Source organism: Agrobacterium sp. SORGH_AS_0440 (assembly GCF_031453135.1).
GTDB lineage: Bacteria > Pseudomonadota > Alphaproteobacteria > Rhizobiales > Rhizobiaceae > Agrobacterium > Agrobacterium pusense.
This window is the reverse complement of record NZ_JAVIYR010000001.1, coordinates 1,412,672-1,528,014: the sequence shown is the minus strand read 5'-3', so window position 1 is coordinate 1,528,014 and position 115,343 is coordinate 1,412,672. Positions and strand designations below refer to the sequence as shown.

Sequence of the window (115,343 nt, the reverse complement as noted above, 5' to 3'; positions counted from 1 at the left end):
GTCAGGCGGGCATTCAGGCCAAAGGGTATCGCCGTCCCGATCGCGAAGGTCGGATCCTTGCCGACATAATAATAGGAGCAGGTATGGCACATTTCCACAGTGCCTGACGATACGGCATCGGCCGCCTGCAAGCCGGGAACGATTTCCCCGGCGGCAAAGGGCTGGATGGTAAAATTGCCGTCGGTGGCGGCAGCGACGTGCTTCGCAATATCCTCGGCACCGCCATAGATCGTATCAAGCGATTTCGGAAATGACGACGTCAGGCGCCAGTTGATCTTGGTATTCTGCTGCGCAATGGCGGGCGCGGCAAGGGCTGCAGTGGCAGCTCCCGCGAGCGCACCTTTTTTCATGAAGGAACGGCGATCCATCTATATCCTCCCAGATATGAACGCTGCCTGCAGCTTTGAATTCCCCTCGTTGCTGTTCAGGCATTGTAGCGAAGTAAGCACGGTTATCGCCCGACTGACAAGCACCCGCACCAAGAATTAATCGCGGAAAAACGCCGTGTTTCCGGGAATTTTCTTCGCATTTTATATTCAACTGAAATATCTCGGCATCGCCTTATACTTTAGGCGCATGCCGGATCAGCGGGAGGCAAAGGCATGCTTGACTTGGTTCGCCGGCGGTCGCACATATTTCGAAGATTCGTTCCGGAGCCGCCATGCCAAAACCCATCATCGCCGTCCCCGCCGACATAAGGCATTTTACCGGAGCCGACTGGCACGCCGCGCAGAACCAGTATGTTTCCGCCGCCCTGAAAGTGGCTGGTGTCATGTCCTTCATCGTGCCGGCCTTTGAGGACGGAAACGACGTGGACGCCATTCTCGACCGGGTGGATGGCCTGCTCGTCTCCGGCTCCGCCACCAATGTGCACCCTTCCCTCTACGGAAAGGAGGCGAAGGAGAGCGACGGCCCGTTCGACCAGGCCCGCGATGCCACCAGCCTGCCGCTCATCCGCCGTGCGATCGAGCGCGGCATTCCGATGCTGGCCATCTGCCGAGGAATACAGGAACTGAATGTGGCGCTGGGCGGAACGCTGGCGTCCGAAATTCAGGAGCAGCCGGGCATATGGGACCACCGCAAGCCGGAACATGACGACCGCGACGTCGCCTTTGCCATCCGCCAGCCTGTGCATGTGCGCGAAGGCTCCTGCATTGCACAGCATCTCGGCATGTCGGGCGAAATCCAGATCAACTCGCTGCACAGGCAGGCCATTGCCGAAACCGCGCCGCGCCTGCAGGTGGAGGCGACGGCCGCCGATGGCACAATAGAGGCGGTGTCTGTCATTGACGCAAAAGGATTTGCTGTCGGGGTGCAATGGCATCCGGAATACTGGGCCGAGACGGACGCGCCCTCCCGCGCCCTGTTCGAGGCCTTCGGCAAAGCCGTCCACGACTATCGAAACAGCAAAGCATGAGCCGCTGCTGATCCCCTCGCCGCATGAGGACACAAAAAAGGGGCAAGCCTGAAGGCCTGCCCCAAGGTCTGGGAGGAGGATTTAACGCTTGGCGCGTTTCTTCTGCCGGTAGACGTCGGCGACGACGGCCGCCACGATGATGAGACCTTTGACGATCTCCTGATAGTAGGCGTCCACTCGGAGGAAGGTGAAGCCCGATGTCATGACGCCGAGAATGATCGTACCGATTACCGTTCCGGTGATGCGGCCGGCGCCGCCGGATAGCGAGGTGCCGCCGATGACGGCCGCGGCGATGGCGTCAAGCTCATACATCACGCCCATGCCGGCCTGCGCGGTCTGAGCGCGGGCAGCGGTGACAACACCGGCAAGACCGGCGAGCATTCCGGCAATGGCATAGACCTTGATCAGATGTGCCTCGATATTGATACCGGATACACGTGCAGCCTGCTCATTGGCACCGATTGCATATGTGAACTTGCCATAGCGGGTGTAACGCAGCGCCACGTGGAAAATGATTGCCACGAGCAGGAACACCACGACTGGCCAGATGCCTGTGCCAATGAAATTGAAACCGTCGGTCAGGCCGGAGATCGGCTGACCCTTCGTATACCACTTGGAAATGCCGCGCGCGGTCACCATCATGCCGAGAGTGGCAATGAAGGGCGGGATTTTCGTCCGGGCGATGAGCTGCCCATTGATGAAACCGGCCAACATGCCGGCGAGAATGCCGACAGCAAGCGGGATGATGAACGGCAGGTCGGTGAGCCCGGGATAAAGTGCCCGCGGCCAGGTTGAGGACTGGGCCATGCTGGCGGACAACATCGCCGTGAGGCCGACGACCGACCCGGAGGACAGATCGATGCCGCCGGTAATGATGACCTGCGTAACACCTACGGCTATGATGCCGATCACGGAGACCTGCAGGATCATGATGGTCAGTCGCTGCTGGTTCATCAGGAAGCTCTGGCCGATGAATATCCAGCCGAGAATCTCGTAAATCAGCGCTATGCCGATCAGAATGAAGAAAATATTGGCTTCCGGCGGTATGCGCCGGTGCGGTTTGCGTCCGGATTTGGCATCCAGCTCCGGAGTAGCGGCGGCGTTGCTATTCATATCTGTTCCTCCTCGAGAAATCCCGGCGCGCCTCACCGCGATGCGAGATCCATCACCTTAACCTGCGTGGCTTCACTTCTATCAAGGAAGCCGGTCACCCGACCTTCATGCATGACCATGATGCGGTCGCTCATTCCCAGAACCTCCGGCATTTCGGAGGAAATCATGATGACGGCGACGCCCTGGCGCGCCATCTCACAAACGAGCTTGTGAATTTCCGCCTTGGCGCCCACATCGATGCCGCGCGTCGGCTCATCGAGGATCAGAATGCGCGGCTTGGTCAGCATCCAGCGACCGATCAACACTTTCTGCTGGTTGCCGCCCGAAAGATTTTCGATGCGCTCGTAAAGATGCGGAGTTTTCACCCTCAGCTTGCGGCACATTTCCTCGCAGGCGTCCGACAACGCGTTTTCCTGCACGAAACCATTGGCGACATATTTGTCCTGCAGAACGGCGATCTGCATATTTTCCAGAATATTCAGGATCAGCAGACATCCCGTGTCCTTGCGATCCTCGGTCAGAAACGCCATGCGATGACGAATGGCTTCCGTTGGGCTGGTGACTGAAACGGGTTTGCCATCGATGCTGATCGTCCCTGAAGACGCGGGCGTCACGCCGAAGACTGTCTCTGCAACATTGGAACGACCGGAACCGACCAGGCCCGCGACGCCGAGAATTTCACCGGCGCGAACGTCGAAGGAAATATCGTGGAACACGCCATCAAGCGTCAGGTTTTTGACCGACAGCACAACGTCGCCGATAGGAACCTCTTCCTTCGGGAACATCTGCGTGATCTCGCGGCCCACCATCATGCGGATGATGTCGTCGCGCGTTACATCGGTAGAGGCATGCGTGCCGATATATTTCCCGTCCCGGAAAACAGAGAACTCGTCGGCGATTTCGAACAGCTCGTTCATCTTGTGGGTGATGTAGACGATGCCGATACCGCGTTCCCTAAGATCGCGAATGATGCGGAAGAGATGCTCCACCTCGCGCTCCGTCAGCGCGGATGTCGGCTCATCCATAATGAGAACGTCGGAATCGTAGGAAACCGCCTTGGCGATCTCGACCATCTGACGGCTGGCGACGGAAAGCTCACCGACCCGCGTTTCCGGATCGAGATCGATACCGAGGCGATCCAGCAGGGCTTCGGTACGGCGGTACATCTCGCCATGGTCGATAAGGCCCAGCCGGTTCTTGGGTTCCCGTCTGATCCAGATATTTTCCGCGACCGTCATGTAAGCCATCAGGTTCAATTCCTGATGGATCATGGCAATGCCGTTTTCCAACGCATCAAGCGGGGAATCGAGACGAATGTCGGCGCCTTTCAGGCGGATTTCGCCGCTGTCTGGCTGGTAGATGCCAGCCAGAATCTTCATCAGCGTCGATTTTCCAGCGCCGTTCTCGCCCATCAGCGCGTGCACGGTGCCGCGCTTTAGCTTGAACTGCACATCATCGAGCGCCACCACGCCGGGAAACTCCTTGCGTATGCCTTCGACGGCGAGAAGGTATTCCGCATTCGGAACGGCGCCGCTGGCGCGCACGGCGGCCATTGTCGATGGACTGACGACCATCTCATCCTCCACAATAGACAAAATTGACCGGAAACAGGCTTCGCCCAATGGCGCACCTTGCCTCCGGGGAGGCTTACAGCGCCATGTCGACCACAACATGCAGGGCGCTGCAACACTTTGAATTCACTGGAATTCAATCACGATCCCCTCATGCGCCGAAGCTTGTTCGGCGCCGTCGGGAACCGGCATCTGCCTCCAATATCAATCTGAACGGCGCAGATGCCGGAAGGCGGCCACTAGTTCTTGGCCACGTAGTCCTTGACGTTTTCAGGCGTGACGAGCTGGAAGGGGATGTAAACCTTCTTCTCGACCTTCTCGCCCTTGACGAGCTTCAGCGCGGCATCAAGTGCGCCCTTGCCCTGGCCTGCCGCATCCTGGAAGACCGTGGCGTCGAGATCGCCCGCCTGCATGGCGGCGAGAGCATCCTGCGTGGCGTCCACACCGGCGACGACATAATCCTTCATGTCCTTGCCAGCAGCCTTCAGAGACTGAATGGCGCCGATCGCCATTTCGTCGTTATTGGCGATGACGGCGTTGAACTCGATGCCGCTCGACAGCCAGTTGGTCACGAGGTCGGAACCCTGCGTGCGCTGCCAGTTGGCGGTCTGCTCTTCAACCACGGAAATGCCTTTGCATTCGTCGGTTTTCAAGACATCCTTCGCAGACTGCGTGCGCATGCGCGCCGCCTGGTTCGAGAGCTCGCCCATCATGATGACGGCATTGCCCTTGCCACCGAGGAGGCGGCAAACCTCTTTCGCCTCAAGCGTACCAGCCACCGTTTCGTCGGAGGCGACAAACGCCTGTCCGTCCGGCAGGCTGTCGACGTTCACCGGCTGGCGGTTGACGTAAACGAGCGGAATCTTGGCGTCGGCTGCGAGCTTGGACATGGCCGCTGTCGCATCCGTGTCCACAGGGTTGACGATGATTGCGTCGACCTTGGAAGCGATGAAGTTCTGGATCTGGCTCTGCTGCTTGGCGACGTCGTTCTGCGCATCCTCGACCTGCAGGGTGACGCCCTTCAGCTCCTTGGAATAATCCTGCATGCCATTGCGCAGCACGGTCAGGAAGTTGTCGTCAAACAGCGCCATCGAGACACCTACGGTCTCCGCATGGGCCGCCGTGCCGAGAAGCACAGACATAGCTGCGCCGATGATAAATTTCTTCATTGTTTTTCTCCTCCGTGGCGTCCGGCGCCGCCTCTCCCAGCCGGAGGCGAACCCGAAAGCCCGCCGCAACCTCCTCACATCAGAAAACGGAATAATGAAACCGATTTTCTGCCTGTTCGATATATTTATTCCATTTTTGGTTCGAACGTCAATGTTTTCTTCGCAGCCCCGCAGCGGAGTGGTGCACAAGGCTGTGATGATGGGAAATTGCGGTGAAAGCGCCTTCCGGATCGCATAGCCGTGGAAGATGCAGAGGCTCGCTCGGCCTCGTTCCCAACCGGGAGGCCGGGTCCATAAGCCGTTGAAATTATGGTTTACAGCTCGAAATCGGGAGAACTCGGCCGGGATGGAAGATTTATTCCAAACCGTCATCCACCGGCTCTCCTTGAAGAAGGCCGGCCGCGCATCAGCTTTTTTTCCGCTCGAAACAGTCAGGGGATCTTCCGTGCCGCCTGTGGAAATATGGCGGCACGGGGACGGCGGCAAAAGGAGGTGCGTAGCGCCTTACCGGTGGGAACCCGGCATGACATCGGCGGGGATCGGGCAGACATATTTGCTGCCCTCCGTCTTTTCCTGCCATTCCTTCTTGGCGCTGGCGAGCAGTTCCGGCGATGTCATCAGTGAAAGACCTGTCGCTGCAAGCGTTTTGGCGGCATGCACCATGGCCTTGTGGGCGGCAGGAGTTTTGCCTTGTGCCACCACCTGCCAGGTATGCGGATTGGTCCCGATCGCCCAGGCGGGTGTCCAGCATTGTGCCGTCGGTGTCACCCAGCTGACGTCACCGACATCGGTGGAGCCGGCCCGAAAATGCGAATGCCCCTCGAAATCCCGCAGGCCGAGATGCAGGGGCATCGAGCCGTCGATCTTATGGTTGGAAAAGACATCACCCTTTATCTGGTAGAGCCGGATGCTGCTTTTGATCGCCTCGTCAGTAAAAGTATCCTGGATGCGTTTGGCAAAAGCGATATCCGCTTCATCGAAAGCGACAGGGCCAAGCGCCACCATGTTTTCATGCATCGCTGTTTCCAGCGCGATGTTGGGCAGGAGATTGGTGGAGGCGGTATCAAAGACGATCTCCACCTCGGTCTCGGTCATCAGTGCCGCACCGCGCGCCACCTTGTCCACCCGCGCGGCGAGATCAAGCGCCTGACGCATTTCGGGGGCGCGGATCAGATAAAGGACTTCCGCCTTGGCCTGCACCACATTGGCCGCCTTGCCGCCAGTGTCAGTGATTGCATAATGTACCCGGCAATCCTGCGGCATGTGTTCGCGCAGGAAATTGACGCCGACATTCATGAGTTCGACGGCATCGAGCGCCGAGCGGCCGAGATGGGCTGCATTGGAAGCGTGGGCCGCAACACCCTTGAAACGGTAAAAATATTCCAGCACGGCCAGATTATTGGTCGAGCGTACCCCGTTGAACGGTGCCGGGTGCCAGGTCAGCGCAGCATCGACATCGTCAAACAGGCCGGCACGCACCATGAAGGTCTTACCGGAACCGCCCTCCTCGCCGGGGCAGCCGTAATAACGGACGGTGCCGGGCATATTATTGGCCTTCAGATGCCGGGCGAGCGCAATAGCGGCCATCAATGAGCCGACGCCGAGCAGATTATGGCCACAGCCATGGCCGGTGGCGCCCTCCTCTCGCGGCTGCACCTTCGCCACATCGGCCACCTGGCTCATGCCGGCCAGCGCATCGAATTCACCGAGGAAGGCGATAACGGGCTTGCCCCTGCCAAATTCGCCGATGAAGGCGGTTTCCATGCCCGCCACACCGCGCCGAACCGCAAAGCCATTTTCCTCAAGCGCGGCGGCCAGAACGCCGGCAGATTGCCGTTCTTCAAATTTGAGTTCGGCAAAATCCCAGATGCTGTCGCTCAAAGTGGTGAAATCAGGCTTCATCGCCTCGATTTCGGCGGCAATCGACATCACGGCATCACGGTTCATGGCTTTTCCTCGCATTTCCGCCCTTTTTGGGCACGCGCAGGCGCTTCGGCAGAGGCACCGCCAAATTACCGCGCTTAATAATGGAAAGCCCGCGCCGGGGTCAGCCGCCGGCGCGGGCAAGGGTGGGTCAGTTGTCGACCGAGACCTCCCAGAGGCGAGCGTTCGACTGCCAGACAGGCTGGCCCTTCAGCTTCTTCGTCGCGCCCCAGACATCGACCATGTCATAGAGGAAGATACCCGGCATTTCCTTCAGCATCAGCTCATGGAACTCATCGAAAATTTTCTGGCGTTTCGTCTGGTCGGCCTCAACATAGGCGGCCTTCATCAGCTCGATCGCCTTCGGATCATCCCACATCAGGGAAGCGTTCTTGTCCTTGTTGCCGACATAAAAGGCATACATCAGCGCCGGGTCGAGGCGCGGAGCGACCGACTGCGAGATCACCTGATAATTGCCGGAGCGGCGGCGATCCACCTGGGTGGCATAGTCCAGCACCTCGATCTGCACGTTGAGGCCCGCCTGCTGCATCATCGCCTGCGCCATGACTGCTGCCGGGAAGCTCGGCACGTTGCCACGCTTGTTGGCGATGATCGAGATTGGTTCGCCCTTGTAACCGGCCGCCTCAAGCTCCTTCTTGGCGGCCTCGATGTCATAGGCCGGACGCTTCTTCTGGGTCTCACCATAATAGACAGAATCCTGCGAAACCATCGAACCGTTGGCCTCGCCCGTGCCGTTGGATGCGGCGGCAACCAGTTCATCAAGATCGAGTGCCATCGCCATGGCGCGACGCACGCCGGGATTGCTCAGCACCTTGTCACGGGTCTGGATGTAGAACAGGTTCTTGCCGTTGTTGCGGGAAACGATGAGCTGCATCTTTTCGTTGGTCTTGAATTCCGGAATGAGATCGGGGGAAATCTCGGCCGTATCGAGCACGCCGGATTCAAGACCCGCCTTCACGGTCGAGGCATCGGGGATGACCATGAACTTGACGCCATCGGCCAGCGGCCGCTTGGAGCCGACCATGCCGTCAGGCTTGCCGTCATTTGCTGGCGAAACGTAGTCGGCAAACTTGGCGAGGCGGATATACTCGCCCTTCTTCCACTCGTCCCACTGAAAGGGCCCCGTGCCGATCGGCTTGACGAAACTGCCATCGGAAGCAACCGATTCCGGTGAGATCATGCCCGTATAACCGCATTCCGGCCGTGACATGAGGCCCAGGAAAACGCCGGATGGTTTTTCCAGGGTGATCTCGACAGTGGAAGCGTCCGTGGCCTTGACGCCAGTGACGTGTGCTGCGCCGCCCTCGACAAAATCGTTGAGGCAGGCCCATTTGGTTTCCGGCTTCAGGTAACGCGTCCAGTTCCAGACGACATCCTCTGCGGTGAGCGGCTTGCCGTTGTGGAATTTCACGTCCTTGCGCAGCTTGAACGTATAGGTCAGGCCATCAGGGGCAACCTCGACGCTTTCTGCGAGAAGCGGCTTCACCTCACCGGCGTTGTTATAGCCGACGAGACCCTCGACGATATGCAGGATGACCCCATCCGTATTGCCATCGCGGTTCACCCCCGGGTTGTTGCTGCGCAGATCCGAGCTCTGCGCAATGGTGATGTCGCGAGCTGCGGTCATGTTGGCCGTTACGAGCAGGGCAACGCCTGCGAGAAGAAGTTTTTTCACTGTTCTACCCTCTTTGTTGTCGTTGATTGTTCTTGATGAAAGCCATCCCAGCACGCCTGCGCCAGCCGGCCGATCGTTTCGAGCGCGATGGTGTATCCCGGCGTGCCGTCAGGCATGGTTTGCGGCACCTCATCGGTATAGGCGGTGATGATGAAGGACGGCGCGCCGTTTCTGTAGACGATGCCCGCATCCATGCGACCACGTTTGCCGCGACCGCTCTTGCTCGCCACCACGGCCTCGAACGGCAGGCGGGAGCGAATTCCATAACGCAAAATCTGGTTCTTCAGCGTCTGCATCGCCCATTCGCACAACTGCGGACTGCATCCGAGCTTCGCCTGCGCTTGCCGCGAGGACTGGGCATCGAGAATGGTCTGCAACAGCAACACCTGGTCCGCCGCCGACGTTGTGGTGACGGTTTTAAGCGGATGGTCCGCCGCCAGTGCCAATGGCGGAATGAGAAAACGATGATGGGTGTTGGACATGCCGAGCGATTTGCAATAGCCGTCCACCTCTTCCAGCGTCAGCCTCTCCAGCACCATCTTGGTGCAGACATTATCGCTCAGCACCATCATGCCGGCGACGGCATCGCGTAGCGAAATCACGATGCCCGGGGTCATGTAGCGGAACATGCCGCTCGCCACCTCTTCCGCCAGCCGCTTTTCGTAGATGACGGGCTGGTCGAGATCGATCCGCCCTTCGCTGGCGGCCTTGAGCACTGCCATCATGATCGACGTCTTGCGGGTGCTGCCCGATGGCGTCTCCTCGTTTTCTCCCCGGCCGATCTCTTCACCGGTCAGGAGATTGCGCACCATGAAGCGCGTCACGAAAGACTGTGCATCACAGATCGCATTTAATTGGGCAGCCACTGTCATTGTCATCTTCCTGTTAAACTTCATCTTCCAGACGCCATTTCAGTGTCACGCCGCCCTTTTCATTCTGGTCGAGGGCGGGAATGGCCGAGAGCAGCCGGCGCGTATAGGCTTCCATCGGACTGTCGAAAATCGTGTCGCGGTCACCCTCTTCGATGATGCGCCCGTCCTGCATGACGACGACACGGTCCGCCACCTGCTCCACCACACCGAGATCGTGGCTGATGAACAGGCAGGAAAAGCCGTAACGTTTCTGCAGATCGGAAAAGAGATCGAGCACCTGCGCCCGCACCGTCACGTCGAGTGCCGAGACCGGTTCGTCGGCGATCAGGAACCGCGGACGGCGGGCAACGGCGCGGGCAATCGCCACGCGCTGGCGCTGGCCGCCGGAAAGCTCGTGCGGATAACGGGCGGCGTAGTCAGCGCCGAGCCCCACTTCCTCCAGTGTTTCCAGCGCCCGCTTGCGCTTGGCGGCCTGATCGAGGTCAGGCACGAGGCGCAATGCCTCCTCCACCAGCGCCTGAATGGTCATGCGCGGATCAAGCGAGGAATAGGGATCCTGAAACACCATCTGGCAATTCAGGCGATAATCCTTCCAGTCCTCGTTGCGCTCGCGGCCCTGAAAGCGGATATGCCCTTCGCTTTCCTTGACGAGACCGGCGATGGTGCGGCCGAGCGTCGTCTTGCCGGAACCGGAGCCGCCAACCAGCGCCACGACCTCTCCCTCATGAATATCGATGCTGACGCCATGCAGCGCGCGCTTTGGCTTGGCTTTCTTCAGCAGGGATTTGCGGCCGGCATAATCGACAACGATATCGCGGGCCGAAACCATCGGCGCTTTGGAGGTGTCGATACGGCGCGGCTCGCCACGGAACGGCAGGGAGGAAAGCAGCTTCTTGGTATATGGGTGCTGCGGCGCGTCCAGCAGGTCCTCGGTACGGCCCTGCTCGACAATCGCGCCTTTTTCCATGACCACGATGCGTCTGGTATAACGCGCCACCATCGGCAGATCATGGCTGATGAGCAAAACGGCGGTGCCTTCCGCACGTGTCAGCTCCACCATCAGTTCCATGACATCGCGCTGGATGACAGCGTCAAGTGCCGTCGTCGGCTCGTCGGCAATCAGCAAAGCGGGTTTCAACAGCATGACCGAGGCCAGCATGATGCGCTGGCGCATACCGCCGGAAAACTCATGCGGATAGGCCGTCAACGCGCCTTCGGGATCGCGGATGCCGACCCGGCTCAGCATGTCGAGAATTCTCGCGCGGCGCTCTTCTCCCGACTGTTTCGTGTGAAGGATCAGCCCCTCTTCCAGCTGCCGGCCTATCGTCATTGATGGATTGAGGGAGGTCATCGGCTCCTGAAACACCACACCGATCTCTGCGCCGCGCAGACTTCGAAGCGCCTTCACCGGCAGGGACCTCACATCCTGCCCCTTGTAGACGATCGATCCGCCGGTAACAGCGATGGCCGGTGGCAGAAGCGAGATGAGCGCGCGGGTGGCGAGCGTCTTACCCGAACCGCTTTCACCGACGATGCCGAAGATTTCGCCCGCGGCTATATCGAAGGAAACATCCTTGACCACCCGATGGCCGGTTCTGGCGACTTCGAGCGAAAGGCCCCGGACGGTGAGAAGTGTATTATCAGTCATTTGAGACCTCTCATGCGCGGGTCAAGCCTGTCGCGGAGGGCATCGCCCAAAAGATTGATGCCGAGCAGCGTCAGCGCGATGCAGAGACCGGGGAAAAGACCCAGCCACACGGCCTGCTGGATGAAGGGTCGGCCGGCGGCCAGCATGTTGCCCCAGGTGGGGGCCGGCGGCGGCACACCAAGGCCAAGGAAGGAGAGCGCGCTTTCCGACAGAATGGCCCAGCCAAACATGGAAGTGGCAAGAACCGTGATCGGCGCGATGCAATTGGGCAGGATGTGGCGGAACATGGTGTAGATTTCACCATTGCCCATCACCAGCGACGCCTCGATGAATTCACGCTCACGCAGAGAAAGCACGGCACCGCGCACCACGCGGGCCATGGATGGCGTATAAGCGATACCTAGAGCGAAGATGATGCCATACTGGTTTGCGCCGAACACCGCGAGCAGGCCCAGCGCCAGCAGAATGCCGGGAAAGGCGAGAAGCGCATTGTTGATGGCCATGATGACGCCATCCACCCAGCCCCGCGCATAACCGCTGACAAGGCCGATCAGCGTGCCGCAGATCGTCGCGAAGCTGACCGTCAGGAAGCCGATCCAGACGCTGGCACGTGCGCCGACCATCAGGCGGCTCAAAACATCACGCCCGAATTCGTCGGTGCCGAGAAGATGGCTGGCGCTTGGACTGGCCAAACGCGAGGCGAAACCGAGCTTCATTGGATCATAAGGTGTCCAGAACAGGCCGGTTGCGGCGGTAATGAGCAGGAGGGCGATGAGAAAGCCGCCGATAAGCCCGTTGAGTGTGAACTTTTTCATTCGGCAACCACGCGCGGATCGAAGAGGGGATAGAGAAGGTCGACGAACAGGTTGACCAGAACATAGGAGAGCGAGACGAACAGCAGACAGCCCTGTATGACCGGATAGTCGCGGGCAAAAATACTGTCGACCATCAACCGTCCGAGGCCCGGAATGGTGAACACCGTTTCGATAACGGCGATGCCGCCGAGAAGATTGCCAAGGATGAGGCCGATCATTGTCCAGGTCGGACCGAAGGCATTCTTGAAGGCGTGCCGCCAGAGAACGGCGCTTTCCGAAAGGCCCTTGGCGCGGGCGTGGGTGATGTAATCCAGCCGCAGAACCTCCAGCGTCGAGGCGCGCGCCATGCGGATCAGAACACCCATTTCGTGGATTACCAGCGTCATGACGGGCAGGACGAGATAAAGCATGCCGCCGACGAGATTGTCGCTGATCGACACATATCCGAGCACCGGCAGCCAGCCGAGTTTCAGGCCGAAAAACAGAAGAAGCAGAAGGCCAAGCCAGAACGTGGGAATGGACAGAAGCAGCGTCGCCGTTCCGACCAGCGCGAGATCAGTAAGGCTGTTCTGTTTCCAGGCGGCGATCACGCCTGCCGGAACCGCAATCAGGCTGGCGAGAAGCACCGCGACCACGACGATCTCGGCGCTGACGAGAAAGCGCGAGACGACCAACGGCAGCACCGGCTCGTCATTGACGATGGAGCGACCGAAATCGCCCTGCACCACATTGCCGGCCCAGATGACGAACTGTTGCGGCATAGACTTGTCGAGGCCGAGCTCGGTCCTCATGGCTTCGATCTGTTCCGGTTGCGCCATGTCGCCCAGCATCAGGGCGGCCGGATCGCCGGGAATGAAGCGGATGAGCGCAAACACCGTGATCGACACGAATGCGATCGTCGGCAGCGCCATCAAAAGACGGCTCAGTATAAATCTTATCATCGGTTCCCCACGATTGATGGCAGGTAATGACAGCCCGCCTCTATCGGTTTCATTGCTGGCGACTATGACGGATTGAGAAATATCACGCAATATTATGCATAAACGTCATACCTCTATGCAGAATGACGGCGCGGTCATCCTGATGAGGACAAGGACATCTTCCGCCCAAAATCCCGCTTCAGACGATCTTTTGCGAGAGCTGAATTTCCCGCTTCAAGGCATCGCTCAGCGCCTGCGCAGCGATGGAGAGCGGCGCTCCGGAGGCGCGGGCAAGACCGAACTCCTGCGTCGCCTGCGGGACGAACGGCCGCGCGACAACGGGCAGGTGCCGATAGAGGTTGGCATAAAAACTGCTGATGATCGTTACCCCCAACCCGTGCGCCACATAGGCGCAGGCGGAACTGTTGGTGTGAGTCTCGATCTTCACCATCGGTTTGACGCCAGCCTTTTTGAACACCTGATCGAGCGCCATGCGATTTGGCCGCTGGCGGCCGATCAGGATGAGCGGAATGTTGCGCAGGTCCTTCACGGTAATTTCGTCAAGCGCTGCCAGCGGATGATCCTCCCGGACCACGCACACACTCTTGCCGGTCGCGACACGCTCGACGTCGATGCCCGGCCCGATCTCACCTTCCATCCGCAGGAAACCGAGATCAATCACCCGCTCGCCGACAAGCTTGTTGATGGCGGTCGTCGTCTCGAAAAAAGTCTCGATGCGAACGCCGGGAAAATCCCGGACGTAGTCGATCAGCATGGCGGGCGCGAAATTTTCCCACATACTGCTCGGCAGCCCGATGCGCACGATTTCCGGACCAGCCGCACCATTCCGCAAATCTTCCGCATGACCGGACATGCGGTCGACCGCAAGCAGCACGTTTTCCGCATCCCGCGCAAGCAGCACCGCCTCCGGTGTCGGAATGAGCCGCCCTTTGTCGCGGGCAAACAGCGTCAGAGACAGGTCGGCCTCAAGCTGCGCCAGAAGCCGGCTGATGCCGGATTGGCTAAGCCCCATTGCCTTGGCCGTGGCGATGGTCGAGCCGGTGGAAAGAAGCGTGCGAAGAACTTCGAGCTGCTTGATGTTCATGAGGCCATCACCATGGATGAAGAGACAAGCCGGTTTCGGTTCTGAGGTTTTGCCGCCGATAACGCTTCATGTCACCGGTTTTTTTATCTCGCACGCGGCAACTGCCTACAGTTCCACCGAATACACGGTGTCATGGGTGGCCACGCAAGCATCACCCGTGGAGGTAACCCAACCGCGGAACATGCCGGGGGTATTGTAGGGCGCTGCAATCCCGCCTTCGGCATCGATAGCCACAAGACCCGCGCCAATATCGTAGGGCGCCAGATCCTTATGGACGAGATTGCCAGCAGCCGTCTCCAGATCCTGCCCGAGATAGGCGACGCGGGATGCGACCTCGTGACCGACGACGTAGCGGATGAAAAATTCGCCCTTGCCGGTGCCGGAAACCGCGCAGGCCCCATCCCGTGCATAGGTGCCTGCCCCGATCACTGGGCTGTCACCCACCCGGCCATCGGGCTTGTTGGTGTAGCCACCTGTCGAGGTGGCCGCGGCAAGATGGCCCGCCCCATCGAGCGCCACCGCACCCACGGTTCCGTGTTTCTCGTTTTCCGTCGCTTCCGTGCCAGCGGCGGCATGGCGCTTCATCGCCGCCAGTGCTTCACGGCGCTTTTGAGTCGTGAAATAGGATTGCGGCTCGGTCGCGAGCCCCTTTTCCTCCGCAAAGCGGTCGGCCGCCTCCCCCGTCAGATAGACGGCACGATCATCCGCCATCAGTGCGCGGGCGGCTTTCACCGGATTGCGAATGGCGCGGGACGCGCTGATCGCGCCCGCTGCCAATGTGGCACCATCCATGATCGAGGCATCGAGTTCGTGGATGCCGTTCTCGTTCAGTGCGGCACCATGCCCTGCGTTAAAATGCGGGCTGTCCTCCATGACAACGACCGCCGCCTCGACCGCCTCAAGCGCGGTTCCGCCAGCCTTCAATACGCCATAACCGGCACGCAGCGCCGCTGCCAGATCATCGCGCGCAGCGGTCCACTCCTCTGAAGTCATGCTGTCTTCCGGCATAACGCCGCAACCACCGTGAATGGCCAGTGCGATCTTCGTCATGTTCTCTCCCCTCGTCGCCCCGCCAACCGCAGGGCCTCTTACCATCAATGAAAGGCGATATCGCCGATGACCCGCACGCGAACCCGCCGCGCGCCGCCAGGCAGATAGGCAATCGGGATATCTTCCACCTCAAGCGTCTTCAGGCTCGCTCGTTCCGCTCCAGAGGCAATCGCCGCGTTCTGCGCCTCGGTCTCTGCTTTCGCAAGGGCCTCCTCGCGGCTCAGGCCGGAAAAGACCTGGTCGACCTCGCCGGAAACCTGCGCCATCGCCGCGCCCAGCGCATTGGCAACGCCGGCATTTTCCACACGCAGCACTTCCGACGCACCCGGAACCGTCTCGGGAATCAAAAACGCCCCGCCGCCGACGGCAACGAGCGGCACATCTTCCGCCGAGGTCTTCATCTGGTCGAAACTGTCGGCCACCATGTCACGGATGCGTTGGAGTGTGGCCTGCACGAAAGCCGGATCGAGGCCTTTGACACGGTCGCGGTCACCCATCTCGATCAGCCCCGCGGCAACGGCAATATCCGAGGTCGTGAGCGTATCGCCGCCGAAAACACGGGCCTGCGTCAGGATGCGATAACCGACCGAGCGTGGACCGATCTTGCCCGTCTCAGGATCAACGATCGTGCCGCCGCCGAGCGCAATCGGCAGAAGATCGGGCATGCGGAAGAGCGTGCGCACCCCGCCAATATGGACGATATTGTTCGCTTCCCGCGGAAAACCGCCGACAAGGCAGCCAATATCGGAAGTCGTGCCGCCGACATCCACCACCATGGCATCGGTTAGCCCGGTGAGGAAGGCAGCACCCCGCATTGAGTTCGTCGGGCCGGAAGCGAAGCTGTGCACCGGGTTGGCAGCGGCGACATCCGCGAGCGCCACCGTGCCGTCATTCTGGGTCAGATAGAATGGCGCCTTCACACCTGCTTCGCGCAACGCATCCGAAAATGCCTGAACGGTTGTCCTGCCAAGGGTTTGCAGTGCCGCGTTCAGCAGGGCGACGTTTTCCCGCTCCAGAAGCCCGATGCGGCCAAGCGTATGGGAAAGCGTGATGCGTGCATCGGGAATGACCGAACGGACGATTTCCGCCGCCCGTACTTCGCATTCCGTTGTCAGCGGCGAGAAGGTTGCCGAAATGGCGATGGAAGTGATGCCCGCATCGCGGATTTTCATCGCAGCCTCCCGAATTTCATCGGGAATCATCGGCACCAGCGGGCTGCCGTCATATTCATGGCCACCATGGACCATGAAAATCAACGGATCGACAGCATCGTACAAATCTTTTGGCCAGTCGCACATGGGCGGCAGCGAAGAACCGGTCGGCAGAGCGATGCGGATGGCTGCAACCCGTTCCAGCCGGGCGCGCTCCACCACCGCATTGGTGAAATGGGTGGTGCCGATCATCACCGCGTCGATCGGTCGATCCGTCGCGCCGACATGGCCGGACACATGGGCGAGCGCTGCTTTTACGCCCGACAGGACATCCTGCGTGGTCGGAACCTTGATGGAGGCGACAATGGTGTCTCCATCGATCAAAACGGCATCCGTATTGGTGCCGCCAACGTCAATACCGATGCGTTTCATGGGAATACCGATCTGAAGTCAATGTCATAACCGAAGGCGCGCGGGCCGACGGCGGCGATGCCCGCAGGCGTCGTCAAAAGCTCGGGTGCCGGCAGGGCGACAACCGTCACGCGCTGGCCGTAACGCACCGATTCCGTACCGATGGCGCCGCCGGAAACCGTATCGAGAAGGCAAAGCAGGTCCGGCGTCATGGCGACTGGCTGGCCATCGCGGAAGGCAACGGCCCACTCATTCTGAAATGCGAGCTCCATGCGCGAGCCACGGTCGGCATCGATGCCTTCAATGGTGGTGCTGCCGCGCAGGAAACCACCCGTGGTCTCGCGGGCCACATCCACCACCTTGCCGCGGAACAGCTGCTTGCCGCCTTCGTGGTCGAGAACCGCCTGAACGGGATCGTTATGGCGCGCACGCGCCTCCATCACCGCGCGCCCGAGTTCGGTCGCCTTGGTGACGGTGTAATGAATGCCCCACTCCTTCACTTCCTTGCCGGTGCGCGGCGCCTTGCAGGTGGCGGCGGTGGAGCCCACTTCGGTGCAGACCTTACGCGAGATACGCTCCATCCATTTCCATGAGGCAGCCCGCGTTACGATCACCTCATTGTCGCGCACATCGACCAGCGACAGCGGAAACATCGGCAGGTTGCCGATGGCGAAAGATGTCATCTGTGCTTCGGGATAGGCTCGTCCCATGGCGTCCGCATTCACGACCGGCCGGTCGAGAACGGCGGCGGCGAGGAAGGAAGAAAGCGCATTCGAGCCGCCGATTTCAACGCTCATGATCGCCCGGAACGGCTTGCCGAGATAATCCTCCATCACCTCGACGGCACGGGCGAGATGCACGGGATCACCCAGTCGTTCCTGACCGACAAGCGGCGCACCCATCTTGGAGACGACGGCAACCATGTCGTCATCGGCAAGTGCCATGGGGTCCATGACCTTCACCCGCCGTCCCTCGGCATAGAGGCGCCGCAGATTGAGCGTCGAGATATAGGGGTTGCCGCCGCCACCCGTTCCCAGAATCCAGGCACCGGTGGCCAGAGGTTCGATATCGTCTTCGGAAAATTCCTGGATCATGCGTCATCCTCGGGCATGCCGCAGCCTTTCCGGCCGCAGGCGATGCTCCTTCCCTTTGAAGTTCCAAGTCTGGCAGGCCCCGCCTTTGTGGCGGGGCCGGTTTTCATGAAGTGAAGATCACTCCGCTTTGCAGTCCCAATGGAAGTTTGAAAAGTTCAGATCCCAGCTCTGCATGGGAATGAACTCGTAACCCTGAAGGCACTTGTTCGCCGCATAACGGCGGTTCGGCGCAACCGCCCAGACGTCAGGCTGAAGATCAACGATCTTCGTCTGCAGCTCCTTGTAGGTAGCGTTCTGCTCGTTCACATCAGTGGTGGCGCGAACCTTGTCGATCAGCCCGTCGATTTCCGCGTTCTGCAGCCATTCCATCGACATCCAGGTACCGGACGCCTTGGAATGATACTGGTTGTAGAACATCGAATCCGGCGACGGGTAGGTTGGCGAGATGTTCACCTGCGTCGATGCCGGCGTTGTTTCGGGTTTGGAAGAAAGCTCGACGATGCGATTCCACGGCTCGGGCTTGATATCGAGCGTGATGCCGATCTGCTCGAGGCTGGACTGCAACAGCAGCGCCACTTCCGCCTCGAAGGCGAGCGACGCGACATAGCTGTTGACGAGCGTGATCTTCTGGCCGGCATATTTCGACTTCGCCAGCTCTTCCTTGGCTTTTTCCAGATCGTAGACGCCCGGCTGGATATCGCCATTATGGGCGTCCTTGAACGCGTCAGAGAGCGGCCCCTTCATATCGAAGCCCGGATAGATCACTTCCTGGATCGTCTTGTAGTCGGTCGCATAAGCGATGGCGCGGCGGACGTGGACGTCGTCGGTCGGATAGACCTTGGTGTTGAGCTTGATGACGAAACCGCCGGCGGTGCGGGTCTGGATCAGCTTGTAACCCTTCATCCGGCCGATGGATTCATAGGTGTCGTTGCCGAGCCCGTGCGAGGAAAGGCCGAGCTCGCCCTTTTCCGCCAACGCCTTGACGGTGGCGTCGTCGCTGGTCTGCACGAAGCGCACTTCATCGATCGGCTTGCCCTTGGTCCAGCCGAGGAAATAATCGGCATTGCGGGCGATGACCATGTCGGCCGAGCGGTTGTAGCTGATCAACTTGTAGGGGCCGGAACCGGCGGAATGTTCGCCGACATAAGCCTCGCCCCATTTGTCTTCGGGCTTGGCATTGGCTTCGATCAGCGTCTTGTTCATTGCCATCATCAGCGGCGTTGCCGCCATGAAGGGCGAGAACTGGCGGTCGATCTTCATGACCAGGGTTGCATCGTCAGGTGCGGTCACGTTTTCAGGCTTCAGCACGCCGACGATGAGGTTCGACGGGCCCTTGTTGATACCGAGCAGGCGCTGGATCGACCAGGCAAGATCGGCCGCCTTCACTGCCGTACCGTCCTGGAATTTCGCATCGTCGCGCAGGTGGAAGGTGTAGGTCAGGCCGTCCTCGGAAATCTCCCAGGATTTCGCCAGATGCGGCACGATTTCGCCCTTGGCGTTTACCGTGGTCAGACCGTCATACATGTTCACGATGGCCATGTAGCCGGTGTAGTCAGTCACTTTCGCCGGGTCGAGCGAGCTGAATATCTGCATGGTGTTGACCGCGACCGACACCTTGTCTTCCGCAAGAGCTGCGGAAGAGATAAGCGGCAACGCGAGCGCCGTGCCAAGCGCCAGCGCAGCGAGACGGGAAGAAACTACAGGCATTTTCATTTTTTGTTCTCCTCTTTATTGCGGGTCATCGGGCCCGCTTATGGTTAGGCAGCCTTGCTGACCGGAACGGGCAGCGGTGAGAAAGGAATGTCCGGGTAACCGAAGGCCGCCGGCCCGACGACCTCAAGCGCGCGGGCGCTGCGCAGCAGGTCGTGGCAGGGGATGGCGATGACGGCCACGCGCTGGCCGTAGCGCAGCACTTCGGTGGTGATCGGATAACCGGTGTCGACATCGAGCAGGACGATCAGATCGGGAACCGTCACTTCCACCTTGCCGTCACGGGAAAACAGCAGGAATTCGTTCTGGATGGCGACGCCTGCCGTCTGGCCGGCGCAATCATCAAAGCCGGAAAGCGTGAGATCGCCGACGGCGAAACCGCCGCGAAGATGGCGCTTCAGATCGGTGATCTTGCCGTTGAAGATGCGCCGCCCGCCTTCGAGCGCGCAGACTGCGGCAATAGGGTCTTCCTGCTGCTTGCGGGCACGGATCACCGCCTCACCGATGGCAATGGCCTTGGTGTATGTTTTCGGAATGCCATACTGGTGCACGTAATGTGCCTGCATCGGCGCGGTCGCCAGCATCGCGCCACCGCCCTGCGAGACGACGCAAGCGCGTGCCATACGCTCGTGCCAGACCTCGGAAACGGCATGGCTGAAGATGACGGCATTACCGTGCAGATCGCACATCACCGAGGGCGTGGAACTATGGCCATAGATGGAGAAGGTGGTCATCTGCATTTCCGGGAAAGCCCGGCCCATGCCATCGCAATCGAGGATCGGCAGGCCGCCCAGCGCCGCCGTCACCAGTGGGTTCATGGAATTGGAACCGCCGATTTCCTCGCAGACGATGGCGTCAACTGGCGTGCGGATCAGCTCTTCCATCGCCCGCAGGCAACGCAGGCCTTCACGGCCTTCGCGAATGCGCTCGACGCCGACGACAGGCGCGCCGATACCGCCGATGGACATGCAGAGCGCGTCCGGCTCGATGGCGTCGGTTGCGAGAATCTTCATCTCGTAGCCGGCCTTCATGGCCTCCAGCGCCAGAAGCTTGCCGAGATAGGGATTGCCGCCGCCGCCCGTGCCGAGAATGCCGGCGCCGATTTCCAATGCGTCCAGGTCCTCACGGGTCAGCGTCCGCAATGCCGCCTCGTCATATTTCAGCTTGCGTGTCTCAGCCATGATTGGCTCCCATTTCTCCAACAACTTTCACATGAATGCGGGTGGCGTTGCCGGGCAGGTAAGCCAGCGGCATATCCTCGCGCTCGATCACTTCGAGCGTCGCGGCAATCGCGCCGGCGGCAACCGCCTTTTCGCGGGCCTCCGCTTCTGCCTCCGCCAGTGCGCTCTCGCGCGTGCGTCCATCGACGAGTGAGAAGACCCGGTCGGTCTCACCGCTGATCTGCGCAATGGCCGCGCCAACGGCATTGGCCACCGCGAAATTCGCAGGCCGGATAACCTCAAGATCACCGATGCGATCCGGCATCAGGATGGAACCGCCGCCAACGGCGATAACCGGCACCGGTGACGATGAGATGCGGCTGCGCTCCACGCAGGCTTCAAGCATGTCGTTGATCTTGTTGACGGCCGCATCCACGAGCTTTTTGTCGAGGCTGGAAACCAGCTTTTTCTCGCCAACATCCGCCTTGCCGGAGGCAACCGCGATATCCGTCGCCGTCAGGGTCGAGCCACCGAAGCAGAGCGCCTCGCGGCGGACGCGGTAACCAACGGATTTCGGCCCGACAGTCAGGCCATGGTCGCCATTGACCACGAGGGAACCGCCGCCGAGACCGATGGAGAAAACGTCAGGCATGCGGAAATTGGTGCGCACGCCGCCAATATCCACCGTGGTCGAGGCCTGACGCGGGAAGCCGTGTGAAAGCGAGCCGACGTCCGACGTGGTGCCGCCGACATCCACGACCACGGCATCCTTGAGGCCGGTGAGGAAGGCAGCACCACGCATGGAGTTCGTCGGACCGGAGGCAAAGGTGAGCACGGGGAAACCGCGCACCACATCAGCCGCCATCAGCGTACCGTCGTTCTGAGTAATATAGAAAGGGCAGGTGATGCCCGCAGCCTTCAGCGCTTCGCCGAAAGCCGCAACCGTGCGGTCGGCAAGCGACAGCAGGCTGGCATTCATGATTGCCGCACTTTCGCGTGCAAGCAGGCCATGGCGGCCGATATCCTTGGACATCACCACCGGCAGACCGGGGCAGCGTTCCTGCAGGATTTCTTTCGCCCGAAGTTCCATAGCATCATTGATGCCGCTGAAAACGCAGGTGACGGCAGCGGCCTTCAGGCCCTTGGCGCGAATATCGGCGGCGATGCGGACGATTTCGTCCTCATCGAGCGGTGAAATTTCGCGGCCGTCGAATTCATAACCGCCGCGCACCTGATAACCGTGGTTGCCGACGATTTCTTTGAGATCATCCGGCCAGTCGACCATGGGCGGCAGGCCGGCACCGGACGGCAGGCCGAGCCGGATGGCTGCAACCTCGTCCATATGCCGGCGCTCGATCACCGCATTGGTGAAATGCGTGGTGCCGATCATCACGGCACCGATGCGCGCCCTGTCTATGCCCGATGCCTCGATGACCTTTTCCAGGGCTTCGATGACGCCTGACGTCACATCCTCTGTCGTGGAGGCCTTCACCCCCGCCAGAACGGTCTTATCCTGCAACACAACGGCATCGGTATTCGTGCCGCCGACGTCAATTCCAACGCGATACACGTCAGGCTCCTCTTTCATCAATCGGTCGATTTAACGAGGAAGCGCATGCGCTCCTCCTCAGTCACCGTGGGTTTGAGACGTTCTTCCTCGTCGGTGACGACGGGGATGGCCGCGATCAGGGCGCGGGTATAGGGATGGGCCGGTTCGGCAAAGACCGCCGACGTCACGCCCTCTTCGACAATCTCGCCCCGCAGCATGATGGCGATGCGCGAACAGAAATTGCGCATCAGCGACAGGTCGTGCGAGATCATCAGATAGGTCAGGCCAAGCTCCTCACGCAGCTGCAGCAGAAGGTCGATAACCGTCTTCTGCACGGAGACATCGAGTGCGGCCGTTGGCTCATCGAGGATGAGAATTTTCGGCTCGGCCGCCAGCGCCCGGGCAATCGCCACACGCTGCTTCTGGCCGCCGGACAGCTCATGAGGATATTTGCCGAGATAGGATTGCGGCAGCCGCACCAGCCCCATCAGTTCCTGCATGCGGTTTTCCCGCGCCTGCCTATCCATGCCGATGGATTTCAGCGGCAGGGCAAGCGTCTGTTTCACCGTGCGCTTCGGATTAAGCGAGGTGCCCGGGTTTTGATAGACGATCTGCGTCAATCGCTTGCCGCGCGCAGGCGCGGGAGCGTCAATGACAAGATTGCCGGAGGTCGGGCGCGAAAGGCCCATGATCATACGGGCGACGGAAGTTTTGCCGGAGCCGGATTCACCGGCCAGGCCGAATACCTCGCCTTCCTTCAGCGTCAGATTCACATCCCGCACGGCGTGATAACCGTTGCGCCGACCATAAATCTTGTTCAGCCCTTCGATGGTGACGATGGGCGAACGCGTGCTCTGCGCCAGATCGGTGACGCGCGGGCCATAAAGCGGAGGCACCGCATCCAGAAGCGAGCGCGTATAATCCTTGGCGGGGCTATGGAGGATTTGCGTGCAGGGTCCGGTCTCGACGATATCGCCGTGATGCATGACCACGACCCGATCCGCCACCTTGCGCACGACGCCGAGATTGTGGGTGATCATCAAGAGCGCCATGTTTTCTTCGGCGACCAGCTGGTTGATGAGATTGAGGATTTCATCCTGCGTCGTCACATCAAGTGCCGTGCCCGGCTCGTCCGCGATCAGGAGCTTCGGCTGATGCAGCAGGGCAAGCCCGATCAACACGCGCTGGCGCATGCCGCCCGAAAGTTCGGACGGATAGGCGTTCATCACCCGCTCGGTGTCGGCAAGCTGCACCCGGCGCAGAACGGCAGCAATGCGGTTGCGACGCCCGGCCTTGGACGAGTTGATTCCATCGCGCTTGTCGGCGAAGCGCATGACATCATCGAGATGTGTGCCGATCTTGAAGACCGGATTGAAGGAGGAGAGTGGGTCCTGCATGATCAGCGAAAACGCGGTCCCCTTCAGGGCCTCACGCTCCCTGCGTGGCATGGACAGCACATCCCGGCCATCGATGAAGATGGCACCTGATGTGATCGCGGCGTTTTTTGGCAAAGTGCCGATGATAGCCTTGGCCGTGACGGATTTGCCCGACCCGGTTTCGCCGATCAACGCCACGCGTTCGCCGGCGGCAACCGTGAAGGCGACATCGCGCAGCACCTGCCGGCTGCGGCCGTAATTGGTGAAGGTGACGTTGAGGTTTTCGACCTTGAGAAGCGGTTCAGTCATGGTTTTAGCTTTCCACGTCGAACATGTCGCGCAGGCCGTCGCCCAGCAGATTGAAGCCCAGCGTCACGTAAAGCACGGCCGCGCCGGGGCAGAGCACTTCCCACCAGAAATCCGGCATGAACTGGCGCCCGTCGGCGACCATCGATCCAAGGTCAGGCGTCGGCGGCTTGACACCGAAACCAAGGAAGCTCAGCGTCGCGCCAAACAGGATGACGAAGGCGGCATCGAGCGTCGTCTTGACCGATATGACCGAAACGCAGTTGGGCAGTATTTCGCGGAAGAGGATGTGTAACGGGCCTGCACCGGCAAGACGTGCCGCCTCGATGTAATCTTCCGAAGCGATGGACTTCGATACCGAATAGATCAGCCGCGCATGCCAGGTCCACCATAGCAGCGTGATCGCGATCATGGCGTTCATCAGTGTCGGTTCCAGCAGGTTGGAGACCGCGAGCGCCATGACGAGTGGCGGCATGGCCAGCATCACATTCGTCAGGCCGCTGATGAGTTTTTCGGTCCAGCCGCCGAAATAACCGGCGATCAGGCCGAGCACAGTTCCGACCGGAACCGAAATACCGAGCACGCCGATGACGAGAAGCAGCGAGACACGCAGCCCGAAGATGGTGCGGGAAAAGATATCGCGCCCGGCCTTGTCGGTGCCGAACCAGTGTTCCAGATCCGGCGGCATATGGCGGGCGCGGAAATCGACAACCGCGCCGATATGTTTCGGATAGGGCGTTAGCCATGGTGCGAAGACCGCGAGTATAAGCACCGACAGAAGGATCAGCGAGCCGATTACCGCCGCCGGATTGCGGCTGAAGCGATACCACATCATGTAACCGGCGCTTAAGCCCCGATCAGTGGGTTCGAGCATTTTCATACCGGCCATCAGCGAGCCTCCTTGCGGCGCAGGCGCGGGTCGATGATCGAGATCAGGACATCCACGATCAGGTTCGCAACGATGAAGAACAGGCCGGCCACCAGCACCACGGCGGTCACGGCGTTGAGGTCTTTCTGCAGGATGGCGTTGAGCCCGTAGGAAGCAAAACCACCCCAGGCGAAGACCATCTCGATCACGAAGGCATTGCCGATCAGCGACGCGAATTCGAGACCCATGATCGTCAGCGGCGCGATGGAAGAGAGCTTCAGCAGGTAACGGAAGATGATGACCCGCTCCGGCACGCCGAAGCTTTGCAGGGTCAGCACATGGTCCTTGCGCTGGTTCTCGATCATAGAGGAGCGCGTGATGCGGGTGATCTGGCCGATGCCGGCCATGGAAAGCGCAAAAGCCGGAAGCGCGAGATGCTTCAACGCATCGAGCACGACGTCGAAACGTCCGGCCAGCACGCCGTCGACAAGGATGAAACCGGTGGGGCCGCCCTGCCAGCCAAGCGAATGATCTAGCCTGCCGATGATCGGCCAGCCGGAGAGAAAGCGCGCTGCCAGCAATTGCAGCGTGATGGCGAAGAGAAAGCTTGGGATCGTGACCCCGGTAAGCGACAGGATGCGACCGATATGGTCCAGCGGCCGGTTGCGATAATGCGCCGTGATGACGCCGAGCGGGATGGCGACGAGGAACATGAAGATGACCGAGACCAGCACCAACTCGACGGTCGCAGGAACAGTCTGCGCCAGATCGGTTGTAACGGGGCGCTGCGAAACCAGCGAGAAGCCCAGATCACCATGCAATGCATTGCCGATATAATCGAGATATTGAACGGCGAGCGGCTTGTCGAGGCCCATCTGCCCGCGCAACGCATCCACCTGCTCCTGCGTTGCCGCCGGCCCCAGCGCCATGCGGGCGGGATCTCCCGGCACCACGCGGGCCAGCACGAAAATCATGATGGACAGGGCGATCATGACCAGCACGAAGGTGCCGAGCCTGTTCAAAATCGCGACCAGCGGATGTTGCTGCATCGGTGGAACGTTCCTTGTGCATCGGTTGCCTGAGCACAAGTTTTCACCACATGGCCATTCGAACAATCGCTGAAAGGTATAGTTTTTTAAAGAATGAGTATAGGTTTTTTGAAACTGATATCCTATCCCTTTCCCATGATGCTTCTGCCCCGGACCCACCTCTGCAATCGCATTGCCAGCGAAACCGCGGGCGTGGTGTTTCTGCGCGCACCGGCGGGTGCGGGAAAAAGCGTATTGCTGGAGACGCTGGCAAAGGAACTCGGAGCCCAGATATGCCGCACGCACCAGCCGCAAAGCGATGACGCGGTCAATGGCAACCTGCTGTGGGACATTCCAGTTTTTGCAAGGGCGGTACGCATGCCAGCCCCCATTCTGGAGTCGGTGCGTTTCGTCGTCATCGCCTGCCGGCCGGACCAGAGGATCAGCGGCATGGCGCGTCACATCCTGCATCACGGCTCGCTCACCATAGGACCGGAAGAACTCACCTTTCGGCCAGATGAGGCAGACGACCTTCCGCCCGGGCAACGACGGCTGGCACTCGAGGATTACGCGGGATGGCCGGCCTTTCTTTCGCTGGCGCGCCTGCCGGATGACACGTTATGCGCCGACTATCTGCGCGAAAACTATCTGCCCCATCTCACGCCCGCCCAGACCGTCGAACTTTCCTTCTGGCTCGAAAACCCTTCCGCCGCCCCAGATGCTGACTGGGCCATGCTTCTGCCGCCCTTTTTGACGGGAAAACCCGACAATCACCACACACTGATACGGCTCCTAACGGCCGCGGCAAGAGAACGCCTCGCCACCTTGCAGGCCGGCAGCGCCGTGGTGGAGGTCGCCTCGGCCTTCGAAAAGGCAGGGCATTCGCTCGCAGCCATGGCGATGCTGCTCGATCGCGGTTACGAGACCCATGCCGCGCAAATCCTCGAACGCGCCCATGGGCGGGAACTCATCTACCGAAGCAGCGTCGACAGGTTTCGCGAGATCATCATGCGATTTTCGCAGGATATGATCACCTCCAATGAAACCGTCCTTTTCGCGGTTACCCGCGCCTTGCTGAAACAGGGCGAATTGCAGCGCGTGCGCCATCTGCTCGGAAAAAGCCTCGGCTCGGATTACCTTGACCCGCTGAAGGTGCTAGCCCGCGGCTCGCGGTTTTCCTTCGCCGCCCGCACCTTCCGGCTGAACCTGATGATCGCCGAGGACCTGACGCCCAATGACGCGGTGATAACGCGGCTTGGCGAGTTCATGGCGGATTACCCCATGGACGATCACGGGAAATGGGCGGCCTATTACAATGCGCTGCTTGAGTTCGAAATCCGCCGTCGCAATTTCCGCGAGGCAGAGGCGGCCGCCGCCCGCGCGCTTATCTATCTGCGCAAGATGGGCGGACAGCCTCTGCTCGAATTCTTCATCCATCTGCACCAGATCGTGCTGCGGCTGATGAGCGGCGATGTGCTTCTGGCGCGCCGGGCGGCGCGGGAAGCGCGCGCACGGCTGGAACAGGTGCCGCATGATGCCATGCAGGAGTTCCGGATGCTGCGACTGGCGGAAGCCTGCCTTGCCTATGAGGCCGGAAAACCGCGCGACCTGCTGCATTTCGTCGAACATGATTTTGATCATTTCGCCGCCGCCGAAATCTGGCCGAGTCTGATGCAGTTTGCACTGCATTACGCCTCGCAGGTGCTGATCGACCATTTTCCGATGACCGTTCGTCCGGGTTTTCTGGACGGACTCTGGATTCATCTGTCGGAGGGGTTGCAGTTTCATGCGATGATGGAGATCAGAACGGCCATCGCCTATCAGAACGCCAACCGTTGGGCAGATGCCGCAGCGACGCTTTCAGCAGTTCGCATGCCCATGGGCCGTAACTGGGTGGAGAGCGCCCACGAAGACCTCTCTCGCCTGACACGTCGTGATGAAATCGCCTATGTCATGGCCTGGCTGCGCGACGCGGTGCATCTGTTCACACCCCGCGCCTATCTCTCCCGGCAGATCGATGCGATGATCGCCAATCCAAAGGTCACCAATCGCGAGAAGGTCGCATTGAGAATCTGGCAGAGCTATGCCGCGCACCAGCGCCGTGACAACGCCGCCGCCCGCGCGCATATACTCACCGCGCTTGAATCGGCGACCCGCCTTGGCTGCAACGGTGTGCTGTCGGAAGAGCGCGTCTTCCTTTCGCCGCTTCTCAACAATCGCCGCATCCGCAGTTTCATCGAAACCTCATCCGATGTCCGCACCGCGCTGTCTATTTTCGCCGCCTCGGTGAACTCACCGCAGGCCCGGGCGCTGCATGGCGGCCTTTCTCAACGGGAAGCACAGATGCTGCAACTATTGGCCAGCGGCATGTCGAACAAGAAGATTGCTAAGACGCTCAACATCTCGGAAGTGACGGTGAAGTTTCACCTTGGCAACCTGTTCCGCAAGCTGGATTGCAAACGCCGCGCGGAGGCGATCCGCGCGGCGAAAGCACTGGGCTGGTTATGAGGCTCAGCGGTTATTCTTCTTGCGCCATTCGGCAAAGGCCGTCTGGTGCTCTTCCTTGGTGCAGGGGTAAAGGCCGATGATCGTCTGGCCGGCCTTGACCTGCTCTACCACGAAATCCTCATAGGCTGTCATTTCAACCGCTTCCGTCGCCACTTCATCGGCAATGCCGGCGGGGATGACGATGACGCAATCGGCATCGCCCACGATGATGTCGCCGGGAAAGACCGGTGCATCGCCGCAGCCGATGGGGCCGTTGATCTCGATAGCCTCGTGTTTGGTCAGATTGGTGGGGCTCGAAGGGCGGGTGTGGTAGGCCGGAATGTCCAGTTCGGCAATGGTGGCCGCATCCCGGAAACCGCCATCGGAAACGATGCCCGCACCACCGCGAACCATCAGACGCGTCACCAGAATATCGCCGGCCGAGGCGGCAGAGGCGTCCTTGCGGCTGTCCATGACAAGCACGTGGCCCGGCGGGCAGGTTTCGATGGCAACACGCTGCGGATGGGCGGGATTGCGGAATTCTACGAGCTGGTTGCGATCCTCGCGGGCCGGCATGTAGCGCAGGGTAAAGGCCGGGCCCACCATGTTCTTGCCCTTGTAGCCCAGCGGGCGAACGCCCTGAATGACCTGGTTTCGCAAGCCGCGCTTGTAAAGCGCTGTCGCTAGCGTGGCGACGGAAATCGTCATCAGTTTTTCGCGCGTTTCATTATTCATATCATTCTCCTCGCAATGGCCGGATGGATGTGTTTCAAGTCCTGTGAATAGGCTCATCGATAAAAATGCCGCCCTGATATTTTGCGATCGCTGCCTCGGGGCCGGGGCGCGGGACATCGCGCTCGATTTCCGCCCGGTAACGCGCGGCATTGTCGCGCCGCTGCCAGCCGAGAAACTCGACATGGGAATTATCCCACCAGCTGTCGTCATTGGCTGAAACGCCCCAGATGACCGGGCAGCCGAGTTTCGGCACGCGGAAGGTGGCCTCGATCAGAGACACGAAGTCACCGTAGCTGAGCCAGGTCGACAACATGCGCCAGTTCGTGGGTTTCTCGTCACAGGAGCCGATACGCACGATAGCCGTCTCCTGTCCGAATTTGCAATGGTAGAGGCTTGCCATGGCCTCGCCGAAAATCTTCGAAACCCCATAGAGGCCATCAGGCAGAAAAGGCGTCTCAGGGCTAAGTTGCTGCCCCTGCGGGTAATAACCGATCGTGTGGTTGCTGGACGCGAACAGGATGCGAGGTTTGCCGTGTGCTCTGGCCGCCTCGTAGAGATTGTAGACACCACGCAGATTGGCAGCCTCGATGGGATCAAACGCCCTTTCTACGGAAACTCCGCCGAGATGGACGATACCGTCGCAATCCTTGACCAGATCGTAAACCGCCTGCTCGTCCTCCAGCGCGCAGTGGACGAACTCTTCATGAGGCGCTGGCGAACCGAGATCAACCACATCAGAAAGACGGATGGTTTCGGCAACATGGCCAAGCCGCCCGCGCAACATGCTGCCCAGCTTGCCGCCGGCACCGGTGATGAGCAATCGCTTCAACATGATGGGGCCTCTTAGAAAATATCGGGCTCGCCGGCGGAACGGCCGAAATCTGTCTGCAGGAAGTCGAAGTCGCAACCCTGGTCGGCCTGCGTCACGTGCTTGGAAAAGAGATAGCCGTACCCACGTTCATAACGCGGCGCAGGCGCTTGCCATGCCGCCCGGCGCTGAGCGATTTCCTCTTCGCTGACCAGCATGTCGAGACGACGCTGCGGCAGGTCGAGGCGGACGATATCGCCCGTTTTCAGGAGCGCCAAGGGACCGCCAACGAAGCTTTCCGGTGCGACATGCAGTACGCAGGCACCGTAGGACGTGCCGGACATGCGGGCGTCTGAGATGCGCAGCATATCGCGGTGCCCTTTTTTGATCAGCGCCTTTGGAATGGGCAGCATGCCCCATTCCGGGAAGCCGGGGCCGCCGAGCGGACCGGCATTGCGCAGCACCAGCACATGGTCGGGGGTCACATCGAGATTTTCATCGTCGATGGCGGCTTTCATTTCAGGGTAGCTGTCAAACACCAGCGCCGGACCCTGATGTATATGGAGTTTGGGGTCGCAGGCGGCGGGCTTTATGACGGCACCGTCAGGGCAGAGATTGCCGCGCAGCACGGCAAGAGAGCCTTCCGCATAGACGGGATTGTCCAGCGAGCGGATCACGTCATCATTATAGACTTTTGCACCCTCAAGGTTTTCGCCCATGCTGCGGCCAGTCACGGTCAGCACGGAACAGTCGAGACGACTTTCCAGCTGCTTCATCAGCGCCCTCAGGCCACCGGCGTAAAAGAAGTCCTGCATCAGATAGTTCTTGCCGGAGGGGCGGACATTGGCGATGAGCGGTGTAACGCGGCCAAGTTCGTCCAGCTCATCCAGCGTCATCGGCACGCCGGCGCGGCGCGCCATGGCGATGAGGTGGACGACAGCATTGGTGGAACAACCTGTCGCCATGGCGACGATGGCGGCGTTGCGGAAAGCTGCCGCCGTAAGGATGCGGTTCGGTGTCAGGTCTTCCGAAACCATCTCGACAATGCGGCGGCCACAGGCCGCGGACATGCGCTGATGTTCGGAATCGACTGCCGGAATGGAGGAGGCACCCGGCAGGGTGATGCCGAGCGCGTCGGCAATGGCCGTCATGGTCGAGGCCGTGCCCATCGTCATGCACACACCGGCAGAACGGGCAATGCCGCCCTGCACGCCACGCCATTCCTCGTCCGTAACATTGCCTGCGCGGCGCTCATCCCAATATTTCCAGGCGTCCGAACCCGAGCCCAGCACCTTGCCGGCATAATTTCCGCTCAGCATCGGGCCGGCGGGCAGATAGATCATCGGCACACCGGCCGAGATCGCACCCATGACGAGGCCCGGCGTCGTCTTGTCGCAACCGCCCATCAGCACCACACCATCCAGCGGATGCGAGCGAATCATTTCTTCCGTCTCCATCGCCAGCATGTTGCGGTAAAGCATCGATGTCGGCTTGGTGAAGCTCTCATCCACGGAAAGCGACGGCATTTCGACGGGGAAGCCGCCAGCCTGCAACACGCCGCGTTTCACATCCTGCACGCGCTCTGGAAAGTGCGAATGACAGGTGTTGAGCTCCGACCAGGTGTTGAGGATGCCGATGACGGGTTTGCCGATAAAATCCTCCTCCGCATAGCCCAGCTGCATCATGCGCGAGCGGTGGCCGAAGCTGCGCAGGTCGTCGGGAGCGAACCAGCGGTCGGAGCGGAGTTTTTTATCGGTCATGTCATTGGTCCTACGTTGCGGGTGGTGCCTAAGGCTGTCAGTCCTGCCGGAGCGTCAGCCCGCTCGTCGTGTCGAAAAGGTGGACGTGTTGAAGTGGCGCCGACAGGCGGATGACTTCGCCCGCCGATGTCGAGGTCTGGCCGGAAAGATGCAGCGTTACAGAAGTGCCGTCACCGAGATTGCCGTATAGATAGGACTCGCCGCCCAGCTGTTCCGCCGTGCGCACCGACATGGTCAACGCGCCGCCCTCGCCCGGCTCCACATGGTTCGGGCGGATGCCGAGCGTCACCTTCTGGCCGGGCTTATAGGCAAAGCCGGTCTGTGGCAGTGGGATCAACTCGCCCGTCGCGATCTTGAGCGCGGGCGTTGCGTCCGAGGTCACTTCGCCTGCGAAAAAGTTCATTTTCGGCGAGCCGATAAAGCCTGCCACGAAGAGATTGGCCGGGCGGTTGTAGAGGTCGAGCGGCACGCCAAATTGTTCGAGTTTACCAGCCCGCAAAACGGCGATCTTGTCGGCCATGGTCATCGCTTCCACCTGATCATGCGTGACGTAGATCATGGTGTTGCCGAGACGCCGGTGCAGACTGGAAATTTCGCCGCGCATATCGACGCGCAGTTCCGCATCGAGGTTGGAAAGCGGTTCGTCGAAGAGGAACACGCGAGGTTCCCGCACCACGGCGCGGCCGATGGCGACGCGCTGGCGCTGCCCACCCGACAAATCCTTGGGACGACGCTCGAGAAGCTGATCGATCTGCAGCATCTTGGCGACCTGCGCGATCTTCTCGGCGATCTCCTTCTTCGGCGTGCCGATGTTCTCAAGACCGAAAGAGAGGTTTTCGCGGACCGTCATATGCGGGTAGAGGGCGTAGGACTGGAACACCATTGCAAGGCCGCGATCCGCAGCCGGCACCGTATTGACCACATCGCCGCCGATGACGATATCGCCGCCGCTCAACTCTTCTAGGCCGGAGATCATGCGCAGCAGGGTGGACTTGCCACAGCCGGAAGGGCCGACGAATACGCAGAATTCGCCGTGCTTGATATCGAGATCAACGCCTTTGATCACATCGAGGGCGCCATATGTTTTTTTGACCTGACGAAGCTCTATACTTGCCATTGTCGTATTTCCTCCCTGAGGATTATTTGCCGCCCGTGGACGCAATGCCGGTGGCGATATATTTTTGCAGGAACATGAAGACCAGTGCGATCGGGGCGAGTGTCAGCACCGTCATGGCCAGAAGATTGCTCCATTCCGTCGTCATCTCGCCCTGGAAGGAGTTAAGTGCCAGCTGCAGGGTGAAGTTGTCGTTGCGGGTCAGCACGATCAGCGGCCAGAGGAAGTCGTTCCAGCGCCACATGATCGCAAGGATCGCTAGAACCGCGAGCGCGGGTGCCGAGAGCGGCAGGATGATGCGCCAGTAGATTTTCCACTCGCTGGCCTTGTCCATGCGCGCCGCATCGAGGATTTCATCGGGTATCGTCAGCATGTATTGCCGCAGCAGGAAGACGCCTGTCGGTGTTGCCGCACCGGGAATGATGACGCCCCACAGACTGTTGATCAAACCGAGCTGGCTGGTGATGAGGAACAACGGCACAAGCACAACTGTCTGCGGGATCATAAGCGTACCGACCACCAGCGCCAGCACGGCGCCCCTGCCCTTGAACTGATATTTCGAGAGCGCGAAGGCCGCCATGGAATTGACGATCAGCATGATGATGGTCGAGGTGACCGTGATGAAGGTCGAGTTCCAGAAATAGAGCGGGAAATTGAAGCGCTGGAAAAGCTCGGTGTAGTTTTCCGTCGCGAGCGCCACCTTTTCAGCCGGCTTCAGCTCGTTGAACTGCATCTTCAGCACTTCCGCCGGCTTGGCGGGATCAACCACCTGCGCCACGAGGCCGATACGCCTGATCATGCCGAGCTTGCGGCCATCCTTGTCGACATAGGCCGGCAGCGGATTTGGCTGCCCGTCCACCACCATGGTTTCCTGGCTATAGGGCAGCAGCCGTGGCGGAAAGCGCTGGAGATCGGCTTCCGTCTTGAACGACGAGAGCACTAGCCAAACGACAGGACCGAACATCATCAGCACGGCCACGCCGAGATAGGCGTAGGACAGCCAATCGGTCCAATGCAGTTTGCCGTTACGGCCGCGGGTACGGGTCAGAAATGCGCCAATCCTAGCCATCGACCTTGCTCCTGTTTGCCCGGAATTGCAGGGCGGTCAGCACCACGAGCACCACGGCGAGCAGCAGCGAAGCGGCAGCCGCAAGTCCGAAATTCCGGGGCGTCCCGGCAAAGCCGGTCTGATAGATGAATTGAATGATGAAGGTCGTCGCCGAACCCGGGCCACCGCCGGTAAAGGCAAAGACTTCATCGAAAGTCTGCACGCCCTTGATGACCGACAGGACGAGAACGACGAGCATGGTGGGCGCAAGCAGCGGAAGGGTGATGCGCCGGAAGATGCGCCATGGGCTTGCCTTGTCCAGCTGCGCCGCCTCGTAGACATCGCGCGGGATCGCCTGAAGGCCGGCGAGGAGAATGAGCGTGTAAAAACCCATATGCGCCCAGACCGACAGGAAGACCGACCAGCCGAAGGCAAGATTGGCTTCGAGCAACCAGTCCACCGAACCGAGGCCTAAGCCTTCCATCGCCGCATTGAGAACGCCGAAACGCTGGAGTATCCACTTCCAGATCAAGGCCACGACGACAGGCGACAGCAAAACAGGGAAGAAGAACACCGCACGGAAAAAGCCGCGCGCCCGGATATCGCGGTTGAGCACGATGGCCGTGATCAGCGAAAAGCCGACCATGAAACCCACCTGCAGCACGACGAAGAACAGCGTGTTCCAGACGGAGCGCCAGAACAGGTCGCGCGCACAGGAATTGGGATCAAGGTAGTTCTGACAGGAAAGAAGGACCGAAAAGTTTTCGCCGCCCACCGAAGGGCGCTCGGAAAGCAATATGTGTTCGCTGCCGGTCACGGAGTAGGCCATGTTCAGCAGGATCGGCAGGAAGGCGAAGACCGCAAACAGGATCAGGTTGGGTGTCAGAAACACCCACGCAATCCGCCTGTGGCCAAGAACCTTCTGCAGGAAGGAAAAGGGCAGTTCGACAATGCCCATGACGGGCGCAAGAAATTTATACATGAGGGTCCTCCTTCGATCCGGCGCGGCGCGGCATGCGCCGCGCCGGAAGGCGATGGATCACTTCGCCTGTTTCAACGCTTCCTCAAGGTCCGTCTTCGCACGGGCCATGGCCTCATCAACGGTGCTTTCACCGACGATAGCCTGCGTGATGCGCTGGACTGAGATGTTGAACATGGCGCGGTTGTTCTTGTAGCCCTGGTAGGCGTAGGCAATCGGGCTGAGACCGGGGATCTGGTCGAGCCAGGCATTCATGGCCTTCTGCGTCGCAGGCGTCGCACCGGTATAGGTCACGCCCTTGTCCGCCACCGACTTGTTCGCCGGAACGTTGCGGGTACGCACCGTAAAGTCGAGATAGTTCTCGTCCTGAGCAAGGAAGTTCAGGATGTCGGCAACGATCTTCGGGTTTTTGGTCTGCTTGAAACCGACGATGCCGGTGCCCCCGGGCATGCCGGTGCAGGCTGCGCCACCACAGGGCTGCGGCACGACTTCCCAGTCAAAGGCATCGCCCACCTGGCTGTCGAAGCGCGCTGTCTGCCAGCTGCCGGAATAATAATAGACCAGCTGGCCGTTGATGAATTCCTGCGCGGCGTCGCGGTAGGTATTACCGCCCTGACCAGCCCAGACGTCACGCGCCATGGTTCCGTCCTTGTTCCACTCCACGAACTTCTTCACGAACGTCGTGAAGCCTTCATCGATGAGGATCGGCTTGCCGTCGGCGTCGAAAATCTTCGCGCCGTAAGAAATGGCCGGGCCGGCGATGCGGTGGCCGGAACGGTCGATCGCCATCGGATAAGGCGTGCCCGTTGCCTTGGCAACGGCATTGGCGGCCTTTGCCCAATCGTCCAGCGTTGCATCCTTGCCGGGAACGGCCACATTGGCCTGATCGAAAAGCGTGCGGTTGATGAAGGCGCCGGTGATGGTGAGCTGCGTGTGCATGCCGTAGATGCCCTTGTCGTCAGGGCCGCTGCGGTACCATTTCAGCACGTTGGAGAAATTGTCTTCCCAATACTTCGCGTCCACATAGGGCGTCAGATCGAGATAATAGCGGTTGAGACCGCCAAGATCGGTCACGGTTGCGAAGTCAGGACCACTGCCGCCGGCGAGCTGAACGGGCAGACCTTCCAGCAGCGCCTTGTAGGGCACGACATCGGTGACGATCTTCACATCGGGATGCTGCTTTTCGTAACGTGCGAGAATATCCTTCAGGATTTCGCAGCCGTTACCGTCATAAGCGCAGGTGAAGCGCACTTCCTGGGCCGCCTGCGCGGCACCGGCAAAGGACGCCGCGCCAATGGCGAGCGCCAGTGCCATGCTGTATTTTCTGGTCATCTGGTTTCCTCCCGTTAGATGATTATGCTTTTGCGGATGCGCTCGGAGCCCAGCCCTTGATCCACTCACCTTCGGCGGCGTCGGACAGACGAACCGGCTTTCCTTCCCGGACCGATCGGTAGATGGCTGTCACGAGTTCGATTGACTGCAAGCCGTCATGAACCGTCACTTCCTTGCCGCCGCGTCCTTCCATCGCGTCGGCAATGGCTTCGACAAAACCGGCAAAGCCGTTTTCGCCATCCGCTACGGTCGCCAGAACGGCGTCGATCTGATCCTGTGTGGTCGGGGCGCGGGCGATGAAACGCCAGGTGTCTTCCGCCGGACGATACGGCAAGGTGCCGCTTTCCGCCGTGAAGCCCTCGAAGCAGAAACGCAGGCGCGAGGTGTCTTCGGCCGCGCCGAGCGTGACCGAGCTGGTTGCGAGCGCACCGCTTTTCATGCGGAAGCTGAGTGCTGCGCAATCTTCGGTTTCGATGGTGTTGACCCGCGTATCGGCCATGGCGAAAACTTCTTCGACCGGGCCGAGGACGTGGCAGAGAAGATCATGGGCATGAATGGCATGACCGAGGATTGCACCGCCGCATTCACCCTTCCAGGTGCCGCGCCAGGGAATGTCGTAATAGCTCGCGCCACGGTTCCAATGGACTTCCGAGCTCGCGACGAAGGCCTTGCCGGCAAGACCGGCATCGATGAGCGCGCGCATCTGCCGCATCGCCTGTCCGAAGCGGTACTGGAAGACGGGAAACACGCCGCGACCGGTCTTCTTGACGGAGTCGATCAGCGCATTGGCTTCTTCCAGAGAGCGAACCAACGGCTTTTCGCAGACGACGTCCTTGCCCGCCGCATGCGCCTTCAGCGTCACCGGAAAATGCAGGTGCGGCGGCAGGCAGACGTCGATCAGCTGGATGCTCTCATCGGCCAGAACCTCATCGAGATCGGTGGTCAGACGAATGGAGGTATCATCGCCGGCGACGGAGCGGGCGCGCTCCAGATCGAGATCGCAGATCGCCTTGACGACGAAGCGCTTTGGCAGCGCCCGATAACCGGTCAGATGCTGGGCGCCGATGCCGGCGCCGATGATGGCAACACCAATCATTTGGAGACTCCCTCAGCCTTGGCCTGCGCCTGAAGCGAGAGGTCGCAGACCTTGAAGACGTGTTCCTGCGTCATTGCCGTTTCGGTGCGGTTGCGGATATCGTCGCAGATACGGGCGAAATAGGGCAGGCCAGCACCGGAAGCATCAATATACTCGCAGCGGTCGCCATTCACGAGAACGAGGCGATCAGTGCCTTCGGTGTTGCCGACGTCAACATATTTACGCAGCTCGATGTAACCCTCGGTGCCAAGGATGGTCAGACGGCCGTCACCCCACGTCGGCAACGCATCCGGTGTGTACCAGTCGACGCGGATATAGCCGTGACCCTTGTCGCCGCGCAGCACGACCTCGCCGAAATCCTGAAGACCCGGATCGTGCGGGTTGGCGTAATTGGCAACGGTGGCGGACACGATCTCAACCTCGGTCGAGCCGGTGAAGAACATGAACTGGTCGATCTGGTGGCTGGCAATGTCGGTGATGATACCACCGTAGGCTTCGCGCTCGAAGAACCACTTCGGGCGAATCTGGCGGTTCAGGCGGTGCGGGCCGAGGCCGACAGTCTGGATGACGCGGCCGATGGCGCCCTGGGCAACGAGTTCAGCAGCCTTGGTCACGCTTGGCACTTCGAAGCGCTCGGAGAAATCCACGGTCCAGATGCGCTTGGTCTTTGCCACCGTCTGGCGCAGGCGGTCGAGCTGTTCGAATGTGGTGCAACCGGGCTTGTCGGACATGACATCCTTGCCGGCTTCCATGGCGGCGATTGCGAGATCGGCGCGCTTGGAGGGAATATCGGCGATCACGACGAGATCGACGGTGCCGTCAGCCAGCAGCGCCTCTTTCGATGCTGCGCGCGGCACATCCGGGAAGCGCTTGACGAAGCCTTCCACGACATCGGGCTCGCCTTCCGTCCACCAGCCGGCAAATTCCGCGCCGGCATCCAGCAGGTTCTGGGCCATGCCGAAAATATGCCGATGCTCAATACCGAGAGCGACGAACTTGATTGCTTTACTCATCCTGCAGTTCCACTTCCTTGCCGGTGTCGGCCGAGTTGATGATCGCGTCGATCAATCTGTGAGACAAAAGAGCCGCTTCACCGGTGACGACCGGCGGGCGTCCTGAAGAGATGGCGTCTGCGAAATCATCGAAGACGCCCTGATGCCATTCATGCGTGAAAGCCATGGGGTCGGCGCCGCCGCCCGTGCCAGCGGCACCGCCGCCAAAAGTCTCCTGCCGGCCATCGCGCCAGTCGAGAAGCAACAGACCCGAAGCGAGCCGAAGGCTGGCATTGTCGAAATGCAGCAGGATCGATTCCGCAGCGCCGGGGAAACTAGCGGTGCTTGCAACGAGCGAGCCGACAGCACCGTTCTTGAACCGCAGCCCGGCAGAAACATAATCTTCGGTTTCCATGCGATGGAACCGCGTCGTCGCAGCCATGGCCTGAACACTGGCCACTGGCCCCGTCAGGCTCAATGCCAGATCGATCGTATGAATTGCCTGGGAGATCAGAACACCGCCGCCATCGCGTGCCAGCGTGCCGCGACCCGGTTCGTCGTAATAGGATTGCGCGCGCCACCAGGGCACGGAGATTTCGCAGAGGCCAAGCGCTCCGAGCGTGCCGCCATCAACGAGCTCACGGGCTTTTTGCGATGCAGCCCGCATGCGGTGCTGGAAGATGATGCCAAGCGTGACACCCGCGTCACGACACAGGGCGACGAGACCGTCGGCTTCCTGCGTATTTCTGGCGACAGGCTTTTCCATCAGGATGTGCTTGCCGGCTTTCGCGAGCTGCCCAACGATATCGATGCGAGCATTCGGCGGTGTCGCGATGATGGCGAAATCGACATCCGCATCGCGCGCCGCTTCCTCGACCGAGGAATAAACGACCACTTCATATCCGGTATGTTTCGACGCTTCGGCGGCCAGCGCCTTGGCGCGGCCGGAACCACCATCCACGATGCCCTTAAGGCGAATCTTCTCAGGGCTTGCCGCGCAGGCAAGCACATGCGTCTTCGCTACCATTCCGGCACCAACGATGACGCAGGTCTTGATATTTTGCATTTCGGGAGCCTCCTTCCCAATACGCAATCATTTGCATACCGGTATGCCGGTTGTCAACAGACTTGTGTTCCGGTATACCGGTTATGAGAACGCTGGAGGGTATATGCCGAAAATTCCCGTGACAGGCGGCACCGTGCCGACAATGGAGCGACTGGACCTTAACCGTCCGGTCGTGGACCAGATTTATTCCGCGCTGAAATCCGCAATCCTTTCACGGGAGCTTTTTCCCGGTCAGGCAGTCTCGGAAAACGAAATCGGACAGTCGTTCAATTCCAGCCGAACCCCGGTGCGAGAGGCGCTGAGCCGTCTGCGCGACGATGGTTTGATCGTGACGCTGCCAAGCCGCGGCACCTATGTTTCGAGATTATCGGAAAAGAACATCCGCAGCGCGCAATTCATCCGCGAGGCACTTGAGGTGGCGGCAGTGTGCAGGCTGTGCCAGATAGGCCTGACTGCGGAAGCGGAACAGGAGATCGAACACGCCCTGAACGGCCAGCGGGCAGCAATGCGCAATGGAGACAGAAAGGCTTTCCGCGTTCATGACGACCAATTCCACAGCGCGCTTGCCGCCGCGACGGGGCTTGAACGACTGGAATCCCTGCTGATCCGCGAGAAGGCGGGGCTGGATCGCCTGCGCGCACTCGCCATAACCGACGAAGCGCATATGGCACGCCTGCTTTCCGAACATGAGGCGGTATATGACGCAATCAGGGCAGGAGACGAAGCCCGCGCGACCGATAATTTGCGCAAACATCTGAGACGTGTCCTCGGCATTCTTTCGCAAGTCTTCGAGAACCACCAGGACTATTTCGAGTAATTCTGCGGCATCTTTTTCAACGGTTCGAACATCATGAATACGGCAAATCCCGGACAAGCGCTTGCCATGCCGCAAACGAAACTTCTGTGCGACACGATGAGTACACTGGCGGAATCCCCTGTCTGGGACGAGCGGCGACAGGTGCTTTTCTGGTGCGATATTCTCGGAAAGACCGTGCGGTGCGCAGGTCTTGAGCCCGGCGTCTATCAAGAATGGCCGTTCCCCAGGACGGTTTCAAGTCTCGGCCTTTGCCAGAACGGCGAACTCATCGTCGCTTGTGGCATGGACATCGTCATCCTCGATCCGGACAGCGGCAAAACGCGTCTCCTCTATTCCATTCCGGCACCCGAAGGCATCCCCTGCCGGCTGAATGACGGACGGATCGGCCCGGACGGCGCTTTCTGGGTGGGAACAATGCACAATGTGCCGCTTTCGGACATGGAGCCCCATGGCGAGCTTTGGCGGATCACCGAAAAAAGCGCCGAGCGCATGCAGACCGGGCTGACATGCCCGAACGGCCTCGCTTTTTCTTCCGACGGATCGATCATGTGGCAAAGCGATTCCGTCCAGAAATGGATACGCCGGCGAAAATTCGACCGCCTGAACGGCACCTTCGATGAGGGCGTACAGGTGGCCCGGATGACCGAAGAAACAGGAAGACCCGATGGCGGCTGTCTCGATAGCAGCGGCAACTATTACAGCGCGGGCGTTTCCGCTGGCGTGTTGAACATTTTCTCGCCCGATGGCAAGCTGACGAACGTGATCGCGGCTCCTGTCCCTCACCCCACGATGCCCTGCTTCGGAGGGCCTGATTTCAGCATCCTTTTCCTGACATCACACCGCCACAACATGTCCGAAGACCGGCTTAACAAAGCGCCATTTTCGGGCGGCGTCTGGGCTATCCCGACGCAAACGAGAGGGTTCGCCGGCTTCCGTTTTGGCGAAGGTGGATAACGCCCTCAGGTCGGGTTCGAATTCCTAGTCCTCCCGGAAGGCGCGGCTGATCTGGTCCGTCAGCGGTTTGGCGATGTAGGACAGCGCCGTTCTTTCGCTGGTCTGGATAAAGGCCTCGGCGGGCATGCCCGGCACCAGCGGCGCATTGTTCAGCTTCTTCCGCTCGGTAACCGGGACGGAAACCCGTGCCAGATAATAGGATAGCCCGGTGCGCTGATCTGTCGTGATATCCGCCGCAATGCGGCTGACATGACCTTCCAGCTCCGGCGTGACACGCTGATTGAAGGCGGTCATGCGCAACATGGCCTTTTGCCCCACCTGAAGCTGGTCGATGTCTTTCGGCAGGATCTGCACCTCGAGCGCAAGGTCATCTCCGTCAGGTACGATCAGCATGATCGGATCTGCCGGCGTTACGACGCCCCCCACCGTATGCACAGCCATTTCATGCACCGTGCCTGATTGCGGCGCGACGATATCAATGCGTTTCAATTGATCTTCGGCGGCAACCTTGCGCTCGACGAATTCGCCCATCTGGGCCTGTATTTCGCGCAGTTCCCTCCCGACCTCGGTCCGCAATTCCTGATCGATCTGAAGGATCTGCAGCTTGGTTTCGGTGATGCGCCCCGCAGTCTGTGCCTGATAGGCGATTTTTTCGCCGCGCTCCCCGCCGAATGTCGCGGCCTGAGTCTGCAGGCTATTCAGCCGCTGCACGGAGACGACGCCCTGTTCGCGCAGGGATTTCTGCGAGGCAATTTCAGCCTGCAACACCGCAAGCCCGTTATCATAGGCCACTTCCTGCGCCTTCAGACCTTCGATCTCATGTTCGAACTGGGTGATGCGCTCGGACAGCTGCGCTTTCCTGCCCTCGCGATAGGACTTGCGGAATTCGAACAGCTTCGCTTCACTGCGCATGGCAGAAGCGACATTCGGGTCATCCATGCGCGCGATCAGAGTCCGCGGAAAGGCGAGTTCAAGCAAATCGTCCCGCTCGGCTTCCAGTCGGGCCATCCGTGCAGTCAGTTCGTCCAGGCGCTTGGTCAAGATGGCGAGATTGGCACGGGTCTGCGTCGCATCGAGACGCATGACCACATCGCCGGCCTTCACCCTCTCGCCCTCATTCACAAGAATTTCACCGACGACACCGCCGCTCGGATGCTGGACCTTTTTCGTGTACGAATCCACAACCAGATGACCGGAGGCGACGACTGCACCGGCAAGACGGGTCGTCGCGGCCCAGCCCCCGACACCGGCCAGAAGCGCAATGCTTGCGGCGAGTCCCGCAAAGAGATGCTTGCGGATGGAGCGGGAAACGCTGCTGCGCTGATCAATCTTTGACATCCGTCTCTCCCTTCCGGCTGTTCTCTTCACGGCCGTCTTCCAGCCCGGCGGGCCGGGCCTGGGTATTGGCCACGACGCGCAGCGGTGAGACCGTTTGCGCGGATGCGGTGAAACCTTTGCCGCCCTGCCCCTGCGGAACACGCAGCACCTTGGACAGCACCTCGTCGCGCGGGCCAAAGGCCTTCATCCTTCCCTCTTCCATCATCAGGATGAAATCCACCGCACCGATGGCACTTGGCCGATGGGCGACGACAACGGCAATACCACCGCGCGCCTTGACGGAGGCAATCGACCGGACCACTGCCGCCTCGCCTTCCGCGTCAAGATTGGCGTTGGGTTCATCCAGCACCACGATAAAGGGATTGCCATAAAGAGCGCGGGCCAGACCGATGCGCTGGCGCTGCCCGGCTGAGAGAGCTGAACCCGCCTCGCCTATATCGCTGTCATACCCCTTTTCGAAACGCAGGATCAGCTCATGTGCGCCGGCAGCCCTAGCTGCAGCGATGATGGCTTCGGGATCTGGGTTGTCCGCGAAACGGGCGATATTCTCCCCGATGGTGCCTTCAAAAAGTTCCACGCCCTGCGGCAGATAACCGATGTGGCGGCCAAGCGCTTCCCGGTCCCACTGATCGAAGCTTGCGCCATCGAGCCGCACCTTGCCGGCGGCAGGCATCCACGCGCCGGTGAGAATGCGCGATAGCGTCGATTTGCCCGAACCTGACGGACCGATGATGCCGAGCGCGTTTCCCGCTGTCACGACGAAACCGAGCCCAGCAACGATGGGCTTTTTTCCGCCCGGCGGAACGATGGTGACATTCTCGACCCGTAATTCCTTCTCTGGCTTCGGCAGGGCCATGGCAGCGGCATCGGCCGGCATTTGCGAAAAAAGCTCTCTCAGCCGTGCCCAGCTCTGCCGGGCGGCCGCGAAGGACCTCCAGTTGGAAATGGCGAGATCGACAGGCGCCAGTGCCCGGCCCATCATGATCGAACTGGCGATCATCACGCCGCCGGAGGCTTCCTGCTCGATGACGAGCCAAGCGCCGACAGCAAGAATTGCCGATTGTAGAACGGCCCGAAGCGATTTTGCGATATTGCCGAGGCCGCCTGCCACATCGCCCGCCCTGCGATTGGCGGCGAGATAGGCCTCGTTGGAATTTTGCCAGCGTTTACCGAGCCGGCCGCCAAGCCCCATGGCCTGCACCACCTCTGCGTTGCGGCGGGAGGCCTCCAGCTGCCGGTTGCGGACCATGTTTTCCACCATGGTGTCGCGGATTGGTTTTTGAGAAAAGATATTGGTGAAAATTGTGAGCGAGACCAGCAGCACAGCGCCGGCGAGCGCCGTTGCACCGATCCAGAAATGGAACAGGAAACATATGCCGAGATAAAGCGGCATCCACGGCAGGTCGAAAAAGGCAGTCGGTCCCGTGCCGGATAAAAAGCCGCGTACATTGTCGAGATCACGCAGCGGCTGAAGGCCGTCACCCGGCATGCGGTTGACGAGCGGCAGGCGCACCACGGCGTCATGCACTCTGCGGGAGTAGCGCAAGTCGAAGTCTTCGCCGATACGGATCAGGACACGGGCACGGATGATATCGAGCAGGCACTGGAAACCGTAAAGCCCGAGAGCAAGAAGTGCGAGCCCGACCAGGGTCGGCAGACTGCCGCTTGCCAGTACCCGGTCATAGATCTGCAACATGAAAAGCGGCGACGTCAGCGTCAATATGTTGACGACACCGCTGACCAGCGTGAGGCCGAAAAACGTAGTCTTGAGGGGCAAAACGACCGCCGCAGTGAGGGACTGCGGCGGTGTCTGCTGCTGGTTTTGAAAGCCCACAGCCGGTTTTTCCTTTACGCGGCAAGCGCCGATGCGCTGGCGAAAATGAAGTCCGATGCGTCGAGTACATTGGCATCGACGCCGTTCAGCGTGACGGAGACGGACGTGTCTGTGGCCAAGAGGATAACGGCATTTCCATTATCATCATACCACAACAAATCGTCCACCGATGTTGCGCCCCAGGCGGATACATCGAGCTTGTCCGTACCATCCTCATCATCGAGAATTAGTGCGCCGACGCGGGCCCATGGCCCGAGTTACCAGGGAACCCGGCAATTTTTGCAGCCGGGTTCTTCCATCGTCAGATTGCCCCGTCGACGATGACCATCGGCCTGCCCTGCGAGCAGGGTTCGATACGTGCATCAATGCGATAGATTTCGCGCAGCATGTCGGATGTTATCACCGCTTCCGTGCTGCCGCTCACCACCATTTCGCCCTGTGCGATCACCATCGTCTTCTCGCAATAGCGCAGCGCGTGGTTGAGATCATGCAGCGCAATCAGAACGATCATGCCTGTCTTCTGCGCGAGTTCGGTGACGAAGCCCAGAACCTCGATCTGCCGGTGTAGATCGAGTGCGGAAGTCGGCTCATCCATCAGCAGCACCTCCGGCTTGCGGGCAAGCGCCTGTGCCAGCGAGACCAGCTGGCGCTGGCCGCCTGACAATTCGCCAAGCCCGCGGAAGGCAAGGTCATGGATTTTCAGCGCCTTGAGAATGGCGTCGATCTCGAACAGCTCATGATCCTGAACGCGCCAGCCGCCGCCCTGCTTGGCGGAAAGCAGAACGGATTCATAGACCGTCAGCACCGCGTTTGCGCCGGTGTCCTGCGGCATGTAGCAGATGGCGCGGTCTCCACGGGCGGTATCGGAAAGTTCCACCAGCCCGGGACCGGAGATCAGGCTGGCGATGCGCTTGAAAAGCGTCGACTTGCCGGCGGCATTCGGGCCGATCACCGCCGTCACGCTACCGCTTTCGAGCGTATCGATGCCCACCTTGGAGAGAACCGTGGTGCGCCCATAGGCGGCGCCAACATCCTTCAATGCGAGGGCTACCATGCGCGTCTCCTGTTACCGAAAATAAGCGCGAAAAAGAAAGGTACGCCCACCAGCGCCGTGATGACGCCGATCGGCAGAACAGCGCCGGGAATGAGTATCTTGCTGATGACCGAGGTTGCAGACAACAGCAATGCTCCGCAGATCACCGAACCCGGCAGGAAGAAGCGCTGATCTTCACCCACCAGCATGCGGGCGATGTGCGGCCCCACCAGCCCGACAAAACCGATTGTGCCGACGAAAGAAACCGGAATGGCGGCCAGCAGGCTGACCGTCAGCATCGTCTGCAGCCGCAGACGGCGCACATTGATGCCCATGCTGGCCGCCTTGTCATCGCCAAGCCTGAGCGCCGTCAGCGCCCAGGCATTTCGCATGAACATCGGCACGGTAACGAGAAGAATGGCGGCGGTGACATAGACCTTGTCCCAGGTCGCCTTCGTCAGGCTGCCCATGGTCCAGAAGACGACGGCGGCAAGCGCCTGTTCGGAAGCGAGGTATTCCAGCAGCGACAGCGCCGCATTGAAGGTAAAGACCAGCGCGATGCCAAGCAGCACGATCGTTTCAACCGTCACGCCGCGAAGGGTCGACGCGAAATGGATGAAAAGGGCCGCAACCATTGCCATGATGAAGGCATTGATCGGCACCATGTAGTGCACGGCGCCCGGAAAGATCGCCACCCCGCCGACGAGCGCCAGCGCCGCACCGAAGCTTGCGGCGGCCGAGATGCCGAGCGTGAACGGACTGGCGAGCGGGTTCGACAGGATGGTCTGCATCTGAGCGCCCGCCACCGAAAGCGACGCGCCGACGGTGACCGCCATCAGCGCGATCGGCATGCGGATGTCCCAGATGACCACACGCAGCTGGTTTCCCACCGCGGCCGGATCGGCGATGGTCGCAAGCACTTCGGAGAGGGTGTAGCGAGCCGGACCGAGCGCCATGTCTGCGGCCATACTGAAACACAGGGCGATGAAAAGCCCGAAGAGGATGACGATCCTGCGCGCGGCAAGGGCGCGATATTGATCGCGCCCGCTGACGCCAACGGCGCTTTCATTCAGCGAACTCATTGGTTCAAACCTTTTTCGAGCGAGGCGAAATAGCCGGGCTTGTAGTTGACGGGAAGGAATTTCCGGTGAAACTCCTCGAAATTCTTTTCCGGATCGAGATCGGCGAAGAGGTCGGGGTGAAACCACTTGGCGAATTGCTGGATCGGGAAAAACTCGTAAGGCGCACCATAGAACTGGTGCCAGACGGCGTGCACGTTGCCTTGCTTGACGGCCGTCAGTTCCGGAAACGGCGTGCGCTTCATCAGGTTGGCCAGTCGCTCACGGGAAAGAGCCATCTCCGCACCGCGTCCTACGGGAACGAACTGATTGATGTCGGATTCAGCCGCCCAGTTCGAACCTGTGACAATCACGTGCTCGGGATCGGCAACGACGAGTTGTTCGGGATTGAGGTCGCCAAAGGTCGTCTTGATGATGCCATCGGCAATATTGCGACCACCGGCGAGATCGACCATGGCACCGAAATTGGCCGGGCCAAAAGTGCGGCAGCAGTTGTTTTCACCAGAAATGCCGGGGGAACGCTCAATGAAGACGTTAGGGCGCTTCAAGTCCCTGACGCTGGCGAGCCGGTCGGTCACACGGGCGATTTCGGCACGGCGATAGGCGATGAAGTCCTTCGCGCGCTCTTCGGCACCGAAGAGCTTGCCGAGGATTTCGACCGAGGCTTCACTGTTCTTTTCGGGATCGATGCGAAAATCGAGATAGACGACCTTGATACCCGCAGCTTCGGCTTTTTCTTCGAAACCGCTTTCTTTGGCTGATTTCTCCGCTTCGAGATTGAGTGTGATGACATCAGGCGAAAGCGTGATGGCCGACTCGAGGCTGAAATCCCCCTGTGGCACGTAACCGAAGCGCGGCAGTTTCTCGATCTCGGGGAAACGCTCGACGTAGGCGGCGTAGCTGTCCGGGTCCTTCTTGAGCAGGTCGTCACGCCAGCCAACAATAGTATCGAAAGTCTGGTCGCCCTTCAGCGCCGCGATGACGTGAACCTGGCGCGCCTCGCCAACGATGACACGCTTGGCCGGCAGGTCCAGCTCGATCTTGCGTCCGGTGACATCGGTGATCTCCCCGGCATGAGCCGCGACGGCGAAAAGGGAGAAGGCCAGCATCGCAAGATGCCTGAGGGCGTTGAGCCGCATGAGAAGGTCCTCATCAAGTTCAAAACAAAACGATGAAGCCGCGTGGCTGCGGCTTCATCCATCGAGTGGACCGGCGCTCCTCCTTCACCGTCCCTGTCTTATTTCGCATCCTTCAGCGAAACGAAGTAGCCGGGCTTGTAGTCGAGCGGCAGGAAGCGGGCGTGAAGTTCCTTGAACGTGGCTTCGGGATCGAGATCCTTGAAGAGATCAGGGTGCAGCCACTTGGCGATTTCCTGAATGGCCACGAACTGATAGGGATTATTATAGAACTGGTGCCAGATGGCGTGGACATTGCCATCCTTCACGGCCTGGACGCCTGTGAAAGCCGGGCGTTTGGTCAGGTTTTCCAGCTTGCGACGGGCCTCCTTCACATCCGCGCCGTAACCGACGCCGACCCAGTTGCCGCCGGGAACATAACCGTTCCAGTTGCCGCCGGTGATGATGATCTGCTCCGGGTTGGAAGCGATGATCTGCTCAGGATTGACGGTGCCGAAGGTGCCCGGAATAATATCCTTGGCCATGTTGATGCCGCCCGCCAGCTCCACCATCTTGCCAAAATTCTCGTTGCCGAAAGACATGCAGCAATCGTCGGAGTAACCGCCGGCACGCTCCATGAAAACAACAGGTTTCTTCGGATTTGCCTTTTCAAGCGTGTCCGTTACCTTCGCGATGGATTCCGCCCGGAACGTGATGAAGTCTTCCGCGATTTTTTCCTTGCCGATAAGTTTGCCCATCAGACGCATGCTCGGCTCGGTGTTTTCCATCGGCTTTTCGCGGAAGTCGACATAGACCAGCGGAATGCCGACCTTTGCGAGCTTTTCGATGTAACCTGCCTCTTCGGTCGCCGTCTTCGCGTCGATGTTCATTAGAATGACGTCGGGCTTCAGGGCAACCGCCTGCTCGACATCGAAGGTGCCGTCCTTCATGCCGCCGAAAGTCGGCAGCTTGGCGATATCGGGATATTTGGCGAGATAGGCGTCGTAGGTTTCCGGATCGGCCTTCGACAGATCGTCACGCCAGCCGACCACATGCTGGAAAGGGTTTTCCTTGTCGAGCGCCGCCAGGAAGTAAATTTGCCGGCCTTCGCCGAGAATGACGTGCGAAACGGGAACGTTGACTTCGACATCCCGGCCGGTCACATCCTTGACGGTGACCTTTTCGGCCAATGCCGGCCATGCCGCAGATACGAGAAGGCCAAGGGCAAATGCCGCAGATTTGGCTGAGATGCGCATCGGATATTGCTCTCCAGTGTTAACTGGCGCGGCTGTATTATTTTCTGACTGTACTAGTCAACATTTATGTTTTAGAGCCATTCTTAACTGACCGGTACATGAGCTGAAGACCAATGATCGACACCATAGAATATGGCAAAAACGACAGCCTGAGAGACGAAATCAAAGCCTACTGGTCCGGCCGCGCCGCGACTTTCGACCTGTCCCCCGGCCATGAAATTTTCTCCGAAGAGGAGCGAGAGGCGTGGCACGCGCTGATCTTGAAACATCTTGGTCCGGGTGAGGGGCGCAGCGCGCTCGATCTTGCCAGCGGCACCGGCGTCATCTCTCACCTCATGGACGATCTCGGATTTCAGGTTACCGGCATGGACTGGTCCGAAACGATGCTGGCGCTTGCCCGTGAAAAAGCAAAAAGCCGTGGGCGTAGCATCCGTTTCTTCGTCGGCGATGCCGAAAACACGATGGAGCCGGATGAGAGCGCCGATGTCATCATCACCCGCCATCTGGTCTGGACGCTGGTCGATCCGCGGGCAAGTTTCGCGGAGTGGTTCCGAGTGCTGAAACCGGGTGGACGCCTGCTGATCGTGGATGGCGATTTCGTCAATACCAGCTGGCGCGAAAAACTGGTAAAGAAACTTGCGGCAAGTCTCGAAGGCTTGGGATTGGTCAAACAGGATCAGCCGCACAAGCCAGCGGATCCGGAAAATACCTTCACTAGCATCCTGTCGCGTGTCTATTTTTCAAACGGTGCGAGAGCCGGCGAGGTTGCAGCGCTTCTGCGACAGACGGGTTTCGAACCTGTCGCAATCGATCAGGAACTCCAAGCCATTCACCGCGCCCAAGCGAAAAATTTCAGCCTGCTGAAAGGTATACTCCGGGGGCTGCAGCATCGTTATGCCGTCTGCGCGGTGAAGCCGGACATCACAGGCAAAACCTGAGGCTCCGTCTGTGTCCTCAGGCCAGATCGTGAGATCCAGAGCGTCAAGTCCCTGACCGTAGAAGACTGTCGTCTGATCACCAATCCGCAACGGTGACTGGGGGGCGGATCATTTCCCGGCCCTGTTGCACGGACTGACCGGCACCTCATTTTTTCGCGCGCTCGAAAAGTTCCTCGAAGCGCGGTTTTGCCCGAGCCGGCATATCGACCGTCCGGTAGCTCTGCGGCAGGGTCGCATCGCCGACCTTGATCAGCATGACCATGCCCATGCCATAATGCGGTGAACATTTGATACCGTAGAAACCCGGCTTGTCGAAACCGGTCTCGAATTCATCATTGATCCGGCTTTTGAAACCTTCCACACCTTCAGGAACCATCCCCTCAACGGTCGCGGCATTGTGACTCTTGTGGGTCGGCACGAAGCGTACGCGATCACCGGCGGCGATCTCCAGAAAATCGGGCTCGAACACCATTGGGCCCTTCTCGCCCCTGTTCAGCATTTTCACCTCGAAGGTTTCTGCCGAGGCATGTGCGGATAAACCCGACCCCATGAGCACGGCAACGCCTGCAACTCTTGCAAGCCTAAGCAATTTCATCATGCCATGACCTTTCTTGCATGATCGGCCCGTCCGTGGGCCGGCAGAAAACGAATGTGCGAAAGGCCGCTTCCATCAACCGTCACAACGCATTCCACTCCGAAGACGGACGCTATCGTTGCCGGCGTCAGGACTTCGCGCGGCGCGCCGATGGCGATCATCTCACCGCGATGCATAATGGCGATGCGGTCGCAGAACATGGCGGCGTGATTGAGATCATGAAGGGCCGCCACAACGGTCAATCCCTGCCGGCGCACCAGATCGAGCAAGCCGATCTGGTGGCCGATGTCGAGGTGATTGGTAGGCTCGTCCAGCAGCAGAATATTGGGCTCCTGCGCCAATGCGCGGGCGATATGCAGTCGCTGGCGCTCACCACCGGAAAGGTGGTGCCAGCTGCGCTCCGCCTTGTCGGCCATGTCGACATTATCGAGCGCGGCCTCGACGATCGCGTCGTCATGCGCAGACCACGCCGAAAGTGGACCGAGATAGGGCGTGCGCCCCAATTCCACCGCCTGTCGTGCCGTGATGCGCTCGGTGGTTTCGGCCTGCTGCTCCACAAAAGCCAGCCGGCGAGCGAGTTCACGCCGTCCGAGGGAGGCGAGCGGATCGCCGCCGAGCATGACGTGACCGTGGCGCGGCTTGCGGATGCCGGCCAGCATGGAGAGCAGCGTGCTTTTACCGGACCCATTCGGGCCGATTATGCCGAGAAACTCTCCGGAGCCGACATCGAGCGAGACACCGCGTACGATGTCGATATTGCCTGCGCGAAATTTCAGGTCATGAGCGGATAGCTTCACGAACGTCCCCTCTTCTGTCCGAGGATGAAGGCGAAGGCGGGCGCGCCGACGAGCGCGGTGATAACGCCGATGGGCAGCACCTGCCCGGGAATGACAATGCGGGAGAGAATATCGGCGATGATCATGAATACTGCACCGGTCAATGCTGTCACCGGCAGCAGCAGCCCATGGCGGACGCCGACGAAGATGCGTGCCGCGTGGGGAATGACGAGGCCGACAAAGCCGATGGACCCGACCAGCGAGACCATCACCGCCGTCATGATCGCCGAAACCGAGATCAGTACTGCATAGGTCCGCCGCACCGGAATGCCGAGCGAGGCAGCCGCCTGCCCGCCGAAGGCGAAAGCATCAAGCGCCCGGGCGTGCCAGAGGCAAACCGCAAGACCGGCAACACTGACCGGCAGGGCCAGCCACACATCCGGCCAGCGCACACCCGAGAGGTTCCCCAGCAGCCAGAACATGATACCGCGCGCCTGTTCGGCATTGGCGGATTTGGTGACGATAAAGGACGTCATGGCATTGAACAGTTGCGAACCAGCCACCCCGGCCAGGATGATGGCACTGTTGCCGTGCCCTGCACGCACCGCCAGAAGACTGACAAGCGAGAATGCGACGAAGGCACCGATCAGTGCCCCCGCCGGCATTGTCAGAAAGCCCGCCCCAAAGCCGAGAAGGGCCACGCCCACCGCTCCGGTGGAGGCGCCCGCGGAAATACCGAGGATATAGGGGTCGGCAAGCGGGTTGCGCAGCAGCGATTGCAGAACCGCGCCGGCAAGCGCCAGTGAAGCCCCGCAGCAGGCGGCCACGACGGCGCGGCTGAGACGATAGCTCCACACAATTCCCTCATCCAGCGGTTCCAGCGGATAACCGGCGTCAAACACCCGGTTGGCGATGGTTTTCGCCACCACATCGAATGGAATGGCGGTTTCGCCGATGGCCGCCCCGGCCATCAGCGCGCCTAGCAGCAGGGCGAGCGCGGCAAAAACCAGCCCTCCTCTGCCGAGATGGATTGAAAACCCGCTCACTTGGCGAGACCGGCAGCCGAAATTGCCTCAGCCAGCGTTTCAATGCCTTCGATCGTCCGGATGGTCGGGTTCATCGCCTGAGCATCCATCTCGAAGACGTGACCTTCCTTCACAGCTGGCATGATGCTGGCCACGGGATCGGTGGCGAGGAATTTCTGCTTGACGGCGATGTCGTCAGCCGGGAAACGGCGGCGGTCCATCTTTCCGGCCACAATCACCGAAGGATTGGTCTTGGCGATGGTTTCCCAACCGACCGTTGGCCATTCTTCGTCGCTCTCGATCACATTCTTCAGGCCGAGCGCCGACATGATGTAGCCGGGCGCGCCATTGCGGCCCGCCACATAGGGATCGATATCCAGTTCCGCGCTGGAGAACCAGAACACGGCGGAAAGCTTGCCGTTTGCGGAAGCAATCTTCGCGCGGGCAGCATCTTCCCGTTTTTTGAGATCATTGACCACTTCTTCGCCGCGATCCTGGACGTTGAAAATCTGCGCGAGGTCGCGGATTTCCTGATAGATCAAATCCATTGTGAAGCCGGTCTTGCGCACGCCGTCGCCGCCCCCGGAATTGTCCTTGCCCACGCAATCTGCCGGCGAGGTGTAAACAGGAATGCCGAGTTCGGCGAATTGCGCTGGCGTACCGACAACGCCCTCGGGGCCGATCTGCCACTGGAACTGCGTTGTGACGAGGTCCGGCCTCTTTCCGACGACGGCCTCGAAGCTTGGATCATTGTCGGCCAGACGCTCCACCCTGGAATTGGCCTGCTCATAGCCCGCAAGGACCGGGCCGATCCACAGGGCCGTGCCAACGACCTTGTCGGCCAGCCCGAGCAGATAAAGAACCTCAGTCGTGCTCTGGCCGACGGAGACGGCGCGGGCGGGCGGCTGCTTGAAGGTGATGTCGTGACCGCAGCTTTTGATTGTCAAAGGATATACCGTTTCCGCAGCATTGGCGGTGGCGGCGGGCAGAACTGCAAGCGCAGCAGCGAGAAAGCCGGCGCGGACCGGCAGGCGTCCAGAATGAAACATGTGTTCTCCAATCGAAATGAAATCGCTTGTTCCAGAGCAGCGGCGTCAGAACGCGCAGCAACCACGGAACGTCTTGTACGGAGAACGGTAACAGGACGCAAACCAAATGTTATGAAATAACATTACAATCTCCTCTTCCGGGCTTCCCCGCCCGTAACGATGGTTTATATTTTGACGGCAGGTCTCCTGACTCACGGATTTGCGCCTTTCATCTGCCTTCCCGCATTCCGGAGAATGCAGTGGCATGACGCCATCGGCGTCACGAGGATGAGCGGCAATCCGCTTACAGTTGCGGGGGCAGCCACGGCATTGGGCGATAATCATCACCCGCACCGTGTTCCCTATTAATCCCTTCGCCTTTCGGCTGCAGGAACCGTCGCTTTCTCACATAAGGGTCAAGGGGCAGTGCGTCAATCATCAAAGCATGTTTCTAGCGCAGCGGAACGCATCGCGTCGGGCGACGCCCGAAAAAGGACCACCACATAATCAGTCGAATTGAGGCGGTTCAAAACTGCGCTTCAGCACAGCGATGGACCCGCAAGGGCGAAAATCCTCGCCGGACCCGAACCCGCAGGCTGCGGCGTCTGTTTCGACATGGTGGTAAGAGTTTCGATCACGACCAGGCCGGATTGCGTCAGAAAATCGGTCAATACGCCCTGGTCTTGCACGGCATCCAGACGGACGAGCTGATCGTCCAGATCGGCAAAATGCCGACTCACCAGCGCGACCGCATCTTTCTCCTCAACTGCGACGACCGGACCGACGATGTGACCTCGCCCGGCCGCCCGCCGCAGCGCGAAAGCCACCAGACGATCGACCTCGAAAAGGCCATAGCCAGTATTGTCGCGCAGAAGACGTTGCAGCACGCCCCGCCTCGATACGCCCAAAGCCACCCGGTCAATCGTCACGACCGCCGACAAATGATCTTCCGAGAGGGGCTCGATCCGTTGCTTTCTGCCGAGCCCCGGTGTCTGCACGGGGGAGCGCGCCCTGCCCCGAAACAGCTGCACCTTTTCCGCATCTCCGGAAAAGCCTAACCCTGCAAAAAGACGACGTGAAACGTCCGTGGCGTTCAGCCGCAAGACGGTTGCCGGGTATTTCGCCAGAAGCTGCCGCACCAGCCAGGGCGCCACGCCACGCCCCTGCAGACGTGGCGATACGATGACCATGCCGAGCGTCGCGAAACCCTGATCATAGGGAAAGAGCATCGCTGTCGCGACAACACGGTCGATCTCGTCCAGCGCAGCGAGACCGACACCGCATTGCCTCAGGAAACACCATTCATTGGCGTGATAGCGCCATCCGACCGCCATGGAGAGGGCGTGCAGACGATCTGCCTCCACATCGGCAATATCCACGGTCCGCAACTCGAAACTATCGACTTTGAGCAGCTCCATCGCAAACGGCTCTCACTCCCTCCAGCGCGGGGAACCAGCGTTCCCGGCGTCCAAGCCATGACGTGCGAGGATAACGAGCCATGCCAGCACGAATTTTCTGAAAGCACTGGAAGGACACAACAATCTACCGAAATACCTCGCTTTTCAGCAGATAAACGCCTTCGGCCGTTCTAAGCTTTTGCAATGAGCAATGCTGCCATCATAACGGGCCAACGGGGACGACCATGAACGCAATCGAAATCCTTGAGCGTCTCGTCGCCTTTCCGTCCGTGGTGGGAACGGCCAATGGCGACATTGCCGGATGGATTGCCGAATATTTGGAAAGCCATGGCGCAAGAGTATCCGTGATTCCGGGGCCGGAGGGAGACCGCGCCAATCTCTTCGCCACCTTCGGACCGGCCGATCGGGCCGGTTACATTCTGTCCGGCCACATGGATGTGGTACCCGCCGGAGAACCGGAATGGTCTTCCGATCCTTTCCGGCTGAGAACGGAAAACGACAGGCTTTACGGACGCGGGACGACCGACATGAAAGGTTTTCTGGCAACCGTCCTCGCCGCAGCCCCTGCCTATTCGCGCATGACGCTTCAGCGCCCCGTGCATATCGCCTTTTCCTACGACGAGGAGGCAGGTTGCCGCGGTGTTCCCCATCTCATCGCGCGCCTGCCGGAACTGTGCGCGCCACCGGCGGGCGCCATTATCGGCGAGCCCAGCAATTTGCGTTCCGTGCGTGCCCACAAGGGAAAAGCCGCGGCGCGGGTCAGCATCCGTGGCAGGTCAGGCCATTCTTCACGGCCCGATCAGGGAGTGAACGCCATTCATCTGATGGCAGGCATCATCGCGACGGCGGTGGAGGCGGCAGACGCGTTGACCCGGGGTCCTTTAGAGAAGACCTTCGAGCCGCCCTACTCGTCCCTGCAGATCGGTACCGTCAACGGCGGACAGGCGATCAACATCATTCCCGATCATTGCGCCATCGAACTGGAGGCAAGGGCGATTTCAGGCGTCTCGCCAATCGACCTGCTGGAGCCGGTACGACGTCGCGTGGAGGCGCTCACCGCGACAGGTGTCGATATCGAATGGCTGCCGATGAGCGCCTATCCGGCGCTGTCGCTTCCCGCCCAGGCCCCGCTTGCCTCGCTTTTGGAGGAACTGACCGGCACTCCCGGTCTCGCGGCCGTCAGCTATGGCACGGAGGCCGGGCTCTTTCAGGCAGCGGGCATCGACGCCATCATCTGCGGCCCCGGCGATATCGGCCGCGCCCATAAACCGGACGAATTCATAACAGCGGGCGAACTTTCCGCCTGCCAGTCGATGCTGGAAATGCTCGGCCGGCGCTGCACGGCTTGAACCCTCGAAACCACGGATCAGATGACATTTCTCTTTAACTCCGACGCCAGACGCGGCGAAATCTTCCGGCAGGCCCTGGCTGACGAATTGCCGGATCTCCCCTTCGCAATGGATGCCTCCAAGGTCGATCCCGATGCAGTCCGTTACCTCATCACCTGGACGGTGCCGGAAGATATAGCGCGTTATCGTAACCTCGAAATCCTCTTTTCGATCGGGGCCGGTGTGGACCAGTTTCACATCGATACGGTCCCGCAGACGGTGAAAGTCGTACGCATGGTGGATGAGGGGATCATCCGCATGATGCAGGAATATATCTGCCTCGGCGTGCTCGCCCTTCACCGCAATCTCCCCGCCTATCTGAAACAGCAGCGGCAGCAGTTGTGGAAGGCGCTGCCGCAACGGCAGGCAGAAGAATGCCGGATTGGCGTTCTTGGCCTCGGCATGCTGGGCGTCGCAGCGCTAGAGCGGTTAAGAACTTTCGGCTTTCCGCTCGCCGGCTGGAGCCGGTCGCCGCGCGAGATCGATGGCGTCACCTGTCACCATGGCGATGACGGGCTGAAAGCCATACTCTCCACCAGCGACATCCTCATCTGCCTGCTGCCGCTGACGGACGAGACCACCGGACTTCTCAACGCCCAGCGCCTGAGCCTTTTACCCGATGGCGCGGGACTTGTTCACGCCGGACGTGGCAGACAGCTCGATCACGGCGCACTCCTCGATGCGCTCGATAAAGGCCGGCTCTCGGGTGCAGTGGTCGACGTTACGGATCCCGAACCGTTGCCCGAAGACCATCCTTTCTGGACCCACCCCAAAATTCTCCTGACGCCGCATATCGCCAGCGTCACTCAGCCCCATTCCGCGGCACGCACCGTTGTCGAAAACATCAAACGCCACGAGTCCGGTCTTCAACCGCTCGGCCTTGTCGACCGCCGCCGCGGATATTGATCATCACGCCTGTTTCAGAAAGGAAAATCCATGCCGCTTCTCAAGCCCATCGATACCAACCCCGATTTCGAGCCCAAGGCCTCCAAGGCGCTGCCAGAACGCCTCATTGCAGGCGACCCGTCGTTCAAGACCTGGGCGCTTGACGAAGCTCGCGACGGAACCGTGAAGACAGGCATTTGGGAAGCGACACCGGGGGAAAGCCGTTCCATCAAAGGTGAGACCTTCGAGTTCTGCCATATTCTGGCCGGCGTCATCGAAATCACCCCTGATGGCGGCGAACCGCAACGTTATACGGCGGGCGACAGTTTCGTAATGAAACCCGGTTTCGTCGGCGTCTGGAAGACCATTGAGACGGTGCGCAAAATCTACGTCACAGTGAACGGATGAGGCGTATCTCGCCGGTTTTCCAGGTTGCCCGCGACAACGGGAACCGGCGAGAGACCACAGGCAGCACGCACCAAAGATTGCGCTGTCTGGCAACGGTAAAACGGGATTTTCGTTCACTGCCACGGCTGCAGTCGGTCGATTTCGCTTGCCGACAGGAATTAGCTTTGAGGGCATATTCAAAGGGGATTTCCCATGACGCTGAGCTTCGATCCAGACAGCCTGTCCCTGCCAATCGGCCACTTCATCGGCAGCAGGCTCGTCACCGCTGAAAACGGTATCGACATGCACCGCCCATCGGACGGGGCCCCATATGCCGGGTGCCCGAAGGCGGATGCAGCCCTGGTGGATGAAGCGGTGCAAACGGCCAAGGCCGCACTGAAAAGCAGCAACTGGGGCGGCGTGCGCCCGCGCGAGCGCACCCGGGTCCTGCAACGCTGGGCTGACCTGATAGAGCAGGAAGCCGAGACGCTGGCAAAGATCGAGGCGCTGTCCTCGACCCGGCCGGTGGGCCAACTGATCGCCGGCGATATCGCCGTGACCGCCGAGCAAATCCGCTTCTTCGCCGAATTCGCCGACAAGGAAGGCGGCGATCTGGTGCCGACCGACGACACGAGCCTCGGCATGATCATGACGGAGCCCTATGGCGTGGTGGGTGCGATTACACCGTGGAATTTTCCGGTCTCCATGGCTGGCTGGAAGCTTGGCCCGGCGCTTGCGGCAGGCAATGCCGTGGTGCTGAAACCTTCGGAGATGACGCCCTTCTCCAGTATTTTCATGGCGCAGCTGGCGATCAAGGCCGGGTTACCCGCCGGCCTCATCAACATCGTGCTGGGCGACGGTCCCGTCACGGGCAACGCCATCACCGGCCATCCCGAGATTTCCAAGGTGAGCTTCACCGGCTCCACCGCCGCGGGAGCCGCCATCATGGCCAATATCGCCCGTACAGGGATCAAGCCCATGACGCTGGAACTTGGTGGCAAGAGCCCACAGATTGTCTTCGCCGATGCGGATATCGAAAAGGCGGCGACGGCCATCGCCGCCAATATTCTCTCCAATGCCGGGCAGGCCTGTGTGGCCGGCTCGCGCATCCTCGTGGAGGACAGTGCGGCAGATGCCCTCTCCGCCGCGATCATCGCCCGCATGAAGGCGGTGAAGCCCGGGCCCACCTGGGACGAGGCAACGCAATATTCGCCTATTATCTCCGAGGTGCAGCGCAAGCGCATCGACGGTATCGTGCAGGCGGCGGTCTCCCATGGCGGCGAATGCCTTACCGGTGGCGCGATCATGGACGGCCCCGGCTATTTCTACCAGCCGACACTGATCGCAAACGTCGACCAGACCTCCCCCGCCGTGACCGAGGAAATCTTCGGGCCGGTGCTGACGCTGCAGACCTTCCGCACGGAAGAAGAGGCTCTTTCGCTTTCCGATCATCCGACCTACGGTCTGGCGGCGGGTCTTTTCAGCCGTGACGTCTCACGCGTCATGCGCCTGTCCCGCGCCATCCAGGCGGGTACGATCTGGGTCAACCGTTACGGCCGCTCGCGCGACCACATTCTGCCTACCGGCGGCTACAAACGTTCCGGCATCGGCAAGGATCTCGGACGGGAAGCCTATCTCGCCAACCGCAAGAGCAAGAGCGTCCTAATTGGACTGTGACAGGGGAAATTTCTTGAAAACGCATCGCATCGCACTCATTCCCGGCGACGGCATCGGCAAGAGCGTCACTCATGCCGCATGGCAGGTACTCAACGCCGCCGCCAGAACCTCCGGTTTTGCGCTTGAAGGAACGGAGTTCCCCTGGTCCTGCGCCTTCTATCGGGAAACCGGCGCGATGATGCCCAAGGACGGTATTGAGACCCTGCGCGGTTTCGACGCCATACTCCTCGGGGCCGTAGGCTGGCCGGCCGAAGTTCCGGATTCGGTATCTCTGCACGGCCTGCTGCTGCCGATCCGCAAGGCCTTCGTGCAATATGCCAATATCCGACCGCACCGATTGCTTCCCGGTGTCGAAGGTCCGTTGAAGGCGGATCGATTCGATATCCTCTGCATTCGCGAAAATACCGAGGGCGAATATTCCGGCGCCGGTGGCCGGGTGCATCAGGGCACAGACGATGAGGTGGCCGTGGAAACCTCGATCTTCACCCGGACGGGCGTGGAGCGCATCCTGCGTTTCGGCTTTGAACAGGCGCAGAAACGTCGCGGCAAGCTGGCCTCCATCACCAAGTCGAATGCCCAGAAATATTCGATGGTGTTCTGGGATGAGGTAACGCACAGGCTCGCCGCCGAATATCCCGGTGTCGAGGTTTCCAGCTACCACATCGACGCCATGGCGGCGCGCATGGTGATGGCGCCGGAAAGCCTCGATGTCGTCGTCGCCTCCAATCTCTTCGGCGATATTCTGACCGACCTGGGCGCGGCCATTCAGGGCGGTCTCGGATTTGCCGCCTCCGCCAATATCAATCCCGACCGCAGCGCGCCCTCCATGTTCGAGCCGGTGCACGGTTCAGCGCCTGACATCGCCCATCTCGGCATCGCGAACCCAATAGCCGCCATCTGGTCGGGGGCGATGATGCTCGAGCATCTCGGGGAAAAGAATGCCGCGGCTCGGATTATGGCCGCACTGGAAACGACGACCGGCCGGGGTATCGGCACCGTGCCGGGCAGGGATGAGACGGACGCCATAACGGCTGCAGTTCTCGCAGCGCTCGACTGATTTCGGAGACAGATGATGCAAGGTTTGAAGGATAGGGATCTCTTTCGCCAGGCCGGCCTGATCGGCGGCGCATGGAAGGCAGCGGCATCGGGCAAGGCGGTCGACGTGATCGACCCGGCAACGCAGGCAGTCATCGGCAGCGTGCCGGATATGGGCGGAGGGGAAACCCGGGCGGCGGTGGAGGCCGCCGATGCGGCCTTCGGCCCCTGGAGAAAAAAGACCCATGCCGAGCGGGCGGCCCTTCTCGAAAAATGGTTCGCCCTGATGATCGAGCATATGGACGATCTTGCGCTGATCCTGACCACGGAACAGGGCAAGCCGCTTGAGGAGGCGAAGGGAGAAATCCGCTATGGCGCATCCTTCGTCAAATGGTTCGCGGAAGAAGCTCGCCGTATTGGCGGCAGCACCATCCCTTCACCGACACCGGACCGGCGCATTGTGGTGCTGAAAGAACCGGTCGGCGTCTGCGGCATCGTCACCCCGTGGAACTTTCCGAACGCGATGATCACGCGCAAGGTTGCACCCGCACTTGCCGCCGGCTGCACCGTCGTCATCAAGCCTTCTGAATTCACGCCCTATTCGGCACTGGCGCTCGGTGTTCTCGCCGAACGGGCCGGTATTCCCGCTGGTGTCATCAACATCGTGACCGGCATGCCGACCGATATCGGCAACGAAATCATGGCGAATGAGACGGTGCGGAAAATTTCCTTCACGGGCTCAACCCGCGTTGGCTCAATCCTGATGCGAGGCGCTGCCGACAGTGTAAAGCGGCTCTCGCTGGAACTGGGCGGCAACGCGCCCTTTATCGTTTTCGACGATGCCGATCTCGATCTGGCCGTGGAAGGCGCGCTCGTTTCGAAGTTCCGCAATGGTGGGCAGACCTGCGTCTGCGCCAACCGCATTCTCGTTCAGGCAGGCGTTTATGACGCCTTTGCAAAAAAACTGGCGGATCGCGTTGATGCCATGCGGGTCGGTCCCGGCACGGAGGCCGGTGTGTCCGTCGGCCCAATGATCAATGAGCCGGCCATAGCGAAGATCCGCGCCCATGTGGAAGATGCCGTGGCCAAAGGTGCGAAGATCATCACCAGACCCCGCCCTCTACCCGAAGGTCCGCAATACACCGCCCCCATTGTGCTGACCGGCGCAACGACCGGCATGCGTCTGGCAAGCGAAGAGACCTTCGGCCCGGTCGCTCCCCTCTTCCGTTTTGAGACGGAAGAAGAGGCGATCGCCATCGCCAACGGCACCCCGTTTGGGCTTGCGGCCTACTTCTACACTGAAAGCCTCAGACGCGCCTGGCGCGTGGGTGAAGCGCTGGAATTCGGAATGGTGGGCCTCAACACCGGCGCGATTTCCACTGAGGTCGCCCCTTTTGGCGGCGTCAAGCAATCCGGCCTTGGCCGCGAAGGCGCGCAGGTCGGCATCGAAGAATATCTGGAAATAAAGACGTTCCATATCGGCGGACTTGCCTGATACTTCTTTCCCATCCCCGACTAAAGGGTCGCCCAGCGACCCTTCTTTTTTGCAGATCGACAAAAAACGAGATGCCTGTGCGGAATGGGAAGCGCGGCCCGAATGAGCGCCTTCTTCAGTGGGCCGCGTCGATCATCGCGATCCAGCCGGCAGCCCGGCGGGCGGCTTCGGCCAGGACGGGTTTCGGAGCCTTATACCACTCATTTTCCGGCAGTTCTCGTTTCAGACGAACGAAGCTTATCGCGTCGCCCAGGGCCGGAAACTCCGCTGGCAGTGTAAGATGGAGGAAGAGCGCGACGACGGCGACAGAGCGGGAACGACCGCCCCGGCAATTGATGAGCACATTGCCGCGCTCCCGGCGGGGGTAAGATGGTTTTTCCGGCAGAATCTGCTCCAGCGCCGCCCGCAGAATATAATGGGCTGCCACCATCTGGGTATCAGGATTTCCGGCCCCGTCGATCAGACCGATCTTGTAATATCGGATTTCGCCCGGCCCATAGACGCTGCCTTCATGATCTGAAACCACATCGGACTGTTCCACGAAATTGAAGTCCAGATTGACGGCGCAATTGACGACGGTGGTAATGCCGTTCTGACGCAGAAGATTGAGGTCGCTCGCACCCTCTTTACCCGAAATGAAGAGATCGACACCATAAAGCGGATGCCGTTCATAGATGCGGCTGAGCTTCGGCAGTTCGCCGCTCTCCTGCTCTCGGGCTATGGTCTGTTGCGGTTGCGGCATGTCATGTCTCCCCGGCACCGGTACGGCAGCCATCATATCTTTGCTTTTTCAGTTTTCTGCGGCGGTTGGCCCGTGTTGCACCGACGTCTTGGCGCTGCGGCTTGCGGATATGGCTCGTGCCACCCGCTGCAATGTCGGATAGTTGGCCCCCTCACCCGTGGCTATATAACCCGGGCAAAGGAATTCGGCGGCGCCTTCCGCCACCTTTCCAAGAGTGAGAGGTTCATAGGTGCCGCCGGCATTTTTGAGAATGAGGATGGCGGCTGCCACATCCCAGGCGTTGACGCCGAAACCAGCGGCCGCATCCGTCCAGCCCGCCGCGACGTGAGCAATGCTGAGCGCAGCACTGCCGGGCCGGCGCAATGTAGAAAAGGTCTCAGTAAGAGTACCGAAATTGGCGAGCGCCGCTTCCCGCCCATCCAGCCGGAAATCGCGCGAGACGGGATAGCCGGTGATGAGCGTCGCCCGTGTCTCGTCCGAGACGCTGCGCGAGCGCAGCCTTTCGCCGTTCACATAAGATGCCTGGACATCGGCCGAAAACATCTGCTCCGCGACAGGGTCATAAACCACGCCGGCAACAACCTTCCCGTCGATAACAGCGGCAATGGACACGCACCAGAAGGCAAGGCCGCGGGCGAAATTTGCCGTGCCGTCGATGGGGTCGACATACCATTGCACCTCACCGCTACCGATCTGGCCGCCCTCCTCACCCATGATGGCCGAGTTGGGTTCCCGTTCGAGAATGATGGTGCGAATGGCGGCCTCTGCGCGCTTGTCGTGGATAGTCACGATATCGTGGAGATCGACCTTGTAGTCCACCGTCATATCCGATCGGAATGCCGCAAGCAGGGGATCGCGCACGGCACGCGCCGCTGTTTCGGCGATCTTCATCAACCGCACGGAGCGGGAAAAAGCGCCCTCATCTCCAGGATTTCGTTCGCTCAATGAGGTCTGCATCGGCATGTCCATTCCGTTCATTCGCAAAAAGGAGGAGGCGGCGCGGCCAGGACCGCGCCAGCCGGGATTACTTCGTGTAGTTGACGCGCCAGAAATCCTGCCACTCCTCGCGCCGATCGAAATCATCGAGACCCGTAGCAGAATTGTATCCCATCAGCCGGTCAGCAACCTTCATCAGCCCAGAAGGCTCATCATCCGGCATCTTGATGTCGGTATTGGTCGGCAGCTTACCGTCCTTCATCTGCGGGGCGATGCCCTCTTCCGTCAGGATATAGTGGATAAAGAGCTTGGCCGTGTTCGGGCTTTTGGTCTTGGAGGCCATCAGGCCGAGCTTGATATAGGTCCAGCCGACCCAGGGATCGAGGTCGGTGCAGAGGCCGAGCTTGTAGCCCTTGTCGGCATTGTCGCGAAATTTGGCTGAACTTAGCAGGCCGAAGAAGGGCTGGTTCTGGCCGGGCGCGCCGACCGCTTCCGCAACCGGGTCGTCGCCGTCGGTGGCGAGCGGGCCATTCGCAGCCAGCGCCTTTATCCACGCAGCTGCCGCACTCTTTTCCTCCGTCTCCCTGCCGAAATGAGCCTTATAGGCCGCCGCTATCTTTTCATTACCGTGGGCTTCAAGCTGGTTGAACCAGTCGGTATAGGTGCTCTTGCTGAGCGGATCGACCATGGCGACCTTGCCTTTCCATTTCGGCTCGGTCAGTTCCCAGATATTCGTCACGGGGCATTTGTCATAGGCTTCGGTATTATACGCCCAGACGTTGGCGTTGGTGGAAATGGCCAGTGGGTTTTGAAACTGCGCCGGAATTTTCGAGTTCATGTCGCCCGGCAGGTAATTTTCCACAAAACCCGCCGGCAGAAGCTGGGCAAGTGCAGAGGGCGCATCGGTAATCAACACCACATCCCCCTGCACATTGTTCGACTGGCTTTCGCGGATGATCATCTCCAGCTGGCTATTGGCGGAAACCTTTACGCCCGTCGCCTTCAGCCCGTATTTGGCGCTGAATTTATCCGCCATCTCAACGATCTTGCCGGTGCTGTCATAGATGTTGATCGGCTTCTCCTGCTTTGCCGCCGCGAGGACGGCGTCGAGATCGAATGGTTCTTCAGCCGTGGCGGCCAGAGCAGAAGCGCCTATAATCATTGCACCTGCGGCCATAGCCGAGGCAGCCCTCAATTTCATTTTTCGCATCGTTTCCCCTCCCAAGGAAAGACAGGCGGGTTTGCACCCCGCCTTCCGTTTATTTTTTGTAATTCACACGCCAGAAATCCTGCCAGCCTTCGCGCTTGTCGAGATCGTCGGCCGCCGTTGCGGCGTCGAAAGCCATCAGCTCATCGAGATGATCGGCGACCCTCGAAGGCTCATCCGCCGGCAGGGCGATTTTCATATTGCCGGAAAGCTTGCCGTCAGCGGTCTGTGGCGCGATGCCTTCTTCCGTCATCAGATAATGCAGGAAGAGTTTCGCGGCATTCGGGCTTTTCGTTTGCCCGGCAATCAGGCCGAAACCGGGATAGAGGAATCCGGAAAATGGCTTTACACCGCTGCAAAGACCGAGCTTCAGCCCCTTGGCTTCATTGTCACGATACTTCGCGACCGAGGTGATGACGAAGAAGGGATCGGTCTGTCCCGGAGCACCGGCAGCGTCCGCCACCGAACTGGAATCCGTCAAGAGCGGCGCATTTTCGGCAAAGGCTTTCACCCAGGCAGCCGTTGCGCTTTTTTCGCCCGTTTCCAGCTTCTTGCCGTAGAGGTCCTCGTAGGCTTTGGCGACATCGGCATCGTGGTGGGTTTCGATCTGGTTGAACCAGTCGGCATAAAGCGGTTTGTCGAACAGATCGAGCATGGCAAGCTTGCCCTTCCAACGCGGCTCCGTCAGCTGCCAGATGTTGGTGACCGGGCATGTGTCGTATTTCTCGGTATTGTAGGTCCAGACATGCGGGTCTGAGACGACCACGAGCGGATCCCGCAGCTTCTGCTGAATATCGCCTTCGATATCAGGCGGCGTCCAGCTGGTAGCGATACCTGCCGGCAGAAGCTCGCCCATGGCGGAGGCAACATCCGTGGCCACGCTCACATCGCCGACGACATTGCCAGCCCGATGTTCGCGGATCATCAACTCGACCTGCGTCGCCTCGTTCACCTTCTTGCCGCTGGCCTGCACGCCATACTTGGCCGTAAACGCCTGCGCGGTATCCACGATCTTACCGGTCACCGCATAAACCGTAATCGGCATTTCCTTCTTCGCGGCAGCGATGAGCTCATCGAGATTGAAGGCTTCCTGCGCATGCGCGGCCCCGCCAAGTGCCAGCGAGACGCCGAGGCAAAGTGCGGAGGCGGTCCCCCGCCGCCTGCGCTCGTTGCCATTATTATTGCTAGCCATGATCGTCACGAGTTGATCCCCCATTATTTTTTGTAGTTCACACGCCAGAAGTCCTGCCAGGTTTCACGCGCATCCCAGTCTTCAAGACTGGTCGCCATGCTGTAGGGCAGAATGTTATCGAGGACGGCGCCAATACCCGATGGCTCGTCAGCGGGCAGACTTACCTCCCTGTTGGTCGACATTTTGCCGTCGATCGCCTGCGGCGCGATGCCTTCGGCGGTCATGATGTAGTGAATGAAAAGCTTCGCCGCATTCGGGCTGTTCGTGCCCTTGGTGATCAGCCCGACGCCCGGATAGAGCCAGCCGACCCAGGGTTTCAGCTCCTTGCAGAGGCCGAGTTTCATGCCCTTCTCGGCATTGTCGCGGAACTTGGCCGAACTGATGAGGCCCATGAAGGGTTCTTTCTGACCGGGAGCACCAACGGCTTCGGCAGCAGCCGCATCGGCGTCGGTCAGAAGCGGAGCATTGGCGGCAAGCGCCTTCACCCAGGCTGCCGTCGCGCTCTTTTCCCCGGTTTCGAGGTCCTTGCCGTAAAGCGCCTTATAGGCCGCTTTCACTTCACCATCGCCGTGGCTGGCCATCTGGTTGAACCAGTCGACATAGGATGCCTTGCCGAGCGGATCCTGCATCGCCACCTTGCCCTTCCACTTCGGGTCGGTCAGTTCCCAGATGTTGGAAACGGGGCATTTGTCGAAGAGTTCGCTATTATAAGCCCAGACATTGGCGCTGGTGACGACGGTCAGCGGGTCCTGATACTCCGGCGGAATATTGCCGGCCATATCCGGCGGCAGCCAGCTTTCGACAAAACCGAGCGGAATAAGCTGCGCCATCGCGGCCGGCGCATCGCTGATGATCGAGACGTCACCCTGAATATTGTTGGCGCGCGCCTCGCGGATGATCATCTCCAGCTGGGCGGAGGCCTTCACCTTCGCGCCCTCAGCGCCGACACCGTATTTCGCGGCGAAGTTCTTCGCCATTTCAACGATCTTTCCCGTGCTGTCATAGACGGTGATCGGTTTTTCCTTTTTCGCCGCCTCGATCAGGGCATTGAGGTCGAAAGGCTCTCCCGCTTTCGCCACGCCGCCAAGCGTTGCGGCAATCGCCGTTGCGCATAAGAGCCGGCTCAGGCCCGCTGTTGTCCGCTTCATCCTGCTTCTCCTTCAGCCGTCTCGGCGGCGTTTTCAGTTGTAGGTGCTGTGGCGCAGAACGGCGTCCGCCTCGGTGATCCTCTGCCCCCTGGCATCGAAGGCGTGAAGGGCTTCAGGCGGCACGTGAAAGAACACGCGGTCGCCGCTGTCGATACGCGGCAGGAAGTGGGTGGTCAGGAACAGCGTGTGGTTCTCGCTTCTGAGTTCGAGAATCCAGCTGCCGCCGGTCGGCAGCACGCCGGTGACCGTCATCTCGCCGGCGAAGCTGCCTTGCGGCACATCCTCGGACTTCATCACATAGCCCATGGCTTCCGGCCGCATGCCGATCGAGGCAATGCCGCGCAGTTGCGGATAACGGGTTGCGAAATAGGCTTCCGCCCTGTCCGCTATGTCGGACACCCCGGGCTGGCCGAAAGTCAGTATGTTGATCGGCGGGCTGCCGACGAATTCGGCGACGAAACGATTGGCCGGACGGTCGTAGATATCGTTCGGCGTGCCCATCTGCTGCAGCGTGCCTTCGTTCATGACGGCAATGGTGGTGGCAAGTGTCATGGCTTCCCACTGGTCATGCGTCACGAAGACGATGGTCGTCTTGAATTCCTTGTGCAGCCGCTTCAGCTCGGCGCGCATTTCAAGCCGCAGCCGGGCATCCAGATTGGAGAGCGGCTCATCGAGAAGCAGAACGCCCGGATTGACGGCGAGCATGCGGGCAAGCGCCACACGCTGCTGCTGACCACCGGAAAGCTGCGACGGATAGCGGTCGCGATATTTGGCGATGTCGAGCGCCTGCATGACGCGCTCGACACGGGCTTCACGCTCGGCCTTCGGCAGCTTGCGCAGGCGCAGGCCGAAATCGGTATTGCGCTCGATGGTCAGATGCGGCCATAGCGCGTAGCTCTGGAAAACAAGGCCCATTTCACGTTTTTCCGGCGGCACAAAAATGCCTTCGGTCACGGAATCGATCACCCGGTCGCCGACGCGGATCTCTCCGCCCGAGAGGTTTTCGAGGCCAGCTATCATGCGAAGCGTGGTGGTCTTGCCGCAGCCGGAAGGCCCGAGCAGGCACATGAACTCGCCGTCGCGGATTTCGAGATCGAGATCGGAAACCGCATTCGCGGAATTCACGCCGTAGTTTTTCTGCGCACCGCGCAGGTTGATGGTAGGCATCAGCTTCCAAGTCCTTCTGCAAGATTTGTGCGGGTCAGCTTCTGGGCCAACAGCGTGCCGAAATAGGCAATGGCGGCGATGATCAGCACCACGGCGTTGGCAGCCTGCGTGTAGTGGTAGTCGACCAGCCGCAGCGAATAGGTGGTCAGAACATCCGTGCTCGGCACGGCGAGGATCACGAAGAGGCTGAGACCCTTGATGCCCGAAATGAAGGGCAGGAGAACCCCGGTCACCAGCGATCCTTTCTGGATCGGGATGATGATCGAGATCATGCGGCGGAACCAGCCTGCACCGGCGATCTGGGCAGCCTCTTCCGGGTCCTTTCCAAGCTGCGTCATGGCGGAAATGCCGGCTCGCGAAGCATAGGGCATCTGGTCAGCGATCAGCGCCAGGATGAGGATCGTCACCGTACCATAGAGCGCCGGCATCGGCCCGCGCGGAACGGCAAAGAGCGACAGATAGGCGGCGGCAAAGGCAATGCCGGGCACGAGATAGGGCAGGAACGTCACCTGTCGCAGGTAGACGGACAGGGCACGCACCGGCGTGCGGATGACGACATAACCAACGAGCAGGCCAAGAATGCCCGATGTGAGCGAGGCAAGCCCGACGATCATCATCGTGTTTTTTGCGGCAGCCCATAGGTCGGGGCTCAGGAGCACGCCGGTCTGCAAGGCGACGGTGTTGAGGTTGCTGCCAATCCAGTAATCGAGGGTGAAGTTGTCGAACGTGAAGCGGGCCGGCATTTTCATGACCGTCGAGAGCGCCAGGGTGAGAAGCGGCAGGCCGACACTGAGGACGAAGATGGCAGCCGCGAAGCCCGTCGCCGGAAGACGCATCTTGCCGAGACGGCTCTGCCTGTTCATCGAGCCTTTCGAACCAATGGTCACGAAACGGCGGGCTTCGCGAACGAGGCGGGCGTCGATCATGAGCGTGATGATGCCGATGAGCATGATCGAGGCCGCGACGACACCGGCAACGCCCGTCTGGCGCGACGCAATGCTGCGGAACAGCGATGTGGAGAGAACCTCGAACTTCACGGGCAGCCCGAGAACATAGGGCACGCCGAACTCGCCAAGGCATTTCGCAAAGATCAGCACCATCGAGGACAATAGCGCCGGGCGCATCAGCGGCAGGATGACCTGCAAGGCGACCTGATAACGATGGGCACCGAGAATGCGGGCGGAATCCTCGAGCTGCGAGTCGAAGCGGCGAAGCGCCGAGCCGAACAGCAGGATGACGAAAGGCGTGTAATGCAGGGCAAGGATGATGGTGATCGGGAAACGCCCGTAAGCCACCCAGTCCGGCGGCGTGAGGCCTATCGCCTCGAACCAGCCGGGCTGGCCGCCAACGGTGCGATTTTTAAACAACGTCGTCCAGGCGAGCGCGAAGGTCCAGGCCGGCAGCATATAGGGCACGATCAAGGCCGTGGCGAACCAGCGGCGGCCGAACATGTCCGTTCTGCTGATAAGCCAGGCAAGAACGGTGCCGATGACGAGCGAAAGTGCAATCGCCCCGAATGCGACGGTCAACGTATTGAAGAGCGGACGCCAGAAAAGATCCGATGCGACGGGCGAAAAAAACGCCCTGTCGAGATAATAAAGCGTGAGATCGCCGACATCCTTGCCGAGGCGCCGTTCGTGGCCGAACTGGACGCGGACGGCATCGAGAATGATCGAAACGATCGGAACGACGATCAGATAGGTGAAAAGCAGAGCCGTCAGAACGCCGATCAGCGTCGTCGGCTCCCTGAGTGCGACCTTGAGACGATACCGCCAGGCCTGCCATGCCGAAGGCGCGGTCGTCGGGGGACTTCCCAGCGCCTCCGCCTTCGTCGTTTCGCTTAAAAGAGCCATTCTCTCTCCCCATATGGCCACGCTTTGCCCTCACGCGCCGGCAAACACCTGCCTTCGCGCGACCCGTAGAACAGGCGGCGCGTGCGTAACCTTCAGCAATGCATCAATGCTTCAGAAGCGGGAGTTTCACCCGCTCACAACGATGATCCCAGCTCCTCCCGAAAACATCGCGGGCAAAGCGATTATGGAATAAAAATTCCATATCTCACTCTACCTTGGAATGCATGATCCGTCTTAAAAGACGTGTTGTCAATAAAAAAATGCACACGTGATCATTAACTTATTTATTTGTTTTCAAACGTGTTTTTGTCACAAAACTGTAATTTTTGAACGGCGCGGGGCAGGAAATGTTTTTCCTGTCCCGACGCCTGTGGAACGGATTGGATATTTCCTAAAACGCCAGAGAGCTTTTCTCAAGGGTGACGGGGTGCTGGTGAAATTGGAATAGCCGACATCCCGTAGCCTGTGATATCAGGCATTGGATTTCGGAACCGGGGGAGTCGGATGGCAAGAGGGTTCGTGACGGCCGAAGAGGTGGCGAAAAAGGCCGGGGTTTCACGCTCCGCCGTCTCTCGTACCTTCACACCCGGCGGCAGCGTATCGAAGGCCGTCCGGCGCAAGGTGCTGAAAGCCGCGCAGGAACTCGGCTACCGCGTCAACCGTCTGGCGCAGGGCCTCAACAACGACCGCTCCAATCTCATCGGGGTCGTCGGTGCCAATCTCAGCTCCCCATTCATTTCAAAACAGCTCGATCTCCTCAGCATCGGCCTCCTGCGCCGGGGCTTGCAATGCCTGTTGCTGAATGCGGCAGACGCCCGCAAGGACATTGCGCCACTGATCGAGCTTCTCTTCGAATTCCGCGCGCAGGCCATCGTGGTCCTTTCCGGCGAACCGCCGGCCTCGATCGTCGATGAATGCATCGCCAATGGCGTGCGCCTCATTCTCATAAATCAGCGTCTTGATCGCACCGACACGAATATGGTGTTGAGCGACGATTCCCATGGCGCCGATCTTGCCGCCATGCGGCTTGTGGCGGCGAAATGCAGGAAAGTCGCGGTCGTTTCCAGCGGTAGCCAGACGCCGGCTCAGCTGCGCCGCGCCGGTGCCTTCACCCAGCGCATGACGGTTGAAGGTATCGAGGTCGTGCCCTGGTCCGGTGGTCCGACCAGCTATGACAGCGGCTATCAGGCCGGCTGCGAATTGCTGGCGGACAAGTCCATCGATGGCGCCTTCTGCGTGACCGATCTGCTCGCGCTCGGCTTCATGGACGCCGCTCGTCTCGAAATGGACCGCCGGGTGCCGGGAAGACATCTCGATCGTCGGCTTCGACGACATTCCGCAGGCGGGCTGGAAAAGCTACCAGCTGACGACCGTTGCCCAGTCCTTCGACGCGTTGACGGAGAAGGTCCTGACCGCTCTTGACAGCGACGAGCCGGAAACGCGGCTCCAGGTCGTGCCCGTTTCCATGGTGGAGCGCATTACCGCACGCTAACCCGCCTGCCGGATCCGGCTTTCGATCAGCAGCCCGCTCTCATCGAGGATCGGGTGGGCGACGGCTGCAAGATGGGCGTTGATGCGCTTGAGATCGCGCAACATGTCCAGATGCACCGAACTCGTCTGAATGCTGTCAACCCGGCCGTCGCGCAGGCGCTGGAGATGGCTTTCCGACGATTGTTTTTCCAGCCGCCGCACATCTTCCTTCACTTCCACCAACCGACGGGCAAGATCGGCGTTGCGAGTGGCGAAAACGGACTGTGCCATGCGGATATTATCGAGCGTGACGGCAAAAAGACGCTCAAGTTCACTTTTCCCATCATCGGAAAAGCGGAGGCCGAGATCGATCTTCTTGGCGATCTCCGGACGGATGCCTTTCTCGATGATATCGCCGATATGTTCGAGATTGATGGCATATTCGACAATATCCATCGCACGGCGCTGGTCCTTGCGGGCCAGGCCATTCTGTCCGACCTTCGAGACATAAACCTTGATTTCATGCTGCAGGCGGTCGACCCGGCCCTCCAGGCTGCTGATATCGTTGAGCTTTGCGGCATCACTGTCCCGCATGGCCTCACTCGCCTGCCGCAGCATAAGCTCGATCAGGTCGCCGACCAGCAGCACCTCGCGGCTTGCACCGGCAAGCGCCGCAACCGGTTGATCGAGATCGTGACTGTCGAGATAGCTGTGATTGTTTTCGGTGCTCTCTCTGTCCGGCAGCAGCATCGTCGTTATTCGCAGAAGCACTGGCGAGAGCGGCCACGCGAAGGCGGCAACAGCGAAATTGAAGGCGAGATGCGCATCCACCGCTAGATTCGCATGCGAAAAGGGTGACATGTCCAGCAGGGCCGCGGCATATCCGGCCAGCGGCAGCGCTGCGAGGCAGCCGATGGCCCTGACGACGAGATTTCCCACCGTCACCCGGCGTGCCGCGATCGGGGCTTTCAGCGTCGCCAGTACCGGCGGCACCGCGCCGCCCAGATTGGCGCCGAGCACCAGAACGATCACGAGGCTCGTTTCCATGCCGCCGCTGGCGGCAAGCGACAGGATCAGAACGACGATGGCGAGACTGGAGGAGGCAAGAACAGCAAGGACGGCGGAGAAGATCAGCGCCACAGGCCAGGCATCACCGAGCATGCCGATAAAGAGACCCAGTGCTGGCGACTGCCTGATGGGATCAGTTGCAGCCGAGAGAAGATGAAGGGACAGCAGCATGAGACCGACACCGGCCACCGCCGCCCCGCCTCCCTGCCGCTGCACCGATTTGCCACGCGACAGGATGACACCCGCAAGGATGAGCAACGGCGACAGCCAGCCAAGCCCGAGAGCGACAATCCACGCCGTCATGGCAGTTCCGACATTGGCGCCGAGCAGGACGATTTGCGCCATGGCCGGCGCGATGAGGTCCTTCTCGACGAAAGAGGCGACCATCAGCGCGGTGGCAGTGGAACTCTGCAAGGCGATTGTCGCCACGAGACCAGCGAAGAAGGAGCGATACCGGCCGCGCGTGCCGGCGGCCAGACCGATGCGGAGCCTCGCACCAAAGGCGCGTGACATGCCATCCTTTATCTGCGCAAGCCCGAAAAGCAGCAAAGCCACGGCACCGAACAGGTTGATGCCGACAACGACCGATTCCATTCAATCACCCCGCCTGCCGTCCCGGCGGCCGGACAGCAATCAACCCAGCCATGATAGACCGCCCCTTCCGCAAATCGTCGGATCAAACCGCAACGCGTTCACGCTGCGACCCGAGCCGAAGCGTAATGTCGCGCGGGCTGCCTTCTGCACGCTCAAGAAACAGGCCGAGCGCTCCGAGGAAGATTTCGATAAAACTCCTGACGGACCCGTCGTGACGATCCGGCGCGCGGCCGAAACGCTGCGCCAATTTCCGATAGAGGCAGAGCCGCTCATGCGGGATATGCGGCAGGGCTAGACCCGCCGCCTGTCGCAGGCAATACCAGTCGGCAATCAACTCGAACATGGGCAATTCGAATGACAGCGCAAGTCCATCAGACAGTTCGTGGCCATCCTGCCCAAGCAGGAGGAGAACCTCCCGCACGGTTTTGCCGGAGATTGCCGCAACGATCTCTGCCGGCCATTCCTTGCTGAAATAGCGATGCCTGATCAGCGCCCGCTTGTGGCCAAGCAGGAAGCCACCATAATCACCGGCTGCAAAAGACGGGTCGTCCTCTTCACCTGCCAGTACCGTCTCCTGCGCGTAACCCCGGCAAATACGGTCATTGACCGGCAGAGCGGTCATTTCCACCGTTTCCACGCTGATGTCCTGCCGGGCTGGATGGATGACCTTGAATCCGGGAGGAAAGGCGACGAGCGAAGGGACGGCAATATTGGTGAGCGACCTATCACCCTCCCCACCCTGCGTCACCCCCTCGACATGCAGGTGCCCGCTGAAATGGACGGTTAACCCAGCCCGCACCAGCGCGTCTTCCACCGCTTTGCGTGGCGTACGGCGCACGACATTGGTTTCACCGAACAGGGCACCTTCGGCACGGCTTGCTCCATCGAAGGGATCAAGCACCGGATAATGGGAAAAGCCGAGCAAGGTCTTGCCGAGCAGCTCCGCCCTGTGGCGCACGTGGGCAATCCAGTCAATGATGAAGGGCTTGCAACGCAGGAGCGCGTTCCAGCCACCCGAAGTGCTGTCGGTAAAGGCGGCTTCCTCACCTCGCTGAAAGACACCGTCGAGCGGCTCGAAAATATTCGCATCGATCATCAGGAGCCAGAGGCCCTCTTCCGGCTCGACAAGATAGGAGGCGTCCATCAAGCGATAGACATTCCGCCCATCGGGAGAGCGCACGTCGTAGAGCCGGTCTTCCGGCGCGTCGGACGCGCCGAAGGGCGTCTCCCAATGCAGATAATCCGGCTGGCGGAAATAACCGAAAGCCCCCATCGGATCGAGGCCGGCGGGATAACCTTCGCAGTACATGCGGTCGGTTATGACGACCCCTTCCCCGGTGCGGCGCGCATCGCTGGAAACCAGGACGCCTTTGCCGTTCTCCGTCAGGAATTCCTTGGTGTGATTTCGGCCGCAAGGGCCGAAAATGTCATGGTTCCCGGGCAGCGCATAAAAAGCGGTGCCATGGGTATCGCGATGGCGCTCCAGAATGCCCTTCAGCGTTTCAGTCGTCACCCGCTGGCCGTCATCGGTATAATCGCCGAGCAGCACCACATGGCGAATGCCACGCTGGCGCACCTCTTCCAGCGCCGCATGCAATGCAACCGCGCTCTCGTTGAAAACCCGGGTGGATTCACGCGTTTCCGACCAGCTGCGCATGGTGATGCGCTCGCCATCGATTTCGATGCCGGGAAACCCGAAATCCGCTGAAGTATCATGAAAATGCGCATCGGCAATGACGGCAACGGAAGGCAGCATATGTGTCAGCATGATTGCGCGATCTTTCTGCCCTCAACCAAGTCGATCCATTCGGAAGCGCGGCGGGCGGCGGCATAAAGCATCGGTTTCGGCGTCTCGAACCATTCGTCAGGCCGCAATTCCCGTTTCGTGCGGATCACGGCCAGCGCATCGTCGAGGGTCGGATAGAGGTCGGGCTGCTGCTTGTGCAGGAAAAGCGCCACCAGCGAGACGGAACGGCTGCGGCCGCTGCGGCAGTTGACAAGCACATTGCCGCCATCGACAAAGGGATAAGTCTCCCGCTTCGGCATGGTCTGGCGAAGTGCGCCATCGAGTATGTAATAAGCGCCCAGCATCATGGTGTCAGGGCTGCCATCGCCGTCGATCAGGCCAAGCTTGTAATAGCGGATATCACCATAACCCACAGCCCGCCGGTCGCCTTCTTCGGCCATCGTCTGCACGAGATTGATATCAAGATTGACGGCGCAATTAACGACGGTCGTAATGCCGTGCCGGCGCAGAAGCTCCCGGTCGCCAGCACCATCGCCGCCGCCGATGTAAAGGGCGGCATTATGCGGACCGAGCCCTTCCGCAATCAGGCTGATTGCCGGGCGGGCATAAACGGGTCCATCCATTTCATTCCTCCACATGCGCGAACACCCCGAACAGGTGTTCGCCTGAAATCAGGCCGAGGCGGCGCGCTGCCGCTCCGACGGCGTCCTTTCGGCAAGGGGTATATTCGCTGCCTGGCTGACGCCTCTGGCAACACCGCGGGCCGCAGCCAGAACAGGCCCGCCATCCCGAAGACTGCCAATCTCCAGAAATGGGCAGACATCGCCGCCAGCTTCGCTGACGAGTAGCAAGCCCGCAAGACAATCCCATGAATTCATATGCAATTCGAGATAGGCGTCGGAACGACCGTCGGCCACATAGGCAAGCGCCAGCGCTCCAGAGCCTGCACGACGAACATTGCTGCCCATATCGAGCAGGTTCCTGACGATATCGAGATATGTGGAATTCGCGACCCGGGTCGACCAGCCCATCTCGATCGATGACGCATCAAAGCGCGTCGTTTCCGCGGTTTGAATCGGCTGCCCGTTGCGCGTTGCTCCCTCACCGCGACGCGCGAAATAAAGCTCGTCAAGCGCAGGATTATAGATCGCGCCGATTTCCGTTCGCCCCTTCTCGACATAAGCAATGGAGATGCAGAAATGCGGGATGCCACGCGCGAAATTCGCGGTGCCGTCAACGGGATCGACGACCCACACCCGATCGCCGATCTCACCGCCGCCTTCTTCACCAAAGAAACTATCGTCTGGGAAACAAGCCGAGATCGCCCCGCGAATATGCGCCTCGGAAGCCGCATCGGTCACAGTCAGAAAATCCTGCGGCCCCTTCATGGAGAAGCTTCGTGTCGCCTCACCCTGAAAACCTTTGAGCACCAGTTCGCCGGCGGATAAAATAACGCTGCGGCACAGTTCAGCGCGAGCTGCCAATGTATCCGGATAGGGCATCGAGTCCATGCGCAAAACCATTTCTTTTGAGTGAACGCGTGTTCATATTGCACACGCGTTCATTAATTTCAAGAGGGTTTCCTCGGTCAAACATGACTATCGAATGACAAAGTATCGGCATGTTCATTCCGGAAGCTTGCAGGTCTGTTCGCAAGGCAGCGCAATGACTGCGACCAACAGCCAATGGAACGGTTTTGCACCGCGGGAGTTTCGTTCCTGTAAACCACGACAGGAGGAAAAAATGGATCATAGCAATCACGTACGTCTGGTTGAAACCGAACTGACGCCGTCGGTTCTAGAAGGCGCGACCGTCTATGGCGCCGATGACCACAAGGTCGGGAAGGTTGACCACGTACACGGCGTCGGCGCCGGCAGCACGGCGATCATCGATGTCGGCGGCTTTCTCGGCATCGGCGCAAAGCCCGTCGCAGTTCCGCTCAGCGACCTTGACTTCATGCGCGATGAGGACGGCGATGTCCACGCAGTGACCTCATGGACGAAGGATCAGTTGAAGGACATGCCCGAGCATCGTCACTGAATGCATCCCACCAGATTTCAGAAGCGCCCGGCCATTGCCGGGCGTTCGTTTATTGGGGCACACCCCGCCCCGCACCGCTTCCGCCTGCAAATGGAACACATGCGCATGTCACGCATTTTCACGTCGCGCAATAAATGGTTGCAAGGCATTCAAGGGGACAACAATTGAACAGTCAGATTCAGGCCAGCCCACTGAGCATTGACGACGTGACCGTCATCGATGACGAGAAGGTCAAAAAAGCCGTGACGGCAGCCGCCCTCGGAAATGCCATGGAGTGGTTCGATTTCGGTGTTTACGGCTTTGTCGCCTACGCCGTTGGCAAGGTCTTCTTTCCGGAGGCTGCCCCCGCCGTTCAGACAGTGGCGGCACTTGCGACATTTTCGGTGCCGTTTCTCATTCGTCCGCTAGGTGGCGTTTTCTTCGGGGCGATGGGCGACAGGTTCGGGAGGCAGAAAGTCCTCTCTCTCACCATTATCATCATGGCGGCCAGCACCTTCTGCATCGGCCTCATTCCGGGTTATGCGACCATCGGCATCTGGGCCCCTATCCTTTTGCTGCTCTGCAAGCTCGTTCAGGGCTTTTCCGTGGGCGGGGAATATACCGGTGCGGCCATCTTCGTGGCGGAATATGCGCCCGACCGCAAACGCGGTTATCTCGGCAGCTGGCTCGATTTCGGCTCGATTGCCGGTTTTGTGCTTGGCGCGGGGCTGGTGGTGCTGCTCAGCACCGCCATGGGTGAGGCGAAATTTCTTGACTGGGGCTGGCGCATTCCGTTCTTCCTTGCCGCTCCGCTCGGACTGATCGGCCTTTATCTTCGCCACGCCGCGGAGGAGACGCCGGCTTTCACCGAACGCCTTCACCGCGCTGAAGAGGAGGACCGTCAGTCGCTGAAGGAACGGCCCATGGTCCCCATCGCGGAGATCACCAGCAAACATCTCCGTTCGCTGGCAATCTGCATCGGCATGGTTCTCGTCACCAATGTCACCTACTACATGCTGCTGACTTACATGCCCACATACCTGTCAAAGACGCTGAATTACAGCGAGGATCACGGCGTCCTCATCATCATCGCCGTCATGGTGGGTATGCTGTTCGTCCAGCCGGCCATCGGGCTTTTGAGCGACCGGATAGGCCGCAAACCTTTCCTCGCTGTCGGCAGCACGGCGATCTTTTTTCTCTCGCTACCGGCTTTCCATCTCATCGCCAGCGGGCAGGTGGTCCAGATTTTCTTCGGCTTGCTTATTCTCGCCGTCGCGCTGAACTGCCTGATCGGAATCATGGCCTCGACCTTGCCCGCCCTGTTCCCGGCGCGCATACGCTATAGCGCCCTGGCGATCGCGTTCAACATCTCGATCATCGTCGCCGGCCTGACTCCAACGGCCACGGCCTGGCTGGTGGAAGCGACCGACAACATCTATATGCCGGCCTATTACCTCATGGTCGCCGCTGTCTTCGGCATTGTCACCACTTTCTTCCTGAAAGAGACGGCGAACCGGCCTCTCTATGGCGATACGCCCAACGCCTCCAGCCGCAAGGAGGCGAAATCGCTTCTCGCCGCGCAATATCTGCACATCGAAAAAAGCGTTGAAGAGATTGACGAGGAGCTTCTCAAACTGGAACAGCAGAAAGAAATTCTGCAGGCGAAACGCAGTCAGCTCGTCGGCCGGCACCCGGACCTGAACTAACTCCATCCGCCATAGATGAAATGCGCGGGCAATGCGTATCGCACCCCGCGCATCGATTTTTTCAGGTTTCAATCGGCCTGCGCCGAGAGCAGCTGTTGTTTCGCTCAAACGGCGAGGAAGCCGCCGTCCACCGGCAATACGGCGCCTGAAATCATCTTGCTGTCATCGGAAAGCAGCAGCGCGATGCTCTGCGCCACCTCTTCGGCTTCTGCGAAGCGGTTGAGCGGATGACGCACCATCATAGGCTGGCTTTTGACCGGATCGTTCCACGCTTCCGCAGCCAGTTCAGTGAGCGTGATGGTGGGCGCGACGGCATTGACGCGAATACCATGCGGGCCAAGTTCCTTGGCAAGCACGCGGGTTGCGCCCTCAAGCCCGGCCTTGGACGCCGCATAACACAGGTGATCCTGAAAGCCGCGATGCCCCGCAATCGAGGTGATGTTGACGATGGCGCCGCCGCCGCCCCTTGCAACACGCGCGCGGGCGAATTCCTGGCAGGTGATGATGGCTGCGCGCAGATTGATGCCCAGCACGGCCTCGTAGCCTGCATCGCTCATGTCAAGCACACTTTCCAGCACGTTGATGCCGGCGCTGTTGATCAGGAAATTACAGGTGCCGGCTTCGGCCATGGCGGCGCGGGTGGCGGCGACGTCGGCAAGATCGGCACGGATCGAACGTCCGCCGATTTCGCTTCTGAGGCTGTCGAGATCGGACTGCGTGCGGCTGATCGCCACGACCTCCGCACCGCGTGCGGCCATCAGCTGCGCGCAGGCGCGGCCGATGCCTTTGCCTGCGCCGGTGATGATGACGGATTTTCCGGAAAACTGCATGGAATCCTCGTTATTTGCGGCCAATGCGGCCGGATGATCTAAGCTTGTGACGCGGCTTAGGAATGGCTGGCCGCGCGAATGGCGCGCGCTGCGTTCTGCAACGCAAGAAAGGCGTCGTAGCGTGCCTGATGAACCATCTGGAAAGCGGGATCGGGAGCCGCACAGCTGGCGATACGCGACATCGCGGGCATCGCCGCCATCAGGTCCGGATAGGTTCCGGCGGCGACGGCGCCCAGCATGGCCGAACCAAGCAGCACCGGCTCCTCGCATTCGGTCAATTCGACGGGAAGCCCGGTCGCATCGGCCAGCAACTGCCGTGCAAGCGGGTGGGCACCCGCACCGCCGCTGACACTGATGGTTTCCACCGGCGCGCCGTTGCGGGCCTGCGTTTCGATGATCTGACGAAGCCCGTAACCAAGGCCGAGAAGCCCGGCCACATAAAGCGCGACAAGGGAATCCACGCCGGTTTCCATGCCATATCCGGCAACGACCGCGCGGGCATGGGGATCGGCGAAGGGTGCGCGGTTGCCGAGAAATTCCGGCACCACATGAAAATCCTCTGCAAGCTTTGCTGCGGCGGAAGCGGATTCGGCGAGGCCGAGGGCGCGGTCGGCAAGCCAGACCGGCAAGGCTTTGCCATCCTTCTCGGCAAGCACCTTCGCTTCGGGGACTGCCGGATGTAGCTGAACCAGATAATCGATGGCCGCACCGGCAGCAGACTGGCCGCCCTCATTCAGCCACGCACCGGGAACCATGGCCGAATAATAAGGCCCCCAGACGCCAGGCACGAAGGCGGGTCCGGCTGTCGTCGTCATGGTACAGGACGAGGTCCCGAAAACATAACCAAGGCATTTCGAAGCATCGCCACCCGCAGCAACCGTACCGACGCCGCCGGCGTGGGCATCAATCAGGCCCGCAGCAACGGCGGTGCCTGCCACCAGCCCCATCGCCTTTGCGGCGTCTTCCGTCAGACCGGTGCCGAGCGCCGTGCCCGGATGGACGACGCTTTCACCGATGCGGCGGAAGCCCTGTTCCGCCAGATCGCCAAGGCCAATATTGTTGAAATATTCCGAATCCCAGCGGTTCTCGTGGGCGAGATAGGTCCATTTGCAGGTGACCGTGCAGGCAGAGCGATCAAGCGCGCCGGATGCCTTCCATGTCAAAAAATCCGTAAGATCGAAGAAGTGCTCGGCGCGGGCATAGACATCCGGTCGATTTTCCCGAAGCCACAAAAGCTTCGGCGTCTGCATTTCGGGAGAGATGCGGCCACCGACATATTTGAGAACCGCATGTTCTCCGGCATTGATGCGCTCTGCCTGTTCAACGGCACGGTGATCCATCCAGACGATGATATCGCGTTCGGGATGATCGGCAGCGCCAACCGGCAGGGTCTCATCGTCCGGCCCGCGAACGACGAGTGAGCAGGTGGCATCGAAACCGATGCCGGCAACATCGACAGGATCGATACCAGCGCGTGAGACGCTCTCCCGGACGCTGTCGCAAACCGCCTGCCACACTTCCGCGCTCGATTGCTCGGCAATGCCGCCATCTTCGCGATGCATGCTGATCGGACGCTTGGCGGTGGCGAGAAGCTTGCCCGCGACGTCGAAGACACCGGCCCGCGCCGAGCCGGTCCCGACATCGACACCAACGAGATAGGAAGCCATTTGTGATACTCCTCGGAGCGGATGATCCGGTACTTGAACAGATTTGAGCGGCGGAACCGTTTCCGGTTTTCCCGCCGCTCCAGACGTTTTTAAACGCGGTCGAAGTTGGTCGGCAAGACCAGCATGTCGCGGATGGTGACGGTGCGCTTGCGTGTCAGCATGTAGACAACGGCATCGGCCACTTCGCTCGCATCGATGAGGCTGCCCGATTCCTTGGCCTTTCGGAGGTTTTCCTCCGGCCAATCGGCCAGCAGTGCGGAAACGACCGGGCCGGGGGAGACCTGCGCAACGCGCACGCCGTGCGGGATCATCTGGCGGCGCATGCCCTGCACGAAGCTGGTGATCGCCCATTTCGAGCCGGAATAGACCGGCTCCCAATAGGTCGGGAAGTGGCCGGCGATAGAGCAGGTGACGATGATATCGCCGGTCTTGCGCTCCGACATGTGCGGTACGACGGCATGAACATTCTTCATGACGGCGTTGACGTTGAGATTGAGCATCTTGTCGATGGCTTCCGGCGTCGTCTCGGTGAGATCGCCGCCGATATAGGTGCCGGCATTGCAATAGAGAATGTCGATATGATCGACCTTCTTGAGGATCTCAGGGATCATCGCGTTGCAGCTGTCGGCATCGAGCAGATTGGTGACCTGCGGGATGGCGCGGTCGCCAAGCTTGGCAACCAGATCATTCAGGGCCTTCTCGTTCCAGTCCACCATGACCACGGTCGCACCCTGTTCCAACAGCGCTTCTGTGGTGGCAAGCCCGATGCCGGATGCGGCGCCGGTGATGACCGCAATCTTGCCTTGCAGCGATTCAGACATTTAATTCTCCTGCGTTTATGAAGATATTTCCGGGCCGGCTCAGCGCCATTCGCGCCCGATATAGATGGCCAGCAGAATGATGCCGCCCTTGATGACATCCTGCAGATAGGGGTTGATGCCCATCAGGTTGAGGCCGTTATTGAGAATGCCGAGCAGCACCGCGCCGATGAGCGTGCCGAGAATGAGGCCCCTGCCGCCTGCAATCGCCGTGCCTCCAAGAACAACGGCCGCGATGGCATCGAGTTCGAAGCCGACACCGGCATTGGGCTGACCGCTCATCAGGCGACCGGTGAGGATCAGTGCCGCAAATGCTGCCGTGACGCCCGAGATGCCATAGACGGCAAGCTTGACGCGCTGGGTCTTCACGCCCGAAAGACGGGCTGCCAGCTCGTTTCCGCCGAGCGCATATACGTGGCGGCCGAAAGCGGTGCGCTGCAACAGCACCCAGGCGATGGCGTAGATCACCACCATGATGACGACTGGGACGGGAACCACACCGATACGGCCGACACCAAACCAGGAAATCCAGCTCGGAATACCGCTGACGGGGTAGCCGCCGGAATAGATAAGGCCAAGGCCACGGGCCATGCCCATGGTGGCGAGCGTGACGATGATGGCGGGCATCTTGCCCCAGGCGACAAGCGCCCCGTTGAAGATGCCGATGCCGAGACCGATGAACAGGCCGGCCGGCAGCGCAATTGCAGGCGAGAGGCCGGTGTTCACCATCAGGCCAGCGGAAAGCGTTCCGATAAGCGCCATGACAGCGCCGACCGACAGGTCGATACCGCCGGTCAGAATGACGAAAGTCATGCCGACGGCCAGAATGCCAACGACGGAAACCTGCCGCAACACGTTCATGATGTTGTTGAGGCTGAAGAAATTGTCGCTCGCAAGCCCCATCAGGATGGATACGACAATCAGACCCGCCAGCGGCAGGGCGAGCGGCGAGCGCAGCATGGCACTGAGACTGAAACCGCCCGTTTTCGCGGCAACGCCGGTGTTTGCATCAAGCGACATGTTCAACTCTCCCGGTGGTGGCGTTTGTCATTATTGTTTCTGAATTGATGTCGTCTCCCTCGACCGTGGCAACGATGCCGCCGGACCGGAAGACGCAGACCCTGTCGGACATGCCGATGACTTCCGGCAGTTCCGAGGAGATCATGATGATCGAATGGCCCCTGGCAGCAAATTCGCGCATCAGCGAATAGATTTCTGCCTTCGCTCCGACATCGATGCCACGTGTCGGTTCATCGAAGATCAGCACGCGCATGTCGTGGTTCAGCCAGCGCGCGATAACGATCTTCTGCTGGTTGCCGCCGGACAGCGTGTCGACGCGGGCGTAAGGCCCTTGTGCCTTCACCTGCACCTGCGCCATGGCCTTTGTCGTGTACTCCAGTTCCTTCTTGAGATCGAGGAACCAGTGCGCCTTGCGGTATTTGCCGTAATTGTTGAGCGAGATATTCTGCAGGATGGAGAAGCTGGTGATCAGGCCCTCTTCCTTGCGGCTTTCCGGCAGCAGGCCAATGCCGCGCATCAGCGCATCATCGGGGCCGGAAAAACGCGTCTCCACACCATCGAGCTTGATCTTGCGGCGCGTCGCGGAATGCGCGCCGAGCATGGCGAGAACTGTTTCCGTGCGGCCTGAGCCAACGAGCCCGGCAAAACCAAGAATTTCGCCCTTGCGCAGCGCGAAACGCGAGACAGGGCCGCCCTTCTTCAGTTGCAGCTCCTCGACTTCGATCACCTTCGCGGCGGAAGGATCGAGTTGCGGCTTCGGCGGGAAGCTGGCTTCGATGCGCCGGCCGACCATCATTTCAACCAGGCGGTCATTGTCGACCTCCGACGTCAGGCAAGAGCCGATCAGCTCGCCATCGCGCAGGACGGTGATGCGGTCGCAGATCTCGAATATTTCCTCGAGGTGGTGCGAAATGAAGATGATCGCGACACCCTGACGTCGCAGTTCGCGCATGACCTTGAACAGATGTTCGGTCTCGGAAGGCGTCAACGTGGCGGTCGGCTCGTCGAGCACGAGAATGCGGGCATCCAGTGACAAGGCCTTGGCGATTTCGACAAATTGCTGCTGGGCGACGGAAAGGCGGTGCACCGGCACGTCGAGCGGTACATCCACGGCGAGCCGGCCCATGATTTCGGCTGCGCGCTTGCGCATCGCGCCCTTGTTCAGAAGGCGCAGCGGCCCGCGGATTTCGCGGGCAAGGAACATGTTTTCAACGGCGTTGAGATAAGGGATCAGGCTGAATTCCTGAAACACGATGCCGACACCGGCGGCAATCGCCTCATCGTAATTGGCGAAGCGGCGATCCATGCCGTCAATGCGGATCGTTCCTTCCGAGGGCTGCAGGATGCCGCTCAGGATCTTCATAAGAGTCGATTTGCCGGCGCCGTTTTCGCCCAGAAGCGCATGCACCTCGCCGGCGCGCGCCTCAAGGTCGACGCCGCGCAGGACTTCGATCTTGCCAAAGCTTTTTCTTATTCCATTCAGTTCCAGCATTTCACCCTCCTCAATGGTCGGGATTTAACCCCGCCCCCGCATAAAGCGGGGACGGAGCCTGGGAGGAGTTCTTACCAGCTGAACTCGCCGGCGTTCTTGCTGTCGACGACCATAACGTCGATCGGGACTTCCTTCGGCACGACGCGAGCGCCCCACTTCTGGGCGAGCGCCATGGCGAGGCCGACACGCACCTGGTCACGCGGGAACTGCGCGGTGGTTTCGATGAAAGGACCACCCTCAGCAATCGCCTTCACAGCTTCCGGAGCACCGTCGACCGAGGTCAGCTTGATGTCCTTACCGGAACCCTGAATAGCAGCCAGAGCGCCCATCGCACCGCCATCATTCACCGAAAAGATGCCGGCGAGGTTCGGACGCGACTGGATCATGTTTTCAACGACGCCCAGAGCGACGGAGCGGTCCTGACGGCCGTTCTGTGTATCGACCAGCTTGATCTCGGGGAATTCGGCGAGTGCGGCCTTGCAACCTTCGACGCGCTGAAGGATCGGCACGACCGGGATACCGTCGAGGATCGCGACTTCACCCTTGCCGCCGAGCGCGTCACCGAGATGCTTGCACGACTTGTAGCCCGCGTCACGGTTCTTCGAGCCGACGAAGGTATCGACCGGGCCATTGGCGTTGGCGTCAACTGCAACGACGATTGCGCCGGCAGCCTTGGCAGCGTGCACCGCGGCTTCGATGCCGGCGCTATCCGTCGGGTTGAGGAGCAGGATGTCGATCTTCTGCTGAAGCATGTCTTCAACGTCGGAAATCTGCTTGGCCACGTCGTGGCCGGCATCGGTCACGACAACGTCAGCGCCGATGCTTGCCGCAGCTTCCTTCAGCGCTTCCTGCATCGACACGAAATAGGGGTTGTTCAGCTCCTGGAAGGTCATGCCGATCTTCAGCTTTTCCTGCGCCAGCGCCGGAGCGGCCATCATTGCAATTGCGGCTGTCGCCATCAGAAACTTGGATTTCATTTTCATCTCATTCTTCCTCCCATTAGGAAAGTTGGGGCAACAAGTGCCCGTTTCCGGACAGACCTCTGCCCGAATTGGTAAAAATCGGCGATGTGTCGCTGGTTTACTCCGCCATAACAGCTGCCTTCTGGGCCGCAAAAATGGTTCGGAACCTCGACGGTGACATTCCCTTGAGTTTCAGGAAATGCCGGTTGAAATTGGAAAGATTGGAAAAGCCAACATCGTAGCAGACCTCGGCCACCTTCACATCCTGATCCGCCAGCAACATCTGGCAGGCAAGATCGATCCTTAACTGATTGCGATAGCGCACCAGCGTCGTGCCGGTATGGCGCTTGAAGGCCCGGGAGAAGGCGCTCGGGCTCTGGCCCACCATGTCGGCGAGATCGATTTCCTCCACCTGTTCGGTCAGATGCTCGCGCAGATGAGAGAGGGCGCGATTGATGCCGCTGTCGCCAATCCCGGTCAGATCCAGTTCGTAGCTGAGGCTTGCCAGCACCTCGGATGTCGGCGCATTGACCAAGAGATCGAGAATTTCCCAGAAAAGTGCCAGACGCGTCAGGCCCTGCGCCTCGATAAGCCGAAGGATCAGCGGGCGGACCCGATCGCTCGTCTCGTCGTCAAAGAGAATACCGCGACGGCTGCGGTCCAGCAGGCCGCGCACCACTTCCATCTCGGACATGGAGGCGCAGGCATCCTCGATAAAACTCTCCGGAAACTGGATCACGAGGGAACGCGTCGGCACGATTTCGTCCGGCTCGATCTCGCTGATCCAGTTCTGGGGGAGATTGGGGCCGGTCATGATGAGCTGACCGGGGCCGAAACGGCCGACGAAATCACCGATATAGAAGGTGCCTGACGTCGCGACGACCAGATGAATTTCATATTCGGGATGATAATGCCAGCGCACGGTACGGAACGGATAGCCATGCCGCCAGGCAGCGAAAGATTCGCCCTTGCGGATGTGCACCAGTTCCAGATCGGGCTGCATCATGGTTCCTCCCATCAGTCACGTCCGCCGCATTTGCGAAGCGAAGCCATTCCTCTTTATGGCTCGTCCCAGGCGTTGATGAGGAGCATAGGGCGGGCCGCGGCTAAACATCCACATCACGCCGGAGAAATTACCGATACTTTTTTGACTGTTTTTTGCCAGAAATTGAATAGTGCCTCAACGTGATTGACAGCCAACGTTGCGGAGAGCCTGTTTTTTTTGCTCAATTTGCCGTGATGCGCCCAAACAATTCTCAACAGGAGGCGATCTGTGATGAATTTTTGGAGTAGGGCCTGCCTGCCACAGGCAGGCCCTACTTATACTTTTCCGCGCACCTTTCGCCGCTTATGCATCAGCGAGCGAATGTCCGGCACTTATTGCGGCATCACTATCTGCAGTTTGACGTCCGTTTCCCGCGCTTCCACCGCACGGTCGAAACCGGCAATACTGTCTTCAAAGGGAATGGTCGCAGAAATCAGCGGCTTCAGATCGACCTTGCCGGATGCGATGAGCGCCACGGCGCGATCATAGACATTGGCGTAGCGGAAAACCGTCTCGACCCGAAGTTCCTTGGCCTGAAGGCCGACAATATCGACCGGAACCGGATCGACCGGCATACCGACGAGCACGATTGCGCCGCCCGGTCGTGCGAGGGCGGCAACGCCAAGAATGGCGGGGGCAGCGCCCGAGCATTCAAAGACGATATCGCAGCCCCAGCCGTCCGTCGCCTCAGCGATCGCTTCAGCGAGGTTGCGCTCGCGGATATTGACGGTCTCGATGCCATCGTAAGAGGCGATGATATCGAGCTTGGGCTGCGCAAGATCGGCGACGATGACTTTCGCGCAGCCGCCCGCGAGCGCGGCAAGCGCCACCATCATGCCGATCGGACCGGCGCCTGTTACCACGGCGACATCGCCCGGCTGGATGCGGGCACGCAGCGCCGCCTGCATGCCGATGGCAAAGGGCTCAACCATGGCGCCTTCGGCAAAGGACACATTGTCCGGCAGCTTGTACGTGAAAGCAGCGGGATGAATGACTTCCGGCGTCAGGCAACCATGCACAGGGGGCGTCGCCCAGAAGCGGACGGCCGGATCCACATTGTAGATGCCGAGCTTTGACGCGCGCGATGTTGCGTCGGGAATTCCCGGCTCCATGCAAACACGGTCGCCAGCCTTGAGATGCGTTACCTCGGCGCCGGTTTCGATCACCGTTCCAGAGGCTTCGTGCCCGAGCACCATCGGGGCGTTGACGACGAAATGTCCGATTTTGCCATGTGTATAATAATGGACGTCGGAGCCGCAAATGCCGACCGTGTGGGTGCGGATACGCACATCCTTCGGTCCGAGTTTACCGGGAATATCAAAGTCCCTGAGCGCGAGCTTCCCTTTTTCTTCCAGCACCAGTGCCTTCATCTCATCCTCCGTGGTTTACGATACGCCTGGCAGCGAATTCAGTCAGCGTGATGGCGCGCAACCTCGGCAAAAGTAAACAGAAATCCGCCGGAATAACCGGTTTTTCTTCACACAGGAAAAACTGTATCGAGGAGCCTGCAATTTCTCATCACTGGCGCGATGTCGTGTCCTTTCCGGAGCCGGACATGAGGACTGATTCGTCTGCCGGAGCTATTCGCCCGGCACGGCGGCGATCTGGAATGGGGCGTGCTGACCGCGCGTCGACAGCCAGAAGCGGGCCGGAACTGCATCTGGCTTGCCTGGGGATCAGGCCTGGATCAAAGCGATACCGCGGCTCCTGAAGCCGAGTGTGACGTCGCTTGCCGGCGGCAGGCCGGTTTCCGCCATATGATCGATGATGAAAAGCGTGCCGATCTCGGTTTCCACCTCGTATTCCACGTGGCCGCCCAGATAGGCGCTGTGCAGCACCCGCCCGGCAACCCCCTGCCCGCCGGGCTGACCGATTGAAATCGAGCCTGGGCGAACCGCAAGCTTCGCCGGCCCCAGCCTGGCGTTGCCTGCGGAAAGCCGATAATCGATGCCCCCAACGCGGACCATTGCGTCCGGTCCATCCAGCCTTACCACTTCGCAGCCCACGACATTCGCCTCACCCATGAAATCGGCAATGAAGGCGGAGGCTGGCGCCTCATACAGCTCGCGCGGGGCGCCAGACTGGGCGATCTCTCCATCCTTCATCACGATGATGCGGTCGGAGACGGCGAGCGCCTCATCCTGATCATGCGTCACGTAAACCGCAGTGAAACCAAGTCTTTGCTGCAATTCACGGATTTCGGTGCGGACCCGGCGGCGAAGGCGGGCATCGAGGTTCGAAAGAGGTTCGTCCAGCAGCAGCACCTGCGGCTCCAGCACCAGAGCACGGGCAACCGCGACACGCTGCTGCTGCCCACCGGAAAGTTCGGCAGGCAGGCGATGCCCCATGCCGGCAAGGCCGACAAGCTTCAGCCCCTCTTCCGCCTTTTCCCGCGCTTCCGCCTTGCGTAGCCCGGAGGATTGCAGGCCATAGGCAACATTGTCGAGCGCCGTCATGTGTGGGAACAGCGCATACGACTGGAAGACCATCGAGACATCGCGCTCGTTGGCTGGCAGCATCGTGACATCCTGATCGCCGATGAGAATGCGGCCGGACGTCGGGTGTTCGAGGCCCGCCAGCATGCGCAACGTCGTCGTCTTGCCGCAGCCGGATGGGCCGAGCAGAGTTACCAGCGTGCCTGGTTCGATGGTGAGCGACAGGTCCGGTATGGCGGTGAAAGCACCGAAGGTCTTGCGGACATTCTTGAAGGTAACGGAGCCGGGCTTAACGGAAATCATGCGGTTTTCTCCTGGGCAAGAGGAACGGGGGAAGCGGATGGTAGGCCAGCGACGCGGTTTTCGCGCCGCAGCCGACGCTCGCCAACGAGGAACTGGAAGCCGGCAATGACGGTGATCATCACCACGATCAGCATGGAGGAATAGGCAATCGCAACCCCATATTCGCCGTTTTCGACGAGGCCGACGATGTAGGACGTCGCCATGTTGTATTCGGCGCTGACGAGGAAGATGACGGCGCTGATGGAGGTGATGGCGCGCACGAAGGAATAGACCAGTGCGGCCGTGATCGCGGGCCTCAGGAGCGGCAGGATGACCTTGCGGATGGTGCGGAAACTGTTGGCCCGCAGCGTCAGCGAGGCCTCGTCGAGGCTCTTGTCCAGCTGGCTCATCGCCGCAATGCCGCCGCGCACACCGACCGGCATGTTACGGAACACAAAGCAGGCGATGAGGATCAGCGCCGAGCCGGTCATTTCCACCGGAGGCAGGTTGAAGGCCATGATGTAGCTGACGCCTATGACTGTGCCGGGAATGGCAAAGCTCATCATCAGCGCAAATTCAAACAGGTTCCGCCCGGCAAATTTCTGCCGCACGATGATATAGGCCGTCAGGAGACCGACTGCGGCGGTGAGCGGAGCGGAAATCAGCGCGATCTTCATGGTCGTCCAGAACGAGTTCCAGGCAACGCCGGTCCACGCGATGGAGCTGTTGGAGAAACTCACGGAAAATGCGCGGAGGTAATGGTCGAAGGTGAGGGAATTGTCGAGACCCCAGGTCTTCACGAAACCGCCCACAAGGATCATGCCATAAACGACGATTGTGAAGACCATCCACGGCACGACAACGGCATGAACGCCGATGGACAGGCCACGCGGAAGCGCGATATGCGCGCCGCTGTCGCCCTTTCCCGTCACCGTGGCGAAATTCTTGCCTGCCAGCCAGAAGCGTTGGGCAAGGAACGCCGAAAGCGTGAAACACAGCAGGATGATCGCCAGAACCGCGGCGCGCGACGGATCGTTCTGCGAACCAACGACAGCAAAGAAGATTTCCGTCGACAGGACGCCGTGTGTGCCGCCAAGCACCAGCGGGTTGCCGAAATCCGCCATGCTTTCGATGAAGCCGATGAGAAAGGCATTGGCGAGACCGGGCTTCATCAGCGGCAGGGAAACCCGCCAGAAAGTGCGCCAGCGGTCGGCGCGCAGCGTCTGGGAGGCTTCTTCCATGGAGGGGCTCACCCCTTCGACTACACCGATCAGCACCAGAAACGAGATGGGCGTGAACGAAAGAACCTGCGCGATCCAGATGCCGGTCATGCCATAAAGCCAGCGACCCGGCTCAATGCCGAAGAGATAGGAAAGCCATTCGGTGACGACGCCGGCGCGGCCGAAGAGCAGCGTCAGGGCAAGACCGATAACGAAAGGCGGCGTTATGATTGGCAGCACCGTCAGGAGCCGCAGTCCCGTCTTGAAGGGAAAGCGCGTGCGGGTGGCGATCAGGGCAAAGCCAAGGCCGAGCACGGTCGAACCGAAAGCGGTCATCAGCGCGAGGAAGAGTGTGCGCCAGGCAACACCGCAGCGCTCCTCACCCACGACGCAGCCAAGGCTCCATATGCCGGGATCCTTGATATTGCGAATGAATCCATCGGCATTAAAGGAGCCGTCGAAATCCTGAACGGACGCAACCAGCATACTGCCGATCGGATAGAAGACAAAAACCGTAACGAGGAAAACCAGAACGGAAATGGCGCCGACGACAAAGGCATCGCCCTTCATGACACCACGTTCGGCAAGCCCGAAGGCAAAAAGAAGCACGAAGACGAACGACATGACGACGGCCCCCGCCCCCATGGACGGCTGGCCATCGGCGAGCATGCCGAAGAGATTTTCGCTGATTGTCCAGGTCCAGCCGGTAAAGCCGATGGCCAGCCCTTGCAAGGCAAGGAAGACGAGACCAGCAGCGCCAATGAATGCAAGCAAACCGCCCCGGCGCATCGGATCACGGATCGGCCGGACAAGGCATGCGGCAAGGAAGAAAATGACAATGCCCACCATCCATGGTTTTCCATAAGACAGTGTCTGCAACACACCGGGTGCATTGCTGGCGGAGGAGAAAAACCCGGACAGCCAGCGCAAGCTGTAAAAGCCGCCTTCGATGCGATACCAGGGAAGAAGAATGAGGGCAAAAGCCCCGAGCGCCAGGACGATGTCCAGCCTGCGATTGCCACGTGTCATGGCCGACCTCGCTTGTTTCATGCCGATGAAAGAGTGGCGGACACCCCGGCTTCAAAAGCCGGGATGCCGATCGCCGGAGTTCAGATCAGTTGGCGACCGCACCAACTTCGCGATCCCAGCGTTCCAGCAGCGCCTTGCGCTTGGCAGGATCGCCATAGGTCTTGAAGTCGTAGTCGATGAGCTTGATGTCCTCGAACTTCGGTGCCTCTTTCGGCACTTCCGCCGTTTTGTTGGACGGCAGCTGGAAGGACTTGGCGTCCTTCATGCGCGACTGGACCTCCGGCTTCAGCGCCCAGTCGTACCAGGTCTTGGCATTTTCGAGGTTGCGGGCGCCCTTGATGATCGACATGGAGCCGATCTCGTAACCCGTGCCCTCGCACGGAGCGATTGACTTGACCGGGAAACCTTCCGCAGTCTGGGCCACCGCATCATGCATGAAGACGATGCCGAGCGCCGTCTCGCCGCGCGCGGCCGCCTTGACCGGTGCCGAGCCGGACTTGGTATATTGCGAGATATTGGCGTTGAGCTTCTTCAGGTAATCGATGGCCTGATCCTCGCCCATGATCTGCACAAGTGAGGCAAGCGCGGTATAGGCGGTACCCGAAGAGTTCGGATTGGCGATCTGGATTTCGCCCTTGAGTTCCGGCGCCAGAAGGTCGGCCCAGCACTTTGGCTCCTTGTAACCCTTGGACTTGAATATCTCGGTGTTGTAGCCCCAGCCCAGGGCACCGGCATAAACGCCGACAGTCCGGTAACCCGTGCTCTCCGCCTGCTTGACCGCCCAGTCCTGCAACTGGTCCAGCATCGGCGACTTGTATTCGAGCGTCAGGTTTTCCGAGGCTGCCTGCATGTGCGGGTCGCCCGTGCCGGCCCACCAGATATCGGTTTTCGGGTTGCGGGCTTCCGCGCGCACCTTGGCATAGGTCTCGCCCGAAGACAGGCGCACCATATTGACCTTGATGTCATGAGACTTTTCAAAATCACCCTTCATCTGTTCGCAGATAACGACATCGGCCGAGCAGATCAGGTTCAGTTCGCCGGCCGCCTGCGCGGAAACGGCGCTCAGTGCCGTACCGGCAAAAAGCAGAGTGGAAAGTATCGTCAGTCGCATGGTTATCCTCCTGTAGCTTGCGTCTGAATTTTGGGTCACGTGCAGACATAGCGCTGCCGGTCGCGGCACCTTGTGGCGCGCGTGCTGTCGTTTCGGGGCTTTTGGTATTTGGCCCTACTGGGTCTGGCTCGGGTGAATCTCGCTGTCGAAGCGGCTCAATAATCGACTTCGCTCTTCCGGCTGGCCGAAGGTGGCAAAGTCGTAATCCACCATCTTGATCATCGATATATCAGGTGCTGTCAGCGGCAATGTCGCCCGGGCGTTGGACGGCACCTGGTTCTGGCCTGCTATGGCGCCGGTTTCCTGTCCTTCAGGGCTCAGCGCAAATTCCACGAAGGTCTGCGCAAGCGCCGTATTGTGGTTGCCCTTGACAATGCTGACCGCCCCGATCTCGTAGCCGGTGCCCTCGCAGGGCGCGACGATGACCAGCGGGAAACCCTCGATCTTCTGGGTCACGGCATCATGCATGAAGGAAATCCCGATAAGAACCTCACCCCGCGCCGCCGCCTTGACGGGTGCCGAACCGACCTTGGTATAACCCACGACATTGAGGTTCAGCTTCGTCATGAAACCAAAGGCTTCTTCCTCGCCGAACAGCTGCACAAGCGTGGCGAGCATGGTGAAGGCCGTGCCGGAGTAATTCGGATTGCCGGTCAGGATATGGCCACGATAGACGTCCTTGGCCAAATCCTTCCAGCAGGTGGGAGCGGGTAAGCTGTTTTTGGCAAGCAGTTCCGAATTATAGGCAAAACCAAGCGCGCCAGCATAAATTCCAGCCGATTTCGACCCGGACATCGCATTGAAGTTCTGCGCCCAGGGCAACAGATCCTGTTGATTGGCGGGCCGATATTCGTCCAGCAGGTCTTCGGAACCTGCCTGCAAATGTGTATCGCCGGTGCCGCCCCACCACACGTCGACTGTCGGATGGGATCGCTCGGCGCGAATCTGGTCGAGAATTTCGCCGGTGCTTTTGCGAACCATCGAAATTTCAAGTCCGGTCTTGGCTTCGAATGCCCGCTGCATGGTCACGCACCAGGCCTCATCGACGCCGCACAGGACGTTCAACTTCGGTTCGGCCATGCCATGCCCTGCGCCGCACAGCCAAAGGACCATGCTCGCCGCAAGTGCGGTCAATGCTTTCAATTAAGCCTCCCTGCCTGGAACCTCCCCGTTCCAGTCTCCATCAACAGCATGTCACATCCTGTCCGCACCGCAATCGAAGAATGGTTACCAATCTTTCACCGCACTGCCGAACAAGATTACAGATATTACAATTATGACAGGAGAGATAACCAGCGAGCCTTTGAAGATAGCCGCCACCATGCCTATGATGGTGGCGGGAGGAAGTTGCAGTGCTTAATCAGAAGGTTCGCATTCTGATCGTCGAGGACGATCCGGATATGGCCGAGCTTATCTCGGATCTCGTCGAGGCCGAGGGCTGGCTGCCCACCTGTGCGCGCTCCGCAGAGGAGGCCGACGAGATACTGGCAAAGGACAGGATGCAGCTCGTCCTCGTCGATCACAATCTGCCTGGCACGTCCGGGCGCACCTTCGCTCAGCGGCTGCGCAGCCAGATCGACATCGGCATCGTCATGGTCACCGCCGCCGGAAGTGCCGCCGACCGGGTGCTCGGCCTGGAAACCGCCGCCGACGACTACGTGGTCAAGCCCTTCGAACCAATCGAGCTCACGGCGCGGATCAAGGCCGTCCTGCGCCGGACAATTCCCTCGCTAAAACAGGAGAAGGACAGCGAGCGTGACCACGGGCGCGCGGCGCTGCGGCTTGGGGACTGGGCGATTGATCTTGATGCACGCCGCGCTGTCTGCCTCGCGGACCGCAGCCGGACACTGACGAGCGCCGAATTCGCGCTTCTGGAAGTTCTTGCCGAGACGCCCAACCAGCCCGTCAGCCGTTCCCAGATTCTCGACAGGCTGGGTTCGGAGAGCGACCGTTATATCGACAGAAACGTCGACGTGCTGGTGCTGCGGCTGAGGCGCAAGATCGAGATAAACCCCGATCTGCCGCGCCATATCAAGACCCGGCGCGGTAAGGGTTACGTGCTCCACACCGATGAGGGCGAGCCCTACCCGTGATCAGCCGCTCCTTCCTTTCCTCCATCGCCTTTCGCCTGCCCTTTGCGATCGTCTTTACCTGCGTCCTCGTCTTCAGCCTGTCCGCCATCGCGATTTACGGATTGCAGCGCGCCCGCGATGAAATGGCGGCCTATGGATTGCAGGCCTTCTCCAGTCTCGCCAAGGCCTCGCTGGTCTCGCGGCAGGTCTCCGATCTCGTCTCCAGTGCACCTTTCCTGATGAATGCCGCCTCGCCCTATCGCGTTTCCAGCGAAAGCCGCTCCGTTGTCCAGCAGGTCGATCTGCTTCTGCAGATGACAGAGCCGGGCAGCGGCGAGCGGGCAGCACGCGGCTTTGCGAGCGAGCGTATCGTTGAACTGCTGCAGCGTATCCGAGCGCAGACACTCGATCTCGCTAAGGATGCCGATGCCGCGCAGGGCCACAAGGCGGAGGCGGCAGCCGCGCTTGGCGAAATCGCCACCGGTCAGGGTATCCTCGATCCGGAGCTGCGCCGGCGGATGAACGGCATCGTACAGGCCGCGTCCGCGTCCGACAGTCTTTTTCAGCTTGGCGAACTGCGCCGCCGCTATGTGGCGGAAACAACGGCACGTCAACAGGGTTATCCGGGCGAGCGTCTGCCCGTTGCCGAGCTTCAGCCATATGAGCGGGTTTTCGAGGCCCAGAGCCGTTACCTTCTGGAGATGTTTGCGATCCGCGCCTCGGTCTCGCGCCTTCACACCGTCTCGCGCGATCTTTCGCATGTGACCGAAACGCAGGGCGACGCGGTCGCGCGCAGTCTGAACGAAGACCTTATCTCCACCTCCGATGCTCTCAACCGGCTGCTGATCATTGTGGCCGTTGCCTCGCTATTGGTTCTCATCGTGGCGATCTTTTCGATCCGGTCGGTGATGCGTGTCTCGCGCGGGATCGTGACGCTCTCCAACGGCATGAATGCCCTCGCCAAGGGGGAAACGGATGTCGGGCCGCCCTCCTATACGGGTCCCGAGACGGAGCTCATCCGCCTGCTCGACGCGTTTCGCGCCTTCCACGACAGCGTCGACCGCGTCTCTCGCCTCAGGCGTACGGCCGAAGCCGCAGCCCGCACCATCCGCTCCACATTCCGCAACATGAATGAGGGAATAGCGCTGTTCGATCCGGCCGGGCGGCCTATCACCATGAACCGCCGCATCATCGAACTTGTCGGGCGTTCCGGCTCGTCCCGAAAGCTGCCGATCCGCCGGTTCGTCGAGCCCATTCCCGAAATCGATTCGACGCTGCTGCCCTTCGATGGTGGGCATGGGAACCTGCTGGAGCGCGCCGTGGTGCGGCATCGAACTGCCGACCAGCGGGTTATAGAAATATCGATGTCGCGCCAGCCGGATGGCGGCATCGTGCTGCTTGCCCGCGATGTGACCGCGCTAGACCGGCAGGAGGCGGAAGCAGTCAAGGCCCAGCGGCTGGACGGCATCATGCGCATGACCCACCAGGTCAGCCACGAGGTGGGCAACATGATCGGCATCATCACCGGCAGCCTCGGCCTTCTGGAGCGAGAGGCCGGTTTCAATGACCGCCAGAACCGGCATATTGCCCGCATTCGCAAGGCAGCTGATCGCGGCCGCTCCCTGGCCAGCAGCATGCTGACCATCGGCAGCCAGCAGCCCATCCATCCAAGCTGCATCAACGTGGCCAATCTACTGCGCGGCATGGCCGATATTCTCGAGATCGCGGTTGGCCCCAAATGCCGGATTGCACTCGATTTCGATGATGATCTTCCGGCCATCCCGCTCGACCCCGCCCTCTTCGAGCAATCCATCCTCAATCTCTGCCTCAACGCCGCGGCCGCCATGCCGGAGGGCGGCCTGATTTCAATCGAGGCGGCCTGCGAGAAGGATACCCTGGCGATAACCGTCTCGGACGAGGGCATCGGCATGACGCCGGAGGCCGTGGACAAGGCCTTCGAACCCTATTTCACCACCCGGGGGGACCATGGAGGCGCAGGCCTGGGACTTGCCATGGTCTATGGTTTCGTGCGCCAGAGCGGTGGCGAAGCCCACATCCATTCAAAGCCCGGTGAGGGCGCAAGGGTACAGCTGCTTTTCCCGATTCATGCCGGACAGGCGAGATAACATTGCAGGATCGGGTGTCGGGGCACTGCCGCCCGGGGATCAGCCCTTGCTGATGCGCAATCCATCCAGAAAGGTCCGGAAACTCCTTACGGCCCGTTCCGACGTTGTTTCCGGATCGTCAGAATTGGCAATCCACTGGGCTGCGCTGCTGCTCGCGGCATTGATGAAACGGGCACACGCCTCGGAATCGATATCGGCGATCGTTCCCTCCTGCTTGAGCGCATCGAGACTGCGCGAAACAGCGGAAATACAGCCATTGGCATTTGGCCAGCGGGATGGATCGCCAAGGACGGCCGGTCCATCGCGAAACATGATCCTCTGGATTTCCGGTTCAAGCGCCATACGGACATAGCCGACATTCTCCTCGACGAACCCTTCCCAACGCGTCGAGGCTCTCGAAGAAATCTCGCAAAGCCTTTTTGTCATCTCCGCGTCGATCTCGGCCACCACCGCCAGCAACAAACCCTTTTTGTCACCGAAATGATGGTAGAGCGCACCACGGGTCAGCCCTGCCTCGGCGGTAAAATCATCCATGGAGGCCTCAGCATAACCAATACTGCCAAACGCCCTGCGTCCGGCAGCCAGCAGCTTTGCCCGCGTTTCAGCAATCATTTCACTGCGAGGTTTGCGCATTTTTGCTCCAGCATCTACATACGTCGCGTATATTAGTTGACATACGCCGCGTATGCAATTATTTCATTCACATACGCCACGTATGTTTGTGGTGGATACTCCCTAAACAAGGTGCATCCGATGTCTAATCCATACAGAGAAATTTTCCGGGTTCCAGGCGCCAAAGGCTTTTCAGCTGCAGGTTTCTTTGCCCGCCTCCCCATCGCCATGGCGCCGATCGGCATCGTGGCCATGTTGTCGCAAACGCATGGCGAATATTGGCTGGCAGGCGCCGTATCGGCAACCTTCGCGCTGACCAATGCCGCCGTCGCGCCGCAAATCTCGCGGCTGGTGGACCGCCGGGGCCAAAGCAGCGTTCTCATCCCCGCGACCATTCTATCCGTCCTCGCCTTTGCGGCGTTGATCATCGCCACCAATCAGCGATGGCCGGCGTGGACGCTGTTTCTTTCCGCTTTCCTCGCCGCCGCCATGCCAAGCATCCCCGCCATGATGCGGGCCCGCTGGACGGAACTCTTTCGGGACCGGCCGGAACTGAATACGGCCTTTGCCTTCGAATCCGCGGCTGACGAACTTGTCTACATTGCGGGTGCATCGCTTTCCGTCGGGCTTGCGGTTTCGCTTTTTCCAGAAGCGGGCATGATGATCAGCACGGCATTTCTGGCGGTCGGAACATTTGCCTTTCTTCTGCAGCGATCCACAGAACCCAAAGTGCGTCCGGTCGAGGGCGGCCGTCGGCAGCGTTCTGCAATATGGCTGCGTCCGGTACAGATCATCACGGTCGCGCTGATCTTCGTCGGCTCGACTTTCGCCACCGCCGAGGTGAGCGCCGTCGCCATCACCAAGGAACTCGGCCAGCCGGAAGCAGCCAGCCTCGTCATCGGCGTCTATGCCATTGGCTCTTTCGTCGTCGGCCTGCTTCTTGGTGCGCTCAACCCGAAAACGCCGCTGCACCGGCAATTGCTGATCGCTGTCAGCGTTCTTGCCCTGACGGCGCTGCCGCTCCTCGTCGCGGCATCCAGTGTCGCCCTGCTTGCCTTTGCCGTGTTCCTCAGCGGTGTGGCAATCTCTCCCATTTTCATCACCGCTTTCGGCCTGATTGAACGCCGGGTGCCGGAATCGATGCTGACGGAAGGCGTGACCTGGGTCATGACCGGTATCGGTATCGGCATGGCGCTGGGCGCTTTCGTCTCGGGATGGGTGATCGACAATTTCGGCCCGGACAATGGCTTCTGGGTGTCGGTCGCCGCAAGCCTTTCAACGGTGACGATCATTGGGCTTGGTCAGCGCAGCCTCTCGGCGGAGCGAAGGCATCCGGGTGGGTCTCCGGCAGCGCAGCCCGCCGAATGATCCGGGCTGGCGGACACTGAAACGAACGGACCGCACCGCTTCTCATGAGTAGACGCTTCAAAAACGCTTCTCCGCGCAGGATATGCGGAGAAGTCAATAACCGCCCGTCAGGAAAATACTCTCGCCGGTCATAAAGCTGCAGGCCTGCGAAGACAGGAAGATGGCGGCGCCCACCATTTCCTCCGGCTGACCGGCTCGTCCCATCCAGTTCAGGGTCCGGACATATTCAGCCCAGCCTTCGGGGTCTTCGTCCCGGCGATGGGCATTGCGATCCGTATCGACCAGACCGGGCGCTAGAGTGTTGAGGAGAACATTGTCCTTCGCATAGTCGCGCGCCTGACTCTGGATCAGATTATGCTGCGCAGCCTTGGTGGCGGCATAGGCGGTGACGATGCCCTTCGGCCGCAACTGGTTGACCGAGCCGATGGAAACCACCCTTCCCCATTTTCGCGACGCCATGCGCGGCAGGATCGTCTGCAGCATGTCCACTGTCGACCCGAGATTGACAGCCAGCTGAAACGCCAGATCATCGGGCTTCAGCTCCGACAGTACCGCATTGATCTGGGCGCTCGCATTGATGACGAGAATATCAACCGGTGCGACCGTCTCGGCGCGCTCGACAAGATCGCGCCCGGCGCCCGGTTCGGAGAGATCACCCGCCAGCTCTTGGGCCAAGCCACCGCCGTCCGCGATGCGTTGCCGCACGGCGGTTGTCGCACCCGGCTTCACGCCATGCAGGATGACATGCGCGCCGGCCCCCGCCAGCCCTTCCGCTATGGCTGCCCCTATGCCGCGGCTGGAACCGGTGACGAGCGCCGTGCGGCCTTTCAAACCAAAGACGCTTTCAAGACGCATAATTTATCCTTCGAACAGTGAAATGCGCGCGCCGGCAATTCCGGGGCGGCAGGAGAACAGGCCACCAGACAGCGGGGCGTCGGCGAGCGTGGATGCCGGCAGGCGCGTGCGGGCACTGGTGATGAAGAGCGTCGACAGGTCCGGCCCGCCGAAGGCCACACTCGACGGGCGCGGCACCGGCATCTCGATCACCTGATCCAGCTTGCCGTTCGGAAGATAGCGGCGCACGCACCAGCCGTCCCAGATCGCACACCACACCCCGCCTTCCGCATCCACGGCGAGGCCGTCCGGACGGCCGTCGGCCACGGGAATACGGGCAAATTCGCGGCGCTGCGACAGGGCGCCCGTCGTCGGATCACAATCATAGGCATGGATAAGGCCGGGCACCGTATCGACGAAATAGAAGGTCCTGCCATCGGGGCTCCAGCCGAGACCGTTGGAGACGACGATGCCGCCTTCCTTGCGTTCGAATGCCCCATCGGCATTGATCCGATAAAGCGCGCCGGTGGGCTTGGAGGCATCGATGCGCATCGACCCGACCCAGATGGCGCCGTCCGGCCCGCATTTGGCATCGTTCAAGCGGTTATCGCCAATGCCAGCCTCCGGGCTGACGAAGGGTGTCAGCCGGCCCGAAGTGAAGTCCAGCCATTCGACGCCATCCTGCGACGCCACCAGCAATCGCCCTCCGGAGACTGGAATGACGGCACTGACCAGCTTACCTGTCTCGCAGGTTTCGTTACGGCCGGTGGCGGGATCGAAACGATGGACGGCGGGGTGCAGAATATCCACCCAGTAGAGCGCGTTTTCGCCTTCATGCCAGACCGGGCTTTCCCCAAGCTGCGCCCCCCAGGGAAGAATGCAGCTGAGTTCGGCGCTGGGACGTCCTGTTGCCGAACGCGGTCGTGGCCGCGAGCTGATGGCGACAGCCCCGGCGGCGCCGGTAATCCGGCGTGCAGCGGCAATCAGTTCACGCCCGGCAGGATGAATGTTGGACGCATCGAGCCGCGACGACGGCCCGAGCGCGACAAGCACACCCATCGGCGTATTGTCACGGCCCATGACGGGTGCGGCAACGGAATTCACCCCTGGCAGGTGCTCCTCATAGGAGATCGAGTAACCCCTCGCCCGCGTCAGCGTCAGATCGGCCTGAAGTGAATCGAGCGTGGTAATCGTCCGCGGCGTCTGCGCATCGAGCGTCAGCCGATCGAGCAGGGAACGGCCGACAGCAGGGTCCTGAAAGGCAAGCAGCGCCTTGCCCGGCGCGGTACAATGCAAAGGAACCCGGCGTCCCACTTCTACCCGCACGGAGAGACCGTTTGGAGAACGTTCCGCAAGATATTGCGTCATGATGCCGTCCAGCCGGCAGAGCGCTACGGTCTCGCCCAGTTCGGCAGCCAACCTCTCGAGTTCGGGTGTCGCGGCCGATACCAGATCGAAGCTCTCCCAGACTTTGTGGGACATTTCGAGAAAGCGCTGGCCCAGAACATAGGTTCCACGCGCCTCATCCTGACGGACGAGCCCATAGGCTATGAGGGTGCGCAGGATGCGGGCAAAAGTCGGCTTGGGCAGGCCGGATGCGCGCAACAGTTCCGCAAAACGCGGCGGCTCCGGCGCATCGGCCACCATGTCGAGAAGGGTCAACCCCTTCGCCAGCGCAGCGGTGCCGCCCGGTGTCTCGGGTTTCATCGCGTCTCCTTCGCGAGACGCTGCCGCCTTGCGGCGGCCGCCTCTTCCAGCATCCGGTCCATCGTCCATTGTGCCTCAAACCCCAGGGTGTTTTTGATCCGCGCGTTAGACGTATGGTAATAAACGCCGTCGCCGGGAAAATCGACAGTCACGATGGGGAGGCCGGTCACCGCGGCCATTTTCGGCAGAAGCTCGGCGAAATCGGATGGCTCATCCGCGCCGAGATTGAAGATGCAGCCCGCCGCGTCAGGGTGATCGAGGGCGAGCAGGATCCCGGCCACCATATCGCGTGTATCGGTTATGTGCATGCGGTATGGCCGGCCGTTTTCATTACGCGCCAATATATGTGACGCTTCGCCGATATCCCGGGACTGTAGCAGTTCGGCAATCGCAACGTTCCCGAAATTCCGCTGCTGCCGAATGCGCGGTCGCAGGAAAAAACGCGGGCCGGAGAAGAAGCTGTCTTGATCCAGCAGCTCAGCCGCATCCTGCGTATGAGAAAAGCGCAGGATCACGGTTTCCATGCTGCCAGTCCGCTGGTGAAAGCGAACCAGTTCCTCGCCCAGAAGCTTGGTCAGGCCATAGGGCGAACTGGGGCGAAGCGGATGATCCTCGGTGACCGGCAGGAATTCGGGGCGGTTTTCCGGATAGACTTCTCCTGAAGAGGCGAAGACGAACCGCTGCACGCCTGCGGCTGCGGCCGCATCCAGAAGACGGCGCGTGCCTTCGACATTGACCGCAAACATGCGGTCCCGGTCCTCCGGCGCCCATGACATAAAGGCCCCGAGATGCAGAACGGCGCTCACACCTTCCATGGCTTTGGACAGCGCCTGCCCGTCCTCCAGCGATCCGACGACCTCCTCACCGCCCGTACCCGACGGACGAAGGTCAAAGCCGCGGACCGCCCGAGCGTCCATACGCAAGGCAGCGGCGACAGCACGACCCACACGGCCTGCCGATCCGGTGACGAGGATCATAGCCGTGCTCCGGTCTTTGCGTCGAAGAGATAAAGCTGTGCCGGATCAAAGCCGAGCTGAAGCGCTTCGTCAGCCCGAAGGTTGCCGCTATGCGAGACGCGGGCGATCAGCCCCTTGGACCTGCCCTCCTCGCCATCTGCGACCCTTGCGCGTTCCGCATCGAAATAGACGTATTTTTCCGATCCCAGACTTTCCACCAGCGTCGGGCGAACGCTGAAGGTCACCGGCCCATCGCCCAGAACGAGATGCTCTGGCCGCAAGCCCACGATCACGCTACCCTGCCTGGCAGATGCCGCCGGCAGGTTTACCTTCTGGCCGAAAACAGTCAGTGCGCCGTCACGCAGTTCCGCGTTGAGGAAATTCATGCCGGGCGATCCGATGAAACCGGCGACAAAGAGGTTGGCCGGATTGTTGAAAAGCTCATCGGGCGCCGCGATCTGCTGGATGATGCCGCCCTGCATGATAACCACCCGGTCCGCCATGGTCATGGCTTCCACCTGGTCATGCGTCACATAAACGGTGGTGACACCGATACGCTTGTGCAGGGCGCCGATTTCGGCACGCATGTGGACGCGCAGCTTGGCATCGAGGTTGGACAGCGGTTCGTCCATCAGAAAGGCCTGCGGCTGACGCACGATGGCGCGGCCGAGCGCCACGCGCTGCCGCTGTCCGCCCGAGAGATCCTTCGGCTTGCGATCGAGATAGGGCGTTACCTCGAGAATGCGCGCCGCGTCATCCACCCGGCGATCAATCTCCGTCTTGTCCGTGCCGCGCATCTTCAGGCCGAAGCCGATGTTCTGCCGGACCGTCAGGTGCGGATAAAGCGCGTAATTCTGAAACACCATGGCGATGTCGCGGTCACCCGGCGCCAGATCCGTGACTTCGTTTTCGCCGATGAAGATCTGCCCTTCGCTTGCCGGTTCAAGGCCTGCAAGGATTTTCAGCATCGTCGACTTGCCGCAGCCGGAAGGCCCGACCAGCACCACGAACTCGCCGTTTTCGATCTCGAGCGAAAAGGGCCTGAGCACGTTGAGGGCGCCATAGGACTTGCTGACATTGCGAATGGAAATATTGGCCATGCTTATTTCTCCGCGCCAGCGGTGAGTCCGCCGACCAAATAACGTTCCAGAAACAGGTAGATTGCGATGATCGGCAGCGCGATGAACACGGATGCGGCGGAAATGTCGTTCCAGTAGGTGACGTATTCGCCCTGCATCGTGGTGATGCCGAGATTGGCCGTCCAGTTGTCCGGCGAGTTGACGAGGAAGGTGCGGGCATAGGCGTAATCCGCCCAGCTGAGCACGAAGGCATAAAGTGCCGTGGCAGCAAGACCGGGTGTGGCGATCGGAAGCACGACCCGGACCATTGCACCGATCGGCGAGCAACCGTCGACCATCGCGGCCTGCTCCAGTTCCTTCGGAATGGTGTCGAAATAGCCTTTCAGCATCCATGTGGCGAAAGGAATGATCATGGTCGAATGCGCCAGCACCAGTGTCCAGAGGCTGCCGATCAGACCGAAGCTGGAAAAGATCGAAAACAGCGGAATGACGAGCAGCGTTGCAGGAAGCATCTTCGCCGTCAGGACGAAGAGACCCATGGTCGCGCCGCCCCGCATGGAATAACGCGAAAGGGCATAACCGGCGCTGACGGAGACGAGCATCGACAGCGCCACCGAGCCGACGGCCGCAAGCATCGAGTTCCACAGCCATAGCAGGATCGGCTTCGCGGCCCAGACCCTGGCGAAAATGTCCCATTGCGCATCATCCGGCCAGAAGGTCGGCGGAAGGCGGTACAGTTCATCGGTGGTGGAGAGCGCCGTGACCAGAAGCCAGTAGACCGGGAACAGGATCATCACCAGCGTGAAGATGACAGTCGCGTAAAGGGCAAGGCTCTGTAAAAATGTCCGTTTCATCAAAGCCTCCTCAATAGATCGATTTCGAACGCCGGCCGAGCATCAGAAGGCTCGCGACGATACAGATCACCAGTGTCAGCACGCCCACGGCGGCGGCGCGGCCGAAATTGTGATACTGGAAGGCCTGGTCATAGGTCATGATCGACAGGGTCTGGGTCGACCTCAGCGGTCCGCCACCGGTCAGAACCTTGATGATGGAAAAGTCGCGGAACACCCACAGAAGCGTCAGCACCAGCGTCACGCCCAGCACCGGCATCAAAAGCGGCATGGTGATCCAGCGGAAACGCTGCCAGACGCTCGCGCCATCCACCTTGGCGGCCGCGTAATAATCGGCGGGAATGGATTGCAGACCAGCGAGGCACATGATCGACACGAAAGGAAAACCCTTCCAGACCATGGTGATAGCGACAGCCCAGAAGGCGGCTGTCGAACTGCTCACCCACGGGATCATCTGGTCGGTGAAACCGAGCTTTATCGCCAGCCATCCGAACAGCCCGAAGGACGTATCGAACATCCATGCGAAGATGACGACCGCGATGATTTCCGGCACTGCCCAGGGCAGCGCCATTCCCAGCCGCGCAACGGTTCGGCCCTTGAAGCGGTTATTGGCCAGAAGCGCCGTGCTGAGGCCAACGGCCACGCTGCCCGCGGTGACGACGACAACCAGCTTCAGCGTCACCCAGCAGGCGAGCCAGAATTCCGGCGATGAGAAAAGCCAGGTGTAATTGCTGAGTGAAAACGGCCGGCTTGCGCCACCGAGCCGCGGTATCTTGACCTGCTGGAAAGACAGGTCGATGGCCAGCACAAGCGGCCAGACGATGATGGCGGCAACCATCAGGACCGCGGGTGCGATCAGAATATAGCCGAGGAGATGTTGCCGGCTGGGACGCGCAAGATCAAAGAACTTGCGGCGCCCGGCCCGAACGGGTGCGGTCATGGATGGTCCTCCTGCCGGATGCGGATGGTAACCACGGCCCGCCAGGCGGGCCATGGCAAAACGGGATCAGCCCTTGATGGCCTCGGCCTTCGCCTGCATGGTCTTTGCCACCTCCGCGGGATCGAGGTCCTGAATGATCATCCGCTGGCTTTCTTCCATCACCATCTTGCTGAATTCATTGTAGAAGAGCTCAAGCCCGGTCGGAATGCGGTCGATACCCGCCTCGGATGCGGCCTTCATCGTCTCGATCAGTACCGGAAAATGCGGGATGGTCTTTTCGACACCCGACACGTCGGCCTTGGGGCTTGGCGGGGTGTTGCCGCCAAGGGTGGCATAGCTGCGCTGGAACTCCGGCGACATCGTCAGCTTGATGAAATCCCAGACGAGCGCCTTCTGGTCGTCGGGAATATCGGCCGGCATGGCGAGCACGTTGGACGATCCACCCAGCGGCGGATGAAGCGGCGGTGCCGCGTAAACGATGTCAGCCTTGGCTGAACCCTTCTCGGTGGTGCCGTAAAGCCAAGGCCCGTCGAGACGCATCGCCATCTTGCCATCGGCAAAAAGCTTGCGCACGTCGCTGGCGCTCATGTCGACCGGGCTGATCCCGCTCTTCATGACGGTTTTCCAGCGTGAAAGACCCTCCACCATCTGCGGCGTATCGATGGTGATATTGCCGTCCTTGTCGGTCCAGTAGGCGCCGGCGTCGAGGATGTAGTTCAGCATCTCCGTCAGATATTGCCCGGGACCGCCCTTGGTCTCGTGGCCGGTCCCGAACTGGTCGATGATACCGTCACCGTTCAAATCCTTGGTGGTGGCTTTTGCGGCCGCCAGAAAGTCGTCATAGGTCTTCGGAACCGCGACGCCCGCCTCATCCAGGATCTTCTTGTTATAAGCCATGACGAAGCCGAAGTAGTTCGTCATGATACACACGGTCTCACCGTTCCATTCGCATTTCTGCTGACCGGCCCAGCCGGTCATGTCGATGCCGTCCTTCTTAAGCCACGGGTCGAGCGGCTCCAGCCAGCCGCTGTCGGCGAACATCTGGAACTCGAAGGATGCGAGATGCACGATCTGCGGCGGCTGGTTGGCGGCGAAAAGCGTGGTCATCGTATCCGCGTAGGAGCTACGTTCCGCCTTGGTGAACTCGATCTTCACCCCGGGATGCTGCTTCTCGAAGGCGGCGATTGCGGAACGCCACCATTCACCCGTTCCCGCGTCATCCGTTTGCCAGGAAATGAATTTCAGGACGGTATCGGCCATGGCAGGGGCAACGGCGCTCATCGTCATCAAAACGGCGGTCGCCGTACCCAGCGCCAGCTTCTTCATTCTTTTGGTCATGGTTTCCTCCTCCAAAGAACCAAATCAGATACGTTCAATAAGGGCGAGCGCCGCCTCCGACGGTCTTACGCCCAGTCCCGGACCCGACGGCAGGTGATACCTGCCTTCGCGGCAATCCATGTCGCCCTCCAGCAGGCGGCGGTTCGGCTCGAAGATCGAATGCTGGAATTCGTGCCCCTTCAGCGTCGGCAACGTCGACGATGCCTGCAGGCTGGCGGCAAGGAATATGCCGGCGCCAATGGTAGCGTGCGGTATGACGTCGATGCCGTGTTCGGCTGCGAGAGCGCCGATACGGATGAAATTGGTGATACCCTTATGGCCCATTTCCGGCTGCACGATCGCAATACGGCAGCGTTCGATGCGGGCGCGCATATCCCAATGGGTGCGCCATTCCTCGCCCACCGCGATCGGCACGTCGGTATTCTTCGAAACCTTTTCCAGCCCGGCAATGTCCTCCGTCCAGACGGGCGCCTCGGCGAACCATGGATCGAATGGCTGCATTTCTGCGATGAGCTCCAGCGCCCGCTCCGGTGTCTGGTTCCAGTGCATATCGGCGGCGATCTTCGCCCGCGGGCCGAGCACCTGCCGGAGATTGGCAAGTTCCGCCGCCGGCCCATCATCGGCAACGGGCGTGGCGAATTTAAAGGCGTCGAAGCCACGATCCTGCCAGTATTTCGCCAGTTCTCCACGCGCCTTCAGCGTCTTCTCCGGCAGGCCAGAAACATAGGCCGAAAAATTGTCCACGCCGCCACCCAGCAGGTCTCGAATGGATTTTCCGGCTTCCTGTCCGGCAATATCCCAGAGGGCGATATCGATTGCAGCAAGCGCATCCACGTAAAAGCCACCGGTATAACCGCGCACGCGCATCATATCGTAAAGATCGTCGTAAATCGCCGATGGATCGGATGCATCGCGGCCGATCACGAAACCGGCCAGCAGGTCGTTGATGAGAGCCGCCACCGCACCGGGCGCAACGATGCCATAGGTCTCACCCCAGCCGACGGTGCCGGCTTCCGTCGTCATTCGCAGAAGCACGCTGCGGTCGAAGGTTGGATAGACCGTGCGGTTGCCCTTTCTGACGATGTATCCATTGGGGTTGACCACTTCACCTTCCCGCAGCGCCCCGAGATAGGGAACCTTGCGTGGCTGGGTCAGCGTGAAGACTTCGATTGTTGCAACGGGGCTGTTCATGCGGCCTCCGAGGCGACAAGGCCGAGCTCGACGAGGTTGGCGTCGATATCGGCAATCGCCGCCCTGTCGAGTTCCGGGGTGGGCGCGCGGACACCGAGACCCTCGATCACCCCACGGCGGGCCAGCACGTACTTGGTCAGCCGCATGCGATAAACCGCCTGCAGAACCAGAAGCGGAAGAGTGCGGACATAGATTTTCCGGGCCTCATCCTGACGGCCTGCGCGGAGAGCGCGATCTATTGCCACGTGTTCCTCGACGATCTCCAGCGCCGGCATGGCAGCGGTCGCGCCACGCGCATATTCATCCAGAATGTAACGGGCGCCGCCGCCGCCGATGATACCCTTCAATGTTGAGGGCGCATGGGCGATGATATGGCTGATGGCGGGACCGGCCGGCAGCGTTTCTTCCTTGACGTAGGTGACCTGCGGCAGAGACCGGACGATCTCGACAATCGCCTCCGGCGACAGATCAGACCCGCGCGGCGCAGGCGCGTTCTGCAGGATGATTTCGACACCGGGCAGCGCCTCGACAACCTTACCCAGAAACTCGATCAGCGCCGGCGCATCCGTCCCGACCGATTTTGGCGGCTGAACCATCAGGTGGCGAATACCGAGATCAGATGCGGCGCGGCCATGTTCAACCACGTCTCTCCAGTCTGCCGCGCTCGCGCCCGCCACGACCGGCACCCGGCCAGCAACAGCATCAACAACGATCTTCAGCAGCGACGCACGCTCTGCAGCATCCAAAGTCTCAACCTCACTGGCAAAACCCGGGAACACCACACCATCCACGCCTTTTTCGAGCGCGAAGATCACCAGTCGCTCCATACCCGCTTGGTCAATACCGCCATCCGCCAGAAAAGGCGTTGGCAAAACGGGCAAAATCCCCTTCAGGCCAGCCACCATCTTACTCCTCCCAATTAAGTATCATATATTGATACCTTGAATTCACTAATTGACACTACATAGACTTGAGCCCTATGACAAGCCCCCAGATGAAATGAACGAGGAGGTTCAGGGAAATGGCAGCACGGGCGACATCGATCATCGTCGATTGGGGAACGACATCATTGCGAGCGGCGCTTGTCGGTAACGACGGGGCGGAACTTGAACATCTGGAAACCGCCGACGGCATTTCGAGCCTTGCCGAAGGGCAACATGAGCCCGCCCTCATGAGCGCACTCGCCCTCTGGTTTTCAAAACACGGCGCTCTGCCGGTGGCCGCGCTCGGCATGATCACCAGCCGCAACGGCTGGGTCGAGGTGGCCTATGTGCCCTGCCCGGCGGGACCGGCGGAACTTGCCGCCGGCACGGTGCGCAGGACGTTGCCCAATGGGTCCGACCTTGTATTCCTGCCCGGCCTGAATGACCCCGGCCGCCAGCCGTTTCCGGATGTCATGCGCGGCGAGGAAACCCAGATCGTCGGCCACGGCCTTACGGAAGACGCCACCCTCATCATCCCCGGAACCCACAGCAAATGGGCACGGGTGAAGACAGGGCGGATCGATGGTTTCCAGACATTCGTGACCGGTGAAATCTTCAACCTACTCATCAATCACTCCTTCATCGCGCGCGGTTCCGCACAGCCGCCGGTCGACGATCCGGAGGCATACCTGTGGGGTTTGAAAGAGGCCAAAAAATCCGCAGCCATGCTGTCGCTGCTGTTTTCCGCACGCACCGGCGGGCTCGCCGGCAAACTGTCGGCACAGCAGCTGCGGTCTTATGTCCGTGGGCTGGTCATCGGACAGGAATTTCGGCAGGCCCGCGATGCGGGATGGTACGCAGAGGGAGACGATGCGGCGATTGTGGGCAATGATGGGCTCAACGATCTCTATCTGATTGCCGCTGGCGAATTCGGCCTCAGAATATCAATGGGCGATGACGACGCGTTGACGAAGGGAGCCCTGGCGGTTCTGCGGAAGACGCTTTCCTGAATGGAAACGCCGGCTGGACACCTGGTGTCCGGCCTTCACAATACCAGGGACCAACATGTACGATTACCCGGCCAGCATCGGCACCAGCCGTCACGAAAACGATGTCCTCACCATCCTGACGCGCCTTCAGCGACTCGGGCTGCCGGAGGACCCGATTGCCTTTTATGGCTCCTCATCTTTCCGGATATGGAACTCCATCGCCGAGGATCTGGGCACGCTCGACATCGTCAATCTCGGCTTTGGCGGCGGCACCTGCCTCTCGGCCGTTCACTACATGGAAAAACTCCTGCTGCCGCTGAGCCCCCGGAGAGTGGCGCTCTATTTCGGCGAGAACGACATAGCCAGCGATGGCTTAAAGGCGGCCACGGCGCTGCAACATCTGCAGGGGCTCAGGCATCGCATCCTGCAGGCGCTGCCGCAGACGCAGGTTTTTGTTCTGGCCATCAAGCACAGCCCCGCGCGCTGGATTTATCGTGGCGAATTCGACCTTTTCAACCGCATGGCACAGGACTGGTGCGAAAACTCCAACGACGCCGTCTGGCTGGACCCGAATGCCGGCCTTATGGGGGAAAACGGCCTACCGATATTCCGCTATTATCTTCCCGATCTGGTTCACCTTAACACCGCAGGTTACGCGGTCTGGGCGGAAGCACTTCGGAAGACGCCGGCGCTTCTCGCCTGATTTTCAGGAAAGAACCCCGGCATCGACATGCTACCGCGTCGCCTGGGCGGATTCGATTGAGTGCGCCAGTATTTCCAGCCCAAGGTCGATCTCGGCATCGGATACGGTGAGCGCCGGCGCAATGCGGAAAACACCGCCCATGCCGGGCAGTTTGACGATGTTCATGCTGAGCCCTCGCAGCATCGCCTCCTGCATGATGCGGGCGCCGAGCTCGAAACCGGGCGCTTTCGTATGCCTGTCGGCCACGACCTCAAGCCCCAGCAGAAGCCCGCGGCCGCGCACGTCGCCGACACATTCGAACCGCTGTTGAAGTGACAGAAGGCCTTCCTTCAGGCGGTTGCCACGGGCGATTGCCTGCTCGACAAGGCCATCGCGGGCCACCACGTCGAGAACCGTAACGCCGACAGCCGCAGGCAACGGATCCGACACGTGGGTCGTATAGAAGAGAAAACCTCTCTCAAAGGCTTTCTGCTCCACCTCCTCGCTGGTCATTACCGCGGCGAGCGGGAGGCCGGCCCCCAGCGTTTTTGAAAGCGTCATGATGTCGGGTGTAACGCCATCCCGCTGAAAGGCGAACATGTGCCCGGTCCTTCCGACCCCGGTCTGGGCTTCATCGAGGATGAGCAGCATGCCGCGCTCGACGCACTTCTTCTTGAGCGCAGCAAGATAGCCGACGGGCAATTCGAGGATGCCACCGCTCGACAGAATTGGTTCGGCAATGAAGGCGGCAAGATTGCCGGTGGACTGGCGGTCGATCAGTTCGAAGGCGTCATCAAGCTCCGCCTTCCAGTCATTCGATCCATCAGGATTCGTGAATCGCGGACGATAGGCGTTCGGTGCGGGGATGACGAGCGAGCCAGCCGTTGCAGGGCCATAGCCCCTGCGGCCGGCGCTATAGGTCGCGGAAGCCGCTGCGCCGGTCATTCCGTGCCAGCTCTGGGCGAAAGCGACGATCTCGTGACCACCGGTGACGAGCTTCGCCATACGGATGGCCGCCTCGTTGGATTCGGCGCCCGTAGTCAGCAATTGTACCCGGTCGAGACCCGGCGCGAGAGCTGCCAGCCTCGCCGCGAGCTCGACCACGGGACGGGACAACATCCCGGAAAACAGATGCGCAACCGACGCCATCTGCCGGTTGACGGTGGCGACGATGTCGGGATGGGTGTGCCCCAGCAGGGCGCTCATCTGGCCGGAGGTGAAATCGAGGATGGCACGGTCATCCGCATCATAAACGAAACTCCCCTCGGCCCGCTCAACAATGATCTCCTCGAAGGCAGGCCCATAACGGGTGAGATGACTGTTGGCCGCCGCCCAGAAGGCCGGCTCCGCATTCAACGATGTGAAGTTCTTCGAAAGATCGTCCATGCCGAGGTTCCCTGTGTCTGATTTTGCCGGACGATAACAGGCTCTTGCAGCGGCAGTCCAATTGATAGTATTTCAAGCGGATATAGATAATTTTGATATCGCCATGCTTGATCTCACACTTCTGAAGAACTTTGTCACCGTTGCCCGCGCAGGCTCCATCAGCACCGCAGCGACGCAGGTGGGGCGCACGCAATCGGCGCTCAGCACACAGATGCAGCGGCTGGAAGAACAGGTGGGGCAACCGTTGCTGCAACGAACCGGTGCGGGCGTACGGGTGACGGCGGCGGGCGAAAAACTGCTGGCCCATGCCAGCACCCTGCTTGCCCGTCATGACGAAATCCTCGCCGACATGAACGGCGCCACGGTCCAAGGCACGGTTAGCCTCGGATGTCCCGAAGATTATTCCATCGCCTTTCTTCCCGAATTGCTCAGGGGCTTCTGCGCCACCTATCCGGAAGTGGATTTGCGTATGGTCTGCGCGCCGACGATAGAGCTGCGCCCTCTCCTTCAGCGCCGTCAGATCGACATGGCGCTGGTTTCGCGCTCGGAACCGGATCACTCCGAGGTTCTTCGAAGGGAAAGCTTCGTCTGGGTGGCGGACAGGCCGGACACGGAACTTCTTGCCAAGGATGTGCTGCCGCTCGCTCTTTCGGCACCGGCGACGCTGGATCATCGCGCGGCGTGCAACGCCATGGAAACCGCCAATCGCCGCTACAGGATCGCCTTTGCCAGCAACAGCCTTGCGGGTCTCATCGCAATTGCGCGATCCGGCCATGCCATCAGCGTGCTCACGAGAACCGCTGTTCCACCGGATCTGCATGTCGTTAAAAGCTGGCTGCCTCCGCTGCCGACAATCGGCATAGCAATCGAATGCTCCGGCCCGCAGAGCTCCCCGGCGGCCAGGGCTTTGGGTGATCACATCCGTGCTGTTCTTCCAGGGTTGACCCCTTGAAACATTCCACCCAAGGCCACCGCATTCGCACGGCTTTTGGATGAACGCAATACAGTTTTGCCCCAGAACCAAAAGAGGCCCGTTGTTCTTTTAAAACAACGAGCCTCTATCGTGCCGCTGGGCGGAGCGACCGGAGACAAATTCGCCTCCTGCACATGAACCTCAGATGAACAGCGACCCTTAACAAAGCCCGAGAAACCACCCGTAAGAATCCGGCGTAACGGCAGACCGGATCGTTGAGATAATTCCGACAGAGCTTGGAATTGCGTCGAGGGATCAGATCGGATCAAGACCTGCTCAACGAAAACGTGTATCCAGCGATCAGGGCAGCCATTTGGTCAAACCTTCGGACGCCCCTTCCGGGTGCACATCGGCAGGCGACCATCTGCGGCAGAAATATCTCATGGGGTTGATGGCTATGGGGCCAGCATTGCACATGCCGAGGGACCGGTGATGGAAACAAGACGAAACCGCGTCATCACGACTGGAATAATTCTGGGGCTTCTCGGCGCGATGATACCGATCGCCACCATGGCCTACGCATCATGGATCATCGCGGTCAGGAAGGATCAGGACATTTTGAAGACGCTTGCCGATCAGGCTATTCAACGGGCGTCGGACACGTTCAGGGACGCAGAGAATGCGCTCGATGAGGTGGAAGCTGCCCGCTTGCATCCCTGTTCCAACGACCACATAGAACTGATGCGCAGACTGACGATAAATGAACCGTCAGTGGAAGAAATCGGATATTTCGAAAACGGCATTCTAAAATGCACCTCCTGGGGAGCCACCCAGGAAACGATACGCCAATCGCCGATCGATTTTACGACCGGTCAGGGATTAGAGGTGGCTATTCGCGTGGAGCCAAGCGCCAGTCGCGGCACACGGATGATCGCCCTTCACCACGGCGCGCACGGCGCACTTGTCAAACCCTCGCGTTTTGTCGACATCCTCATGGACGACAGCATGTCCCTCGCTCTTACGAACGACCGGGGCATTTTGATAAATGAACTGAATGCACCTGACCGCGCCCTGGTGCCGGCACCGCTCGGCAAGCCCGAAAAGGGCATGACGGAAGACACCATCTATGCTGTCAGCCGCCATGACGATCTGGTGGCGATTGCGATGGAGCCACGTTCCAACGTCGCAGAGCAGGTGCGGCGTGAACGGCTCTTGTTTCTTCCCGCCGGGGCAATTGTCGCGGCCTTTGTGGTCGGCATCGTGGCATGGTTGTCGAAGAAGCGCCTGTCGCCACTCGCGGAGCTCGAGATAGCCGTTCGCAAACGGGAATTCATCGTTCATTACCAGCCCATCGTGGAATTGAAGACGGGCATCTGCGTTGGGGCGGAAGCGCTGGTGCGATGGAGGCGGCCGGACGGTACGCTTGTCCGCCCCGACCTGTTTATCCCCCTGGCGGAAGAAAGCGGCCTGATCATGCCGATCACCGATCAGGTCATCGACGCCGTCATCGCCGATCTTCGCAAGGTGCTTGTCGAGGACCGAACCCTGCACATCGCCATTAATCTCTGCGCGGACGACATCAAGTCTGGGCGTGTTCTCGCGGTCATCGCCAGCAAGCTTCAGCATACAGACATCCGGCCCGAGCAGATCTGGCTTGAGGCCACCGAGCGTGGCTTCATCGACATCAACGCGGCAAAGGTCACCCTTGCCGAGGCGCGCCAGCGCGGCCATTCGGTGGCGATCGACGATTTCGGAACCGGCTACTCCAGCCTTCAATATTTGCAGGGCCTTCCCCTGGACGCGTTGAAGATAGACAAATCCTTTGTCGACACGGTGGGCAAAGATACCGCAACGAGTTCGGTCACATCACACATCATCGGCATGGCGAAAGCGCTTGGCCTGTTCACCGTGGCAGAAGGTATCGAGGCGGAAGACCAGCGGGACTATCTGGAAGGTCAGGGTGTGGATTTCGGTCAAGGATGGCTGTTTGCGAAAGCGCTTCCCGCCAGCGAATTCCTTGCCTACCACCGTCACACGAAGCAGAAACACGGCGTCTCTCCCGAAATCATCAAGGCGGCGGGCAAATAGGACATGGTCGTGTGCGAGGTCGAATCCCGGGCTGGCAGGCAACACAGGTTGAAACTGCGATATCTCAAAAAGAGACCTCCCCAAAAGCATCTTGGAGGAGGCCAGTTGGGGAGGTCGTCCACGGTGACCAAGCCAGGGGCAGTTTCGGAGCGCTTGGCCACACAGCCCATCGGACGGGCCGCCCTCGAACCGGGCACTGCGGCAATTGTTCCCTGAAAGGCGTTTTTTGACTTCATGCGCATCCCAGGGGCAGCAATTGATACCCCTGAGAGAAAAGCGCGAACCTCAGCCGGCGGGAACATCATCTGGCGAGGCGAGTTAGGGGCGGTTCAACAACAGGAGAAACGCGATGCCCCGCGGCGACAAATCGTCCTATACGGACAAGCAGAAGCGCAAGGCCGAACATATCGAAGAAGGATATGAGGATCGTGGCGTACCCGAAAAAGAGGCCGAACGCAGGGCCTGGGCCACGGTGAACAAGGAGAGCGGCGGTGGCAAGAAATCCGGCGCCGGCCGCGGACACGCGGAAAACCACGCGCCATCGAAAAAGGGTGGCCGCAAGGGCGGCGAGGCCGCGGCTGCGAGACCCAAGACCGAACGGTCCGCCTCCGCCAAGAAAGCTGCGGCCACCCGCAAGCGCAATGAACAGCATGCACAGCATTGAACCGTAAACCGATCGTGTGTTCGCCAACCAGAGGCGCTGATGACGTCCATGACGTCATGACATCCGATGCGTGCAACATGAATGCCGGGGAAACCGTTCAGGAGGCCTGCGTGGCTGAACAATCAGCCAAGGGCGGTCACCTGCCTTCCCAACCGGCACCGATCAGTCCCCCTCGGTTTCAGCGTTCTCTCCGCCCCGCATCATCGTCAGCAGCGGTTCGCGCGCGATGTTTTCTTCGATCCGCTGATGGCCAGAGGTTTCCGGTAGAGCCTTCTTGAAGTTTGCTGCGTAATCCTTCGGCATTTTCGGTGGCATCATCGGTTCGTATCTATCGACATTGGCCTGGATAATGACCGGTCCCTCCACTGCGAACGCCTCGTCAAGAACCCGCTCGATCTCATCAAATGTGGAGATCGTGAAAC

General features: G+C 60.3%; 97 protein-coding genes, 2 pseudogenes and 1 riboswitch (2 of these 100 running past the window's edge). Of the genes and pseudogenes, 22 read left to right on the top strand and 77 right to left on the bottom strand.

Going from position 1 to position 115,343, the window contains the following annotated elements; translation table 11 throughout:
- On the bottom strand, positions 1-368 hold the 5' portion of the coding sequence (locus tag QE453_RS06980; protein ID WP_003510333.1) for a TRAP transporter substrate-binding protein. It extends 730 nt beyond the left edge of the window; only the first 368 of its 1,098 coding nucleotides appear in the window; it begins with the start codon at positions 366-368; its stop codon lies beyond the left edge, outside the window.
- Positions 369-661: 293 nt separating this feature from the next.
- Here QE453_RS06980 and QE453_RS06975 point away from each other — a divergent pair, with 293 nt between their 5' ends.
- A complete protein-coding gene (locus tag QE453_RS06975) occupies positions 662-1,417 on the top strand; it encodes a gamma-glutamyl-gamma-aminobutyrate hydrolase family protein (RefSeq protein ID WP_044459807.1) in 756 nt (251 codons plus the stop codon).
- A gap of 81 nt (positions 1,418-1,498) precedes the next feature.
- Here the strand turns inward: QE453_RS06975 and QE453_RS06970 are convergent, their stop codons facing one another.
- The 19 genes from QE453_RS06970 to QE453_RS06880 all read right to left on the bottom strand — a co-directional run bounded on the left by QE453_RS06970 (position 1,499) and on the right by QE453_RS06880 (position 25,973).
- A complete protein-coding gene (locus QE453_RS06970; protein WP_022563607.1) occupies positions 1,499-2,530 on the bottom strand; it encodes an ABC transporter permease in 1,032 nt (343 codons plus the stop codon).
- A gap of 32 nt (positions 2,531-2,562) precedes the next feature.
- Positions 2,563-4,104, bottom strand: coding sequence for a sugar ABC transporter ATP-binding protein (locus tag QE453_RS06965; protein ID WP_004438421.1), 1,542 nt, complete (start codon positions 4,102-4,104; stop codon positions 2,563-2,565).
- A 236-nt stretch (positions 4,105-4,340) separates the two neighbouring features.
- Positions 4,341-5,270 (bottom strand): sugar ABC transporter substrate-binding protein, encoded by a 930-nt coding sequence (locus QE453_RS06960; RefSeq protein WP_004438419.1) that lies wholly within the window; start codon positions 5,268-5,270, stop codon positions 4,341-4,343.
- Between the two features lie 504 nt (positions 5,271-5,774).
- Positions 5,775-7,217, bottom strand: coding sequence for a M20 family metallopeptidase (locus tag QE453_RS06955; protein WP_142186451.1), 1,443 nt, complete (start codon positions 7,215-7,217; stop codon positions 5,775-5,777).
- 127 nt (positions 7,218-7,344) lie between these two features.
- On the bottom strand, positions 7,345-8,889 hold the full coding sequence (locus tag QE453_RS06950; RefSeq protein ID WP_309776570.1) for an ABC transporter substrate-binding protein: 1,545 nt from the start codon (positions 8,887-8,889) through the stop codon (positions 7,345-7,347).
- Complete coding sequence (locus tag QE453_RS06945; protein WP_309776569.1) at positions 8,886-9,761, bottom strand: serine hydrolase; 876 nt, start codon at positions 9,759-9,761, stop codon at positions 8,886-8,888. Before QE453_RS06945 ends, QE453_RS06950 begins: the two co-directional genes overlap by 4 nt.
- Before the next feature lie 13 nt (positions 9,762-9,774).
- Complete coding sequence (locus QE453_RS06940) at positions 9,775-11,409, bottom strand: ABC transporter ATP-binding protein (protein ID WP_309776568.1); 1,635 nt, start codon at positions 11,407-11,409, stop codon at positions 9,775-9,777.
- Positions 11,406-12,224: an ABC transporter permease gene (locus tag QE453_RS06935; protein ID WP_004438408.1), complete on the bottom strand. Its 819-nt coding sequence runs from the start codon at positions 12,222-12,224 to the stop codon at positions 11,406-11,408. The genes QE453_RS06940 and QE453_RS06935 overlap by 4 nt, the downstream gene beginning before the upstream one ends.
- Complete coding sequence (locus QE453_RS06930) at positions 12,221-13,165, bottom strand: ABC transporter permease (RefSeq protein WP_004438407.1); 945 nt, start codon at positions 13,163-13,165, stop codon at positions 12,221-12,223. The genes QE453_RS06935 and QE453_RS06930 overlap by 4 nt, the downstream gene beginning before the upstream one ends.
- A gap of 178 nt (positions 13,166-13,343) precedes the next feature.
- Positions 13,344-14,249 carry a LysR family transcriptional regulator gene (locus QE453_RS06925; RefSeq protein WP_004438405.1) on the bottom strand — a complete coding sequence of 302 codons (906 nt, stop codon included), beginning with the start codon at positions 14,247-14,249 and terminating at the stop codon, positions 13,344-13,346.
- A 105-nt stretch (positions 14,250-14,354) separates the two neighbouring features.
- On the bottom strand, positions 14,355-15,299 hold the full coding sequence (locus QE453_RS06920) for an isoaspartyl peptidase/L-asparaginase family protein (RefSeq protein WP_309776567.1): 945 nt from the start codon (positions 15,297-15,299) through the stop codon (positions 14,355-14,357).
- A gap of 44 nt (positions 15,300-15,343) precedes the next feature.
- Entirely contained in the window at positions 15,344-16,882 is a 1,539-nt protein-coding gene (locus QE453_RS06915) for a hydantoinase/oxoprolinase N-terminal domain-containing protein (protein ID WP_044459799.1), read from the bottom strand.
- Positions 16,879-17,955: a DUF917 domain-containing protein gene (locus QE453_RS06910; RefSeq protein WP_172873763.1), complete on the bottom strand. Its 1,077-nt coding sequence runs from the start codon at positions 17,953-17,955 to the stop codon at positions 16,879-16,881. Before QE453_RS06910 ends, QE453_RS06915 begins: the two co-directional genes overlap by 4 nt.
- 117 nt (positions 17,956-18,072) lie before the next feature.
- Positions 18,073-19,668, bottom strand: coding sequence for an ABC transporter substrate-binding protein (locus tag QE453_RS06905; protein WP_309776566.1), 1,596 nt, complete (start codon positions 19,666-19,668; stop codon positions 18,073-18,075).
- Between the two features lie 44 nt (positions 19,669-19,712).
- On the bottom strand, positions 19,713-20,846 hold the full coding sequence (locus QE453_RS06900; RefSeq protein WP_004438394.1) for a DUF917 domain-containing protein: 1,134 nt from the start codon (positions 20,844-20,846) through the stop codon (positions 19,713-19,715).
- On the bottom strand, positions 20,839-22,395 hold the full coding sequence (locus QE453_RS06895) for a hydantoinase/oxoprolinase family protein (RefSeq protein ID WP_309776565.1): 1,557 nt from the start codon (positions 22,393-22,395) through the stop codon (positions 20,839-20,841). The genes QE453_RS06900 and QE453_RS06895 overlap by 8 nt, the downstream gene beginning before the upstream one ends.
- 17 nt (positions 22,396-22,412) lie before the next feature.
- Positions 22,413-24,059 carry an ABC transporter ATP-binding protein gene (gene nikE, locus QE453_RS06890; protein ID WP_309776564.1) on the bottom strand — a complete coding sequence of 549 codons (1,647 nt, stop codon included), beginning with the start codon at positions 24,057-24,059 and terminating at the stop codon, positions 22,413-22,415.
- Positions 24,060-24,063: 4 nt separating this feature from the next.
- Positions 24,064-24,945, bottom strand: coding sequence for an ABC transporter permease (locus QE453_RS06885; protein ID WP_309776563.1), 882 nt, complete (start codon positions 24,943-24,945; stop codon positions 24,064-24,066).
- Positions 24,945-25,973 carry an ABC transporter permease gene (locus QE453_RS06880; protein WP_112555534.1) on the bottom strand — a complete coding sequence of 343 codons (1,029 nt, stop codon included), beginning with the start codon at positions 25,971-25,973 and terminating at the stop codon, positions 24,945-24,947. The genes QE453_RS06885 and QE453_RS06880 overlap by 1 nt, the downstream gene beginning before the upstream one ends.
- A 135-nt stretch (positions 25,974-26,108) precedes the next feature.
- Between QE453_RS06880 and QE453_RS06875 the strand changes: the two genes are divergently transcribed.
- Entirely contained in the window at positions 26,109-28,460 is a 2,352-nt protein-coding gene (locus QE453_RS06875; protein WP_309776933.1) for a LuxR C-terminal-related transcriptional regulator, read from the top strand.
- Between the two features lie 3 nt (positions 28,461-28,463).
- On the opposite strand, the gene QE453_RS06870 is transcribed toward QE453_RS06875, so the two are convergent.
- Genes QE453_RS06870 through QE453_RS06825 form a run of 10 tightly spaced genes read right to left on the bottom strand, consistent with a single transcriptional unit; the run spans position 28,464 to position 39,369 of the window.
- Complete coding sequence (locus tag QE453_RS06870) at positions 28,464-29,174, bottom strand: ribonuclease activity regulator RraA (protein ID WP_003506768.1); 711 nt, start codon at positions 29,172-29,174, stop codon at positions 28,464-28,466.
- A 34-nt stretch (positions 29,175-29,208) separates the two neighbouring features.
- Positions 29,209-30,006 carry an NAD(P)-dependent oxidoreductase gene (locus QE453_RS06865; RefSeq protein ID WP_309776562.1) on the bottom strand — a complete coding sequence of 266 codons (798 nt, stop codon included), beginning with the start codon at positions 30,004-30,006 and terminating at the stop codon, positions 29,209-29,211.
- 11 nt (positions 30,007-30,017) lie between these two features.
- Positions 30,018-31,742 (bottom strand): L-arabinonate dehydratase, encoded by a 1,725-nt coding sequence (araD, locus tag QE453_RS06860; protein ID WP_125270842.1) that lies wholly within the window; start codon positions 31,740-31,742, stop codon positions 30,018-30,020.
- A 37-nt stretch (positions 31,743-31,779) separates the two neighbouring features.
- Positions 31,780-32,859 (bottom strand): sn-glycerol-3-phosphate ABC transporter ATP-binding protein UgpC, encoded by a 1,080-nt coding sequence (locus QE453_RS06855; protein WP_309776561.1) that lies wholly within the window; start codon positions 32,857-32,859, stop codon positions 31,780-31,782.
- 22 nt (positions 32,860-32,881) lie between these two features.
- Entirely contained in the window at positions 32,882-33,925 is a 1,044-nt protein-coding gene (locus QE453_RS06850; RefSeq protein WP_035208507.1) for a carbohydrate ABC transporter permease, read from the bottom strand.
- On the bottom strand, positions 33,918-34,886 hold the full coding sequence (locus tag QE453_RS06845) for a carbohydrate ABC transporter permease (protein ID WP_004438359.1): 969 nt from the start codon (positions 34,884-34,886) through the stop codon (positions 33,918-33,920). Before QE453_RS06845 ends, QE453_RS06850 begins: the two co-directional genes overlap by 8 nt.
- 57 nt (positions 34,887-34,943) lie before the next feature.
- Entirely contained in the window at positions 34,944-36,215 is a 1,272-nt protein-coding gene (locus QE453_RS06840) for an ABC transporter substrate-binding protein (protein ID WP_309776560.1), read from the bottom strand.
- Positions 36,216-36,237: 22 nt separating this feature from the next.
- Positions 36,238-37,311, bottom strand: coding sequence for a Gfo/Idh/MocA family oxidoreductase (locus QE453_RS06835; RefSeq protein WP_309776559.1), 1,074 nt, complete (start codon positions 37,309-37,311; stop codon positions 36,238-36,240).
- Positions 37,308-38,324, bottom strand: coding sequence for a Gfo/Idh/MocA family oxidoreductase (locus QE453_RS06830; RefSeq protein WP_309776558.1), 1,017 nt, complete (start codon positions 38,322-38,324; stop codon positions 37,308-37,310). The genes QE453_RS06835 and QE453_RS06830 overlap by 4 nt, the downstream gene beginning before the upstream one ends.
- Entirely contained in the window at positions 38,317-39,369 is a 1,053-nt protein-coding gene (locus QE453_RS06825) for a Gfo/Idh/MocA family oxidoreductase (RefSeq protein WP_309776557.1), read from the bottom strand. The genes QE453_RS06830 and QE453_RS06825 overlap by 8 nt, the downstream gene beginning before the upstream one ends.
- Positions 39,370-39,472: 103 nt before the next feature.
- Between QE453_RS06825 and QE453_RS06820 the strand changes: the two genes are divergently transcribed.
- Positions 39,473-40,186, top strand: a complete 714-nt coding sequence (locus QE453_RS06820) for a GntR family transcriptional regulator (RefSeq protein ID WP_034498325.1) — start codon at positions 39,473-39,475, stop codon at positions 40,184-40,186.
- A gap of 33 nt (positions 40,187-40,219) precedes the next feature.
- Positions 40,220-41,140, top strand: coding sequence for an SMP-30/gluconolactonase/LRE family protein (locus tag QE453_RS06815; RefSeq protein ID WP_309776556.1), 921 nt, complete (start codon positions 40,220-40,222; stop codon positions 41,138-41,140).
- Positions 41,141-41,164: 24 nt separating this feature from the next.
- On the opposite strand, the gene QE453_RS06810 is transcribed toward QE453_RS06815, so the two are convergent.
- The 7 genes and pseudogenes from QE453_RS06810 to QE453_RS06780 form a co-directional block, all read right to left on the bottom strand.
- On the bottom strand, positions 41,165-42,478 hold the full coding sequence (locus QE453_RS06810; RefSeq protein WP_309776555.1) for an HlyD family type I secretion periplasmic adaptor subunit: 1,314 nt from the start codon (positions 42,476-42,478) through the stop codon (positions 41,165-41,167).
- A complete protein-coding gene (locus tag QE453_RS06805) occupies positions 42,465-44,312 on the bottom strand; it encodes a type I secretion system permease/ATPase (protein WP_309776554.1) in 1,848 nt (615 codons plus the stop codon). Before QE453_RS06805 ends, QE453_RS06810 begins: the two co-directional genes overlap by 14 nt.
- Positions 44,313-44,326: 14 nt before the next feature.
- Positions 44,327-44,527 (bottom strand): annotated as a pseudogene (locus QE453_RS06800) (hypothetical protein); the annotation flags it as partial.
- Positions 44,528-44,613: 86 nt separating this feature from the next.
- Complete coding sequence (locus tag QE453_RS06795; protein WP_004438328.1) at positions 44,614-45,366, bottom strand: ABC transporter ATP-binding protein; 753 nt, start codon at positions 45,364-45,366, stop codon at positions 44,614-44,616.
- On the bottom strand, positions 45,360-46,427 hold the full coding sequence (locus QE453_RS06790; protein ID WP_034498339.1) for an iron ABC transporter permease: 1,068 nt from the start codon (positions 46,425-46,427) through the stop codon (positions 45,360-45,362). The genes QE453_RS06795 and QE453_RS06790 overlap by 7 nt, the downstream gene beginning before the upstream one ends.
- Positions 46,424-47,563, bottom strand: coding sequence for an ABC transporter substrate-binding protein (locus tag QE453_RS06785; protein ID WP_309776553.1), 1,140 nt, complete (start codon positions 47,561-47,563; stop codon positions 46,424-46,426). Before QE453_RS06785 ends, QE453_RS06790 begins: the two co-directional genes overlap by 4 nt.
- Positions 47,564-47,661: 98 nt before the next feature.
- Positions 47,662-48,795, bottom strand: coding sequence for an ABC transporter substrate-binding protein (locus QE453_RS06780; RefSeq protein WP_004438321.1), 1,134 nt, complete (start codon positions 48,793-48,795; stop codon positions 47,662-47,664).
- 113 nt (positions 48,796-48,908) lie between these two features.
- Between QE453_RS06780 and QE453_RS06775 the strand changes: the two genes are divergently transcribed.
- Positions 48,909-49,733, top strand: a complete 825-nt coding sequence (locus QE453_RS06775; protein WP_269842425.1) for a class I SAM-dependent methyltransferase — start codon at positions 48,909-48,911, stop codon at positions 49,731-49,733.
- A 145-nt stretch (positions 49,734-49,878) separates the two neighbouring features.
- Here QE453_RS06775 and QE453_RS06770 read toward each other — a convergent pair whose 3' ends face one another.
- The 5 genes from QE453_RS06770 to QE453_RS06750 form a co-directional block, all read right to left on the bottom strand.
- Entirely contained in the window at positions 49,879-50,331 is a 453-nt protein-coding gene (locus QE453_RS06770; protein ID WP_309776552.1) for a pseudoazurin, read from the bottom strand.
- Positions 50,328-51,125 carry an ABC transporter ATP-binding protein gene (locus QE453_RS06765; protein WP_037091030.1) on the bottom strand — a complete coding sequence of 266 codons (798 nt, stop codon included), beginning with the start codon at positions 51,123-51,125 and terminating at the stop codon, positions 50,328-50,330. Before QE453_RS06765 ends, QE453_RS06770 begins: the two co-directional genes overlap by 4 nt.
- Positions 51,122-52,150, bottom strand: coding sequence for an iron ABC transporter permease (locus QE453_RS06760; protein WP_037091029.1), 1,029 nt, complete (start codon positions 52,148-52,150; stop codon positions 51,122-51,124). Before QE453_RS06760 ends, QE453_RS06765 begins: the two co-directional genes overlap by 4 nt.
- Complete coding sequence (locus QE453_RS06755) at positions 52,147-53,178, bottom strand: ABC transporter substrate-binding protein (protein ID WP_037091027.1); 1,032 nt, start codon at positions 53,176-53,178, stop codon at positions 52,147-52,149. The genes QE453_RS06760 and QE453_RS06755 overlap by 4 nt, the downstream gene beginning before the upstream one ends.
- 158 nt (positions 53,179-53,336) lie before the next feature.
- A riboswitch (cobalamin riboswitch) is annotated at positions 53,337-53,571 on the bottom strand.
- Between the two features lie 125 nt (positions 53,572-53,696).
- Positions 53,697-54,575: a GNAT family N-acetyltransferase gene (locus tag QE453_RS06750; RefSeq protein ID WP_309776551.1), complete on the bottom strand. Its 879-nt coding sequence runs from the start codon at positions 54,573-54,575 to the stop codon at positions 53,697-53,699.
- Between the two features lie 224 nt (positions 54,576-54,799).
- Here QE453_RS06750 and argE point away from each other — a divergent pair, with 224 nt between their 5' ends.
- The 6 genes from argE (at position 54,800) to QE453_RS06720 (ending at position 61,442) form a co-directional block, all read left to right on the top strand.
- Entirely contained in the window at positions 54,800-55,924 is a 1,125-nt protein-coding gene (argE, locus tag QE453_RS06745) for an acetylornithine deacetylase (protein WP_262622372.1), read from the top strand.
- Positions 55,925-55,945: 21 nt separating this feature from the next.
- Complete coding sequence (locus QE453_RS06740) at positions 55,946-56,869, top strand: glyoxylate/hydroxypyruvate reductase A (RefSeq protein ID WP_309776550.1); 924 nt, start codon at positions 55,946-55,948, stop codon at positions 56,867-56,869.
- 30 nt (positions 56,870-56,899) lie between these two features.
- A complete protein-coding gene (locus QE453_RS06735) occupies positions 56,900-57,256 on the top strand; it encodes a cupin domain-containing protein (RefSeq protein ID WP_004438300.1) in 357 nt (118 codons plus the stop codon).
- Between the two features lie 192 nt (positions 57,257-57,448).
- On the top strand, positions 57,449-58,912 hold the full coding sequence (locus tag QE453_RS06730; protein WP_034498365.1) for an aldehyde dehydrogenase: 1,464 nt from the start codon (positions 57,449-57,451) through the stop codon (positions 58,910-58,912).
- A gap of 13 nt (positions 58,913-58,925) precedes the next feature.
- Entirely contained in the window at positions 58,926-59,969 is a 1,044-nt protein-coding gene (locus tag QE453_RS06725) for a tartrate dehydrogenase (protein WP_072493623.1), read from the top strand.
- A 15-nt stretch (positions 59,970-59,984) separates the two neighbouring features.
- A complete protein-coding gene (locus QE453_RS06720; RefSeq protein ID WP_309776549.1) occupies positions 59,985-61,442 on the top strand; it encodes an NAD-dependent succinate-semialdehyde dehydrogenase in 1,458 nt (485 codons plus the stop codon).
- Between the two features lie 115 nt (positions 61,443-61,557).
- Here the strand turns inward: QE453_RS06720 and QE453_RS06715 are convergent, their stop codons facing one another.
- From QE453_RS06715 to QE453_RS06685, 7 genes are all read right to left on the bottom strand, one after another.
- Positions 61,558-62,184 (bottom strand): dual specificity protein phosphatase, encoded by a 627-nt coding sequence (locus tag QE453_RS06715; RefSeq protein ID WP_022563563.1) that lies wholly within the window; start codon positions 62,182-62,184, stop codon positions 61,558-61,560.
- A 48-nt stretch (positions 62,185-62,232) separates the two neighbouring features.
- A complete protein-coding gene (locus tag QE453_RS06710) occupies positions 62,233-63,147 on the bottom strand; it encodes an inositol monophosphatase family protein (protein ID WP_022563562.1) in 915 nt (304 codons plus the stop codon).
- A gap of 61 nt (positions 63,148-63,208) precedes the next feature.
- Positions 63,209-64,297 (bottom strand): ABC transporter substrate-binding protein, encoded by a 1,089-nt coding sequence (locus QE453_RS06705; RefSeq protein WP_404977886.1) that lies wholly within the window; start codon positions 64,295-64,297, stop codon positions 63,209-63,211.
- Positions 64,298-64,379: 82 nt separating this feature from the next.
- Positions 64,380-65,519, bottom strand: a complete 1,140-nt coding sequence (locus QE453_RS06700; protein WP_309776931.1) for an ABC transporter substrate-binding protein — start codon at positions 65,517-65,519, stop codon at positions 64,380-64,382.
- A gap of 23 nt (positions 65,520-65,542) precedes the next feature.
- Complete coding sequence (locus QE453_RS06695; RefSeq protein ID WP_111813445.1) at positions 65,543-66,667, bottom strand: ABC transporter substrate-binding protein; 1,125 nt, start codon at positions 66,665-66,667, stop codon at positions 65,543-65,545.
- A 33-nt stretch (positions 66,668-66,700) separates the two neighbouring features.
- A complete protein-coding gene (locus QE453_RS06690; RefSeq protein WP_034498371.1) occupies positions 66,701-67,834 on the bottom strand; it encodes an ABC transporter ATP-binding protein in 1,134 nt (377 codons plus the stop codon).
- On the bottom strand, positions 67,834-69,687 hold the full coding sequence (locus QE453_RS06685; RefSeq protein ID WP_309776548.1) for an iron ABC transporter permease: 1,854 nt from the start codon (positions 69,685-69,687) through the stop codon (positions 67,834-67,836). Before QE453_RS06685 ends, QE453_RS06690 begins: the two co-directional genes overlap by 1 nt.
- Before the next feature lie 504 nt (positions 69,688-70,191).
- On the opposite strand from QE453_RS06685, the pseudogene QE453_RS06680 reads away from it, so the two are divergent.
- Positions 70,192-71,179, top strand: a pseudogene (locus tag QE453_RS06680) (LacI family DNA-binding transcriptional regulator).
- On the opposite strand, the gene QE453_RS06675 reads toward QE453_RS06680, so the two are convergent.
- The 4 genes from QE453_RS06675 to QE453_RS06660 form a co-directional block, all read right to left on the bottom strand.
- Complete coding sequence (locus QE453_RS06675) at positions 71,176-72,819, bottom strand: Na/Pi cotransporter family protein (RefSeq protein ID WP_125270856.1); 1,644 nt, start codon at positions 72,817-72,819, stop codon at positions 71,176-71,178. The pseudogene QE453_RS06680 and the gene QE453_RS06675 sit on opposite strands and share 4 nt — an antisense overlap.
- An 82-nt stretch (positions 72,820-72,901) precedes the next feature.
- Positions 72,902-74,587: a metallophosphoesterase gene (locus QE453_RS06670; RefSeq protein WP_309776547.1), complete on the bottom strand. Its 1,686-nt coding sequence runs from the start codon at positions 74,585-74,587 to the stop codon at positions 72,902-72,904.
- Positions 74,581-75,189, bottom strand: a complete 609-nt coding sequence (locus tag QE453_RS06665; protein WP_278067778.1) for a dual specificity protein phosphatase — start codon at positions 75,187-75,189, stop codon at positions 74,581-74,583. Before QE453_RS06665 ends, QE453_RS06670 begins: the two co-directional genes overlap by 7 nt.
- A gap of 48 nt (positions 75,190-75,237) precedes the next feature.
- Positions 75,238-76,077, bottom strand: a complete 840-nt coding sequence (locus QE453_RS06660) for an inositol monophosphatase family protein (protein ID WP_309776546.1) — start codon at positions 76,075-76,077, stop codon at positions 75,238-75,240.
- A 232-nt stretch (positions 76,078-76,309) separates the two neighbouring features.
- Between QE453_RS06660 and QE453_RS06655 the strand changes: the two genes are divergently transcribed.
- Together QE453_RS06655 and proP are read left to right on the top strand one after the other, a co-directional pair.
- Entirely contained in the window at positions 76,310-76,606 is a 297-nt protein-coding gene (locus QE453_RS06655) for a PRC-barrel domain-containing protein (RefSeq protein ID WP_004438228.1), read from the top strand.
- 164 nt (positions 76,607-76,770) lie between these two features.
- The gene (proP, locus tag QE453_RS06650) at positions 76,771-78,291 is read left to right on the top strand and encodes a glycine betaine/L-proline transporter ProP (protein ID WP_004438219.1); all 1,521 of its coding nucleotides are present in this window, start codon (positions 76,771-76,773) and stop codon (positions 78,289-78,291) included.
- A gap of 104 nt (positions 78,292-78,395) precedes the next feature.
- Here the strand turns inward: proP and QE453_RS06645 are convergent, their stop codons facing one another.
- From QE453_RS06645 to QE453_RS06590, 12 genes are all read right to left on the bottom strand, one after another.
- A complete protein-coding gene (locus QE453_RS06645) occupies positions 78,396-79,121 on the bottom strand; it encodes an SDR family oxidoreductase (protein ID WP_262622363.1) in 726 nt (241 codons plus the stop codon).
- A 56-nt stretch (positions 79,122-79,177) separates the two neighbouring features.
- Positions 79,178-80,788, bottom strand: a complete 1,611-nt coding sequence (locus QE453_RS06640; RefSeq protein WP_309776545.1) for an FGGY-family carbohydrate kinase — start codon at positions 80,786-80,788, stop codon at positions 79,178-79,180.
- Positions 80,789-80,877: 89 nt separating this feature from the next.
- Positions 80,878-81,609, bottom strand: coding sequence for an SDR family oxidoreductase (locus QE453_RS06635; RefSeq protein ID WP_004438213.1), 732 nt, complete (start codon positions 81,607-81,609; stop codon positions 80,878-80,880).
- Between the two features lie 39 nt (positions 81,610-81,648).
- On the bottom strand, positions 81,649-82,626 hold the full coding sequence (locus QE453_RS06630; RefSeq protein ID WP_004438211.1) for an ABC transporter permease: 978 nt from the start codon (positions 82,624-82,626) through the stop codon (positions 81,649-81,651).
- Positions 82,616-84,118: a sugar ABC transporter ATP-binding protein gene (locus tag QE453_RS06625; RefSeq protein ID WP_006698672.1), complete on the bottom strand. Its 1,503-nt coding sequence runs from the start codon at positions 84,116-84,118 to the stop codon at positions 82,616-82,618. The genes QE453_RS06630 and QE453_RS06625 overlap by 11 nt, the downstream gene beginning before the upstream one ends.
- 71 nt (positions 84,119-84,189) lie before the next feature.
- Positions 84,190-85,101, bottom strand: a complete 912-nt coding sequence (locus QE453_RS06620; RefSeq protein WP_004438208.1) for an ABC transporter substrate-binding protein — start codon at positions 85,099-85,101, stop codon at positions 84,190-84,192.
- 97 nt (positions 85,102-85,198) lie between these two features.
- A complete protein-coding gene (locus QE453_RS06615) occupies positions 85,199-86,083 on the bottom strand; it encodes an AraC family transcriptional regulator (RefSeq protein ID WP_004438205.1) in 885 nt (294 codons plus the stop codon).
- 374 nt (positions 86,084-86,457) lie between these two features.
- The gene (locus tag QE453_RS06610; protein ID WP_004438202.1) at positions 86,458-87,495 is read right to left on the bottom strand and encodes an NAD(P)-dependent alcohol dehydrogenase; all 1,038 of its coding nucleotides are present in this window, start codon (positions 87,493-87,495) and stop codon (positions 86,458-86,460) included.
- Between the two features lie 306 nt (positions 87,496-87,801).
- Entirely contained in the window at positions 87,802-88,863 is a 1,062-nt protein-coding gene (locus QE453_RS06605) for an ABC transporter ATP-binding protein (protein WP_022563549.1), read from the bottom strand.
- Positions 88,860-91,091 (bottom strand): iron ABC transporter permease, encoded by a 2,232-nt coding sequence (locus QE453_RS06600; RefSeq protein WP_262622360.1) that lies wholly within the window; start codon positions 91,089-91,091, stop codon positions 88,860-88,862. Before QE453_RS06600 ends, QE453_RS06605 begins: the two co-directional genes overlap by 4 nt.
- An 85-nt stretch (positions 91,092-91,176) precedes the next feature.
- Positions 91,177-92,202, bottom strand: a complete 1,026-nt coding sequence (locus QE453_RS06595; protein ID WP_153775265.1) for an ABC transporter substrate-binding protein — start codon at positions 92,200-92,202, stop codon at positions 91,177-91,179.
- Between the two features lie 114 nt (positions 92,203-92,316).
- Complete coding sequence (locus QE453_RS06590; RefSeq protein ID WP_037091000.1) at positions 92,317-93,315, bottom strand: ABC transporter substrate-binding protein; 999 nt, start codon at positions 93,313-93,315, stop codon at positions 92,317-92,319.
- Positions 93,316-93,554: 239 nt separating this feature from the next.
- Between QE453_RS06590 and QE453_RS06585 the strand changes: the two genes are divergently transcribed.
- On the top strand, positions 93,555-94,295 hold the full coding sequence (locus QE453_RS06585) for a response regulator transcription factor (RefSeq protein ID WP_037090999.1): 741 nt from the start codon (positions 93,555-93,557) through the stop codon (positions 94,293-94,295).
- The gene (locus QE453_RS06580) at positions 94,292-96,400 is read left to right on the top strand and encodes a PAS domain-containing sensor histidine kinase (RefSeq protein WP_037090997.1); all 2,109 of its coding nucleotides are present in this window, start codon (positions 94,292-94,294) and stop codon (positions 96,398-96,400) included. Before QE453_RS06585 ends, QE453_RS06580 begins: the two co-directional genes overlap by 4 nt.
- Positions 96,401-96,439: 39 nt before the next feature.
- On the opposite strand, the gene QE453_RS06575 is transcribed toward QE453_RS06580, so the two are convergent.
- A complete protein-coding gene (locus tag QE453_RS06575) occupies positions 96,440-97,033 on the bottom strand; it encodes a TetR/AcrR family transcriptional regulator (RefSeq protein WP_004438189.1) in 594 nt (197 codons plus the stop codon).
- A gap of 120 nt (positions 97,034-97,153) precedes the next feature.
- Between QE453_RS06575 and QE453_RS06570 the strand changes: the two genes are divergently transcribed.
- Positions 97,154-98,380: an MFS transporter gene (locus QE453_RS06570; RefSeq protein WP_006698679.1), complete on the top strand. Its 1,227-nt coding sequence runs from the start codon at positions 97,154-97,156 to the stop codon at positions 98,378-98,380.
- 93 nt (positions 98,381-98,473) lie between these two features.
- On the opposite strand, the gene QE453_RS06565 is transcribed toward QE453_RS06570, so the two are convergent.
- The 9 genes from QE453_RS06565 to QE453_RS06525 all read right to left on the bottom strand — a co-directional run bounded on the left by QE453_RS06565 (position 98,474) and on the right by QE453_RS06525 (position 108,181).
- Positions 98,474-99,235: an SDR family NAD(P)-dependent oxidoreductase gene (locus QE453_RS06565; protein ID WP_004438185.1), complete on the bottom strand. Its 762-nt coding sequence runs from the start codon at positions 99,233-99,235 to the stop codon at positions 98,474-98,476.
- 3 nt (positions 99,236-99,238) lie between these two features.
- The gene (locus tag QE453_RS06560; RefSeq protein ID WP_193603377.1) at positions 99,239-100,990 is read right to left on the bottom strand and encodes an SMP-30/gluconolactonase/LRE family protein; all 1,752 of its coding nucleotides are present in this window, start codon (positions 100,988-100,990) and stop codon (positions 99,239-99,241) included.
- Positions 100,918-101,898, bottom strand: a complete 981-nt coding sequence (locus QE453_RS06555) for an NAD(P)-dependent oxidoreductase (protein ID WP_044459759.1) — start codon at positions 101,896-101,898, stop codon at positions 100,918-100,920. The genes QE453_RS06560 and QE453_RS06555 overlap by 73 nt, the downstream gene beginning before the upstream one ends.
- A complete protein-coding gene (locus QE453_RS06550) occupies positions 101,895-102,977 on the bottom strand; it encodes a sn-glycerol-3-phosphate ABC transporter ATP-binding protein UgpC (protein WP_309776544.1) in 1,083 nt (360 codons plus the stop codon). The genes QE453_RS06555 and QE453_RS06550 overlap by 4 nt, the downstream gene beginning before the upstream one ends.
- Before the next feature lie 2 nt (positions 102,978-102,979).
- The gene (locus QE453_RS06545) at positions 102,980-103,810 is read right to left on the bottom strand and encodes a carbohydrate ABC transporter permease (RefSeq protein ID WP_004438176.1); all 831 of its coding nucleotides are present in this window, start codon (positions 103,808-103,810) and stop codon (positions 102,980-102,982) included.
- Positions 103,811-103,820: 10 nt separating this feature from the next.
- The gene (locus QE453_RS06540; RefSeq protein ID WP_060942173.1) at positions 103,821-104,747 is read right to left on the bottom strand and encodes a carbohydrate ABC transporter permease; all 927 of its coding nucleotides are present in this window, start codon (positions 104,745-104,747) and stop codon (positions 103,821-103,823) included.
- A gap of 66 nt (positions 104,748-104,813) precedes the next feature.
- Complete coding sequence (locus tag QE453_RS06535; RefSeq protein WP_262622359.1) at positions 104,814-106,085, bottom strand: sugar ABC transporter substrate-binding protein; 1,272 nt, start codon at positions 106,083-106,085, stop codon at positions 104,814-104,816.
- 24 nt (positions 106,086-106,109) lie between these two features.
- Positions 106,110-107,276 (bottom strand): mandelate racemase/muconate lactonizing enzyme family protein, encoded by a 1,167-nt coding sequence (locus tag QE453_RS06530; protein WP_113731625.1) that lies wholly within the window; start codon positions 107,274-107,276, stop codon positions 106,110-106,112.
- The gene (locus QE453_RS06525; RefSeq protein WP_262622358.1) at positions 107,273-108,181 is read right to left on the bottom strand and encodes a dihydrodipicolinate synthase family protein; all 909 of its coding nucleotides are present in this window, start codon (positions 108,179-108,181) and stop codon (positions 107,273-107,275) included. Before QE453_RS06525 ends, QE453_RS06530 begins: the two co-directional genes overlap by 4 nt.
- Before the next feature lie 116 nt (positions 108,182-108,297).
- On the opposite strand from QE453_RS06525, the gene QE453_RS06520 reads away from it, so the two are divergent.
- Both QE453_RS06520 and QE453_RS06515 read left to right on the top strand, forming a co-directional pair.
- Positions 108,298-109,209: a 2-dehydro-3-deoxygalactonokinase gene (locus QE453_RS06520; RefSeq protein ID WP_262622357.1), complete on the top strand. Its 912-nt coding sequence runs from the start codon at positions 108,298-108,300 to the stop codon at positions 109,207-109,209.
- 55 nt (positions 109,210-109,264) lie between these two features.
- A complete protein-coding gene (locus tag QE453_RS06515) occupies positions 109,265-109,891 on the top strand; it encodes a GDSL-type esterase/lipase family protein (RefSeq protein ID WP_262622356.1) in 627 nt (208 codons plus the stop codon).
- Between the two features lie 30 nt (positions 109,892-109,921).
- On the opposite strand, the gene QE453_RS06510 is transcribed toward QE453_RS06515, so the two are convergent.
- Positions 109,922-111,256 (bottom strand): aspartate aminotransferase family protein, encoded by a 1,335-nt coding sequence (locus tag QE453_RS06510; protein ID WP_262622355.1) that lies wholly within the window; start codon positions 111,254-111,256, stop codon positions 109,922-109,924.
- A 103-nt stretch (positions 111,257-111,359) separates the two neighbouring features.
- Between QE453_RS06510 and QE453_RS06505 the strand changes: the two genes are divergently transcribed.
- From QE453_RS06505 to QE453_RS06495, 3 genes are all read left to right on the top strand, one after another.
- Positions 111,360-112,208: a LysR family transcriptional regulator gene (locus QE453_RS06505; RefSeq protein WP_004438158.1), complete on the top strand. Its 849-nt coding sequence runs from the start codon at positions 111,360-111,362 to the stop codon at positions 112,206-112,208.
- A 453-nt stretch (positions 112,209-112,661) separates the two neighbouring features.
- Positions 112,662-114,257 carry an EAL domain-containing protein gene (locus QE453_RS06500; RefSeq protein WP_309776543.1) on the top strand — a complete coding sequence of 532 codons (1,596 nt, stop codon included), beginning with the start codon at positions 112,662-112,664 and terminating at the stop codon, positions 114,255-114,257.
- 349 nt (positions 114,258-114,606) lie between these two features.
- Entirely contained in the window at positions 114,607-114,921 is a 315-nt protein-coding gene (locus tag QE453_RS06495; RefSeq protein ID WP_022563537.1) for a hypothetical protein, read from the top strand.
- A 162-nt stretch (positions 114,922-115,083) separates the two neighbouring features.
- Here the strand turns inward: QE453_RS06495 and QE453_RS06490 are convergent, their stop codons facing one another.
- Positions 115,084-115,343, bottom strand: partial view of a thiamine pyrophosphate-binding protein gene (locus QE453_RS06490; protein WP_309776542.1) — the 3' end only. It continues 1,522 nt past the right edge of the window; the window shows 260 of its 1,782 coding nt (coding positions 1,523-1,782); its start codon lies beyond the right edge, outside the window — the gene reads right to left on this strand; its stop codon occupies positions 115,084-115,086.

Bases quoted from the DNA above. Each gene is read 5' to 3' on its own strand.
- QE453_RS06905 (WP_309776566.1), bottom strand. From the start codon at position 19,668: ATGAAAATGCCTGTAGTTTCTTCCCGTCTCGCTGCGCTGGCGCTTGGC.
- QE453_RS06620 (WP_004438208.1), bottom strand. From the start codon at position 85,101: ATGAAAATGAAATCCAAGTTTCTGATGGCGACAGCCGCAATTGCAATG.
- QE453_RS06740 (WP_309776550.1), top strand. From the start codon at position 55,946: ATGACATTTCTCTTTAACTCCGACGCCAGACGCGGCGAAATCTTCCGG.
- QE453_RS06880 (WP_112555534.1), bottom strand. From the start codon at position 25,973: ATGCAGCAACATCCGCTGGTCGCGATTTTGAACAGGCTCGGCACCTTC.
- QE453_RS06520 (WP_262622357.1), top strand. From the start codon at position 108,298: ATGGCAGCACGGGCGACATCGATCATCGTCGATTGGGGAACGACATCA.
- QE453_RS06865 (WP_309776562.1), bottom strand. From the start codon at position 30,006: ATGTTGAAGCGATTGCTCATCACCGGTGCCGGCGGCAAGCTGGGCAGC.
- QE453_RS06850 (WP_035208507.1), bottom strand. From the start codon at position 33,925: ATGGCTAGGATTGGCGCATTTCTGACCCGTACCCGCGGCCGTAACGGC.
- QE453_RS06710 (WP_022563562.1), bottom strand. From the start codon at position 63,147: ATGCCGATGCAGACCTCATTGAGCGAACGAAATCCTGGAGATGAGGGC.
- QE453_RS06550 (WP_309776544.1), bottom strand. From the start codon at position 102,977: ATGGCCAATATTTCCATTCGCAATGTCAGCAAGTCCTATGGCGCCCTC.
- QE453_RS06830 (WP_309776558.1), bottom strand. From the start codon at position 38,324: ATGAGTAAAGCAATCAAGTTCGTCGCTCTCGGTATTGAGCATCGGCAT.
- QE453_RS06815 (WP_309776556.1), top strand. From the start codon at position 40,220: ATGAATACGGCAAATCCCGGACAAGCGCTTGCCATGCCGCAAACGAAA.
- QE453_RS06795 (WP_004438328.1), bottom strand. From the start codon at position 45,366: ATGGTAGCCCTCGCATTGAAGGATGTTGGCGCCGCCTATGGGCGCACC.
- QE453_RS06855 (WP_309776561.1), bottom strand. From the start codon at position 32,859: ATGGCAAGTATAGAGCTTCGTCAGGTCAAAAAAACATATGGCGCCCTC.
- QE453_RS06600 (WP_262622360.1), bottom strand. From the start codon at position 91,091: ATGACACGTGGCAATCGCAGGCTGGACATCGTCCTGGCGCTCGGGGCT.
- QE453_RS06960 (WP_004438419.1), bottom strand. From the start codon at position 5,270: ATGAAGAAATTTATCATCGGCGCAGCTATGTCTGTGCTTCTCGGCACG.
- QE453_RS06975 (WP_044459807.1), top strand. From the start codon at position 662: ATGCCAAAACCCATCATCGCCGTCCCCGCCGACATAAGGCATTTTACC.
- QE453_RS06775 (WP_269842425.1), top strand. From the start codon at position 48,909: ATGATCGACACCATAGAATATGGCAAAAACGACAGCCTGAGAGACGAA.
- QE453_RS06885 (WP_309776563.1), bottom strand. From the start codon at position 24,945: ATGGCCGGTATGAAAATGCTCGAACCCACTGATCGGGGCTTAAGCGCC.
- QE453_RS06735 (WP_004438300.1), top strand. From the start codon at position 56,900: ATGCCGCTTCTCAAGCCCATCGATACCAACCCCGATTTCGAGCCCAAG.
- QE453_RS06925 (WP_004438405.1), bottom strand. From the start codon at position 14,249: ATGAACATCAAGCAGCTCGAAGTTCTTCGCACGCTTCTTTCCACCGGC.
- QE453_RS06945 (WP_309776569.1), bottom strand. From the start codon at position 9,761: ATGACAGTGGCTGCCCAATTAAATGCGATCTGTGATGCACAGTCTTTC.
- QE453_RS06645 (WP_262622363.1), bottom strand. From the start codon at position 79,121: ATGCAGTTTTCCGGAAAATCCGTCATCATCACCGGCGCAGGCAAAGGC.
- QE453_RS06700 (WP_309776931.1), bottom strand. From the start codon at position 65,519: ATGGCTAGCAATAATAATGGCAACGAGCGCAGGCGGCGGGGGACCGCC.
- QE453_RS06565 (WP_004438185.1), bottom strand. From the start codon at position 99,235: ATGCGTCTTGAAAGCGTCTTTGGTTTGAAAGGCCGCACGGCGCTCGTC.
- QE453_RS06810 (WP_309776555.1), bottom strand. From the start codon at position 42,478: ATGTCAAAGATTGATCAGCGCAGCAGCGTTTCCCGCTCCATCCGCAAG.
- QE453_RS06940 (WP_309776568.1), bottom strand. From the start codon at position 11,409: ATGACTGATAATACACTTCTCACCGTCCGGGGCCTTTCGCTCGAAGTC.
- QE453_RS06955 (WP_142186451.1), bottom strand. From the start codon at position 7,217: ATGAACCGTGATGCCGTGATGTCGATTGCCGCCGAAATCGAGGCGATG.
- argE (WP_262622372.1), top strand. From the start codon at position 54,800: ATGAACGCAATCGAAATCCTTGAGCGTCTCGTCGCCTTTCCGTCCGTG.
- QE453_RS06605 (WP_022563549.1), bottom strand. From the start codon at position 88,863: ATGATTTCCGTTAAGCCCGGCTCCGTTACCTTCAAGAATGTCCGCAAG.
- QE453_RS06630 (WP_004438211.1), bottom strand. From the start codon at position 82,626: ATGTCGCTTGATGCAAACACCGGCGTTGCCGCGAAAACGGGCGGTTTC.
- QE453_RS06500 (WP_309776543.1), top strand. From the start codon at position 112,662: ATGGAAACAAGACGAAACCGCGTCATCACGACTGGAATAATTCTGGGG.
- QE453_RS06685 (WP_309776548.1), bottom strand. From the start codon at position 69,687: ATGGCTCTTTTAAGCGAAACGACGAAGGCGGAGGCGCTGGGAAGTCCC.
- QE453_RS06965 (WP_004438421.1), bottom strand. From the start codon at position 4,104: ATGGTCGTCAGTCCATCGACAATGGCCGCCGTGCGCGCCAGCGGCGCC.
- QE453_RS06560 (WP_193603377.1), bottom strand. From the start codon at position 100,990: ATGGACGATGGACCGGATGCTGGAAGAGGCGGCCGCCGCAAGGCGGCA.
- QE453_RS06970 (WP_022563607.1), bottom strand. From the start codon at position 2,530: ATGAATAGCAACGCCGCCGCTACTCCGGAGCTGGATGCCAAATCCGGA.
- QE453_RS06930 (WP_004438407.1), bottom strand. From the start codon at position 13,165: ATGATAAGATTTATACTGAGCCGTCTTTTGATGGCGCTGCCGACGATC.
- QE453_RS06670 (WP_309776547.1), bottom strand. From the start codon at position 74,587: ATGCTGACACATATGCTGCCTTCCGTTGCCGTCATTGCCGATGCGCAT.
- QE453_RS06660 (WP_309776546.1), bottom strand. From the start codon at position 76,077: ATGGACTCGATGCCCTATCCGGATACATTGGCAGCTCGCGCTGAACTG.
- QE453_RS06750 (WP_309776551.1), bottom strand. From the start codon at position 54,575: ATGGAGCTGCTCAAAGTCGATAGTTTCGAGTTGCGGACCGTGGATATT.
- QE453_RS06770 (WP_309776552.1), bottom strand. From the start codon at position 50,331: ATGATGAAATTGCTTAGGCTTGCAAGAGTTGCAGGCGTTGCCGTGCTC.
- QE453_RS06640 (WP_309776545.1), bottom strand. From the start codon at position 80,788: ATGGCTTCCTATCTCGTTGGTGTCGATGTCGGGACCGGCTCGGCGCGG.
- QE453_RS06910 (WP_172873763.1), bottom strand. From the start codon at position 17,955: ATGATCCAGGAATTTTCCGAAGACGATATCGAACCTCTGGCCACCGGT.
- QE453_RS06540 (WP_060942173.1), bottom strand. From the start codon at position 104,747: ATGACCGCACCCGTTCGGGCCGGGCGCCGCAAGTTCTTTGATCTTGCG.
- QE453_RS06505 (WP_004438158.1), top strand. From the start codon at position 111,360: ATGCTTGATCTCACACTTCTGAAGAACTTTGTCACCGTTGCCCGCGCA.
- QE453_RS06705 (WP_404977886.1), bottom strand. From the start codon at position 64,297: ATGGCCGCAGGTGCAATGATTATAGGCGCTTCTGCTCTGGCCGCCACG.
- nikE (WP_309776564.1), bottom strand. From the start codon at position 24,059: ATGACTGAACCGCTTCTCAAGGTCGAAAACCTCAACGTCACCTTCACC.
- QE453_RS06785 (WP_309776553.1), bottom strand. From the start codon at position 47,563: ATGCGGCTCAACGCCCTCAGGCATCTTGCGATGCTGGCCTTCTCCCTT.
- QE453_RS06695 (WP_111813445.1), bottom strand. From the start codon at position 66,667: ATGAAGCGGACAACAGCGGGCCTGAGCCGGCTCTTATGCGCAACGGCG.
- QE453_RS06595 (WP_153775265.1), bottom strand. From the start codon at position 92,202: ATGCGACTGACGATACTTTCCACTCTGCTTTTTGCCGGTACGGCACTG.
- QE453_RS06510 (WP_262622355.1), bottom strand. From the start codon at position 111,256: ATGGACGATCTTTCGAAGAACTTCACATCGTTGAATGCGGAGCCGGCC.
- QE453_RS06780 (WP_004438321.1), bottom strand. From the start codon at position 48,795: ATGCGCATCTCAGCCAAATCTGCGGCATTTGCCCTTGGCCTTCTCGTA.
- QE453_RS06545 (WP_004438176.1), bottom strand. From the start codon at position 103,810: ATGAAACGGACATTTTTACAGAGCCTTGCCCTTTACGCGACTGTCATC.
- QE453_RS06825 (WP_309776557.1), bottom strand. From the start codon at position 39,369: ATGCAAAATATCAAGACCTGCGTCATCGTTGGTGCCGGAATGGTAGCG.
- QE453_RS06840 (WP_309776560.1), bottom strand. From the start codon at position 36,215: ATGACCAGAAAATACAGCATGGCACTGGCGCTCGCCATTGGCGCGGCG.
- QE453_RS06570 (WP_006698679.1), top strand. From the start codon at position 97,154: ATGTCTAATCCATACAGAGAAATTTTCCGGGTTCCAGGCGCCAAAGGC.
- QE453_RS06875 (WP_309776933.1), top strand. From the start codon at position 26,109: ATGATGCTTCTGCCCCGGACCCACCTCTGCAATCGCATTGCCAGCGAA.
- QE453_RS06915 (WP_044459799.1), bottom strand. From the start codon at position 16,882: ATGAAACGCATCGGTATTGACGTTGGCGGCACCAATACGGATGCCGTT.
- QE453_RS06720 (WP_309776549.1), top strand. From the start codon at position 59,985: ATGCAAGGTTTGAAGGATAGGGATCTCTTTCGCCAGGCCGGCCTGATC.
- QE453_RS06900 (WP_004438394.1), bottom strand. From the start codon at position 20,846: ATGGCTGAGACACGCAAGCTGAAATATGACGAGGCGGCATTGCGGACG.
- QE453_RS06655 (WP_004438228.1), top strand. From the start codon at position 76,310: ATGGATCATAGCAATCACGTACGTCTGGTTGAAACCGAACTGACGCCG.
- QE453_RS06730 (WP_034498365.1), top strand. From the start codon at position 57,449: ATGACGCTGAGCTTCGATCCAGACAGCCTGTCCCTGCCAATCGGCCAC.
- QE453_RS06870 (WP_003506768.1), bottom strand. From the start codon at position 29,174: ATGAATAATGAAACGCGCGAAAAACTGATGACGATTTCCGTCGCCACG.
- QE453_RS06525 (WP_262622358.1), bottom strand. From the start codon at position 108,181: ATGGTGGCTGGCCTGAAGGGGATTTTGCCCGTTTTGCCAACGCCTTTT.
- QE453_RS06820 (WP_034498325.1), top strand. From the start codon at position 39,473: ATGCCGAAAATTCCCGTGACAGGCGGCACCGTGCCGACAATGGAGCGA.
- QE453_RS06575 (WP_004438189.1), bottom strand. From the start codon at position 97,033: ATGCGCAAACCTCGCAGTGAAATGATTGCTGAAACGCGGGCAAAGCTG.
- QE453_RS06530 (WP_113731625.1), bottom strand. From the start codon at position 107,276: ATGAACAGCCCCGTTGCAACAATCGAAGTCTTCACGCTGACCCAGCCA.
- QE453_RS06615 (WP_004438205.1), bottom strand. From the start codon at position 86,083: ATGCAGCCCGATCTGGAACTGGTGCACATCCGCAAGGGCGAATCTTTC.
- QE453_RS06835 (WP_309776559.1), bottom strand. From the start codon at position 37,311: ATGATTGGTGTTGCCATCATCGGCGCCGGCATCGGCGCCCAGCATCTG.
- QE453_RS06535 (WP_262622359.1), bottom strand. From the start codon at position 106,085: ATGACCAAAAGAATGAAGAAGCTGGCGCTGGGTACGGCGACCGCCGTT.
- QE453_RS06935 (WP_004438408.1), bottom strand. From the start codon at position 12,224: ATGAAAAAGTTCACACTCAACGGGCTTATCGGCGGCTTTCTCATCGCC.
- QE453_RS06920 (WP_309776567.1), bottom strand. From the start codon at position 15,299: ATGACGAAGATCGCACTGGCCATTCACGGTGGTTGCGGCGTTATGCCG.
- QE453_RS06665 (WP_278067778.1), bottom strand. From the start codon at position 75,189: ATGGATGGACCCGTTTATGCCCGCCCGGCAATCAGCCTGATTGCGGAA.
- QE453_RS06790 (WP_034498339.1), bottom strand. From the start codon at position 46,427: ATGAGTTCGCTGAATGAAAGCGCCGTTGGCGTCAGCGGGCGCGATCAA.
- QE453_RS06715 (WP_022563563.1), bottom strand. From the start codon at position 62,184: ATGCCGCAACCGCAACAGACCATAGCCCGAGAGCAGGAGAGCGGCGAA.
- QE453_RS06625 (WP_006698672.1), bottom strand. From the start codon at position 84,118: ATGCTGGAACTGAATGGAATAAGAAAAAGCTTTGGCAAGATCGAAGTC.
- QE453_RS06675 (WP_125270856.1), bottom strand. From the start codon at position 72,819: ATGGAATCGGTCGTTGTCGGCATCAACCTGTTCGGTGCCGTGGCTTTG.
- QE453_RS06590 (WP_037091000.1), bottom strand. From the start codon at position 93,315: ATGGTCCTTTGGCTGTGCGGCGCAGGGCATGGCATGGCCGAACCGAAG.
- QE453_RS06495 (WP_022563537.1), top strand. From the start codon at position 114,607: ATGCCCCGCGGCGACAAATCGTCCTATACGGACAAGCAGAAGCGCAAG.
- QE453_RS06635 (WP_004438213.1), bottom strand. From the start codon at position 81,609: ATGTCTGAATCGCTGCAAGGCAAGATTGCGGTCATCACCGGCGCCGCA.
- QE453_RS06755 (WP_037091027.1), bottom strand. From the start codon at position 53,178: ATGTTTCATTCTGGACGCCTGCCGGTCCGCGCCGGCTTTCTCGCTGCT.
- QE453_RS06690 (WP_034498371.1), bottom strand. From the start codon at position 67,834: ATGCCTACCATCAACCTGCGCGGTGCGCAGAAAAACTACGGCGTGAAT.
- QE453_RS06610 (WP_004438202.1), bottom strand. From the start codon at position 87,495: ATGAAGGCACTGGTGCTGGAAGAAAAAGGGAAGCTCGCGCTCAGGGAC.
- QE453_RS06515 (WP_262622356.1), top strand. From the start codon at position 109,265: ATGTACGATTACCCGGCCAGCATCGGCACCAGCCGTCACGAAAACGAT.
- QE453_RS06555 (WP_044459759.1), bottom strand. From the start codon at position 101,898: ATGATCCTCGTCACCGGATCGGCAGGCCGTGTGGGTCGTGCTGTCGCC.
- QE453_RS06845 (WP_004438359.1), bottom strand. From the start codon at position 34,886: ATGTATAAATTTCTTGCGCCCGTCATGGGCATTGTCGAACTGCCCTTT.
- araD (WP_125270842.1), bottom strand. From the start codon at position 31,742: ATGACCGATAAAAAACTCCGCTCCGACCGCTGGTTCGCTCCCGACGAC.